The 115343-nt window shown below is 41.7% G+C and carries 83 protein-coding genes, 1 tRNA gene and 2 pseudogenes (1 of these 86 running past the window's edge); 29 read left to right on the top strand and 57 right to left on the bottom strand.

The window, feature by feature from the left end; all coding sequences use genetic code 11:
• Positions 1-754 precede the first annotated feature (754 nt).
• Together BWI44_RS20545 and BWI44_RS20550 are read left to right on the top strand one after the other, a co-directional pair.
• Entirely contained in the window at positions 755-1375 is a 621-nt protein-coding gene (locus tag BWI44_RS20545) for a BT4734/BF3469 family protein (protein ID WP_286816248.1), read from the top strand.
• A 61-nt stretch (positions 1376-1436) separates the two neighbouring features.
• On the top strand, positions 1437-3227 hold the full coding sequence (locus BWI44_RS20550; RefSeq protein WP_007663640.1) for a DUF3987 domain-containing protein: 1791 nt from the start codon (positions 1437-1439) through the stop codon (positions 3225-3227).
• Between the two features lie 93 nt (positions 3228-3320).
• On the opposite strand, the gene BWI44_RS20555 is transcribed toward BWI44_RS20550, so the two are convergent.
• Complete coding sequence (locus BWI44_RS20555) at positions 3321-3539, bottom strand: DUF4248 domain-containing protein (RefSeq protein WP_044155233.1); 219 nt, start codon at positions 3537-3539, stop codon at positions 3321-3323.
• Between the two features lie 217 nt (positions 3540-3756).
• Between BWI44_RS20555 and BWI44_RS20560 the strand changes: the two genes are divergently transcribed.
• From BWI44_RS20560 to BWI44_RS20580, 5 genes are all read left to right on the top strand, one after another.
• On the top strand, positions 3757-4239 hold the full coding sequence (locus BWI44_RS20560; protein WP_007663647.1) for an HU family DNA-binding protein: 483 nt from the start codon (positions 3757-3759) through the stop codon (positions 4237-4239).
• 139 nt (positions 4240-4378) lie between these two features.
• Entirely contained in the window at positions 4379-4486 is a 108-nt protein-coding gene (locus tag BWI44_RS20565; RefSeq protein ID WP_158585972.1) for a smalltalk protein, read from the top strand.
• A 2-nt stretch (positions 4487-4488) separates the two neighbouring features.
• Positions 4489-4902, top strand: a complete 414-nt coding sequence (locus tag BWI44_RS20570; RefSeq protein WP_044155023.1) for an N-acetylmuramoyl-L-alanine amidase — start codon at positions 4489-4491, stop codon at positions 4900-4902.
• Positions 4903-5180: 278 nt separating this feature from the next.
• Positions 5181-7313, top strand: coding sequence for a Tex family protein (locus BWI44_RS20575; RefSeq protein ID WP_286816252.1), 2133 nt, complete (start codon positions 5181-5183; stop codon positions 7311-7313).
• Positions 7314-7403: 90 nt separating this feature from the next.
• Positions 7404-8753 carry an ATP-binding protein gene (locus tag BWI44_RS20580; RefSeq protein WP_286816253.1) on the top strand — a complete coding sequence of 450 codons (1350 nt, stop codon included), beginning with the start codon at positions 7404-7406 and terminating at the stop codon, positions 8751-8753.
• Here the strand turns inward: BWI44_RS20580 and BWI44_RS20585 are convergent.
• On the bottom strand, positions 8710-9618 hold the full coding sequence (locus BWI44_RS20585; RefSeq protein ID WP_286816256.1) for a CPBP family intramembrane glutamic endopeptidase: 909 nt from the start codon (positions 9616-9618) through the stop codon (positions 8710-8712). The genes BWI44_RS20580 and BWI44_RS20585 overlap by 44 nt on opposite strands.
• A 110-nt stretch (positions 9619-9728) precedes the next feature.
• Between BWI44_RS20585 and BWI44_RS20590 the strand changes: the two genes are divergently transcribed.
• On the top strand, positions 9729-10790 hold the full coding sequence (locus tag BWI44_RS20590; protein ID WP_007663655.1) for a leucine-rich repeat protein: 1062 nt from the start codon (positions 9729-9731) through the stop codon (positions 10788-10790).
• Positions 10791-10911: 121 nt separating this feature from the next.
• Here the strand turns inward: BWI44_RS20590 and BWI44_RS20595 are convergent, their stop codons facing one another.
• The 3 genes from BWI44_RS20595 to BWI44_RS20605 all read right to left on the bottom strand — a co-directional run bounded on the left by BWI44_RS20595 (position 10912) and on the right by BWI44_RS20605 (position 13297).
• Positions 10912-11214 (bottom strand): helix-turn-helix domain-containing protein, encoded by a 303-nt coding sequence (locus BWI44_RS20595; RefSeq protein ID WP_118220774.1) that lies wholly within the window; start codon positions 11212-11214, stop codon positions 10912-10914.
• Positions 11198-11533 (bottom strand): type II toxin-antitoxin system RelE/ParE family toxin, encoded by a 336-nt coding sequence (locus BWI44_RS20600; RefSeq protein ID WP_138292537.1) that lies wholly within the window; start codon positions 11531-11533, stop codon positions 11198-11200. Before BWI44_RS20600 ends, BWI44_RS20595 begins: the two co-directional genes overlap by 17 nt.
• Before the next feature lie 147 nt (positions 11534-11680).
• Positions 11681-13297, bottom strand: coding sequence for an ABC-F family ATP-binding cassette domain-containing protein (locus BWI44_RS20605; protein ID WP_138292536.1), 1617 nt, complete (start codon positions 13295-13297; stop codon positions 11681-11683).
• A gap of 219 nt (positions 13298-13516) precedes the next feature.
• On the opposite strand from BWI44_RS20605, the gene BWI44_RS20610 reads away from it, so the two are divergent.
• From BWI44_RS20610 to BWI44_RS20630, 5 genes are all read left to right on the top strand, one after another.
• The gene (locus BWI44_RS20610) at positions 13517-14149 is read left to right on the top strand and encodes a nucleotide exchange factor GrpE (protein WP_007663658.1); all 633 of its coding nucleotides are present in this window, start codon (positions 13517-13519) and stop codon (positions 14147-14149) included.
• Positions 14150-14159: 10 nt separating this feature from the next.
• On the top strand, positions 14160-15341 hold the full coding sequence (gene dnaJ, locus BWI44_RS20615; protein ID WP_007663659.1) for a molecular chaperone DnaJ: 1182 nt from the start codon (positions 14160-14162) through the stop codon (positions 15339-15341).
• A 222-nt stretch (positions 15342-15563) separates the two neighbouring features.
• Positions 15564-18191, top strand: coding sequence for a zinc-dependent metalloprotease (locus BWI44_RS20620; protein WP_118216508.1), 2628 nt, complete (start codon positions 15564-15566; stop codon positions 18189-18191).
• Between the two features lie 42 nt (positions 18192-18233).
• Positions 18234-21500, top strand: a complete 3267-nt coding sequence (locus tag BWI44_RS20625; protein ID WP_007663665.1) for a SusC/RagA family TonB-linked outer membrane protein — start codon at positions 18234-18236, stop codon at positions 21498-21500.
• Between the two features lie 20 nt (positions 21501-21520).
• Positions 21521-22849, top strand: coding sequence for a RagB/SusD family nutrient uptake outer membrane protein (locus tag BWI44_RS20630; RefSeq protein ID WP_286816266.1), 1329 nt, complete (start codon positions 21521-21523; stop codon positions 22847-22849).
• An 89-nt stretch (positions 22850-22938) separates the two neighbouring features.
• On the opposite strand, the gene BWI44_RS20635 is transcribed toward BWI44_RS20630, so the two are convergent.
• From BWI44_RS20635 to BWI44_RS20720, 18 genes are all read right to left on the bottom strand, one after another.
• On the bottom strand, positions 22939-24933 hold the full coding sequence (locus BWI44_RS20635) for an NPCBM/NEW2 domain-containing protein (protein ID WP_195209165.1): 1995 nt from the start codon (positions 24931-24933) through the stop codon (positions 22939-22941).
• A 13-nt stretch (positions 24934-24946) separates the two neighbouring features.
• On the bottom strand, positions 24947-26506 hold the full coding sequence (locus BWI44_RS20640) for a DUF4434 domain-containing protein (protein WP_007663671.1): 1560 nt from the start codon (positions 26504-26506) through the stop codon (positions 24947-24949).
• Between the two features lie 30 nt (positions 26507-26536).
• A complete protein-coding gene (locus BWI44_RS20645) occupies positions 26537-27544 on the bottom strand; it encodes a GRP family sugar transporter (RefSeq protein ID WP_007663673.1) in 1008 nt (335 codons plus the stop codon).
• Positions 27545-27567: 23 nt separating this feature from the next.
• Positions 27568-28476 (bottom strand): ribokinase, encoded by a 909-nt coding sequence (rbsK, locus tag BWI44_RS20650; RefSeq protein ID WP_138292531.1) that lies wholly within the window; start codon positions 28474-28476, stop codon positions 27568-27570.
• 226 nt (positions 28477-28702) lie between these two features.
• Positions 28703-30313 carry a DUF4434 domain-containing protein gene (locus BWI44_RS20655; protein ID WP_118423021.1) on the bottom strand — a complete coding sequence of 537 codons (1611 nt, stop codon included), beginning with the start codon at positions 30311-30313 and terminating at the stop codon, positions 28703-28705.
• A gap of 2 nt (positions 30314-30315) precedes the next feature.
• Positions 30316-31839 carry an ADP-ribosylglycohydrolase family protein gene (locus tag BWI44_RS20660; protein WP_286816270.1) on the bottom strand — a complete coding sequence of 508 codons (1524 nt, stop codon included), beginning with the start codon at positions 31837-31839 and terminating at the stop codon, positions 30316-30318.
• A 22-nt stretch (positions 31840-31861) separates the two neighbouring features.
• Entirely contained in the window at positions 31862-32968 is a 1107-nt protein-coding gene (locus BWI44_RS20665; RefSeq protein WP_007663685.1) for an SGNH/GDSL hydrolase family protein, read from the bottom strand.
• A 5-nt stretch (positions 32969-32973) separates the two neighbouring features.
• Complete coding sequence (locus tag BWI44_RS20670) at positions 32974-34359, bottom strand: DUF4434 domain-containing protein (protein ID WP_117692667.1); 1386 nt, start codon at positions 34357-34359, stop codon at positions 32974-32976.
• Positions 34360-34380: 21 nt separating this feature from the next.
• Entirely contained in the window at positions 34381-35370 is a 990-nt protein-coding gene (locus BWI44_RS20675; protein WP_286816274.1) for a metallophosphoesterase family protein, read from the bottom strand.
• A gap of 5 nt (positions 35371-35375) precedes the next feature.
• Positions 35376-36410 (bottom strand): glycerophosphodiester phosphodiesterase family protein, encoded by a 1035-nt coding sequence (locus BWI44_RS20680; RefSeq protein WP_007663689.1) that lies wholly within the window; start codon positions 36408-36410, stop codon positions 35376-35378.
• Between the two features lie 233 nt (positions 36411-36643).
• Positions 36644-38317: a DUF4434 domain-containing protein gene (locus BWI44_RS20685; protein WP_138292529.1), complete on the bottom strand. Its 1674-nt coding sequence runs from the start codon at positions 38315-38317 to the stop codon at positions 36644-36646.
• 69 nt (positions 38318-38386) lie between these two features.
• Positions 38387-39805 (bottom strand): DUF5018 domain-containing protein, encoded by a 1419-nt coding sequence (locus BWI44_RS20690; RefSeq protein ID WP_286816281.1) that lies wholly within the window; start codon positions 39803-39805, stop codon positions 38387-38389.
• A gap of 15 nt (positions 39806-39820) precedes the next feature.
• Positions 39821-41395 (bottom strand): RagB/SusD family nutrient uptake outer membrane protein, encoded by a 1575-nt coding sequence (locus BWI44_RS20695; protein ID WP_138292527.1) that lies wholly within the window; start codon positions 41393-41395, stop codon positions 39821-39823.
• 12 nt (positions 41396-41407) lie between these two features.
• Positions 41408-44518 carry a SusC/RagA family TonB-linked outer membrane protein gene (locus BWI44_RS20700; RefSeq protein WP_117692652.1) on the bottom strand — a complete coding sequence of 1037 codons (3111 nt, stop codon included), beginning with the start codon at positions 44516-44518 and terminating at the stop codon, positions 41408-41410.
• 37 nt (positions 44519-44555) lie between these two features.
• Entirely contained in the window at positions 44556-45731 is a 1176-nt protein-coding gene (locus BWI44_RS20705) for a n-acyl-d-glucosamine 2-epimerase (protein WP_007663698.1), read from the bottom strand.
• A gap of 84 nt (positions 45732-45815) precedes the next feature.
• Positions 45816-47336 (bottom strand): ADP-ribosylglycohydrolase family protein, encoded by a 1521-nt coding sequence (locus BWI44_RS20710; RefSeq protein ID WP_195209158.1) that lies wholly within the window; start codon positions 47334-47336, stop codon positions 45816-45818.
• A gap of 24 nt (positions 47337-47360) precedes the next feature.
• A complete protein-coding gene (locus BWI44_RS20715; RefSeq protein ID WP_007663702.1) occupies positions 47361-48761 on the bottom strand; it encodes a sugar porter family MFS transporter in 1401 nt (466 codons plus the stop codon).
• A gap of 2 nt (positions 48762-48763) precedes the next feature.
• Positions 48764-49858, bottom strand: coding sequence for a DUF4434 domain-containing protein (locus tag BWI44_RS20720; protein ID WP_007663705.1), 1095 nt, complete (start codon positions 49856-49858; stop codon positions 48764-48766).
• 378 nt (positions 49859-50236) lie between these two features.
• On the opposite strand from BWI44_RS20720, the gene BWI44_RS20725 reads away from it, so the two are divergent.
• Positions 50237-51448 carry an ROK family transcriptional regulator gene (locus tag BWI44_RS20725; RefSeq protein WP_044155235.1) on the top strand — a complete coding sequence of 404 codons (1212 nt, stop codon included), beginning with the start codon at positions 50237-50239 and terminating at the stop codon, positions 51446-51448.
• Here the strand turns inward: BWI44_RS20725 and BWI44_RS20730 are convergent.
• From BWI44_RS20730 to BWI44_RS20750, 6 genes and pseudogenes are all read right to left on the bottom strand, one after another.
• Positions 51445-51906, bottom strand: a complete 462-nt coding sequence (locus tag BWI44_RS20730; protein WP_195209157.1) for a WbuC family cupin fold metalloprotein — start codon at positions 51904-51906, stop codon at positions 51445-51447. The genes BWI44_RS20725 and BWI44_RS20730 overlap by 4 nt on opposite strands.
• Positions 51906-52253, bottom strand: a complete 348-nt coding sequence (locus tag BWI44_RS20735; protein WP_007663714.1) for a UpxY family transcription antiterminator — start codon at positions 52251-52253, stop codon at positions 51906-51908. The genes BWI44_RS20730 and BWI44_RS20735 overlap by 1 nt, the downstream gene beginning before the upstream one ends.
• The gene (locus tag BWI44_RS20740) at positions 52229-53341 is read right to left on the bottom strand and encodes a GNVR domain-containing protein (RefSeq protein WP_007663715.1); all 1113 of its coding nucleotides are present in this window, start codon (positions 53339-53341) and stop codon (positions 52229-52231) included. Before BWI44_RS20740 ends, BWI44_RS20735 begins: the two co-directional genes overlap by 25 nt.
• Positions 53342-53349: 8 nt before the next feature.
• Positions 53350-55419, bottom strand: a pseudogene (locus BWI44_RS20745) (SLBB domain-containing protein); the annotation flags it as partial.
• Positions 55420-55598: 179 nt separating this feature from the next.
• Positions 55599-55800 (bottom strand): annotated as a pseudogene (locus BWI44_RS22410) (hypothetical protein); the annotation flags it as partial.
• A 135-nt stretch (positions 55801-55935) separates the two neighbouring features.
• Entirely contained in the window at positions 55936-57612 is a 1677-nt protein-coding gene (locus BWI44_RS20750) for a polysaccharide biosynthesis protein (RefSeq protein ID WP_171032168.1), read from the bottom strand.
• Between the two features lie 201 nt (positions 57613-57813).
• Between BWI44_RS20750 and BWI44_RS20755 the strand changes: the two genes are divergently transcribed.
• The 5 genes from BWI44_RS20755 to BWI44_RS20775 all read left to right on the top strand — a co-directional run bounded on the left by BWI44_RS20755 (position 57814) and on the right by BWI44_RS20775 (position 62617).
• Positions 57814-57886 (top strand) — tRNA-Thr (locus BWI44_RS20755).
• Between the two features lie 86 nt (positions 57887-57972).
• Positions 57973-59010, top strand: a complete 1038-nt coding sequence (gene mltG, locus BWI44_RS20760) for an endolytic transglycosylase MltG (protein WP_195209156.1) — start codon at positions 57973-57975, stop codon at positions 59008-59010.
• Between the two features lie 98 nt (positions 59011-59108).
• The gene (locus tag BWI44_RS20765) at positions 59109-60701 is read left to right on the top strand and encodes a thiamine pyrophosphate-dependent enzyme (protein ID WP_195209155.1); all 1593 of its coding nucleotides are present in this window, start codon (positions 59109-59111) and stop codon (positions 60699-60701) included.
• 4 nt (positions 60702-60705) lie between these two features.
• Positions 60706-61287 (top strand): indolepyruvate oxidoreductase subunit beta, encoded by a 582-nt coding sequence (locus BWI44_RS20770; RefSeq protein WP_022393806.1) that lies wholly within the window; start codon positions 60706-60708, stop codon positions 61285-61287.
• Between the two features lie 22 nt (positions 61288-61309).
• On the top strand, positions 61310-62617 hold the full coding sequence (locus BWI44_RS20775; RefSeq protein ID WP_195209154.1) for a phenylacetate--CoA ligase: 1308 nt from the start codon (positions 61310-61312) through the stop codon (positions 62615-62617).
• Positions 62618-63519: 902 nt separating this feature from the next.
• Here the strand turns inward: BWI44_RS20775 and rplT are convergent.
• From rplT to BWI44_RS20900, 25 genes are all read right to left on the bottom strand, one after another.
• Positions 63520-63870: a 50S ribosomal protein L20 gene (gene rplT / locus BWI44_RS20780; RefSeq protein ID WP_007214085.1), complete on the bottom strand. Its 351-nt coding sequence runs from the start codon at positions 63868-63870 to the stop codon at positions 63520-63522.
• Between the two features lie 96 nt (positions 63871-63966).
• Entirely contained in the window at positions 63967-64164 is a 198-nt protein-coding gene (gene rpmI, locus BWI44_RS20785; RefSeq protein ID WP_007214084.1) for a 50S ribosomal protein L35, read from the bottom strand.
• 67 nt (positions 64165-64231) lie between these two features.
• Entirely contained in the window at positions 64232-64828 is a 597-nt protein-coding gene (infC, locus tag BWI44_RS20790) for a translation initiation factor IF-3 (protein ID WP_195209153.1), read from the bottom strand.
• A 122-nt stretch (positions 64829-64950) separates the two neighbouring features.
• Positions 64951-66891, bottom strand: coding sequence for a threonine--tRNA ligase (gene thrS, locus BWI44_RS20795; RefSeq protein WP_195209152.1), 1941 nt, complete (start codon positions 66889-66891; stop codon positions 64951-64953).
• Positions 66892-66969: 78 nt separating this feature from the next.
• On the bottom strand, positions 66970-69006 hold the full coding sequence (locus BWI44_RS20800) for a tetratricopeptide repeat protein (protein WP_022393810.1): 2037 nt from the start codon (positions 69004-69006) through the stop codon (positions 66970-66972).
• Positions 69007-69122: 116 nt separating this feature from the next.
• The gene (gene def, locus BWI44_RS20805; protein WP_022393811.1) at positions 69123-69677 is read right to left on the bottom strand and encodes a peptide deformylase; all 555 of its coding nucleotides are present in this window, start codon (positions 69675-69677) and stop codon (positions 69123-69125) included.
• Positions 69678-69731: 54 nt separating this feature from the next.
• Positions 69732-70154 (bottom strand): Holliday junction resolvase RuvX, encoded by a 423-nt coding sequence (gene ruvX, locus BWI44_RS20810; RefSeq protein WP_195209151.1) that lies wholly within the window; start codon positions 70152-70154, stop codon positions 69732-69734.
• 268 nt (positions 70155-70422) lie between these two features.
• Entirely contained in the window at positions 70423-71169 is a 747-nt protein-coding gene (locus BWI44_RS20815; protein ID WP_115501732.1) for a YjbH domain-containing protein, read from the bottom strand.
• Positions 71170-71255: 86 nt separating this feature from the next.
• Positions 71256-72413, bottom strand: coding sequence for an OmpA family protein (locus BWI44_RS20820; protein ID WP_007663755.1), 1158 nt, complete (start codon positions 72411-72413; stop codon positions 71256-71258).
• A 49-nt stretch (positions 72414-72462) separates the two neighbouring features.
• Positions 72463-73371: a peptidase associated/transthyretin-like domain-containing protein gene (locus BWI44_RS20825; RefSeq protein ID WP_007663757.1), complete on the bottom strand. Its 909-nt coding sequence runs from the start codon at positions 73369-73371 to the stop codon at positions 72463-72465.
• A 12-nt stretch (positions 73372-73383) separates the two neighbouring features.
• Positions 73384-74628, bottom strand: coding sequence for a YjbH domain-containing protein (locus BWI44_RS20830; protein WP_115501909.1), 1245 nt, complete (start codon positions 74626-74628; stop codon positions 73384-73386).
• A 212-nt stretch (positions 74629-74840) separates the two neighbouring features.
• Positions 74841-75821, bottom strand: a complete 981-nt coding sequence (locus tag BWI44_RS20835; protein ID WP_007663779.1) for a PCMD domain-containing protein — start codon at positions 75819-75821, stop codon at positions 74841-74843.
• A 16-nt stretch (positions 75822-75837) separates the two neighbouring features.
• Positions 75838-76944, bottom strand: coding sequence for a cholesterol-responsive sulfotransferase (locus BWI44_RS20840; protein ID WP_007663795.1), 1107 nt, complete (start codon positions 76942-76944; stop codon positions 75838-75840).
• Between the two features lie 39 nt (positions 76945-76983).
• Positions 76984-78447, bottom strand: coding sequence for a sulfate adenylyltransferase subunit CysN (gene cysN / locus BWI44_RS20845; protein WP_044533224.1), 1464 nt, complete (start codon positions 78445-78447; stop codon positions 76984-76986).
• Positions 78448-78565: 118 nt separating this feature from the next.
• On the bottom strand, positions 78566-79474 hold the full coding sequence (gene cysD, locus BWI44_RS20850) for a sulfate adenylyltransferase subunit CysD (RefSeq protein WP_007663801.1): 909 nt from the start codon (positions 79472-79474) through the stop codon (positions 78566-78568).
• A gap of 10 nt (positions 79475-79484) precedes the next feature.
• Entirely contained in the window at positions 79485-80090 is a 606-nt protein-coding gene (gene cysC / locus BWI44_RS20855; protein ID WP_195209150.1) for an adenylyl-sulfate kinase, read from the bottom strand.
• Between the two features lie 8 nt (positions 80091-80098).
• Positions 80099-81652 carry an SLC13 family permease gene (locus BWI44_RS20860; protein ID WP_117694478.1) on the bottom strand — a complete coding sequence of 518 codons (1554 nt, stop codon included), beginning with the start codon at positions 81650-81652 and terminating at the stop codon, positions 80099-80101.
• Positions 81653-81669: 17 nt separating this feature from the next.
• Complete coding sequence (gene cysQ / locus BWI44_RS20865; RefSeq protein WP_118477398.1) at positions 81670-82491, bottom strand: 3'(2'),5'-bisphosphate nucleotidase CysQ; 822 nt, start codon at positions 82489-82491, stop codon at positions 81670-81672.
• Between the two features lie 443 nt (positions 82492-82934).
• Complete coding sequence (locus BWI44_RS20870) at positions 82935-86303, bottom strand: glycoside hydrolase family 2 TIM barrel-domain containing protein (protein WP_455550321.1); 3369 nt, start codon at positions 86301-86303, stop codon at positions 82935-82937.
• Positions 86304-86379: 76 nt separating this feature from the next.
• Positions 86380-87600 (bottom strand): glycoside hydrolase family 88 protein, encoded by a 1221-nt coding sequence (locus tag BWI44_RS20875; RefSeq protein ID WP_007663815.1) that lies wholly within the window; start codon positions 87598-87600, stop codon positions 86380-86382.
• Positions 87601-87733: 133 nt separating this feature from the next.
• A complete protein-coding gene (locus tag BWI44_RS20880) occupies positions 87734-89407 on the bottom strand; it encodes a RagB/SusD family nutrient uptake outer membrane protein (RefSeq protein ID WP_370808059.1) in 1674 nt (557 codons plus the stop codon).
• A 13-nt stretch (positions 89408-89420) separates the two neighbouring features.
• Entirely contained in the window at positions 89421-92198 is a 2778-nt protein-coding gene (locus BWI44_RS20885; protein ID WP_195209148.1) for a SusC/RagA family TonB-linked outer membrane protein, read from the bottom strand.
• Between the two features lie 30 nt (positions 92199-92228).
• Positions 92229-94091: a RagB/SusD family nutrient uptake outer membrane protein gene (locus tag BWI44_RS20890; RefSeq protein ID WP_007663819.1), complete on the bottom strand. Its 1863-nt coding sequence runs from the start codon at positions 94089-94091 to the stop codon at positions 92229-92231.
• A gap of 12 nt (positions 94092-94103) precedes the next feature.
• Positions 94104-97253, bottom strand: a complete 3150-nt coding sequence (locus BWI44_RS20895; RefSeq protein ID WP_195209147.1) for a SusC/RagA family TonB-linked outer membrane protein — start codon at positions 97251-97253, stop codon at positions 94104-94106.
• A gap of 211 nt (positions 97254-97464) precedes the next feature.
• A complete protein-coding gene (locus BWI44_RS20900; protein WP_195209146.1) occupies positions 97465-101523 on the bottom strand; it encodes a hybrid sensor histidine kinase/response regulator transcription factor in 4059 nt (1352 codons plus the stop codon).
• 227 nt (positions 101524-101750) lie between these two features.
• Between BWI44_RS20900 and BWI44_RS20905 the strand changes: the two genes are divergently transcribed.
• Genes BWI44_RS20905 through BWI44_RS20920 form a run of 4 tightly spaced genes read left to right on the top strand, consistent with a single transcriptional unit; the run spans position 101751 to position 108908 of the window.
• Positions 101751-104129: a glycoside hydrolase family 95 protein gene (locus tag BWI44_RS20905; protein ID WP_007663822.1), complete on the top strand. Its 2379-nt coding sequence runs from the start codon at positions 101751-101753 to the stop codon at positions 104127-104129.
• 29 nt (positions 104130-104158) lie between these two features.
• Positions 104159-105592 (top strand): alpha-L-fucosidase, encoded by a 1434-nt coding sequence (locus tag BWI44_RS20910; RefSeq protein ID WP_007663823.1) that lies wholly within the window; start codon positions 104159-104161, stop codon positions 105590-105592.
• Between the two features lie 10 nt (positions 105593-105602).
• Entirely contained in the window at positions 105603-106712 is a 1110-nt protein-coding gene (locus BWI44_RS20915; protein ID WP_195209145.1) for a glycoside hydrolase family 88/105 protein, read from the top strand.
• 45 nt (positions 106713-106757) lie between these two features.
• The gene (locus BWI44_RS20920; RefSeq protein ID WP_115501721.1) at positions 106758-108908 is read left to right on the top strand and encodes a polysaccharide lyase 8 family protein; all 2151 of its coding nucleotides are present in this window, start codon (positions 106758-106760) and stop codon (positions 108906-108908) included.
• Between the two features lie 191 nt (positions 108909-109099).
• On the opposite strand, the gene BWI44_RS20925 is transcribed toward BWI44_RS20920, so the two are convergent.
• Both BWI44_RS20925 and BWI44_RS20930 read right to left on the bottom strand, forming a co-directional pair.
• Positions 109100-109606 (bottom strand): SPOR domain-containing protein, encoded by a 507-nt coding sequence (locus BWI44_RS20925; protein WP_021967826.1) that lies wholly within the window; start codon positions 109604-109606, stop codon positions 109100-109102.
• 49 nt (positions 109607-109655) lie between these two features.
• Positions 109656-110066 carry a lipocalin-like domain-containing protein gene (locus BWI44_RS20930; protein WP_007663830.1) on the bottom strand — a complete coding sequence of 137 codons (411 nt, stop codon included), beginning with the start codon at positions 110064-110066 and terminating at the stop codon, positions 109656-109658.
• A 350-nt stretch (positions 110067-110416) separates the two neighbouring features.
• Between BWI44_RS20930 and BWI44_RS20935 the strand changes: the two genes are divergently transcribed.
• Genes BWI44_RS20935 through BWI44_RS20945 form a run of 3 tightly spaced genes read left to right on the top strand, consistent with a single transcriptional unit; the run spans position 110417 to position 111292 of the window.
• Positions 110417-110626: a YtxH domain-containing protein gene (locus BWI44_RS20935; RefSeq protein WP_022392514.1), complete on the top strand. Its 210-nt coding sequence runs from the start codon at positions 110417-110419 to the stop codon at positions 110624-110626.
• 32 nt (positions 110627-110658) lie between these two features.
• Complete coding sequence (locus BWI44_RS20940) at positions 110659-111024, top strand: phage holin family protein (protein ID WP_044155033.1); 366 nt, start codon at positions 110659-110661, stop codon at positions 111022-111024.
• The gene (locus tag BWI44_RS20945; protein WP_007663834.1) at positions 111008-111292 is read left to right on the top strand and encodes a hypothetical protein; all 285 of its coding nucleotides are present in this window, start codon (positions 111008-111010) and stop codon (positions 111290-111292) included. The genes BWI44_RS20940 and BWI44_RS20945 overlap by 17 nt, the downstream gene beginning before the upstream one ends.
• A 68-nt stretch (positions 111293-111360) precedes the next feature.
• On the opposite strand, the gene BWI44_RS20950 is transcribed toward BWI44_RS20945, so the two are convergent.
• Positions 111361-112335, bottom strand: a complete 975-nt coding sequence (locus BWI44_RS20950; RefSeq protein WP_007663835.1) for a type I phosphomannose isomerase catalytic subunit — start codon at positions 112333-112335, stop codon at positions 111361-111363.
• A 200-nt stretch (positions 112336-112535) separates the two neighbouring features.
• On the opposite strand from BWI44_RS20950, the gene BWI44_RS20955 reads away from it, so the two are divergent.
• The 3 genes in view from BWI44_RS20955 to galK are tightly spaced (at most 54 nt apart) and all read left to right on the top strand, a layout consistent with a single transcriptional unit that may run on beyond the window.
• Positions 112536-113633, top strand: coding sequence for an aldose epimerase family protein (locus tag BWI44_RS20955; protein WP_118424385.1), 1098 nt, complete (start codon positions 112536-112538; stop codon positions 113631-113633).
• Positions 113634-113677: 44 nt separating this feature from the next.
• Positions 113678-115021 (top strand): MFS transporter, encoded by a 1344-nt coding sequence (locus tag BWI44_RS20960; protein ID WP_007663838.1) that lies wholly within the window; start codon positions 113678-113680, stop codon positions 115019-115021.
• A 54-nt stretch (positions 115022-115075) separates the two neighbouring features.
• Positions 115076-115343: the start of a galactokinase gene (galK, locus tag BWI44_RS20965; RefSeq protein WP_195209144.1), read on the top strand. The gene runs 887 nt beyond the window's last position; only the first 268 of its 1155 coding nucleotides appear in the window; the start codon lies at positions 115076-115078; its stop codon lies beyond the right edge, outside the window.

Here is a 115343-nt window from a genome sequence, read left to right on the forward strand (position 1 = left end):
ATTAAACGAACGATTTTTGAGCACTCAAAAAACAAGAACCTATCCTCCTATATACCAACCTATTAAGCTACATAGAGAAAAGTTTCAAAGTAACATTAATCCCGATATTCTTGTCCACTCTTCTTTTTACACTTACCTTCGCAACTTACAACATATTTTTCCATCACTAATTCTAACATTAAAAAACATCTGAAATATGGAAAAGAATAAAGTAAATACAGCAGCAAAAAAAAACTGCAAAAAAGAACAAGAATAATAGTAAGAAACCAATAAAACAAGGTATTAAGGCAAAAAGAGGGCCCAAACCCGGGGCTACGATTACAAGAATAATCGACCGTCGGGACATTATAGAAAAAGCATTTTTAGAGCTCTACATGATAAATTGTCTGGACGCGTCTCCAGAAAACGGATTGGCAACGCTTGCACGTTTTTTATACAGAAGAGAAAAGTTTCAGCAAAAGAACGGTAAACGAATATCAGCCAACACAATAAGGCAAGATTTGATTGAATTACTTAAAGAGTCCAAGTATACAAATCCGAGAAATAGAAAGAGAAAATAACAACAAAAAACAAGTATGAATTAGTGTTGAACAACATGTTGTAAAAGGACTTAATTTTGCCCCCGCTTTGGCAAAGATTAAGCCCTGCAGATGAGAAGATGCCGCTTTATCCAAAAGTGACATCTTCTTTTTTTGCCCGACACAAACACCTACTAAAGAATTAAAAATGAAATAATTAAAAAAAATGAAATGCAATGGAAAATGTTTTCAAAATGTCACTATTCATGCCCCCTATCTCGCCGATTAAGGACAAAACAACCGGAAGAACTGTAAAGAGCGCCACACTTACTCCGCTACGGACAATAAATCTGGAAGAAATATATAAACTGATAACCTCCAACGAGAAACTCACTGCATTGACTCTTGAAGTGCGAAACGCCGCGCTGCAAGGTGACGAAGACACCAGCCGTCTCCTGAAGCAGCAAACACTGCCCTACGTGACCCCTTGCGGAATCTTCACCCGTCGCCGAAGCGACTGCCTGGAAAAGCTGTCCGGACTGGTAGTAGTAGACATCGATCATCTCGAATCCACCGAAGAAGCCGAAATCCTGCGACAAGAATTATTCGATGACCCTTATCTGTGTCCCGCACTGGCATTCATCAGTCCCAGTGGACTGGGCGTGAAAGCCTTCATTCCTCATGCCTCGGAACAAAACGCCACAGATGGAATCCGCTGGGCCATGAACTATGTACACTGCATGTACGACAGCAACCACCGCCAACCCGGAAAAGGAGTGGATACATCGGGAAAAGACCTCGTACGCTCCTGCTTCCTCTGCCATGACGAAGGGGCGCTTTTGAGAACTAAAAAATAAACATCGAAAATTAAAATCACGAATCAACATCCCAAATTATAATTCAAAATACTTAAAGCCAATGGAACAATTATCTGCATTGCACCGCCTGACCGAAGCCGTCAGAAATGCAGGAGCCGACATCGCTCCCACTTATCAAGAGTATATACAACTGGCATTTGCCATCACCACCGACTGTGGCGAAGCGGGCCGCCAAGATTTCCTGACCTTGTGCAGTTTCTCACCAAAGTACGATCCACGAGCAGCCGACAAACTATTCAGCAATGCACTGAAAAACGGACACAACAACGTACACATAGGTACCGCCTTCCATCTGGCCGAAGTTTGCGGCATAAAAGTCCAATCCGAAATTCCGCACGGATGGGGTACACTTGGTACACAAGGTTCGCACTCCTCTTCTGCCTCACACACACGCACACGTGAAGAAGATGTATCCGCACATGAGGAAGAAAACCTACTGGACAGCAGCCCTCTCTCTCCCCTGCCCACTTTCGACGAGCACACTCATTGGCCTTATCCCTTGGAACGCATCGTTAGCTACGGCACCTCCCGTGCCCAATGCGACGTACTGCTACTGGGAACTGTCACCGTACTGGGTGCCAGCATGGGACGGCACGTGCGATGTGCCTACGGAGGAAAAATGATCTCGCCCTGTCTACAGACTTTCATCACAGCACTGCCCGCATCAGGCAAAGGCGTGCTCTCGCTGGTACGCCTGCTGGTAGAACCCCTCCACGATGAAATCCGCAAACAGGTGGCCGAAAATATGGCATCCTATCGCCGCGAAAAAGCAAAGTACGAGACACTGGGCAAAGAACGTGCAAAGACCGAGCCTCCCGTAATCCCGCCCAACAAGATGTTCCTCATCTCCGGCAACAACACCGGAACGGGTATCCTGCAGAACCTGATGGATTCTGACGGCACCGGCCTGATATGCGAAAATGAGGCCGACACCATCTCCACCGCCATAGGATCGGAGTACGGCCACTGGAGCGACACCATGCGCAAGGCCTTCGACCACGACGGCCTTTCCTACAACCGCCGCACCGACCGGGAATACCGCGAAGTGAAAAAGAGCTATCTCGCCGTACTTCTTTCCGGCACCCCAGCACAAGTGAAGCCCCTGATACCCAGTGCCGAAAACGGACTCTTTTCCCGGCAAGTATTCTACTACATGCCCGCCATACACTACTGGCAGAACCAGTTCGACCGCAACGACAACAATCTCGAAGAGATATTCACTGCACTGGGCATGGAATGGAAAGAAAAGCAGAAGGCCATCGTCATGAACGGACTTTTCACCCTGCGCCTCACCGACGGGCAGAAAGAGGAATTCAACCGTTTATTCTCCAGTCTATTCGTACGTTCCGGACTGACCAACGGTGACGAAATGTCGAGCAGCGTGGCGCGTCTGGCCATCAATATCTGCCGCATCATGGAAGTGGTGGCCATGCTCCGCGCATTGGAGCACGAAGAGATAGCCGATTCACCCAATGTATCGCCCGACCCGAACACCGCTCCGGACAATCTGAAGGATCACATCGTCAGCTTATGGAACCTCATCATCACTCCCGACGATTTCCATGCCGTGCTGTCCCTGGCCGAAAGCCTCTACCGCCACACCACCCATATCCTCTCCTTCCTACCTGCTACCGAAGTCACCAGCCGGGGCAATGCTGACCGGGATGCACTGGTGCAATGCATGGAAAAGAAATTTACACGGGCCGAATTCATAAAAAAAGCCGAAGAGATAGGCATTAAACCCGGAACAGCCTCTACCTGGCTCAAGCGCTTGCAGAAGCACGGTCTAGTGGAGAGTGTGGATGGAAACGGAACTTATCAAAAGCCCTAACCATAAATACGCACGTGTGTGCGAAACAAACGGAAACAGTGAACCTCTGTACCAAGTGTACCAACCTCAACTTTACGCCGCCCAACCTCAACTTTAAGGTTCGCCAAGTGCAGCCGCTATCAGGCTCACCTGGGCGGACGTATAGGTGCGGGAGTGAGAGGACGTCCCCACAGCGGCCAAGTCATCACACAAGCCGGGATAAAGTTCAATCCAATGCTTCAACTTGCGGTAAGCGGATTCGGGACAAAGATTGGGACAATAGAGCTGGGCAAGTTCGGTGCGCCCATAGGTACGGATTTCAAAAGTGTTCATATCTGACATTCATGTGTTATATTTCATCAAATATAGCTATAAATCACGACATTGGCAACTATACGCATATAAATAACAGACAGAAACCGTCCGTAATCGACCGTAACAATCCGAAAGTGACAAACACCCGTATACACGGTATTATCTTTGCATCGTTGAGTTCAACACCGTGAATATTTAATTTTTAATTATTAATTCTTAATTTGTTTATCAAACTATGATTCGTTACAAAAAGTATCAAGTGACGGGCGAAAACAGCCCGCTGAAAGGTCTCTGGTATGCACGCCCCGTAATTGAGGAGACTTTCGACATTGAGAAGCTTGCCAAGCACATGTCCAACCACAACACCCCTTACTCGTCCGGAGTCATCAAGGGAGTGCTGACTGACATGGTATCCTGCACCAAGGAGCTGATTCTGGACGGCAAGAATGTGAAAATGGACGATCTCGCCATTTTCTCCGTGGGGATTGTCAGCAAGAAAGGCGCGCAATCCGCTGCCGACTTCTCGCTGGCCAACAACGTGAAGGGGCTGAAACTCCGTGCCCGTGCCACGGGAGAACTGAGCAATGCACAGATTAACCTGGAAGGGCAGATGAAGGAGTCTTCCATGTATACCGTAGAAGGCAAACCGTCCGGTAATAAGCCCGACGGAAGCGGCGAAGGAAACGACGGGGGAATCGAAGATGACCCGTTGGGATAATCTAAAGTCGAAGGCCGTAGAAATTAAAAATTAAAGGCTGCGCGAGGATTTAATCTTCAAGTTTCAATGCTTAACATTTAATTATTAATTTTCCAAGTAGTCAATTTTCTAAGTTCTAACTATTAATTATCTACTCACCATGAATGAAGAAAAAAAGTCAAAATCTGTATGGGGTATTGTCCTCAAAGTAATCATCACCGTAGCCACCGCCATAGTGGGAGCTTTAGGTTTAGGCGCCTGCAAGTAGCCATGCGTACGATTACCCTCCTCATTATTCATTGCTCGGCCACGCCTCAGGGCGTGTGCCTGAGCCTTGAGGATTGTCGTCGCGAACACATCCGCCACCGTGGCTTCAGCGACATCGGCTACCATTTCTACGTAACCCGCGACGGAGAGATTCATCGTGGCCGTCCCACGGAAAAAATCGGTGCGCATTGCCTCAACCATAACCGCCACTCCATCGGCATCTGTTACGAAGGAGGACTGGATGCCAAAGGCCGACCGTCCGACACCCGCACGTTGGAACAAAAGGCTTCACTGCTGGCCCTACTGCGCGAGTTGAAACGTATTTTTCCACGCGCACTGATTGTAGGGCATCATGATTTGAATCCGATAAAACCTTGTCCATGCTTCAATGCGGAAAGGGAATATAGGGGGCTGTAAAAAGCTCCCTTTTTTCAAATAAAGGCTTTCCGGGAATTTTGTGCCTATTTAAATTTTGCTTAAAAAAGAATGCTGAATAAAAAGAGTGATAAGATGGTAAGGTGATAAAGTGGCTGCGCTATATATCACAGAGCGTTATCCCGCTATCACTTTATCACTCTACCACCTTATCACACTTTATTCATACCCCGTCCGATATGAATTCATTCAACTCCTGATTCGCATTTTTTATAATTCTTTTGTACCTTTGACGCTTATTATTCAAAAAACGATTCAACATGATACAGTTATTTCACCGCATGATCTCTGCCACCCTCAGTATTTCTGAGAAACAAATCGGCCATACGCTCGATTTATTGGCGGACGGAGCTACTATTCCCTTCATCAGCCGTTACCGTAAAGAAGTTACCGGAGGATTGGATGAAGTGCAAATTGAAGCAATCAAAACCCAATATGAGAAGCTGAATGAGCTGGCTAAACGAAAAGAAACCATTGTCAACACTATCAACGAACAGGGAAAAATGACTCCTGAACTACAAAAGCGTATTGATGAAACTTGGGATAGTACCATTCTTGAAGATATTTACCTACCCTACAAACCCAAACGCCGTACGCGTGCAGAAGTAGCCCGCCAGAAAGGTCTGGAACCCTTGGCAACACTACTGATGTTGCAGCGGGAACCGAACCCGGAGAAGCGCGCAGAAACATACGTCAAAGGAGAAGTGAAAGATGCGGAAGATGCATTGAAAGGAGCACGGGATATCATTGCAGAACAGGTCTGTGAAGACGAACAGGCACGTAACACCGTACGCTTCGCCTTCTCCCGGCAAGCTGTCATCACGGCTAAAGTGGTGAAAGGAAAAGAGAGTGAATCTGATAAATACCGGGATTACTTTGAATTCAGTAAACCCCTGAAAAAATGCACCTCACACCAATTGCTGGCTATTCGCCGTGCCGAAGCCGAAGGGCTATTGAAAGTCAGCATAAGCCCTGATGATGAAGAGTGTGTGGAACGTCTGGAACGCCGTTTCGTCCGCAGCAACAATGCTTGCGGAGAACAAGTGGCGGAAGCCGTACAGGATGCCTATAAGCGTTTACTGAAATCTTCTATCGAAACGGAATTTGCCGCACAAAGTAAAGAACAGGCGGACGAAGAAGCCATCCGGGTATTCGTTCAGAACCTGCGCCAATTATTACTGGCTTCTCCATTGGGACAAAAGCGGGTAATGGGCATCGATCCGGGATTCCGTACAGGTTGCAAAGTGGTATGCCTGGATGCGCAAGGCAATTTACTGCACAATGAGAATATCTACCCGCATGCTCCGGTATACAAAACCGCAGAAGCTGTGTCTAAAATACAAAAGATGATAGAAGCTTACCATATAGAAGCCATAGCGGTAGGAAACGGAACGGCAAGTCGTGAAACAGAAGAGTTTCTGAAACACCAGACCTTCAGGCAGGAAATTCAGGTATTTGTTGTAAGCGAGCAAGGGGCTTCCATTTACTCTGCATCCAAGATTGCGCGTGATGAATTTCCGGAATACGACGTCACAGTGCGCGGAGCTGTATCCATCGCCCGCCGACTGATGGACCCATTGGCTGAATTGGTGAAAATAGACCCGAAATCCATCGGTGTAGGTCAATACCAGCATGACGTAGACCAGACGAAATTAAAGAAATCACTGGACTTGACCGTAGAAAGTTGCGTAAACCTGGTGGGAGTAAACCTAAATACGGCAAGCAGCCACCTGCTGACTTATATTTCGGGGTTAGGCCCTCAACTGGCACAGAACATAGTAAATTACCGTGCTGAAAATGGTGCATTCACATCGCGTAAACAACTGATGAAAGTGCCGCGCATGGGAGCCAAAGCTTTTGAGCAATGTGCCGGTTTCCTTCGTATTCCGCAATCCAAAAATCCTTTGGATAACACAGCCGTTCACCCGGAGAGCTATTGTATAGTAGAACAAATGGCCAAAGACTTGGGATGCAGCGTGGCAGAGCTTATTACCAGCAAGGAACTACGCCTGAAAATCCAACCTGAAAAGTACCTCACCTCTACCGTGGGCATGCCTACTTTGAAGGATATTCTACAAGAATTGGACAAACCGGGACGTGACCCGCGAGGTCCGATCAAGATTTTTGAATTTGACAAGAATGTGCGTACAATCAATGACTTGCGTGAGGGTATGGAGCTTCCCGGCATTGTAGGTAATATAACCAACTTCGGCGCTTTCGTGGATATAGGCATTAAAGAAAACGGCCTGGTTCATCTTTCACAACTTGCCGACCGTTTTGTTTCGGATCCGAATGAGATTGTATCTATTCACCAGCATGTCCGGGTTCGGGTATTGAGTGTGGACACGGATCGCAAACGGATCGCTTTGAAGCTGATCAGCGATGCTTCCTAACATGCGGATTAAGAAAAGTGTATCCCATTGATTGCATTATCAATGGAAAAGTGTATATTTACTGCCGTATAAACATTAGAAAAGTGTAATATGCTATATCGTAAGATTGAAAGTTATATTGAAAGCTATCTGCAATCAGACTCCAACAGAGTGCTTATTGTGGATGGAGCAAGGCAGATAGGTAAATCATTTATTATTCGTCATGCCGGACAGAAACTCTATAAAAACTATATAGAGGTAAACATGGAGGAGGATAAATTGGGAGACAGAATCTTTGCGGACGCCAAAACCGTGAATGATTTCTACTTAGCACTGAGCGTGATAGCAGGCGACAGAATGAGAAATCGAGCCGATACACTTGTCTTTATTGATGAGATTCAGGCTTACGAGCACCTGCTCACCTTGCTAAAGTTCTTGAAAGAAGACAACCGGTTTACCTATATAGCAAGCGGTTCTCTACTGGGTGTAACATTGAGGAATACATCTTCCATTCCTTTAGGCAGTATCGAAATAAAGCACATGTATCCCATGGACTTTGAGGAATTTCTCATAGCCAATGGAGTCGGTGAATTTGCCATCTCCACTATGCGGACCCAGTTTCTGGAACGTCAGCCTTTGCCGGATTCTCTACATGCCAAAATGCTTGATTTATTTAAGAAGTATCTGATCGTAGGCGGCTTGCCCGATGCCGTGAAAACATTTGTTGAAGAAAAGAATGTGATGGCTATTCGTAAAATACAGGAAGATATTCTGACTCTTTACGGAGTAGATGCCTCAAAATACGAAAAAGAGCATGCCAAATTAAAGATACAACGTGTATATAACCTGATTCCATCCAATTTGGAGAACAAGAAAAAGCGCATGGTGGCGAAAGACATTGAGGGGAAAAAAGGTAAACGGATGGCAGATTATGAGGAAGAATTCGATTATCTTATCTCGGCGGGGGTTGCTTTAGAAGTGAAAGCCATAAGTGTGCCCAGCTATCCGCTGGTAGAAAATTGCGGCAAGAATCTGCTCAAACTCTATTTAAACGATGTCGGATTGCTCACCGGTTTGTTCTTTAAGAACAATATACAAGCCATTATGCAAGACGTGCAAAGCATTAATTTAGGTTCGGTTTACGAAACTGTTGTGGCACAAGAATTGCGTGCACACGGCTTTAATCTGTATTACTATGATAATAAGAACAATGGCGAAGTGGATTATCTGATAGATGATGCAGATAACCTCAGTGTGATACCATTGGAAATCAAATCAGGCAAAGATTACACCGTTCATAGTGCACTTAATAAGTTGTTAAAAGTAGAAACATACAACATTCACCGGGCTTTCGTCCTGTCCAATGAGCAAAAGGTTTATCAGAAGAGCGAAATCACTTATATTCCCATTTATTACATCATGTTTTTTGAACCCGGCACTGCGGTAGTCGGCGAGTTCTAAACTTATCCTGCAATCTCAGAGTAATCACAATAGCAATAATCATCAACGCGGTGCACAGGATGGAGCCTTCGAAACCGAATGTACCGCCGTTGATGATATTTTCTTCCGGTAATTCTAAAGACAATAAAGTACCGCCCAATCTTCCTCCACTTACTTCGAAACCGAGAATCGGACCTTGCAGCCAATTCCAGAAAAGATGAAGAGCGATGGCAAACCATAAATTACGCGTATATATATAGGTAGAACCTATTAAAATTCCCGCCAACAATATATTCAGAAAAGCAATCAGAGAAAAGTTGGGATTAAAAATATGCATCAGGGAAAACAATGCAGAAGAAAGAAACAATGCCACAAAGCGATTGGCACCTGCAGTCAGTAAATGCCCCAGAACAAAACCACGAAAAGCAATCTCTTCTGTAAGGGCAACCAGCAACATTAATATCCAGGACAACAGCAATTCGTACGCGCTAAAGTGCACGGCAGCAATTTCAACCTCTCCCATCGCATATAATATTCCAAATCCGACAGCATAGATTGCCAGGGCAACGAATGTACCCCAGAAGATGTCTTTAGTACGCCCTTTCAGGGATAATCCCAAATCCGCAATCGGAAGGTGATCCCAATTCTTCAGCAGAGTCCAAGCCGCCAAAAAACTCCCGGCCAGAAAAGTACTCTGCATCACAACTTCTTCCAAAATTCCACTTATCTTAAAAAAAGAGATCGGTTTTATGCAAACAGCTGCCAACATTCCGGTAAGTCCCAGCATCAAAAGTATATAAACGATAATCTTTGCTGCAACAACCAGATAAGTGACGAGTTTTGACGGTTCCTTTACAGTATTTGCATCTTCATTCATTGATTCCATATCCTCCGTTTCTTTATGTTAATACCCCGGCAAAAATACCTATAAAATTAAAAATAGAAAGCTATTTGCTGTAAAAACCGTATATTTGTCTAAACATATATGTAACAGCCATGAAGATAAAACGAATATTCGCCACTATAATGCTGGCTGCATGTACTTATGTAGCAGTTGCACAAAATACAGGCAACCCAGCCAATAACAAAACATTTTTCGTTGCCAAACCCGGTACTTTAGTATCCATGCTCACAGAAGATGAAGCCAACAGCATCACTCATCTTACATTGACCGGAAAACTGAACGCTATTGATTTCAAACATCTGCGGGATGAATTCAAAAATTTGCAGGTACTGGATATCTCCAATGCGTCAATCAGTACTTATGCCGGGAAAAGCGGCACTTTTCCTGACCGTTTCTATATATATCCACCAAATTGTGTACCTGCTTATGCATTCTGCCAGCAAACCAATGACAGTACCTTTACCGGAAAATCAACGCTCCGGAAAATTATTCTTTCAGAGAAAATCAAGAACATAGAAGATGCTGCATTCAAGGGGTGTACGAATCTGCAAGTATGCCAATTACGAAAAAAGACTGCTCCCAATCTGATGTCTGAAGCTTTGGCAGATAGTATTACGGCCATTTTTGTACCTCTGGGTAGCAGTGACTCTTACCGTGGCAAGAAACATTGGGATACCTTTGCCGTGATAGAAGGCGAACCTGTAGAAGTATCTGTACAGATAGGGTTGATGGGAAGCCTTGCCAGTGAATTGGTAGAAGCCGGTTTGCAGCCTAAGGATGTAAACTTCCTGACTGTGGAAGGCAAACTGGATGAAGCTGATTTTATCCTGATCCGGGATTATATGCCTAATCTCGTTGCTGCAGATCTTAGTAAATGTAGCGCCACAGCTATTCCCGAATATACATTCACCCAGAAGAAATACTTACTGCGTATTCAGCTTCCCAAAGGTTTGAAAAGTATCGGTCAACGTGCTTTCAGCGGCTGCGGACGTTTATGTGGTACATTGGAATTACCTGCCGGAGTGACGGCTATTGAATACGGCGCATTTATGGGATGTGATAACCTACGTTATGTAGTAGCTACAGGGAACAAGATTACGACTTTAGGAGACAACCTGTTTGGAGAAGGAAAGAACAAATTGATTTATAAGTAAGTATGGTGAAAGTGAATGGGGAAAAGATATGATAGGACTATTATACAATTCTGCCCCAAGTTGGGGCAGAGTCACGGTGTTCAGCATGAAAGCAGGTCGTAGCTTTAAAGGCTCTGCAAACTTACATGATAGGTTTTACGATTTCTATTTTAAGTCCCAGTGCATCAATAATACGAAAAAACAAACCAACCCCCGGCTCTATAACTCCTTTTTCTATTCTTGATATATAGGTCTTATTAGTTCCTACTTTTTCAGCCAGTTCGGATTGTGTCATTTTTTCTTGCTTTCGTGCATCACTAATTATTTGCCCTACACAGTAAGAATATGCTTCTTTGCGAAACTCTTCTCTTTCAGGTGAACCAACTTTGCCATATAATTTATCTAATACGGCATCCATACTTCCAATCTTAGGGTTTGCTTGCATAATATTCATTTTTAAGTTTTAATGCTTTTTCAATTTCGTTATCAGGCGTTTTCTGTGTCTTTTTCTGAAATCCATTGAACAACATAACTATATTGCCATCATCAAAAATGAAGAAAGCCCGATAAATATTTCCATTATGGCTTGCTCTCAACTCGTAAACACCTTCACGAATTAACTTCACGAAGTTTTTATTAAGCCGTTCTTGTGTTTTAAGCATATCGAGCACATAAGAGACTTTTTTCCTTGCACCGTCATCTAATGACTCAAAGAAATCTATGAAGTAATTCTCATAGTATAATATTTCTCTTTCCTTTCTCATGATGCAAATATAGACAAAGTTTACATATATAACAACTGTTTTAGTCTTTTTTCTCAATCCCTATAAGAAGGACTAATCACTTAAAAAAATATCGCCTTACAATAACTGAATATTGTAAGGCGATATTTTTATTCAAAGAGCAGATATTTACTGTGCGTACATCTTAGCTCTCAGCTCCTTGATATGATCCGAAGTAATATATTCATCATATTCCATCATCTTATCAATAATACCGTTCGGAGTCAGTTCGATGATACGGTTGGCAACCGTTTGGATAAACTCATGGTCATGTGAGGAGAACAGGATATTACCTCTATAAGTTTTCAGGTTATTATTGAATGCCTGGATAGATTCCAAGTCAAGGTGATTGGTAGGAGTATCCAGAATCAGACAGTTGGCATTGCGCAACTGCATACGGGCAATCATACAACGCATCTTTTCACCTCCCGATAACACACTTGCTTTTTTCAATACCTCTTCACCGGAGAACAGCATACGTCCCAGGAAGCTCTTCATATACACTTCATTACCCTCGCCAAACTGGCTCAACCAGTCCACCAAGTTCAGGTCCGTATTGAAATATTTAGTATTATCCAACGGCAGGTATGCAGTAGTAATAGTGACGCCCCAGTTGAAAGTTCCGGCATCCGGTTTCGCTTCTTCATTGATAATTTCGAAGAATGAAGTCATGGCACGGGGATCACGGGAAAGGAATACAATCTTGTCTCCCTTCTCAACGTTGAAATTAACATCACGGAAAAGTATTGTACCATCTTCCAGTGTCTTAGTCAGTCCGGAAACCTCCAGTATCTGATTACCCGGTTCACGCTCGGGAGTAAAGATAATACCCGGATATTTACGTGAAGAAGGTTTGATTTCTTCTACATTCAGTTTTTCCAACATCTTCTTACGGCTGGTAGTCTGCTTGCTCTTTGCCACATTGGCACTAAAGCGGCGGATAAACTCTTCCAGTTCTTTCTTCTTCTCCTCTGCCTTAGCCTTCTGGTTCTGTTGCTGACGCAAAGCCAACTGACTTGATTCATACCAGAAACTATAGTTACCGGCAAAGAGATTGATCTTACCATAATCGATATCGACCGTATGCGTACAAACAGAATCGAGGAAGTGACGGTCGTGACTTACAACCAACACCGTATGTTCAAAGTTAGCCAAATAATCTTCCAGCCACATCACTGTCTCCATATCGAGGTCATTGGTAGGCTCATCCAGCAACAAGTTATCCGGATTACCGAAAAGTGCCTGTGCCAGCATGACACGTACTTTCTCCTTACCACTCAAATCACCCATCAACAAATAATGCTTATCTTCCTTAATGCCCAGGCCACTCAGCAAAGCGGCAGCATCACTTTCCGCATTCCAACCATCCAGTTCCGCAAATTTCTCTTCCAATTCAGAAACTTTCAAGCCATCTTCATCCGTGAAATCTTCTTTGGCATAAAGCACTTCACGTTGCTTCATGATATCCCACAAAACGGTATGCCCCATCATTACGGTATCCATTACCGTAAGCGCATCCCACTTGAAGTGGTCCTGACTTAAAACGGAGAGGCGTTCGCCCGGACCCAACATAATAGAACCGGTTGTAGGATCCAAGTCACCGGATATGGCACGCAGGAAAGTAGATTTTCCGGCACCGTTAGCACCGATAATACCATAACAGTTACCACTTGTAAACTTCAGGTTTACATCATTAAACAACACCCTTTTTCCAAACTGTACGGAAACGTTCGAGACTGTAATCATTGATCTATTTTCTTATTTAGCGATTTACAATTTATTACCTAATACCTATTACTCTGTATTTTGCGGATGCAAAGATAGACATTTTTCTATGAATACTCGTAGAAATGCGCTGTCAATCTGACATAAAAGTATTACCTTTGCGGCGTTTTAGACCAAAGCTGCCTATTTGGCAAAGTTTTTGTTGGTACAGCGATATACTAACTTAAACCCTTGACAGCAATGAAAACAAATCCTTTTTACAAGAATAACAAGAATAGAAATATGGACCCGAAAGAAAAAGAAAACATCAACGAAGAAGAGTTAATGTCCGAAGCTGCCCAGAAGGAAGCTGCGGAAAATGAAGAATCCCAAACGGAAGATGTACAGGACGAAACTGTCCTGACAGAAGAGGAAAAGCTTGCCAAAGAGCTGGAAGAAGCAAACAAAGTAATAGAGGACCAGAAAGATAAGTATCTGCGCCTTTCTGCCGAGTTTGACAACTACCGTAAACGCACGATGAAAGAAAAAGCTGAGCTGATCCTGAACGGTGGCGAAAAGACCATCAGCAGTATACTTCCAATCGTGGATGACTTTGAACGCGCTCTGAAAAACATGGAAACTGCCACCGATGTAGCAGCCGTGAAGGAAGGAGTGGAATTGATTTATAACAAGTTCATGTCTGTATTGGCACAGGACGGCGTAAAAGTAATCGAGACTAAAGAACAACCTCTCGACACTGATTACCACGAAGCAGTCGCCGTCATTCCCGCACCGGATAAAGCTTTGAAGGGCAAGATTCTAGACTGTGTACAGACCGGATACATGCTAAACGACAAAGTAATCCGCCATGCCAAAGTGGTGGTAGGAGAATAACATAATATATATGGAAAAAAGAGATTACTACGAAGTACTGGAAGTCGAAAAGACAGCAACGGTAGAGGAAATAAAGAAAGCCTATCGCAAAAAAGCCATTCAATATCATCCTGACAAGAATCCGGGTGACAAAGTGGCGGAAGAAAAGTTCAAAGAAGCGGCAGAAGCATACGACGTACTAAGCAATGCGGACAAGCGTGCCCGTTATGATCAATTCGGTCATGCAGGAATGAGTGGTGCTGCCGGAAACGGTGGTCCGTTCGGTGGCTTCAGTGGCGGCATGTCTATGGATGATATCTTCTCTATGTTCGGAGATATCTTTGGTGGACATAGCGGTGGCTTCGGAGGAGGTTTCAGCGGTTTCGGAGGAGGATTCGGAGGTGGAAGTTCGCAACGTGCGCGTTTTCGCGGTTCGGACTTGCGCGTAAAGGTCAAACTGAACCTGAAAGAAATTTCTACCGGTGTAGAAAAGAAATTCAAACTGAAAAAATATGTTCCATGCGACCATTGTCATGGTTCGGGTGCTGAAGGTGACGGCGGTTCGGAAACTTGTCCGACCTGTAAAGGTAGCGGATCGGTGATTCGCAACCAGCAGACAATCCTCGGTACGATGCAGACCCGTACTACCTGCCCTACTTGTGGTGGCGAAGGAAAAATCATCAAGAACAAATGTAAGGTATGTGCCGGAGAAGGTATCGTCTACGGTGAAGAAGTAGTAAGCGTGAATATACCTAAAGGTGTAATGGAGGGTATGCAGCTTTCTATGAGCGGTAAAGGAAATGCCGGTAAGCACAATGGTGTTCCGGGTGACCTGTTGATTCTTGTAGAGGAAGAACAGGATAAAGAACTGATCCGCGACGAAAACGACTTGATTTACAACCTGCTTCTCAGCTTCCCGACAGCTGCTTTAGGTGGCGCGGTAGAAATACCCACCATCGACGGCAAGGTGAAAGTGAAGATTGAGTCGGGCACCCAACCGGGTAAAGTACTCCGGCTTCGCGGAAAAGGACTGCCAAGTGTGAACGGATACGGTACGGGAGATTTATTAGTAAATGTTAGCGTATATGTACCGGAAGCTCTTAACAAAGATGAGAAAAAAGCACTTGAAGAAATGGAAGGCTCAGACAATTTTAAACCGAATACTTCTATTAAAGAAAAGATTTTCAAGAAGTTCAAGAGTTTATTTGACTAAGCCGACTTTAAACTGAAAATAGATTTTTAGCAGTATCAGTTAAAGAATGAGCATAAACTCTAACTGATACTGTTTTTTTATAATTGAAAGACTCTTTGAGTTATAAAAGAAAAAACGTCAAAACTAATTGCAGCTATCTGTTCATATAGATAGTTTTACTATCTTTGCCGTCCCCTATTCTATGAGTAGAAAGGGGAGCATGATGATAATTGATAATAACTGATGAAACTTAAAACAATTTTGCTGACTACAGTGGCTACAGGCGCTTTCATGTGTGAGCCTGTCATAGTGCATGCTGTAAATTCTACGCCCGATTCTATGGGATGGTTCCGAAAGAAAAAGAAAAGTGAACCTAACGACAGTGTTAAATCAAAAAACGAGTACGAGAAACTGACCGGAGACGGTAGCATCATTCGCCGTGGTATGTTCAATGTGTACCAGAAAAAGAACGATTACTATTTTGAGGTACCGACGAACCTGCTGGGCAGAGACATGCTGGTAGTGAACAAGCTCCAACGTGTCCCTTCCGAACTGAATGAGGCCGGAGTGAACCGCGGTACCAATTATGAAAACCAGATGGTGCGCTTCGAACTGGATAAGGTAACAAACAAGTTGCTGATTCGTCAAAGCCGCCCTCTTCCCCTCGCTCCTGCCGAAGATGCCATCAGCCAGTCGGTACGTGATAATTATATTTCTCCATTGATAGCCGGCTTCAAGATCGAGGCATTCAACAATGACTCTACCACCATGGTCATCAAAGTGAATGATATTTATGATGGTACAGAGACAAGCATCAATAATGTATTTACCAATATAAATTTGGGAACCTCTTCCATCAAGAATCTGTCACGCATCCTCTCAATCAAGTCATTCGAGAACAATGTGGTGGCTACGTCCGAACTGACCACGAAAGTGACCGAAGGAACGACTTCCATCTATGTAACTGTCGAAGTAAGTTCGTCACTGATGTTACTGCCGGAAACCCCGATGACCGGCCGCCTGGATAATGCCCGCGTAGGCTACTTCACCAATCCTTTGCTTAGCTATAGCGACGGACAACAACGGGTTAGCAAACAACAGTTCATCACTCGCTGGCGCCTGGAACCGAAACCGGAAGATCGCGAGCGCTATCTGCGTGGTGAGTTGGTGGAACCGGCTAAACCGATTGTATTCTACATAGAGAATTCCACACCGTATCGTTGGCGCAAATATATCAAACAAGGTATCGAAGACTGGCAGGTTGCTTTTGAACGTGCTGGTTTCAAGAACGCCATCATCGCCAAAGATATTACGGACAGCATGACGGTAGACATGGACGACGTGAACTATTCCGTACTGACCTATGCAGCCTCAACCAAGGCAAATGCTATGGGGCCTTCTATTCTGGACCCCCGTTCAGGAGAAATTCTGGAAGCGGACATCATGTGGTGGCACAATGTACTGAATATGCTTCAGGAATGGATTACCGTACAGACAGGTACTGTACGCCCGGAAGCACGCGGCATTAAGTTATCCGATGAACTGATGGGTGACGCCATGCGTTTTGTGGCCTGCCATGAAGTAGGCCACTCTTTAGGATTGCGTCATAACATGATGGGGTCATGGGCATTTCCCACGGACTCACTCCGTTCCAAGTCATTTACCGACCGGATGAACTCTACCTCTTCTTCCATCATGGATTATGCCCGTTTCAACTACGTAGCACAACCCGGTGACGGAATAACTGCACTCTCACCGCATATCGGTCCTTACGATCTTTTTGCCATCGAATACGGTTATCGCTGGTATGGTAAGGAAACTCCGGAGGAAGAAAAGGATTTGCTTTATGATTTCCTGAGCCGCCATACAGACCGTCTTTATAAATACAGTGAGGCGCAGGATGTACGTGATGCCGTAGATCCCCGTGCACAGAATGAAGACCTGGGCGATGATGCCGTACGTTCTTCCCAGTATGGCATTGCAAACCTGAAACGGATTGTTCCCGAAATTATCAAATGGACAACTACTGGGGAGAAGGGACAAACGTATGAAGAAGCTTCACGTCTATATTATGCAGTGATCAACCAATGGAACAATTATCTGTACCATGTACTTGCCAACATAGGGGGTATATATATGGAAAATACAGTGGTAGGTGACGGTCAGAAAACTTACACTTTTGTAGAGAAGGAGAAGCAGCAGGCCGCTTTGAAATTCTTACTTGATGAAGTATTGACTTACCCGAAGTGGTTATTCGACGCAGAAGTGGGTGAATATACCTATTTGCTTCGCAACACTCCGCTGGGCATAGTAGAAAATGCACCGACACAAGTATTGAAGAATGCCCAATCTTATATTCTTTGGGACCTCTTATCCAATAACCGCCTGGTACGTATGCTCGAAAACGAAGCAGTGAATGGCAAAAAGGCTTTCACAGCCGTAGAGTTGATGGACGGTTTACACCGCAGTATCTTCGCAACCACGGAGCGAGGCGCACTACCTGATGTCATGACACGTGCCTTACAGAAAAACTTTGTAGATGCCTTGATTACAGCTGCTGCCGAAAGCGAAGGAGTCAAAATCAACAAAAAATTAATGGATAACCACTTCCTGCTGGATAACCAAATCCCCCTTTGCAGTTGTGACGAGCATGCTCATCGTACATTGGATTCAGATCGTATGGGTGCCCGCCGTGAATTGAATTTTTACGGTTCCCAGCTAAATCGCATCTCAGATGCCATCTCCGTGAAACGAGGAGAATTGCTTCGTATCAAGGATTTACTCCAGAGTCGCTTAGGAACATCGGATGTGGCAACCAAATATCATTATAAAGATATGATTCTTCGTATCAACACAGCATTGGGACTTTAAAACCAGTTTTCAATTTAAGTATTAATTTTATTATTTTAACGGATGAAAAGACGCTTATCTGTCGTGTTCCTATTACTGATAGGAACACTCACTTACGCCCTTGCCGCAGAGCGACAAGTAGAGGGTGTAGTAATTTCTTCTGAGGATAAATTGCCTCTCATAGGTGCTTCTGTCTATGTGACGGCTGAGGATCTGAAGAAAAACGGGAACAATCAATCGACTATTGGTGTCATTACGGATATCGACGGTAAATTCTCTATTTCAATTCCGGATGGCATTACCCGGTTTTATTGTAGCTACGTTGGCTATGATGTAGTGGAAATAAAACTCATTCCGGGCAAAAAACAATATGATATCACTCTTCAACCTTCTGCTCATATGCTTGATGCGGTAGTTGTAACGGGATACCAGACTGTGGAACGCCGTAAACTGACGGCTGCCGTGTCAAAAATCGATATCTCGGACCAGATGGTAGGTGCAGCCAAGAGCATAGATCAGGCATTGACCGGACAAATTGCCGGACTTTCCGTAAGCAATATATCCGGTGCCCCGGGCGCTCCTGCTAAAATCCGTATCCGCGGTACCTCTTCGCTGAACGGTACACAAGACCCTTTATGGGTATTGGACGGCATTCCATTGGAAGGAACGAACATTCCCAGTATGGAAGTACTGAAAGATATCGATAACGTAGGACAAACCGCCATTGCCGGCCTGAATCCTGCCGATATCGATAATATCACCGTTTTGAAAGATGCTGCCGCAACTGCCATCTATGGTGCCCGCGCAGCTAACGGTGTGATTGTGATTACCACAAAGAAAGGTAAAGTCGGAAAACCGGTTATTAACTTCTCTTCCAAGCTGACATATTCTCCTAAGTTGAATATAGACCGCTTGAATCTATTGAATTCAGAAGAGAAAGTAGGTCTGGAACTTGACTTGCTGGAATCCGGCTATCCTTACAGAGAAACCAAAGGTGAGGTATATCGCATTATCTCCGGATTGGGAGAACTACAGAACTTCAAAGACGGAGGTTGGAACGCTTTGTCCTCCAATGCTCAAGGTGCAATCAATAGACTCAAGGCAACTAATACGGACTGGAGTGATATCCTCTTCCGTGATGCATTTACACAGGAGTATAACTTGTCTCTTTCCGGTGGTAGCGAAAAGGCAACTTATTACACTTCTTTCGGATATATGAAGGAAAACGGTAATATTCCCAATGTATCTGCCGAACGTTTGAATTTAGTGATGAAGACCAGCTATAAGGTGAACAGCATATTGAAAGTCGGTGCTTCCATGTTTGCCAATCGTCGTAAGAACTCTACTTATTTGCCGGATGACCGGGGACTGACGAACCCGATCTATTATTCACGTCTGGCAAATCCTTATTTCACTCCTTATGATGCCAATGGCAACTATAATTACGATGTGGATGTAGAAGATGATACGGACATGGATTTTGGTCTTAACCTCTTCGAAGAACGGAAAAATACGAGTAACGAAACTACCATTAACGGCCTTTCATCCATCTTCGACGCTGAACTGCGATTTGACGACCGTTTTAAAATTACCACCCAACTCGGTTTGCAACTGGATAAAACTTCTATCGAAAAAATCGCTGAAGAAGAAAGTTATGTGATGCGTACAGAGAAGAAGAATCATCGTAATAATGGCGTAACTTACCTGCCGGAAGGAGGATTCCATAAGGCTAACGAAAACTCACTGTCCCAGCTCACTTGGAAAGCGATGGGAGAATACCGCGATACCTACAATGACATCCATGAATTTGAAATAATGGTGGGAACAGAAATCCGCAAGACATGGGAGGAAAAGCTGTATAGCGCCGGTTATGGATTTGACCGGAAGACGCTGACAACAAAGCCGATCATCTTCCCGGAAGAAAGCCAGGCCTTCAAGTTACACGAGAAAGCTCATGTGGAGAATGCATACGTATCTGCTTTCTCAACCCTGTCTTACTCTTTGCTGAACCGCTATACATTGGGCGGAAGTATCCGTTTTGACGGTTCCGACCTTTTCGGTGTAGACAAGAAATACCGTTATCTGCCACTATATTCAGTCAGTGGTTTGTGGCGTATCTCTCAGGAACCTTTTATGGCGAATGCCAAATGGATAGACAATCTGGTAGTCCGTGCATCCTACGGTTTGCAAGGAAACATTGACAAGAACACCTCTCCTTACCTTCTGGGTAACTACAGAATTGAAAATATCCTGCCGGGAGGGTCGGAAGATATGATTGATGTTTCCGGTGCACCGAACAAAAAACTGCGTTGGGAGAAAACCCATTCAGTAAACGCCGGATTCGACTTTGCAGTATTGAATCAGGCTATCAATCTGAGCGTAGACTATTATTATCGTAAGGGCGTAGACTTGATTGGAACCCAAATGCTCCCACTGGAAACAGGTTTTGAAATGTTGACCGTCAACTGGGCCAGTATGCAGAACCAGGGTGTTGAGGTTGCCCTTAGCACACGCAATATCCACACCAAGAATTTCATGTGGACCACCAACTTCAACTTCGCATACAACAACAATAAAATACTGAAAGAAGCACTGCGCGAAGATGCCTTGGAACCGGGACGCGAAGGGTATCCTGTAGGAGCCTTGTTTGCCCTGAAAACAGCCGGATTGGATGAAGAAGGTTATCCGATGTTTGAGGGTAAAGACGGAAAAGCCGTATCGGCCATGGAATTCTTCAAATTGCAGGAATGGGGATTCGGAGCAACTGACCTGACAGCCCGCGAACGCCGTGAACTTTACACTTATGTAGGTACAGCCGACTGCCCTTATACCGGTGGTTTCAATAATACTTTCACATACAAAGCATTTGAACTGGGTGTCAACTTCAGCTTCGACTTCGGTGGAAAGGTGCGCAGCCAACCCACCTACTCTATCGTTGACTTTGATAAAGGACGTAATACGAACCGCGATATCCTGAACCGATGGACTCCGGAAAACACGGAAACAATCTTCCCTGTTCTGCTGAGCCAAAATGAACGTCTGGACGAATACATGTGGTATTCAAACCAGAATGAAATATACCGTAACCTGGATATCTGGATCAGAGACCTAAACTACGTGCGACTGCAAAACATCCGTTTAGGGTATACATTGCCCACTAATTTTAGCCGCAAATTGGGTATGACTTCCGCTACAATTGCCATCGAAGGACGTAACTTATTAGTATTCGGTTCAAGTTACAAGAATTATCTTGATCCGGAAACGATGTCCAACGCGTATGCAACCCCGGCTCCGAAGTCTGTTACCCTAAGCCTGAACCTGAATTTTTAATTTTATAGAGAGTTAAAACAATGAGAAAGATATATATAATGTTATTGATGAGCAGCGTAGTATTACTGACTGCTTGTGATATGCTTGACATTCAACCTACGGGAAAGGTGATCCCCCAGACTTTAGCTGAGTACAGAGCGCTGATTGCCACAGCTTATAAGACCGTTCCCGATGCCAGAGGACTCGCCTGTTTTCGTTCGGATGAACTGTATGTGAAAGACGATAGTTGGGAACAGGATCGTTACGGAAAAATCGAGTGCTGGGATGACTTCAGCGCACCGGGACAAACCACTGCTTTTGAGTGGAAGAACTTCTATAGCATCATGTTCACTGTCAACTATACCATAGAAGAGCGGGAATCCATCAACGAAGGGAGCGAAGAGGACATCGACCAATTGATTGGTGAATGTTATCTGCTCCGTGCTTACATGCATTTTCTGTTGGTGAATCTTTACGGTCAGCCCTATACCCGTCCGGGAGCATTAGAGACGACAGCCGTGCCGCTTAAGCTGAATAGCGATATCAATGAAATCCTGAAGAAGAATACCGTTGCACAAATTTATGAAGCAGTTATTGCAGATATCAACGAGGCTGAAAAACTGATTAATAAAGAATCTTGGGAACAGAAATTTTCTTATCGTTTCACAACCTTATCTGTAAAAGCCCTCCGTGCCCGTGTATATTTATATATGGGACAATGGGACAATGCATATCAGGCAGCCGAAGCGATACTTGCTGAAAAGAATACATTGGAAGATTTCAATGCAGAAACTTATACCCTGCCCAACAACTATCAGTCTGTAGAAAATATTACTGCATTAGAACGTGGTATGTCTTCTAACTACACACAGGCTGCTGTTCTATCAGAAGCTTTAGCTTCTTTATACAAAGAAGGCGATTTACGTCTGGAGGCTTATTTCAAAGCTGCCGACAAGAATGGTTATCGCTTCAGCCAAAAGAGCGGAAAAGATGATTTCCGTTGTTCTTTCCGAGTGGGAGAAATGTACCTGAATTCGGCAGAAGCAGCCGCACAATCGGATAAATTGCCCCAAGCACGCACCCGATTACTGGAGTTAATGCAGAAGCGCTATACACCGGAAGCATATACAGTAAAAGCAACTGCCGTGAACGCAATGACCAAAGAAGCCCTGATACAGGAGATTCTGGATGAACGTGCGCGTGAATTAGCTTTTGAAGGACATCGCTGGTTCGACTTACGCCGTACCACCCGCCCTCGTATTGAAAAAGTGCTCAAGGGAGGAACCTATGTATTGGAACAGGATGATTCGCGTTATACAATTCAAATTCCAAGAGAAGCGATAGCTGCTAATCCGGAGTTGTCGAACTGATAAATAAGTAGAGTTGATAAATAAGAAAACCTCCTTTCTCATCCCCATGACAAGATTAGAAAGGAGGTTTTTTCTAAGATACACACAATTTACTCCACAGGAGTTATCTTCACAAAAGAAACTCCATGATAGGGAACCTGTGTCCGGAACTCCCCATTATATTCCCCCAAATCTTTTTGCCGCCACAGATCGCGAACAGATACTTTGCCAGTAATTCCCAGTTGCTTGAGAGCTAATTCGAAATCATACGTCTTCATCTGGATAGCTTCAGCCTCATCCTGATCCCACAAGATAAAATAAGGATCTATCTGGAAGAATCCTACTGCATACGATCCATCATATAGTTTCTTATACCATATCTGCCCATTATCAGTCAGCAATTTTGTGGCCGGTGCTGCCAACAGGTCCTGATTCACAGCAATCACTTCATTATTTGTCAGTAAACTCAACGTAAAATCATCTATATCGGACATATCACAACCGATCAATAGCGGAGCGGAAAGAATGCACCATAGAGAGATATGGGAATATTGTTCATCAGGAGTCAGAGCCGATTCATGAACCTTCTCTCTCCAAGCCTTACCCAGTTTTCCTACCACCAGCATATCGGGATCATTATAGTTCCCCGGTGCAGTAGCCTGAGCACAAACATCCTGAAAACAACCGATGGCTGTCACCACATTCCATTCATCAGTAATGTCACGGGTGGTGCGCCACAGCTCACCTCCTGCCTCCCTTGCCCAGTTCCAGACGTTGGGAGCACCATATCCCACACAATAGACAATGTCCCGATCCACTTTATCCAATGCATCACGCATAACAATATAGGGTTCGCGGATTGTTTTCTCTTCTGAATCCTTCTGAACCGCATGATATCCGCAATGATCATATTTGAGATAATCTACTCCCCATCTGCCCCAAGTCCGTGCATCTATTTCCTCATGCTGATAACTGCCCAGATAATCACCACATGTTGTCGGTCCCGGTGAAGAATAAATACCGAATTTCAATCCCAGAGAATGAATATAATCAGCCAAGCCTTTAAAATCAGGGAATTTCTCATTGGAGAGCAATTCTCCCTGCTTGGTACGTTCGGCAGCTTCCCAACCGTCATCAATATTCACATACGTCCATCCGTATGCATGCAACTTTTCATTCATCATGCGGGCAGCCTCGCGCACTTTCTCATCATCTACAGAAAGTCCCCAGCAATTCCAACTGTTCCATCCCATCGGAGGAGTCAGAGCAATCCGGTCTCCTATTTTCAAGGTAATTTCTTTTTCGGCTACACCTTTTTCGTTCATGGCTTTCAGAAGCACTTTGAAATCTCCTCTAAGTTCGGTTTTTCCCGTAATAAAGCCGGTGGAAGTATCTAATTTCAGTCCGGCAGGAAGTCCTGACGCTTCAAAAGTCATTGGCCGGTTACCACTTGCCATAATCGTCATCAGGAACGGATTTCCCGGACGGGCGCCATATACCAGAGGATTATTAATCCGTGGAGTTTCCGGAGCTTCCGGTGTCAGAATGTACTTCTCCTTAGCCACAGGCTTCGGCCAGACAGGTATCGGGGTAATCTCTCCATGAGTCACAAACTTCACATTCAACCAGTCGGCATGGTCGTACATAATGCCATCGCCACATTCTTCAACCAATAGCAACACTTTATCAATGCCGGAGAGGCTGACATTGAACTCTTTTACGGGATCGCCCTTCCGCATCACACCGCTTTTCCAAAGTTCTTTTTTATCTCCGATTATCTTGAACTGCAATTTACCGGCATACAGGTTGTTATCGTCCGCTCCAACCAAGCCACTCACTGAAACGGCCTTACCACCCAAATCATACAGCATACGGCTGATGGAATGAGCTCCGATACCCCGCTTATACACAACTCCATTTACCGTAAGCGGAGTCCATACCACAGACTGATTTATCTGCGGTATTCCCCAATCCTGCACAAAACAGGAGTCCTTATAAACTTCATCCAACCAAACTTCACGCTTCGGCCCGTTATTACAAGAGGAAACAAACCACAAGTTTGCCAAAAGAGCCAATGCGATAATTACGTTTTTCCTAGTTTTCATAATATTTCGCTTTTTATTTCAGGACCGGATTAATAAACAACTCATCTATATATACCTGTTGCGGAGCTTCAAAAGCGACCTTTACATAGCGTACATTTTCATCCAGTTGGTCAAACAATATGCTTTCAATCCAGGCATCATGCTTGTTGTTCGGAAAATAAGGGGCGTCTTTTATGGAAGACAGATTATACTCTTTACCGTCTATTGAAGTATACAGATATGTCTTCATCGGCATACCTATTTTTTCCGGATTATAATTCAGCATACGCAACATAGCTTTCTGAACACGGGTTTTCTTTTGCAGATCCACTACAAATTCATGATAACCGGCCTCGAACTTCACCCAGCGGGCATCCTTACTGTCCTCTTCAGCAACCTTACCATCCAGTAACGGTTGCAAACCGGCCTTTCCAAGCATCATTTGCGGAGCCGCTCCATTGACTAATTTCTCCATAAATGCTGCTTCCATCAGTTTCCAATATTCCTTTCCGTTCTTCCAGTCCATATAGTCAGCATACACTTTGTTCGACCAGACAGGTTGTCCCAACTGATACTTTGACTCAGGATTCTCAATAATACCGTAGAACATAAATGAAATGATCTTATCAACCCCCGCCGCAGATGCTGCAACCTGCTGGGACAGCAGCCTCGGATAGGCTGCCGGAATCAAGGCAGAAGTACGGTCATTGGTACCCTCTTCCCAAGTGAAAGTCTCACAATTTGCCCACATTTCAATATTCAGGCGGTTATGAATATCACGCAATCTCTGCCAGTTCTTCTTCAGACGGGGAAGTGTGAACTGATCGCGTACACACCCCACTTCATCCTGATAGGCAATGATATCCACTTTCAGTTTCTGCATTTGCTTCTCATATTCCGGATTATCAAATTCTGACAATCCGATTCCATAAGGAGAGATCAGGGTTTTCTTGCCCGGAGCCAATTTTTTAGCCTTCTCTGATAAGGTATTTACCGACTGCACCGCATGCTCCGCAAAAATAGGACAAAGGCAATCTTCTACCGGTAAATACCAGCCATAAAAGGCTTTGTGGTTTTTATAAAGAGATGCCAACTCTTCCATGATCCGGAGCTGCCGTTCCTTAATTGCCGGATCAAGCAGATTATCATCCTGATCCTTTGCCCAGCCACTACTCATGAAAATCTTCATATTATGTTTGGCTGCTTCATCCAGAATAGCATCCACAGGACTTTTCTTATCCTTATTATACCACCAAGGCATTATTTGCGAAGGATAATAAGATTTTCCTTCATTGGCAACCTCCATGAGTACCAGATATTCGATACCCATAGCCGACAATTCACGTACTTTAGCTTCCCACAATTTCGGGTCCATATTATCAAAACTCTGAGGATTCGTATATTTATTACGTACATCCTTGTATGCCAGGTTGATCCAGCTACCTGTAACAGGTTTCACACCCAAAGCCGACTCGGTGGTTTTCTCTTTTTTCTGTTTGTCGGAAGCGGCATTATCCGCACCCACCGTAACTACCGGTAACGCAACCAATAAAACTGACAGAGCAAATCCTATCATTTGAAATTTCTTCTTCATAGTACACATTTATAAATCTATATTAAGTTATCAACTTCCTCCGGACACTATAATCAGTACCAGACCGGAGATAAAAAGAATAAGCATCAGCGTAAGTAACAGATTGGTAGACTTTGAAGCCCCCTTAAACTCTTTCCAAATGAAGAGTCCCCACAAGGCGGCTACCATCGTTGCCCCTTGCCCCAGCGCATAGGAAATAGCCGCACCGGCTTTTCCGGCAGCGATATAGCTGCAAGCAGTTCCCAATGCCCAGATTATACCGCCCAACACACCCACCAGATGCGTATTGAAGTTTCCTTTGAAATACTGGCTGTAGTACACAGGTTCTCCCATAAAAGGTTTCTTCATCACCAGTGTATTGAACAGGAAATTACTGATAAAGATACCTATTGCAAACACGAACAAAGCCGAATAAGGAGTCATCATGCCTGCTGTGGGTGCTTCCAGATTTTCCAGGTCCATAGCTGCCGCCACAAAACGATAAAAGAACGCCATCAGGATACCGGCGCATACAGCAACCAGGATACCTTTCTTACGGGTGCTCTGACCGGACGCTTTGGAAACTTTTCCGGATGCTATTCCATTAAAGATAATAGCCAGTACAATCAGGAAAACGCCCAGGAAAAGAATGACGGGATCTCCCTTCGGAACACTGAAATAATTGACAAATACCCCCAGAACCAATGCCAGCCCCACCCCTATAGGAAAAGCAACCGACATCCCTGCCAATGACATAGAAGCCGATAGCAGAATATTAGAAGCATTGAATATCACACCACCCAGGAAAGCGCTCCAGAAGTTCTCCGGACTCACTTGCAACAAGTCCTGTATAAATCCTCTCCCGGCCTCTCCCGTACTACCTAAAGTCAATCCCCAGATCAGAGAGAAAAGAACGATGCCAATCACGTAATCCCAATAGAACAACTCGTAGCGCCAGGTCTTGGCTGCCAACTTCTGAGTATTTCCCCACGATCCCCAGCAAAGCATCGTAACCCAACACAACGCCACTGCCAATCCGTAACTTTCAACTATAAACATAATCGGTATTTTTAGAGGTTAATTTATTCATTCAGGTCCAGTTCTTTACGATACGGAATAGAAGACTGCGCTCCCATTCTTGTCACGGCAACAGATGAAGCTTTAGAAGCCATTCCAGCAGATTGCCTCAAGTTCATGCCTTCTGCCAGTCCCACACATAAAGCACCGTTGAAAGTATCGCCGGCAGCCGTCGTATCAACAGGTTCCACTTTAAAAGCATCCACACAATACGAAGTATCGCCTTCTCTCACCAAGCAGCCCTTCGAACCCAAAGTTACAATTATATTCTGTACTCCCATCGCACTGATTTCTTTTGCAACCCGTTCTGCATCAGCATCATTCACAATCTTTATACCGGTAAGCATTTCTGCTTCAATCCGGTTGGGAGTAATCATAAACAGGTATCTGAGTAACTCTTTCGGAAGGCTCCGGGCAGGGGCCGGATTCAAGACTACCTTCACCCCTTTTTCAAAAGCTTTCCTAGCAGCATATTCCACCGTTTGAATCGGAATTTCCAGTTGCATCAACAAGATGTCTCCTTCGCACATTTCCTCCACAACTTTATCCACATCCTGCTCGTTCAGCAGCATATTGGCTCCGGAAGCCACCACTATACTATTCTCTGCGTGATCATCCACACTGATCAAAGCAACTCCAGAAGCAGAGTTTTCATCAAGAGTGATATATTTTGTATCTATTCCCTCTTTCTTGAAATAATCCACTGACTGCTGTCCCAGTATATCATTCCCCAACTTCGCTACAAAGATCAGATTACCACCCAACCTTTTCACTGCAACTGCCTGATTGGCTCCTTTACCACCCTGGTTCATAAAGAATTCACCACCCAGAATGGTTTCACCGGGGACCGGCAGATGAGAGGTCCTCACCACCATATCTATATTGGAACTGCCAATTACTATAATTTTCTTCATGGTACTATATTTTTAATAAATAAATGCATGTATGTATCGCCGTGACAAGACATTTCTTCTAAAAACTTATTCATAATCAAGTATTTCCCGTTTACTGATTGAGCATACCATTGGTTTCTTTCAGTTTCATTAGGCAATACTGAGAGTTTCACCGCTTGGAACAAAGAGTTTCAAGGGATGAAACTCTTTGTTCCATCCGATGAAACTTTGCTTTTAGTATGATTGCTTATTTTCTTTCAAGATATTTCTTATACCCTTCATAGGTATCTGTTCCCGGCTTGAAGGTGGCCCAACTGAAATTCGTGATATGATCGGTAAACATTCCGGCTACTCTCAGCTGTTCCTCCAGCTCGATCCAGGGTTTGGTCCGCATGGTAATTCTCGGACACCAGCACTCTTTGAACGACTCTATATCTACTCCGAAAATCACTCCGTTAGCATCGCAGGCTTTCTTTATTTCGGCAAACCAGTTGGGCAGGTCCACATCAAAATCTACCAGACAACGTCCGCCTATATCCTGAAGATAAAGTACATCTATATCGGGAGTCTGGGCAAATATCTTACCAAACCATTTTCCGCAGAGATCAGCAGGCATTCCCCTCCACAAAGCAGGAGCTATGCAGACTTCTTTCGGAGACTTCGACTTCACATAAGCCGCCACTGTCTGCAAATAATTAGCCAGCATAGACAAGGCGGGTTCCTGCTGCCAACCTACCGGATACGAGCCGTCATGAAATTCTTCGGTTATGTACCATCCCGCCAAGCTGGGATGATTCCCCCAAAGGGCAAACAGTTCATCGAATACTTGTTTATTACGCTCCACCAGAAATTCATATTGTTCCGGTTTTGTAGTATCTTCCTTGCTGTAATCACCGGGATATAGTCCAACAATCAGCTTCATCCCGTTACGCTCGGCAGCATCGAACATTCGGTTCATGATATCATATTGCTTGGTCACCCACGGCAGATTTGTCGGCGAATAGAAAGAAGATTTCTCATTCGTGCGGTCATTGAAACCTTCGGCATACTGGATAATCCAAGTGTCAATGCCCACTTCACGGCTTGCTTTGAATTCTACGTCCCAGTCGGTCTCTTTATAGACGCTATTCAGCTGAATGAAAACACTGGAGAACTTGGGAGTTCCCTTGAATTCAGGAGTATAAGAGGTCAGCTGCTCCAGATTGTCGATGCAAACCTCACCTGTACATGCGCTGTTATCATCGTTCGTGATTTCAAGACGATAACCTTCAAGACGGTTCAGAACCAGTTTGTTTTCGCCCAGATCACGCCCTTTGGCAAAAGTAAAGGCCTCATAAGGCATCACTACACGTGTCCATTCTTCCTTGGTCAGTACATCCTTATCCACATACTCGAAGAACTGCCAGCGATCTTTGTCATGAAGCGCATCCTGCGTAAACTGATCCACATCCTGAATAAGCATGAAACGGAAGGTACCTTTATTATTCTTATTACCTTTCACCCAGATGGAAAGTCCCAACGGATGGAAAGACAAATCACTGCGATAGTCTCCCCCACTCTGCTGGATATATACGGATTCGGTTCCGGACGCATTGCCGGAAAAAGAGTATTTAAGCTCGAAGCTTCCCGTTCCTTCCACACAGTCATCGCTGATAAAACGGTCTATCGAGGTTTGCGGTGACTCGGGAAGTCCTTTCATTTCGTACACCACACAGCTCATCTCGTCGTAAGCATTCAAAGTCTTTACCGCACGTGCTTTCGCTATTATCTCCTCTGCTGTGGGGGCCTGTTTACTACCGCAAGCCGCCAACACAAGCAGCAGAGAAGAAATACTGATTAGGGATAGTATATTTTTCATATTTATTTCGTTGTATAGATTATTACTTCGGTTATCCATATTTTCCCGTTCGATACGGGATTTTTCCATTTAAAAGTTACAGTGTGCTTCCCTACAGGACGGTCATAGCAGAAGAACAATTCACACTTCCGGTGGTTGATATATTGGGGCAAGGCGGTGGTTTCATAGAACTGTCCATCGATATATACATCCATCTCCGCCGTATAGTCCGCCGGAAGCCCACCTGCCACGTATCCTTTTACAACCAGTCCGGTTCCTTCGAAAGAGAAGGGATTTACATCATCTATGGATTTCTCTATTGTAAGTTTATCGCTCACTTTCAGATTCTCAAAAGCTACTTCCAAAGCAACAGGTCTGATGTTCTCCCGTCTGATTATGAAGTCTGTTCCTGCCTTCCCGTTTCCATGTTTCTGCAACATCTCGCTGGCATGTCTGTACGTCATGTCATAGGCTTTATTCAGACTGATATCCGTATGGGAGAAAGGTATGTCTTCCACTTCATACAAAGCTTCTTTCCAGGATTCGGGGATGTTGCTGTATCCTATCATGGTTCCCAGGATGCCTGCGGCTGAAGCCGGATTACAGTCAGAGTCCTGACCGGCACGCGTGGCGATATCTATGGTCTTTGTGAAGTCCCCCTGTCCGTAAAGCAAGCCCAGGAGTATATAGGCACCGTTTATCTTCGTACCGATATTAAAGGAGTTATGAATGCCTTCGGGACAACTGATTTCTTCGCTCCACTTGTTCTGCAACTCGAACCAGGTTCGTTTCCAGTCTTTCGGATATTTCCTGTGCCAGCGAATTACGTCCGACATACATTTGTGGAAATCGCTTTCTTCCGGTATCACCTTCAACGCTTCTTTTACGATATATTCTATATCATTGCTGACATAAGCCAGAGAGTACATGGCTGCCACATAAACTCCGCCATACCATCCTTCACCATAGGACATGATATGCCCCACCCTATCGCAGATTTCAGCAGCCTGATTAGGCATTCCCGGTGACATAATCCCGGCAAAATCCGCTTCAATCTGGAAGTCGATGCAATGTGCATGAGGGTTATTCTTCCAGTAACCACTCTGGGGTGCTTTCATCCCCTGCAACAGATTGTAGCGGGCTACCTGGTTGGCATGCCACAATGGATATTCTGTCCGCCCGAAAGCCGTCGCAAAAGAATCAATCGGAGCATCCAGCCCGCATCTTTCGAAGACTTCCACAAAAGTCAGATCCACATAAACATCATCATACAAACCGGGAAAGGTATCATACCAATTCTTGACCGTATGCTTATCCCAGGGAATGGGAATATAATCCTGAATGATAGTTCCCAAGAATTTAAACTCAGTAGGTCCCCCGTAACTGCATCCCAGGGTCTGCCCCGCCCATGCACCCTTCACTTTATCACGCAGGCTCTGCTCGGACAGAACAACTTCTTTATTTCCTTTATGAACGGCGGCAACCAGATCGGCTATAAAGAAGAAAGCCATCAGGAGCCATATTAGATTTCTTTTCGACATACTCATTTCTTGTTTTTACTTTCGGGCTTTACTCAATCACTTTATCCGTCAGATCCCAGCCCATAATCGTTGAGATATAAGGAATTATCCACATCGCCATCTTCTTATGTCCCGAATATCCGGGATGCCATGCAGCCCCCAGGTCGGTAGTCCGGTTATAGAGGTTCTTATCCAGTTTCAGTAGAAAGACTTTCGGATCATTCACTTCGTTTATTATCGCTTCATAATAACTGAATACAGGAGCTTGCATAGCTACAGGGTAAATGCACAATATGGGAATATCTCCATAATGCTCACGCAGTTGTGCAAGGATCTGTTTGTATGCTTTGGTGAATTCGCTTTTGTAAGGATGGGGCTCCGTTGAGAAATCATTGGAACCTAAATTGATAACTACCAGATCCGGAAGATATCCCTTAAAATTCCATTTATGAGTAAGGTCTTCGTCAAAGGTATTCAGCATCCGGTCTTTCATCGTAACCTTCGACACGCGTACCGAATCACCATAATTGCGAGCGGCTCCTCTACCGGAATGGGCAATCAGTGTATAGTCCGCATCATAATAACGGGCTACCATAGAGGCAAATGTGAGATTACAATTTTCCGTCTCCACCAGGAAAGGCTCATCGCGATGTTTCCCGTCTGTGCCATATCCGCAGGTAAGCGAGTTTCCGATAAACTCGATATGCCGTGTGCGTACTGCCGGCTCTTCCGCCAGGCGTCCCGAACCGGACAAGACAAACTGATGGATAGTTGTCTTGCCGAATTCACCTTCGGAACGTTTCTGTATCTTCAAACTATGAATGCGCTTATCTATGCCCGATACCAGATGGATCAATGTATCCGTTCCGCATACTTTCACGACTTTATGCAGTTTGCCATCAACAAATACATTATAATAACTCGTTCCTGTTTCAGAAACTTTCACTGACAGCCTTCCACCAGTAAAACGGGTTTCCAGATAAGTACCTACCCAGTCGAAAGCTACCGAACCATCGGAGGAAACCAATGTTCTGCCGGTATACCGCACGGCAGGATCATTCCCTTTATAAACAGTTCCGTTTCTTTGAGCTTTCAGTTCCGCAGAACAACTTATCCCTATCAGGATAAACAGATATAGACAATAACGTTTCATCATTTTCCTTATTTACGTTTCTTATTTTTAGCTTTCAATTCTTTCAGGTATTTCATGTATCCGTTGAACAAGTCGATAGTGCGTGCTTCGCCCACACGGATAGACATCTTCGGATCATTGAATACACCCGGGAACTGATAGCAAAGAATCTTCTCAAAGTTATCAAACAGGTTCAGGTCACGGATGATTTCTTCTACCGGACGGGGATAGAGGGAGTTATCCGGATTGAACAGGAATACTTCCAGATCGAACCACAAATGAGCTTTAGCCTCATCACAAACTTTCTGCAACATGTTAGCCGCTTCCTTACCAGTCAGATCACCATCCGGCATACGGGCAAATCCGAATGGACACAAGATATCCAGATGTTCCATAAGTGCCGGATACGTATCCATTCCGTTGGGAACTTCAAAACTGTTGGTAGCCAACATGATCGGTTTGTCCGGTGCAAATCCGTTACAGTAAGCCTTAAACTCTTTGAAGAAATTCACAATATCGTCTTTTCTCTTTTTACGCATTTCGGGGCGTTGTTCCCAGTTATCCAGACCACCGCCACTCTCTTCGGACACATAGAAAGCATAAAAGGATTCATGGTGACCATACATATCCCACAGTTCTTTAGCCACCCGCTTGTGCCATTCCAAAGATTCGGGGGTAAAGTCGAACCAAGCAAACATACCCACTCCCATCAGTACGTTCATGCCCTGTTTATCGGCTTCCGTCAGGATGGCCTCAATCGGATCTTTGGCTGTAAGTTCCATACGGCCGGGATACAGTTTGGAAGGATAGAAGGCTTTACCTACATAGTTATCCACATTGGTAGTATGTTTGCCTACATATTCTTCATTACGGAAAACTTCCTGTATAACCACCATATTCATTTCCAGCTTATTCATGGAACGAATCAACTCTCTCCACTGATCGTCGGTCATCTTCTTGATATCCTGATTCCAATGTTTTCCTTCGATTTCACTCCAGTGATAGATGCCCGTCCAGGCACCGGATATCTGTTGGATAGAGCGAATGTCCGATTCAATCACTTCTATATCCTTTGTCTTCCGACAGGTCTTACCTTCATTGGCTACCTTGAAGATCACTTTATTCTTTCCCACCCGATCCTTGGTAGGTATAACCACCTTCACCGTTTCGGCCTTTCCGGCAGGGATTGTCACAACCGTTTCGTATAACAGTGCATCCTTATTCTCTTTATTCCAATACAAAGCTACCTGATAAGTCTGTTGTGAAGCACTTTCGTTCACAATACCACCGCGGATATCCAGATCGACCTTATTGGTGATTTTTCCCGGAGGTATTAAAGTTAAGCTCACTTTATTCTCTGCCTGCATACTCACCAGACTGAACAAAGAAAAAAGAAGTAAAAAAGTACGTTTCATAATCATCTTTTTAAATTAGAATTAGTTAAAACTACCCGGATAAGAAATCCGTGATTCCGTCTCGCCACCAGTCAGACGAATATAGGAATCGAACTTGCGTTCTCCCTCCTGCAATATGATTACACGGGCACCGTTAGCCAAATTATTGTACACCGTATTTCCACCTGTATAACGCCCGTAAGCCAATAGCACCTCCTTATATATAACTGCATAATCATTGTTATGATCGTGGCCGGCAAATGTTCCCATGACGTCACCACACTCTTTGATAGAAGTAAACAGACCTGAATTAGTGGTAGGGCAAGCAACTCCTTCACCTCTCACTCCGAACAATCTGTTTTTATCTTCCATCACAGCATCTTTGTATTCGGGTATGGGAATATGGAAAAAAGCCAATGCAGGAAGAGGAATATCATTATTCTGCTTCGTAAATTCCTTACTTTGATTTCTGTACCAAGCAATCTGGTCAAACTTAATCCAGTCATATCCGGGTACTGACTTTATCTGCGTGTATGCATGAGAATCGATGCAATATAAAAGAGCCGCATTTTTATTCTTATCCTTTGACGACTTCACCGTCAAAACATAATCAGGGGCAACTTCGCCTCCACGGGCAGGCATCATACTGTTTTTCTTTTGCGAGAGATAATCATACAATTCCACCCGGGTGCGATCATACTCATCATCATGATTGCCAAATACCACTCCAAACGGAATATTGCGTCTGATGCAAGGCTCCAAAACAATGTCCAGCCCTTTGAAAGCTTCATTGGAAACAACCACATCTCCCGTAAACATGACGAAATCAGGACGTTCAGCATCCAATACTTCGTTAATACGATCCAGAGATATTTGTGAATTTGCCTGATCATCATATTTATAATGAACATCCGTAAACTGTACAATCTTAAACTTGCCGTCACGATTGAACTTCAATACTTCTTTCTGGCCCCAAACCGTAAGAGCATAAAATAATACCATTAAGCATAAAGCTATTTTCTTACACATCATATCTTTTATTTTAAACTATCTATAATCTTCAATAATAATTCAGGTTCATCTGTAGTAATATAGTCTACTCCCAACAAATAATATTGTTGCAACTCTTCCGCACTATTCACCGTCCAGACATTGGTAAGTAAACCGGCTTCCCTGGCTTTTTGAGTCAGGTTTTTATCTTGCCTGTATGCATAGTAAGAATAATCAATTCCTGAGATGCGGTCGTTCACCAGGTCCTTCAGTTCCTTCTTACCTTCCCATAAGTAAAGAGTTCTGGCTGTAGGATCCAGTTCACGGATACGTTTCAAGACTTCATAATTGAAACTGATATATTCCACATACCCCTGCATTTTCATGCGATGAACAATACTCACCACAGAGTCTGTCAACTGTAACGTACGCTCCAACCCTTTCTGGGAATCTTTTATTTCAATAATAGGATGGGTACTATTCTGCGCCCTTGCAGCTATCAAGAGCTCCTGAAGTGAAGGCACCGGGTCTTTCTTATTAATCGTTTGTTGAAACAACTGCAATGAGGTGATATTTTCAACTTCCAATCCATATACATGCGGATCATGGGAAAGAATAACTCTATTGTCGGCAGTTAACCAGACATCCATTTCAGATCCCTGACATCCCAATTCCACCGCATTCTGAAAAGAACGAACTGAATTTTGCAACACCCCTTTCTGTCTCCAGGCACCCCGATGAGCCACCACTCTGTTCTTGCTGAAGCCGTCTTTCAATAATTCAAACTCACACTGCTGCCCGTCAATCAAAAGGGTTATGCCGTATCTATAACTCGTCTGCCCTGCTGATAATGCCTTATTCTTTTTCAGACAGATTGATTTCTCTTTAAGATCAATCCGGAAAAGAGAAGAAGTATCACTCAGCAAACAAACATTGGAGGGTGTGGGATATATCCGACCCACTGCACTCCCCGACTGCCCCACGGGAATCAGATAATTATCCAACACATACTTCGAAATATCTCCGGCCCTCATGACGAAGGAGCTAAGAAGCATTCCTGCTATAAAGATTGCATTTTTCATCCTATTCTATCAATAACAAATATACACATCCATAAAATCGTTATTTATATCCGCAATAATAAATTCCGTCTACTTATCCCGTTCACACATAGTCGTAGCGATTATTTAAACGGGCTACACCCTTTCAGTGTTAAGGCTACACCCTTTTGCTCGGATAGCTACACCCTTTCGCCCTTATGGTGTAGCCCTTTTCAGTTTACCACTACACCTTCGGGTATTAGAGTCTTCATTATTTACAAAAGTCCATTGTCTTCCAGATACTTTTTATAACTTGTATAATTGTTTGTACCCTTCTTAAAAGTAACCCAACTGAAATTCGTGATATATTCGGTAAACAACCCTGCTACGAATAATTGCTCCTTTAGTTCACTCCAGTTCTTTTCCCGATAAGGGACATTCGGACACCAGCAACTCTGGAATGATTCTATATCAACACCAAAATGTACGCCGTTGGCATCACATGCTTTTTTAATCTCAGCAAACCAATTAGGCAGGTCTACATCCACATCCACCAGACAGCGTCCGCCAAGATCCTGAATGTATAAATAATCAATATTGGGCGTCTGAGCGAAGATCCGTCCAAACCATTGCCCGCAAAGATCGGCCGGCATACCTCTCCATAAAGCCGGAGCGATAGAAACGGGCTTATCCGATTTGGTCTTAATATAAGAAGCCACTCCTTCAAGATACTTAGCCAACATGGATAAAGAGGGTTCTTGCTGCCAGCCTACAGGATAAGAACCATCATGAAATTCTTCGGTTATATACCAACCTTCAAGGCAAGGGTGATTGCCAAATTGTTCATACACCTCATCGAACACCATCTTATTTCTCTCCAAATTGAGATTATATTTCTCCGGTGATGCCGTATTTGTTTTACTGTAATCACCGGGGTAAAGGCCTACAATCAGTTTTATGCCATTGCGCTCGGCAGCCTCGAACATTTTGTCTACAAAGTCATACTTCTCGGTAATCCAAGGCATATTGGTATTCTTATAGAACGAAATACTAGTATTTTCTCCGTCTGTAAACTGTTCCACATACTGGATAATCCAAGTATCAATGCCGATGGCACGGCTATCCTGAAACTGTTTATCCCAGTCTTCGTTGACATAGGCGGTATTCAATTGTACAAAAATGCTGGAGAACTTGGGCTTACCGTTTTTCAGCTCATAAGAAGTCAATTGCTCCAACGCATCGATACCTACTTCACCGGTGCAGACTTCATGTTTCGTATTTACGATTTCAATCCGGAATCCCTCAAAACGGTTTAGCAATAAGCCGTCAGCCGTAGCCCCCTGGCCCTTTTTATACAATTTGAACGCACTGTAGGGCATAACCAAACGGTTCCAGCCTTCTTTGGATAATATTTCTTCGTCTTCGAAAGCATAATATTGCCATCTCTTACGTGTACTGTCATGCGGTTTGTCGGCATTGAATTGCTTCTCATCTTCCATAATGATGAAGCGGAAAACACCTTTGTTACCTTTTTGGCCTTTTACCCAAATAGAAAGTCCCAAAGGATAAAAAGACAAGTCGGGGCGATAATCTCCCCATGTTTCTTCGAAATAGACATACTCAGGATTTGAAGTCATAGGTTTACCGGAAAAACTGTATTTCAGCTTAAAGCTTCCTACTCCTTCTTTATAGTCATCACCTAAGTCATAGTCAATAGTGGCTTTGGTAGGTTCTTCGGCACTGGTAGGACCAGTACGATAAATTTCGCACCCTAATTCATCGAAAGGGTTAATATTTTTAGTAGCTTTCGTGCTATTCAATACTTTGCGTATCTCTTCTTTCAGGTTATAGTCACCATCCTGACCGTTTCCTCCTCCGTTATGATCATCACTTCCACAGGAAGTCAAAATAAAACAGAACAGACTTACCAATATAGCAGTTGTTTTCATAAGGCATTAGTTTTAAAAGAGAGTGCCGCCGGATTAGCGGCACTCCCGATTTGAATTAATCAATGTGTATTATTGACGGAAATAACTCATCTTATACATTCTTACAATAGACTGTGATAAATCAAAGCCAACAACAGAGGTTGCAATGTACACGTCATACCCGGTTGAGGTTACTTCTTTGTAGACAGCAACGTCTCCCCAGCTAAAGTAATTCTGCCCCCATGCGGACATATCGCTTGTAAATACACAGAAGTCACTATATCCGTCATCGTCCGGTCCCAGTTCCATCTTAGAAGTATTGGTTATGTCGAATACCTTGAGGGTAGCACCACCACCAGCCCATTGGTCAGCACCTTGGTCATTGAGTGCCAAATAGGTATCATTTTCCACCTTAAACACATTGAAGCCAAGCAAACGGTATTCATGGTCGGCAGCATTCAAGGCCGTAACCTCCATGGATGTCGTAAAGATATTGAAGCGACTCTTCAAAGCCTCATCACTATTTCCATTTACCCACTTCGTATAACTGATGTAATGATCTGAATCATCGGCCAATGAAACACGCTGTATGGCAGGTGCGGCAGTCCAAGAACTTCCAACCGGTCCGTAACGTAGTTTATTAGGCTGATTGGCAGGAGTCACTAACTGACCATCCTGTAATTTCCAATAATAAATAGTCATATCATTAGGCCCTGTACCATAAATATAAGCTGTACCGCTGGTTACATCACCCGCTACATTCATGTTATACCCCAAATCTCCCGGGCAACCATCACCGGCAGTATAGTCAAGCAGCAACTTATGTTCCTGATCTGCTTCAGAATAATAGAAGACCATGAAACCTGCACCGTAAATATTTTCACGGGAAGTAATCAAGTGACCGGCATCATCCGTACGAGCCTTCATCATAAACGATCTTGCTGCATCTATAGTCTTAACCGCTGCTCCCGTCTTCATGTCATACAGGTAGATAGGACCATTGTATTCCTGAACTGCCAGATATTGACCGTATATTGCCAAGCCTGTATTGTTGCGGCTTGCTAGTCCCAAATCGGTGCAGTTCTTTTCCCACACTTTGGAGAACTTGGTTTTAGGCGGTGTCGGTACGACACGAATCGTATTGTTATGACGATTGCCCAATGCATCGATTACTGTTATTTTATAAGGTTCAGTGAAATCCATTTCACCTCCAACTCCCGGAACAACATAGCAATTATGTTCCACACTTACAGTACAAATCAGACGGCTTACATCGAGCGGGTCCTCATCCGTGGTAGGAACTTTCACCGTAATTTCTTCTCCCTCTTCATAAGGACCTTTCTTGGTAGCATAAAACTCCGTCGGATTATCAGGTATCTGAATGGTTACATTAAGTAGACCATTTACTTGGCTTTCATGTGCTGTACTCAAGTCAGGAGACTCACAGGAAACTAAGAGCACTGCCCCAAACAAACACGCTGTTGCTGCAATTCTATTAAGTATTTTCATAGTTTCATTTTTTAATTATTTCCATTCATCAAACTGTTCACAAGCAGAGTTCTGCTGAATTTCTGCAATAGGAATAGGGAAACGGTTGTATTTTTCCAGATAAACACGCGTTTTACCAGCATCACAATCCACAACATTGTATTCATATCCGTCGCCTACTTTTGTCGGCTTCACTCCTTCCATGTGAGTACCATTCAGGACTGTAGTTGCCAGCCCCCAACGGCGGAGATCCCAAAAACGATGTCCTTCAAAAGCTAACTCTACCATTCTTTCGTGACGGAGAAGTTTCATGAATTCAGTCTTTGTACTGGCAGATACTGCCGGCAAATCAACTCTGTCTCTCACTTCATTCAATGCTTCCAATGCTTCAGTAAGTTTATCTTGCATTGCCATTGCTTCAGCATAAATCAATAAAACTTCAGCATAGCGCATGTAATAGAAAGTCAAGTCAGTTCTACGCATTTGACTTTTACTAATTTCCGGATCAAACAACTTACGCATATAGTAGCCTGTACAAGTAGTACCACCACCTAAGCCATAACCATCCACACTACCTTCGTATGTATAAAGTGTTTCTCCTTTCCATTGACAACCGTTATAAAGTATGGAAGCATAGAAACGTGGTTCACGACCTTCATAGGGATTGGCAGCCATTTCCGGATTATTCCAGTCAAACTCTTTACCATCAGCCATCTGATAAGCTGATACCAATGTTTCTGTCGGACTGATTTCAGCATAACCTCCATCACTGGGCGGACAATTGAAATAATCAAAAGAATAATCCAACGTTTCATAAACATAGCCGAACTCTATGACACTTTCATTATTTGCAACCGGTTTCGCTCTTCTATTTAAGAACAACTTTCCATAATCCTCATACAATTCATACCCTTGCTTTTTCAATTCGGCAGCAGCATCGGAAGCATCTTTCCAACGTTCAGCATAAAGCATAGCACGAGCTTTCATTCCATAGGCTGCACCACTTGTCAACTTACCGGCCTCTACAGTACCTCTCAGAGGTAAATTTTTAGCAGCAAAGTCCAAGTCTTCTGCTATGAAATCCCAGCATTCATCGGGCGTACAACGTGCATGATCCTTTTGTCCAAGTTCAGGCAACTGCTTGTACAGGATAAAACTGGCTCCATAACGTTTCGCCAAATCGAAATTAGCCACAGCACGGAAAAAACGGAATTCCGCCTCTGCGCGTTTGGCTACCTCCTCGGTAAAGTTTTCACGGTGTTTTTCCAATCCTTCCAAGGCACGGCAACAAGTCAATTGCCAGGAATGCCTATTATTCCAGTTATCAAAAAGATTACTGGCAGAAGTAATAGGAGTAGAACCGAATACAAACAAATTAGTATTGGCAACCGGATTATTGGCTTTCAAAAGGTCAGCACATGCATCATCAGTGATTGAATAATATCCTCCGATCAAAGAATAAAAGCCATTAATATACAATTGCAGATTTGTTTCATTCGACCAAGTGATATCGTCAGGATAACTACTTGTCAGAACAGGATCAATATCACAACTACTCAGCGTGAAGCAAGCAGAAGCAAATATTGTTAATATCTTATTTACTGATTTCATTGTATTAGTTTTTTAGAAAGTTACATTTAATCCAAATTCATACGTACGCTGTTGAGGATAGTATCCCTGATTTACACTTGGCATTTCAGGGTCCATGTGCTCCAGATTGGATAAAGTAAACAGATTACCACCAGCCACATAAGCACGAATTCTTTCAAAGCCAGCCTTTTTACTCCATTTCTTTGGTATGGTATATCCCAACTGAATAGACTTCAGACGCACATAAGAACCATCTACTACCCACCAGGAAGAGAATTTTCCACCATTTGATCTCGAATCGATTCCTAAACGGGGATATTTAGCATCGGTATGATCGGGACGCCAAGCACCTTCCACCAAATAATAAGGAGTGTTTCCATCAGCATAGAAAGGACGCGTATAGAATGTATCATCACGAATTCCACTACTATACAATCCGCATAAATTTACATCAAACAGAGCGGCGCCTTGCAACAGCATATTAAAATCAAAACCTTTCCATTCAGCACCCAGATTCAAACCAAACATCATTTCCGGTGTATTGCTACGACCAATTGGAACCATATCCTGATCCCAAGTAATCTTACCATCGCCATTAATATCTTTCAGCTTGATATCACCGGGTAATGTCGGACCGAAAACAGCGCTATGGGCTATTTCTTCTTCCGACTGGAATAAACCATCTGCAACAAATCCCCAGTATCTTCCCATCGGGCCACCAGTAGCACGTTTATAATCAGGCACATTGGCATCTTCCGTCATTTTCAACACTTTATTACGAGCCCAAGAAAGATTACCTCTTACGCGATAAGTAAAATCTCTTATCTGATTATTATGAGATAATACGAGCTCAAAACCACGATTATCATGAGAACCATAATTGATATATGTCGGATAGTAAGATCCCAATGAAGGTGGGAAGTTGGCTGACTGAGACTCCAATGAACGGGTAGTCTTCATATAGAACACGTCCAATTCAACGCCCAACAAACCATTCCACATGCTGGATTCGATACCAATATTATAAGTATCAGTCAACTGCCACTTCAAAAGAGGATTTACCGGACTACTCAATCCCAAATATTTCTGAGGACTGGTACCGAATAATACAGTCGGGTCAGCTGATAAACTGGCTGTAGAGAAATAAGTCATCGTATTGCTAATGGCACGATCGCTACCCAAACGTCCTACAGATGCGCGAATCTTCAGGTTTTCCATAAAAGGAACGGCTTCTTTAAAGAAGTCCTCCTGAGAAAGTCTCCATCCTACCGAAACACCCGGGAACACACCCCATCTGTATTTCTTGGGAAGTGCTGTAGAAGCATCAATTCTACTGGTGAACTCCAACAAATACTTATCATCATAAGAATAGTTCAGACGAATTACATAGCCGGCGCGTTTAGCCTGACTGTGTCCACCTTTCACCAAATCTTTATTCACCTCAAGTCCATAGTTCAAATCCATGATATCAGTTATAGGAAAATCTGTTCTACCGGCAGACATACTGGACTGGTCTGTTCTGGAAAATTCATACAAGAATAATCCGGATACGGCATGCTTACCAAATTTGTTTGAGTACTCAAGAGCAGGTTGAATTGTATAACCTTCACTTTCCGTGAACCACTGATTCAAAGAAACTTTATTAGCGATTCTACCAGTCTCTACATTACCTTGCCGGGTAGTCTGGTTCCAACCGTACACATCATAAGTTAAGAAGTACTTCTTCTGCATAGTATAATTCTTCAGATAAGAAGCATTCAACTTAACAGATAGTCCTTTCACAAAAGGTAACTGATACTTCATGGCAATATTACCCTGGAAATATGTCTTCTTTACGTTATTATTACCAGACAAATCTCGTGCGGCAATAGGGTTGTTATTTCCATTACCAGCCGTATTTATACTGGCTATAGGCATTCCATCAGCCGTATAAGGTTTCAAGTAGGGATATGACAACAATGCTTGCTGGAAAATAGAAGCATACGAACCTACCCCTGCAGAAGCCCCTGGCTCATCTTGCTCGGAAACATAACCCGATAAGTCAAGAGACAAATCAAAGTTATCAGTAATCTTTGCATCCATATTAGAGCGGAAATTATACTTATCATAAGAAGTACGTTTAATGATACCTTCCTGATTGTATGCACCGACTGAAGCAAAGAACTTAATTTTTTCCGTACCACCGGAAACAGAAACATTGTTTGTATAGGTAGGAGCTGTATTACGGAATAACAAATCAAACCAGTCTGTATTTCCATAGATGTGCTCATTCTCTCCCGGGTTAGTAATGCGGTCTATTTCTTCAGGTGAAAATCTCAGGTTTTCCTCCGCAACTCCATCCAAAAGCTGAGCCTTATTATACCAATAGGCATAATCCGGTCCATTCAGGAATTTCGGAAAATCAGTATTCTGACTCAATGTAAGTGATCCGTTATACGTTACGGTAGGCTTTTGAACAGCACCACGCTTCGTCGTAATAAGAATCACACCAGCAGCAGCACGCACACCATAAACAGCTGCAGCAGTCGCATCTTTCAAAATAGTAATAGATTCTACTTCGTCAGGAGAAAATGATGGAAAGTAATCAGTAATAACGCCATCAATAACAATCAATGGACTGCCATCTCCGGCACCATTACCACGGATGTACAAGTTAGCCCCATCGGCTCCTGGCTGTCCGCTGCTCTGTTTGGAAATCAAACCGGGCAAACGGCCGGCCAACATACCGGAAAGGCTTCCGCTCGGTGCCATCTTCAGTTCCTTATTGTCCACTTGTGCAATAGCACCGGTCACATTTATTTTCTTCTGTGTACCGTAGCCTACTACTACAACTTCATCTAACAAATTAGCATCTTCCTTCATTATCACTTTCAGAAGTTTTTTTCCTTTCAGTGGCAACTTCTGAGTGATATAGCCCACATAAGAGAAAGTCAAATGCGCATTAGCATTAGGTACCATAATCGAGAAATGACCGTTTACATCAGTAATAGCCCCCGTCTTTCCTCCTTCGGTTACAACGGATACGCCAATCAATGGAATGTCATTCTCATCAAACACATTACCCTCTACCTTAATTTGAGCATGTGCACTCATACTCAGCAAAGAGAATAATAAAAATAGCAAACAAAGATACTTGTTTTTCATATTACTAAAATTTAAAATTAGGAATTGTATTCTCGTTTCATACATTCTTAGTTATATCTTCTAATATTTGCCAGCATTGGTAAAGCCCTCTCGGAACATGAAAACAGCCTTTCCACTTTCCACCTTTTAGAGGCAATAACACCTCACCTCTTCTATTCAGATAACCATACCATTCCGGATATTCATTATCTTTGAAATGGCTCCATGTATATTCATGTACCTTTTCAAACCAATCAAGACATTGCTTATCTCCGGTCAGTTGATAACCTTTGAGCAATGAAATCAGAGTTTCAATATGAACCCACCACAATTTCTGATCCCATTCTAATTGTTGAGGTGGACATCCTTTACGATCCATGAAATAGTAGATACCGCCAAATTCTTTGTCCCAACCATAATCAAGCATCGTCAAAGTTATATTCTTCGCCTTTTCAATCAGATCCGGACGGTTCAGACGTTTCCCCAGGTCCATAATAAACCACATTGCCTCAATATCATGGCCCGGAGTAACCTGGCGTCCTTCGAAAGAATCGGAAAGTTCTCCATTTGCCAGAACATTCTCTACAATAATGCCTCCAAGTTCCGGACGATAGAAAACTTCCATAACTTCATGGATGCATACTTCCATCGTCTTTTCCAGACAACCCTTATCCAGCAAATGCTCTATTTCCATAGCCAAATTACATAGGATCATCGGCAAAGCAAAATTCTTCAACTCACGTGTACCCGGATAAAGCTTATTCCATTTTCCCTTAGGATTGCCAGTCTTCGATAGTACAATATCGAAAGTCTTCATCGCTATATCCGCATACTCTTGATTTCCCGTAGCCAAGCTGAGTTGTCCAAATGCCATTACAGCAAAGGTATATGAGAATATGTTATAAGGTTCCACCAAAGGACGTCCTGTACGATCAAGAGAAAAATACCAGTTATAATTTCCATCATGACCATATTTTTTCAGAAACTCACCTCCCTGAATAGCACAGTCCAACCATTCCTGACGTTTCTCTACCTTATTATAAAGCATCGAAAACAACCATACTTCCCGGCCCTGTAACCAAATAAATTTGTCTGTGTCAAAAACATTCCCTTTCCGGTCCAGACAGGTAAAATACCCACCATATTCGTGATCCTGGGAATGTTCTAACCAGAAAGGAAGAACATTATCCAACAGTTCATCCTTGTACTGATCCGTTAATTTCTTCAAATCCATAATTCTATTATTTTTTTAAGATGAGAGACTGGAAACGTTTTTTATCCGGCATGCATATAAACCGGTCTCTCAATATATTTATACCTATTTATCTGTTGTATAAGTAATGACGTCTCTTACCCAAATATCTGCTCCTTTCACTGGATTAGTCCATTTACAAGTCACTTTATATTTTCCGTAAGGCTGCTCATAATTAAAAAAGAGCTCATGTTTGCGATGGTTATACTTCAACGGTAACTTGCATATTTCCACCAGTTTATCATTAAAATAAACCTCTAATTCTGCAACATAATCTTCAGAAACATTATCACCCTTAAGTTCCCCCTTAATAACAGCCCCTATACCGTCGAACTCCACAGTCGAAAAGTTAGCAATCCAATTATCCACAGTCACCTTCTTATCGAGTTTTAAACCTTCAAAACTAATTTCCAATTTTGCAGGAACTGGCTTCTGAAAGTTGATCTTAACTTCATTCTCATCAACTTTTCCACCTTCTCTTTCTATCATCTGTAAAGCCTGCCCGTAACTCAACTCAGAACCTTTATTAAAGCTCACAGTATTATTGAAAGGCATATCTTCAACAATTACTATTTCGGCCTTATATTTCTCCGGAAGGCGATTATAACCAAGCATGGTCCCCAAAATACCTCCAGAAGAAGCCGGATTACAGTCGGAATCTTGTCCTGCACGTGTAGAAATATCAATTGTTTTTTCAAAATCGCCCTGACCGTAGAGCAGTCCCAAAATAATATAGGCTCCGTTTACATAGGTTTCAATATTAAAAGGTACTTCAATACCATCTGGACAGGCAATATCATTAGTCCCCCATTTTTTTTCAATCTCTTCCCAGCACTTTTTCCAATCATCCGGATATTGTTTGTGCCAGTTTATAACATCAGTCATGCATGCATAGAAGCGACTTTGCTGAGGGATTGCTTTCAAACCTTCCGTAACGATGTATTCAATATCATCGCTTACATAAGCCAAAGAATACATGGCAGCCACGTATACTCCACCATACCATCCATCACCGTAAGCCATGATATGTCCGATACGGTCACAAAAATCCACTGCACTATTCACCATACCCGGCGACATAATACCTGCAAAGTCAGCTTCAATCTGAAAATCCAAGCAATTGGCATGAGGGTTATTTTTCCAATATCCACTGGCGTGAGGGGACAAACCTTGCAACAGGTTATAGCGAGCCTGTTGGTTTGCATGACATAACGGATATTCTTTAGCCAAGAATGCTGCCGCAAAAGAATCGACAGGAGCATCCAATCCACATCTTTCAAAGGTCTCTACAAATGTCAGATCTACGTAAACATCATCATAAAGACCACCTCCACCATCAAACCATTTCTTAATTTCCCCATTTCCCCATGGCATAACCACAGAATCAGGAATTATGGTTGACAAATACTGAAACTCTGTTGGACCACCATAGGTACATCCTAAGATTTGTCCGGCCCAAGCTCCCTTTACCTTATCGAATAGCGTGTCTTTCGATAGGGTGAGGTTCAGGTTCTCCTTTTGAGAAGTACCGCACGAACACAATGCTGCTATAAGACAGCTACTCAATAAATAATTTCTAATCTTCATTATATATAATATTAAGGTCAATTTTTATTTTTTCATCCAATGGCGTTCAATCTCTTCCAAAGACTTTCCTGTGGTCTCGGGAACAAGTTTCCAAACAATCAGCATATAGGGTACACACATGATTGCAAACAGAATGAATGTTCCGGCGGGGGTAAGGTTCTGGAGCATCCAGGGGGTTAACTGCCCAATCAAGTATGTACCTATCCATAACGCAAAGCCGGCAATGGACATGGCAAATCCACGCACCCGAGTCGGGTACATTTCAGAAAGAAGCACAAATACCACAGCACATATAGACACGGCACAACAAAATACATAGAAAAGGAAAAATACTAAAAGGAAAATGCTGGAGATACCCCAGGACTCACCATAAATAAAGTAAGTTGCAATCAGTATTAAAGAAATTACCATACCTGATACGCCATAATAAACCAACTTTTTACGTCCTATTTTATCAATAATAACAAGAGCCAATACAGTAGTCAATGTATTCACCAATCCCACTAAAACCTGATAGAATAAAGAATCACCTCCGGATAAACCTGCATTTTCAAAAATAGAAGGTCCATAATATAAAACGGCATTCACACCCATAAACTGTCCCAACATAGCAATACATACACCGATAATAACAGCTTTCCTTATACCAGGTTGCAACAAGAGCTTCCATTCAGATTTAGACTCGGATGATAGTACAGATTTAGTCTCTGCCAATTGAAATAAAGCATCCTTAGAAGAGGTATAAATTCTCTCAAGAATATTAGTAGCCTTTTCTTCTCTCCCTTTCAATATCAACCAGCGCGGACTTTCGGGTATGAAGAATATGATGATAAAGAACAATAAAGCGGGCAATATCTCCATACCTAACATTCCTCTCCAGACTTCTGTTACAAATATCAGGCTCCACCACCCTGTAACAATATCAGGATTGCTCGTGGAATATCCCAAAAGCTGATAATTCACAAGATAAGCACCTAAAAATCCAATCGTAACCGCTAACTGGTACAAGGAAACCAAGCGTCCACGATACTGAGCCACAGCAAGCTCCGAAATATAGAGCGGAGAGATGATAGAAACAACACCTATCCCGACACCACCTATAATCCGATAGACAACCAATTGATTAAAATCCACAGATACAGCACAGCCAATGGCGGATGTGGAAAACAAAATAGCTGAAAGGATCATAGTAAATTTTCGTCCGAACTTATCGCTCAAAATGCCTGCAAAAAGTACTCCGATAATAGAACCAACCAGTGCACAGCCTACATACCATCCTTGTTGTAAGGCATCCAGTCGAAACTGTTCTGTTACTTGAGCAATAGTACCGGAGATAACAGCAGTGTCATATCCAAATAAGAAACCGCCCAAGGCCGCTACTACTGAAAGAAAAACTAAATAGCCTAAATTAATTGTCGACTTCATTTCTATTTTATATTAAAGTATTCTTTATATCTATTGTACAGATGTCCCGCCTGCAAATAAGCAGATTGCGGACTCATAAAGTGAGAAAATTCAAACGTAATGGCTTTATCATAGCCAGCTCTCTTTGCAGCTTCCAATTTCATCCTAAGCTTATCAAACTTGATCGGCAAGAAATTTATAGGCATATCACGATCGAATGTCTCCGCATTCGTCCAGCATTTCATTCCATATTTATCTGCCAGCTTTTTATTTACTGTAAAGAAGGCATCTAATTCATCATAATCAATGTGCCCATCTTGAAAAGCACATGCATCAACCACTTCATGGATTCCATCAAATATTTCATTCCATTCTCTTTCGTGTTCCTGAACTGAAACAGCATCTTCCTTAGTTAACTTATCAGTCCCCATCACAGCCTTCTTTCCATCAATCCAAGGAGAAATAAAAGTAGGTAAACCACCAGACACATCCTTACATTGTTTTCCCATTGCACGAAAAGCATCAATAGCCCCCTTGGTTTTACGACTGATCTCACCACTTATATACCAGCCACCAAAACTCTTATATTTTTCACCATATTGATTCCAGACTTCATCGATCACATACTTGTTATCTTCAATCTCCCATGACAAATCACCCGTATCCCAATATTTTCCGGAATCATACAGACCAAAATAAAACTTCATCTGATATTTTTCCGCTAAGCGAAGGTACATGTCTACTAAATCAACAGAGGGCATATAACATCCTCTACCCAATAAATATTTAGAAGGATAGGTGACAAACTTACGATAGCCGGAACGGATCATGATAACAGTATCAATTCCTATATTTTTCATGTGCCGGAAATCTTGATCCCATTCTTTTTCGCCCCAATTTTGATGAGGAATATCATGTGATATTTCATCTAAAAAAGTCCCGGTAATCTTTAACCCATTCTCTTTAGGAATAATGAGCCGACCAGCATCGCTTTTCTGTATTGAAGCAAATGAAGTGCTCTCCATTGCTTCAGTGGCCAGCAGTCCAGGAGCTACCAAAGCGGAAGCTCCTGTTAAAGCGACTTTCTTTAAAAATTCTCTGCGGTTACTTGTTTTCATAGTATTCCTTTCTGTATATTATATATGTTAACCTATTGAATGCGTGTTTAAGTTTTATTATTATAAAACGTTTCTTGTTTATAATACAATGCAAATATAGATATATTTATTAAATAAACAATAGATAATAAATTATTTTATTATCAAAATCTTATTTTCATTAGTATTTAATTAAATCATGCCTTATTTTTAGCCCTTAATAAAGAAAAAAGGGAAATGAATACGAACTAAATATAAAAAACGAGGTGGGATAAAGCTTAATATACTAAGCATAAATTGAATCATAAAAGAACAAATACTTTCTTTTCCATTATAAAAGATTGAGGTTAATAAAAATATTAATTATCTTTGTGGTAAATAATGAAATTAACAAAATATATGTATCAGCAGTTTTTAAAAGAAATAGAAATGGGGTCTAAAAATGCCCTCATTAAAAAAAGGATTATTACCTATTATATATATAATGGTAGTTCGACAATTCCTGATCTTTCAAAAGAACTGGATTTAAGTGTTCCTACAGTTACTAAGCTAATTGGAGAAATGTATGACGAAGGATACATAAACGATTATGGCAAACTGGAAACAAGCGGAGGAAGACATCCTAACTTATATGGACTAAACCCCAAATCAGGCTATTTCATAGGAGTAGACATTAAGAAATTCTCTATCAATATTGGATTAATAAATTTCAAAGGCGATATGGTAGAACTTAAAATGGATATACCTTATAATTTTGAAAACTCCTTAGAGGGAATGAACGAACTTTGCAATCTGATTCTCAATTTCATAAAAAAGCTCCCGATAGATACGGAAAAGATATTGAATATTAATGTAAACGTATCAGGAAGAGTAAATCCTGAATCGGGATATAGTTTCAGTCAGTTTAATTTTGAAGAACGTCCCCTCGCAGATGTATTAAGTGAAAGACTCGGCTATCCTGTAACGATTGATAATGATACACGCGCCATGACATACGGAGAATATATGCAAGGATGTGTAAAAGGAGAGAAAGATATTATTTTCGTTAATGTCAGTTGGGGATTAGGAATCGGAATCATTATAGACGGAAAAATTTATAAAGGAAAGTCAGGATTTTCCGGAGAGTTTGGACATGTGAATACATTTGACAATGAGATTATTTGCCATTGTGGCAAAAAAGGTTGTTTGGAAACAGAAGCTTCCGGATCTGCATTACATCGTACTCTGCTGGAACGGATACTAAAAGGAGAAAATTCGATTTTATCCAACCGGGTAAATATGGAAACTCCAATAACACTGGATGAAATTATAGCTGCGGTGAATAAAGAAGACCTCTTATGTATTGAAATTGTAGAAGAGATAGGGCAAAAATTAGGTAAACAAATAGCAGGACTTATAAATATCTTCAATCCCGAATTAGTAATAATCGGAGGAACATTATCTCTGACTGAAGATTACATTACCCAACCCATCAGAACAGCAGTACGAAAGTATTCTCTAAACCTCGTCAATAAAGACTCAGTCATTACAACCTCTAAGTTAAAAGACAAGGCGGGTATTGTTGGGGCATGCATGTTGGCACGAAGTCGAATGTTTGAAGGTACAAACTAGACCTCCAACATTCGTTTCATAAATATAGTCGCTCCTTCCACATCGGAAGATGCAGGTGCCCATGGCGCAACATCTTCTGGTGGAAGTGGCTTATAAGGACCACTCTTTATTTCAAAGATAACAGTACCAGACTCTAAAACTACAATGCTATGCCAAGTACCTGAAGGGATTTCCACTCCATACATTCCAGCTGATGGATTCAGATTTACTTTTTCCGTCACATTGCCCATATCATCATAGAAAAACGCTATCAGACTTCCGCGCAGAACAATATAAGTTTCTTCCTTATCCACATGACGATGAGGAGGGAGATAAGTTCCCGGCTCCAAGGCATTAAGAAGACGGTGAATAGGTGCATCTAAAGACTCATGAAAATTATAATTCATTCGTAAACGAGAATTCTCCTGAGCATCATGAGTTACCCCGTCCAATAGTTCTTCCGAAATCAGCTTTATCATTACTTCAACAATTGAGCAAACTTACTTGAAAGGTTTGCTTTATCCGATACAATAGAAAGTTCTTTGCCATCAGTACCCACTAAAAAAGCGGCTTTCTGAGATGCTACAACAGGAGCTATATCCTTCAAATCTCCTTCTACAAAAACACAACCTGAGAAAAAAGGAACAATAATCTCCTTCATTTTCCCATCCCAGTTTACATATATTGTTTGCATAGGACAAAAAGTCTTATACCCTGCAACATTTAAATGCTGCATCAATTTACGTTCCAATCTCGGTGCCGTATATACAATATACCAGCAACGCGCATTTTCATCCATCATCATATTGTTGTTTGCTTTTTCCATCCTTTTAATAAATCCTTTACAAATAAAATCCAACCTACACTACCTACTCCAGCTAAGAAAATAAAACCGATAAGAATCATTACTTTATTGGGTTTCGCCGGACGCAAAGGAACTGATGCCGGCTGTACAACGGTGTACACCGGAGTAATTTCCTGCACCTTGGCCTTGGCCATCTGTAATTGTTGAGCAACCTGAGTATACACATTATATGCTAAATTCATTTCATTTTGCAAGCGTTCTTGTTCAGCACGATAACTTAACAAAATTATATTTTGATTAGCATCAACAAAAGATGCATACTTTGACTGCGCAGCAGTATAATTATCTTTAGCCTCCTTATAGAGCTTCTCTGTAAAAGCTAAATCATGACGCGCCTTATTGGTCCGATAATCCGTGATATAATTCTGCAGGCAACGCATTACCGTATCTGTCAATGAAGCTGAAATTAAAGGATCCTGCATAGTAACCGACAAAGTCGTAACACCTGTTTTCTTATCTACAGAAACAGAAATACGTTTGCTCAAGGCAGTTGCAATTGCAGCTTCATCTTTGGTTAATCTGAATGGATCTGTTTTAGCAGCGACACCTTCTTCTTCTTTATCTTTAAACAAAGATATCACCCAACCCAATGCTTTAAAAGGAGCTGAAGTGATGGCTCCCCACCAAGGTCCACGCTGATACTCGTCCAAATAGGCATAAAGTGTTGTATCAATCTTATCTTTCTGATCCTTCACCTTTACATCAAAAAGTTCAATCAGAAAGGGAGTGGAACTTACAATATCAGGATAGAGTTCCGGTGAAAGAGCATCTTCACCACTGGAAGCACCTAAACTGATACCTGCCATAGCCGCTAATGCCCCCATACTACCTCCACCCGACTTACCACCAGTCTCTGGTGCTAACGTCACACTTGTAGAGTATTCTTTCGGGATGCTGAATGCTACAACCAGTCCCACCAACACAGCATATCCACACGCCTTGAAAACCAGTTTCCTACTTGCCCACACCTTTTGAGCAAGTTCTATTAAATCGATCTCTTGTTCTTCCGGCTGTTGAGGAGTTGTATTCAGTTTGTTTTCTTCACTCATAACTTCTATTACTTAAAGAGGTTAACCATGGTTGCAATCATAGCAGCAATGGAGGCGGTTGTGCTACCCATACCTAAAATCTCAGCAGTACTCATCCGCTTCTTTTCTTCCTTGCTTGGAACAATAATCTCACAACCAGGCTCTATAGCCTTTTTATCACGAGATTTCAGACGGGATACCGTACCGTTCATATATACTACATAGGCTTTTTTCTTCTTGGCCAGATTACCATAACCACCTGCCTGATTGATGTAATAACGTAAACTTTCACCACGCTTATACAATACAGTATTGGGATACATAACCGCTCCACTAATTTTTACCGTATTAATATATTCAGGAATGAATAAAACATCTCCTTCACGCAAAACCAAGTCAAAATCACTACCTGGATTAGAGATAGCCTTCTCCAAATTAATACCAACAGTATAAGTGTCTGATATGTTCAGCTTCTCAACAGAAATAGAGTCTTTTCCTTCTCCCATTCGAGCCATCCGAACAGCATCGGCCTGACGGCGTTGTTCTTCTTCCGTCATTTTACGAATCAAACGCGCCCCCTTTACATAAGCATCCGGAGTAATTCCACCAGCTTTTGAAATCAAATCAGACAAACGCTCATTCTTCTTCACTAAAGCATAATTGCCACCGAAGAGTACTTCCCCTGCAACAACTACATTCTGCTGCTTGCGATATGCAGGACTCTTGCGAACATATACTTCATCAAACGGTTCCAAGTGGAAATCTCCTTCTCCACCTACTACTAAGCCGTCTTTAATATCAAATGAATAAGTCTTTCCTAAAACACTGCTAAAAGAAGTGCTCTTCGGATCTTTAATACGACGGGTAATATCAACCTTTGTTGTTGCAGCAGCTTCCAATAAGCCACCAGACTGAACCAACAAATCTTCGATAGTCATATTCTTAGAAAAGAGGAATGTACCCGGATTTGCAACTTCACCATGAATAGAGATAGTCTCCTCCTCTTTCAGGTCATGAATGCTTGGTATATATAAAATATCATTTTTCTGCAATGGTATGTCAGCTACAGTTCCTTTAAGCAAACCGCCTAAATCCACAGCAATTACTTCATGAGACAAATCTTCATTCTCACGATCTAAAAGTGCACGATTCAAAAATGCATCACCTCTTAATCCCTCAGCTTTCTTTATTAATTGCTTTACAGTATTTACTGTCCCACTCAATTCATATAAACCGGAGCGATAAACAGCACCACGAATTTCTACGCGATTCTCAAAACGCTTCAATACGGCATCTACAGAAATGGAGTCACCGTCATCCAAACGGAAAACAGAGTAATCCATTTCGTCTACATTATATACCTGATGTTCGCGACCACTTTTACGAATAATACGAACTGCCTTTTTGTAAGCATCTCCAGTAAAGCCACCAGCATAATTCAAAATAGTAGCAACAGTCTCTGTTGGCTTCATTTCATAGAACATCGGACGCTTTACCTTACCAGCTATTCGCACCAAAGATTCATAAGGGTTAACTATAATTACATCTCCTTCCTGAAGACGGATATCATCTTTCATCTTACCCTTCATAAGGTAATCATAAACATCCAGATCAGCAATCGTTTTACCATTGCGAACTACCTTAATACTACGCAGACTACCAATTTTATTAACACCGCCAGCACGATACAAAGCATGGAAAACAGAGGAAAAAGAGGATAATGTATATGTTCCAGGAACAGCAACTTCACCCATTATATTAATCTGTATAGTCCGGATATCCCCTAAAGTCAGCTTTATTTGAGAGGTAGGTTCACTTCCTGATATTCCTGAGTATATTTTTGAAAATTCACGTTGCAAATATGCATTGGCATCTTTTACAGTCATGCCACTTAACTGAACAGGTCCCAACCCACTCACCTGAATAGTTCCTTCAGGCGAAATACTTTGGCGAATTGTATTCTCCGAAGCACCCCAAACATCAATAATAACCTCATCGCCAGGTCCTAAACGATAGTCCACCGGAGTAGCTAGGTTAATACTCGGTTCAAACGTTAAATTCCGGTTTGTAAATACATCATGACCAAAAATTTGAGAAGCATTATCTGTAGTAGCAGTATTATCAGCCCTATTATCTACTCTCCCCCCTACAGTCTCATCAAGCATTCCCACTTCCGAATAATCAGTAGTTCTTCTCTGTCCTCCCCCATCATCAACTAAAGTACGTTGACGCAATTGAGAAGGCATTTCATTGGATTTATTACTTACAGTATTACTTTCCGAATATTTCTGTTGTATCCTGCTAACTTGCTCTTTGGTCACCCCTCTACGCAATAATTCAGTGGTTATCTGCTTCTGACTTTTTCCACTTTTATTTGCTTCCTTTACGTATTGAATAACCTGATCATCCGACATCTGCTGGGCCATAACCACTCCAGAAAGGACGAAAATTAAAAAGAATAGTGTTATTAATCTGCGCATAAGATATTTGATTAATCTTTAGAATTCCTACAATTAATATAAATCGGGCACAAAGGTAGCATATTATTTTATAACGCCCATTTATTTTACATCTAAATTTTGGAAAAAGAATTTAAAACCGTCTCTATCAAGAGCTCAGACCTCTACCGGATGTTCAGCAATACATGAAATTATTTTTTTCATTTCGTTAATTATTGTCAGAGGCTCACCCGATTCGTATTTTTCAACTAAAGAATCAATCTGTTTACAGACCTTATCAACTCCTGCAATATCTTCCCTGCTTCTCCTCACTTTGTCATAACATGTAGCTTCAGTTTCCTCCGCCGATTCATCCTCAAAGACATATATACCTCCATTTTCACCAAGATTTCCTGCTTCCAATATCAGTAGGCAAGCTTCCGGTAAGGTCATCAAACTACGGGGAGCCTCCGGATATACATCCGCAAAACGGACTACAAATAATTTAGCAGTAAGTTCCTCTTGCCTGATTTTTTGCGAAAGTCCCTGCATATAGATTTCAGCCAAACGCTTACTGTATCCCATTACATGAACTGGTGACAGAGCATGATTCGTAGAAATCATCATACATTTATACACCTTATATTTAACTGCCAAATCTGCAATATTTTTAGTGCCCAAAACATTAACCTGCAACGCTTCAGCAGCATAATCCTCCAACATAGAAATATTTTTATAAGCCGCTGCATGAAAGACCAACTGTGGTATATACTGTTTAAATATAGCTTCCATCCTACTACGATTAGCAACATCCGCTACCAGGACCTTTACTTCAAGGTTCTTCCAATGATCTGATAATTCCAATTGAACATCATACAAAGGAGATTCAGCCTGATCAACTAATATCAATTGATAAGGATTCAGAGCCGCCAACTGATGAACAATTTCACGTCCCACAGCACCTGCAGCACCAGTCACCAATATCCGATGCCCTTCAATATAAGCAGCAATCTTTCGGATATCAGCCTGGATAGGCTCACGACGAAGCCAGTCCTCTATATGAATATCTTTTATAATCCCGTCATCCAGACAGTTACTTAAGGGTGGTACTGTCATTACATGAATATTTTGGGCCAACATTCGCTCCATTACACCGGATGATTCCAAATCTGCCAGCTTATCCGGTGCCACAACAACCGTTTGTACATTCTTTCTTTTCAAATGCTCAAACAACTTATTATTATTAGCATAAACCCTACACCCCATTGTATGCTTACCTATCATCCAAGGTTCATCTGAAATAAAGCCGCATACACGATAATGATTATTTCGACTGACCCGCATCGATTTAGCTATATTTACTCCTGTCCCACGAAAGCCGTAAATAAATACATTTACGCAGTGCCGGTCATCAAAAGACAAAGCCTCATGCAGCATTTTCACTAAAATGCGCAGACATACCATAAAAGTAAAATTGAGAATATATGCTATAAAGACAATCCCATTCGGTAATGTTTCTCCAAATCCAAAAGCCGACCAACAAAAATTACCAATACCCAATAAACCATAGCTTATTGTAAGAGATATAAACACTCTGTAAATATCCACAAACGAAGAGAAACGAATAACTCCAACATAGGTATGGAAGACAGAAAAGAAACACAGATTACAAGAAAGCGAGAATAAAATCATCCATATATATAATGACACCTTATATATTATAGAAGAAACTCCCAATTGAAGTATGCATGCTAAAAGCATAGAAATCACAACCAAGCAGATATCAATAGCCAAAATCGTCCATTTAGATGCAATGCGGGATGAAAGATTTCTATAATAAACTTTTAGGTTCATAATTATTGTCAGATCTTAGGTTGATATACACTTTTGCAAAGATGTATTTTTTATATTGATAAAACAATTTTTTTAGAAGGAAAATGACAGAACAGACCTCAAAAACAGCTTTAGGAAAGATTTTTTCAAAAAAACCTTCTTTTCTTTTCGTAGTTTCGAAGAAAGCTGTAAATTTGCACCCCGTAAAAACAAAAAAACGTTGCCGCTATAGCTCAGTTGGTAGAGCAACGCATTCGTAACGCGTAGGTCGCCAGTTCAAGTCTGGCTAGCGGCTCAGAAAGAGAGAGATGCTTATGCATCTCTTTTTTTATTTCATAGATTCTTCTTACCTTTGCCAGACTAAAACAACTTCAGAAACAGATGAAAAAGAAGACAAAAAAAATTCTCATAGGAGGATTGGTAATGCTGTTCCTTATAGGCGTAGCTTGTGCCGGAACATTCTATTATTATATATTCTACCCACAATTTCATCCCCCAAAGACTACTTATATTTATATCGACAAAGACGATACAATAGACTCCATATATAATAAAGTAAAAATACAGGGACATCCGAAAAGTTTCACAGGTTTTCTCTGGATGACCCGATGGCGCAATTATGATTCGACTATCCACACCGGACGCTATGCCATCCGCCCGGGAGAAAATGTGTATCATGTCTTCAGCCGTTTATACCGGGGATATCAGGAACCTATCAATCTTACTGTCAGCAACGTACGCACTTTAGACAGACTTGCCCGCAGCATTGGTAAGCAGTTAATGATCGACTCTGCAGAAATTGCTACTGTAATGAATGACACTATATTCCAGAAGCGGATGGGATATAAAAAAGAAACAATGTCCAGTCTGTTCATTCCGGAAACATACCAAGTTTACTGGGATATGAGTGTAGACGAATTTTTCGAGCGTATGCAGAAAGAACATGAAAAATTCTGGAACCAGCAACGATTGGCTAAAGCTGAATCTATCGGAATGACACCAGAAGAAGTTTCTACCCTTGCCTCTATTGTCGAAGAGGAAACCAACAACAACGAGGAAAAACCAATGGTTGCCGGACTCTATATTAACCGTTTACACAAAGGTATGCCATTACAAGCAGATCCAACAATAAAGTTTGCCCTCCAGGACTTTGGTTTAAGAAGAATAACCAATGAACATTTGAATGTCAACTCACCCTACAATACATATTTAAATGCAGGCCTGCCTCCGGGTCCCATACGTATACCTTCACCTATAGGTATCGATGCAGTACTAAACTATGCCAAGCACGACTACATTTACATGTGTGCAAAAGAAGATTTCTCAGGTACTCACAATTTTGCTTCCAATTATGCTGATCACATGAAAAATGCCAGAAAATATTGGAATGCTTTAAACGAAAGAAAGATTTTCAAGTAAAATCATGATAAAATAAAAGCAAAAGCCTATATTTGCGAGTGAAAAACGCAGATTATTTCCTTTTTTAATAATCATGACTAACATTAAAATAATCAGATATGAGCAAGCAACTCTTACTTGGCGATGAAGCCATTGCACAAGCTGCATTAGATGCCGGACTCTCAGGTGTTTACGCCTACCCCGGTACTCCTTCCACAGAAATTACAGAATACATTCAAATGGCGCCTATTACGGTTGAACAGAATATCCATAGCCGTTGGGCCTCCAATGAGAAGACAGCCATGGAAGCTGCATTAGGTATGTCATTTGTCGGTAAACGAGCATTAGTCTGCATGAAACATGTAGGCATGAACGTAGCTGCCGACTGTTTTATCAATTCAGCTGTTACAGGTGTAAAAGGTGGATTAATTGTAGTAGCTGCGGATGACCCCAGCATGCACTCCTCACAGAACGAACAAGATAGCCGTTTTTATGGTGATTTCTCATTGATCCCCATGTACGAACCAAGCAATCAGCAGGAAGCATATGATATGGTTTACAACGGATTCGCATTTTCTGAAAAGATTGGCGAACCGGTATTGATGCGTATGGTCACCCGCCTGGCACACTCCCGTTCCGGTGTAGAACAAAAACCACAACAACCCCAAAACCAAATGTCATTCAGTGAAGACCCTCGCCAGTTCATCTTGTTGCCAGGTAACGCCCGCAAGCGCTATAAGGTTTTATTAGAACGTCAAGCCGAATTTATTGAAGCATCTGAAAACTCTTCTTATAATAAGTATACCGATGGTCCTAATAAGAAGTTAGGTATCATAGCGTGTGGAATCGGCTACAATTATCTGATGGAAAACTATCCTGATGGTTGCGAATACCCCGTATTGAAAATTGGCCAATACCCATTACCTAAGAAACAGCTCCTACAATTGGTAGAAACCTGTGATGAGATTCTGGTATTGGAAGACGGACAACCTTTCGTAGAAAAACAACTTAAAGGTTATCTTGGTATCGGCGTAAAAGTAAAAGGACGCTTAGATGGCACATTATCACAAGACGGTGAATTAAATCCGGATAAGGTGGCACGTGCTGTGGGAAAAGAAAACAAGTCAGAGTTTGGTATTCCTTCGCTCGTAGAAATGCGTCCACCCGCACTATGTGAAGGTTGTGGCCATCGTGATATGTACACTACGCTCACCCAGGTTTTGAAAGAAGAATATCCGACACATAAAGTATTCAGTGACATCGGCTGTTATACTTTAGGAGCCAATGCACCATTTAATGCTATCAACTCATGTGTAGATATGGGTGCATCTATTACCATGGCTAAAGGAGCTTCGGATGGCGAACTTCATCCGGCAGTAGCAGTGATTGGCGACTCCACCTTCACGCATTCCGGCATGACAGGACTTTTGGATTGCGTCAATGAGAATGCAAATGTTACCATTGTTATTTCAGACAATGAAACGACTGCAATGACAGGCGGCCAGGATTCGGCCGGAACAGGACGTATTGAAGCGATCTGTGCCGGTATTGGCGTAGCCCCCGAACATATCCGTGTAGTAGTTCCCTTGAAAAAGAATTATGAAGAGATGAAGCAGATTATCCGTGAAGAAATCGAATATCGCGGTGTATCCGTTATCATTCCACGCAGAGAATGTATTCAAACCTTAGCACGTAAAAAACGAAACAAGTAAAACCATGAAAAAAGATATTATACTTTCCGGCGTAGGCGGACAAGGTATCCTCTCTATCGCCACTGTAATTGGTAAAGCCGCCCTTAAAGACGGACTATATATGAAACAGGCGGAAGTACATGGCATGAGCCAACGTGGCGGCGATGTACAATCCAATTTGCGCATAAGCGATCAGCCTATCGCTTCCGATCTTATCCCTTCCGGTAAATGCGATCTGATCATTTCACTTGAACCGATGGAAGGATTACGTTATCTTCCTTACTTAAGTCCTGAAGGCTGGCTGGTGACCAACGAAACACCGTTTATTAATATCCCAAACTATCCGGCAGAAGCTGACGTAAGAGCGGAATTAGATAAGCTACCTCACAAGATCATTCTTAATGTAGACAAAGTAGCCAAAGAAATTGGTTCCATCCGTGTAGCAAATATTGTTTTACTGGGAGCCACCACCCCATTCCTCGGCATCGATTACGAGAAAATACAGACCAGTATCCGCGAAATCTTCGAACGTAAAGGCGAGGCCATAGTGGAAATGAATCTTAAAGCACTCGCAGCCGGAAAGGAAATTGCTGAGAAATTAATGTAAGATCCCTCAAAAATACACCACCATGAATAACAAATACTGGGAAGAAGAAATAGAAACCATGAGTCGTGAGAAGTTGCAGGAATTGCAACTTCAACGACTCAAAAAAACGATAAAGATTGCGGCTAATTCACCGTACTATAAAAAAGTATTTCAAGAATATAATATCACAGCTGACAACATCCAAAGTCTGGATGATATACGGAAAATACCTTTTACCACGAAATCCGATATGCGTGCCTGCTACCCATTCGGCATGGTATCAGGTAATATGCAGGAAGATGGTGTGCGTATTCATTCATCAAGCGGAACCACCGGTACTCCTACCGTCATCGTCCATTCACAACACGACTTGGACTCTTGGGCCAATCTGGTAGCACGCTGCTTGTACACTGTAGGAATACGTAAAACAGATGTTTTCCAGAACAGTTCGGGCTATGGTATGTTCACCGGAGGATTAGGCTTCCAATATGGCGCTGAACGCTTGGGTGCACTGACTGTTCCTGCAGCAGCCGGAAACAGTAAACGCCAGATCAAGTTTATCACAGATTTCAAGACTACCGCACTCCATGCCATCCCCAGTTATGCCATTCGCCTGGCAGAAGTTATTCAGGAAGAAGGAATTGATCCGACAAGTACCAGTTTAAAAACACTTGTTATCGGAGCAGAACCCCATACAGACGAACAGCGCAAGAAAATCGAACGCATGTTAGGTGTTAAAGCCTATAACAGCTTCGGTATGACAGAAATGAATGGCCCCGGCGTTGCTTTTGAATGTCAGGAACAAAACGGCATGCATTTCTGGGAAGATTGTTACCTCGTCGAAATAATCGATCCTGAAACAGGAGAACCCGTTCCGGATGGAGAAATCGGCGAGTTGGTATTGACCACTCTTGATCGCGAAATGATGCCGCTTATACGCTATCGTACCCGTGACCTTACCCGTATTCTTCCCGGAGAATGTCGATGCGGACGTACGCACCTCCGCATCGACCGTATCAAGGGACGCAGCGATGATATGTTTATCATTAAGGGAGTAAATATCTTCCCAATGCAAGTTGAAAAAGTATTGGTACAATTCCCACAATTAGGTAGCAACTATCTTATTACCTTAGAGACCGTAAACAACCAGGACGAAATGATTGTAGAGGTAGAACTCAGCGATCTTTCTACTGATAATTACATTGAACTGGAGAAGGTACGTAAAGATATTACCCGTCAACTGAAAGACGAAATACTTGTTACTCCCAGATTGAAACTCGTGAAGAAAGGTTCATTACCTCAAAGCGAAGGAAAAGCCGTCAGAGTGAAAGATCTGCGGCAAAACCAATAAAATAGCCTTTTTTCAAAATAATCAGTGGAATACTTGACATCGCCTTTTTGATACAGTATCTTTGTACTATCCATTTATAGATACTATTTCACTGAATTATATTTCGCACCATATAGAAACGGGGAAGCTTTTGCTTCTCCGTTTTTTTAGCCCCTCATGCAGCAGACTCCAAAAGCTTACGCTTATATAACCGTCAGCTTACACTTGCACAACCGTAAGCCCACACTTATACAAGCGTAATGCCACAGTCCGCCATCTCTAACTCCACACTTCGCAGCCTGCAACCTGTGGCATTTGTCCTGTTAAGCTGTAGCATTGGGAGCACTGAGATGTAGCATTTGACTCAACAAACACTGGCAAAAGAAACGAAAGTTCTTTTATTGCATATCATTACCCCAAAGCAGTCTCCTAACCGACTTTCATTAATAATATATAAATTTGCTATTGACAATATTTGAGTTACGACACCACTTTATAGAGGCTAAGTGGAAATCTTTGGATTGTAGAAAGTACAAAGAAAAAGGAACGGTAACCAACCAAGATTACCGTTCCCCTTTATAAAAAAGCCGCACCGATGATGTGATGAAACTCCGAATGACATGATTTGAGCGCTCGTCCTCTTTGTAATCCACCGACTCAAAGTTACCCCGAAGGGCGTGGCCCGCCATCGAGAAGCGAAGCTTGTCTCGGTATTTCATAATAGTTTGATGAGTTTCCCGATCCAATCAATGCGGCTATATTTTCTACAACAAATGTAGTAAGTTTCTGTCAAAGAAACAAGGAAAAACATGATTTTGTTTCCTCCATACAGGACATTTTATATTATATTCTCCCTATTATAAGCAAAAAGTGCCGATTACTCCTTCGTAATCAGCACTTTGTAAACTATTTGCTAAATAAACTTAAGCAGCCTTTGCTTTAGCTACGATAGCCTTGAAAGCTTCCGGATGGTTCATCGCTAAATCAGCCAAAACTTTACGGTTGATTTCGATACCTGCTTTGTGCAAAGCACCCATCAGCTTAGAATAAGACATACCTTCCAAACGAGCTGCAGCGTTGATACGCTGAATCCACAAAGCGCGGAAGTTCCTTTTCTTGTTCTTACGGTCGCGGAACGCATAAGTCAAACCTTTCTCCCAAGTATTCTTGGCAACGGTCCATACGTTCTTTCTTGCACCAAAGTAACCTCTGGTTAATTTCAAAATTTTCTTTCTTCTTGCTCTTGAAGCAACGTGATTTACTGATCTTGGCATAGTTTTACTAATTTTTGAATGTTAGCGCCATTACTTCACGCAACGGACTTAAAGCTAATGCATTCGGTTAATACTTTAAAATACTTTGTACGCTTTTTACTTCATTGCTAAGAGTTCCTTAACTTGGCTTACATTCGTCACGTCAACTGTAGTTGAATGGCACAAGTTTCTTTTTTGCTTCTTAGTTTTCTTAGTCAAAATGTGACTGTGAAAAGCGTGCTTTCTTTTGATTTTACCTGTTCCGGTAAGAGTAAATCTCTTTTTAGAACCGGAGTTAGTCTTCATCTTTGGCATCTTACTTATTTTTAAATTATTTAAATTATATGGCAACGCACTATACCTGTGGCGTTACTCATTTCTTTTATTCTTCTGATTCAGCCGGAGCTGCTTTCGGAACATCTGCAGATTTCGGTGCAGCAGGCTTCTTAGGCACTTCTTTTTTCTTCGGAGAAAGCTGAATAGTCATTCTCTTTCCTTCCAGCACTGGCATCTGGTCTACTTTTGCATAGTCTTCCAAGTCATTGGCAAAACGAAGCAACAACACTTCTCCTTGCTCCTTAAACAAGATGGAACGACCTTTAAAGAACACATAAGCCTTTACTTTATCACCTTCTTCCAAAAAACCTTTAGCATGCTTCAACTTGAAGTTATAATCGTGATCATCAGTCTGAGGACCGAAACGAATCTCCTTCACGTTTACCTTCACCTGTTTCGCCTTCTGTTCTTTCTGACGCTTCTTTAACTGATAAAGAAATTTAGAGTAATCGATGACACGACAAACAGGGGGTTGCGCGTTTGGAGAGATTTCCACGAGATCCACCTCACGCTCTTCGGCAAGCTTCAATGCCTGGGCTATCGGATATACGTTGGGTTCTACTTCATCGCCCACTATGCGGACTTCTTTGGCACGGATTTGTTCGTTAATCCGGTATTGCCCTTTTAAGCTGTCATTTTTCATTAAATAACCTCTATTTCCAGTTTGTTTCTTATTTACTACTCCCAAATTATTATTTTTTTATGTTAGGTAAAAGCTATCTTTAGAACATCATTTATGCTATGCTTTCACAAGTGGGCGCAAAGTTACCATTTATTTATCATATTCTGAACTTCTTCGTTCAAAATTTTAGCAAATTCTTCAAATTTCATAGTGCCTTTATCGCCTTCCCCTTGCTTGCGGACAGAAACTTCTCTGTTTTCTGCTTCTTTTTCACCCACAATCAGCATGTAAGGAATACGCTTCAATTCATTATCACGAATCTTACGTCCTATCTTCTCATTACGTTCATCCACAATTGCACGGATATCATATTGCTTCAGGAACTTTTTCACTTCCTGTGCATAATCATTAAATTTCTCACTGATAGGCAAAATAGCTACCTGCTCAGGTGTCAACCACAACGGGAACTTACCTGCCGTATGCTCGATAAGCACAGCAACGAAACGCTCCATTGAACCGAATGGTGCACGGTGTATCATCACCGGACGATGCTTTTGGTTATCAGCACCGGTATATTCCAGCTCAAATCGTTCCGGCAAGTTATAATCCACCTGAATGGTGCCCAACTGCCAACGGCGACCGATAGCATCTTTTACCATGAAGTCCAACTTCGGGCCATAGAAAGCCGCCTCACCATATTCAATTCTGGCAGTCAATCCTTTTTCCTCACAAGCCTCGATGATAGCCTGCTCAGCTCTTTCCCAGTTTTCATCGCTACCGATGTATTTCTCACGGTTCACTTTGTCACGCAAGGAAATCTGCGCTTCCACATTGGCAAATTCCATAGAACGGAACACAACAGAAATAATATCCATTACGCGCAGGAATTCATCTTTCACCTGGTCAGGACGGCAGAAAATATGTGCATCATCCTGTGTAAAGCTACGTACACGTGTCAATCCGTGCAATTCACCACTTTGCTCATAACGGCAAACCGTACCGAATTCAGCCAAGCGCAAAGGCAGATCCTTATATGAACGCGGGGAATTCTTATAAATCATACAGTGGTGAGGACAGTTCATCGGTTTCAGGAAGTACTCCTCTCCTTCTTCGGGTGTATGAATAGGTTGGAATGAATCCTTACCATACTTAGCATAGTGACCGGAAGTTATATACAGCAGCTTGTTACCAATCGGCGGAGTAATAACCTCCTGATAATCGTAACGTGCCTGAATACGGCGCAGGAATTCCTGCAGACGCAGACGCAATGCAGTACCTTTCGGCAACCACATAGGCAAGCCTTTACCTACCGTATCAGAGAACATGAACAAATCCATTTCCTTACCGATTTTGCGATGGTCACGTTTCTTGGCTTCTTCCAAAACAACCAAATATTCATCCAGCATCTTTTTCTTCGGGAAAGTAATACCGTAAATACGCGTCATCATCTTGCGGTCTTCATGTCCACGCCAGTAAGCACCGGCTACCGACATCAATTTGATAGCCTTAATCGGTGCAGTAGTCATCAAGTGCGGGCCACGGCACAAATCCGTAAAAGCACCTTGCGTATAAGTAGTAATGTGACCATCCTCCAATTCAGAGATCAATTCACATTTATAAGTTTCTCCACGATCACCGAATTTTGTCAATGCATCCGCTTTTGAAATACTTTCTCTCACAACAGCTTCTTTCTTTGCTACCAGTTCTGCCATTTTAGCCTCAATCACCGGAAGGTCAGATTCTTTAATAGTAGCCTCACCCGGATCCACATCATAGTAGAAACCGTTTTCAATGGCAGGACCAATACCGAACTGAATACCCGGATATAATTCCTGTAAGGCTTCAGCCAACAAGTGAGCACTGGTATGCCAGAATGCATGCTTACCTTGCTCGTCTTCCCATTTATAGAGAACAAACTCAGCATCCTCGTTGATAGGACGCCCCAAATCATAAATCTCACCGTTCACGCCACATGCCAGCACTTCCTGTGCCAGGCGAGAGCTGATACTTTCTGCAATTTGCAGTCCCGTTACTCCGTCATTATACTCGCGTACGGAGCCGTCTGGAAATGTAATCTTTATCATAATGTTGTGTATATTTCAATTTTCAGAACGCAAAAATAGCTAATTCTTTTTGATATTTTATTTTTTAGCAAAAAAATGTTATTCACGAGTATTGGTAAACCGCTTAATAATATTGTAAGCAGAAACAATACCCAATTCTCCTGCTTTACTCAGGTCTGTAATACCCTGCTTGTTATTACCCAGGAAGATATGAGTCAGACCACGATTGAAATAAGCTTCGGCAAAGTCTTTATTCAGTTCGATTGCCTTGTCATAATCTACCAATGCTCCACGGTAATCCTTCAACAGGGACAGCACATTGGCACGATTATAATATCCGTAAACAAAATCAGGTGCCAATTGGATGACATGATCCAAATCTTTTCTCACAATATCATAATCCAAGGCGGTTACTTCCGCTTGATTCTTGCTATCAACAGAAGCTCCGGGAACACCTTCGGTCAAACCGGCTTCCGCCTTCTTATATTCCAATTGCTTATAACGCACCAACGAGCGCATAAAGTAAGCCGGGAAGAATTTATCATCCAGCAAAATGGACTGCGTAAAGTCATCTATAGAACTGGCAAAGTCCTGAACCAGATAGAAATCAAGTCCGCGCAGAAAGCGTTTCTTGGCATCCTTATCATTGGATACGATATCCGAAGTATGGGTATCGATCAGAGCAAAATGGAATTTCACCTGTTCTTCCGTCAACGGAGCTTCCATATTAGTAATACGCAACGGTTTCGGGAATATTTTCTCATGATTCAACTCCTCAATATATTTATGGAAATGAACAATGCGCTTCACCTCACTCGATTTCTCATAATATGTCAATGCATACATCGGTTCCATCTTAACGGCTACGTTCCGGTCTTGAACACGACCGCGGTAGTCGCTCTTATATTTCTGGTCTTCTTCCGAGTCATCAGCAATCACGATTTTCCGGTAATTCTCCATATTCTTATCGGATTTCTTACGCGTTTTGCTCGTATCCTCATTATCCTGATTATTGTCTGCAACGTCCTTATCGCTTGTCGTAACCCCGTTACGCTTATCTATCTGCATCTTCATGATTTTGAATTCATCCTCTTCGGCGCCTTTACGATCACCGATCTTCTTACGGGCTTCGGCACGCTGATAGTACCCAGCCATAAAATTAGGATATTCGTCAATCACCTTCGAATAGTCACTGATAGCACCACGATAATCACCCGTCTGTGCACGGAGCAAACCACGGTTGAAAGTTGCCATCATATTATCCGGTTCTACCTTCAGAACAAAATCAAAGTCTTCAAGTGCCCGGTTATCGTCACCTACCTGTGCACGAAGTAAACCACGGTTATAATGCCCCAGGAAGTTATTCGGATCGATGTCCAATGCCAGGTCATAATCACTCATAGCACCTCTCAGATTATTCTGATGGAAACGCGCCAATGCACGATTGATATAATTACCGGCATTCTTCGCACTCAGATGAATGGCCTGATCCAAGTCACTTTCGGCATCTGTATACTTTCCCTGTTGCAAACGGACAATAGCACGTGCGCTCCATCCATCAGGATCATAACGGTCCATATCAATTGCCGTTTCAAAGTCATTCAGAGCCTGTATAGTATCCTTTTGCTTCAACGACACTTCGCCACGCATCAGATAAGCACGCGTGTACCTAGGAGCTATCTTCAGCAGTTTCCCCAAATCCTCTTTGGCCGCATCATAGTCCTCTTTCTGCATATGGCAAAGAGAAAGATTATGCCACAGAACAAGATTCTCCGGATCATATTTCAGAGCCGTCTGATAGTCTTCAATAGCACCGTTATAATTATTCTGCCGGATACGGGCCAACCCACGTATCTGATAGGCACCTACAACAAAAGGATTACGATCGATAGCCGCATCGCAATCCGCTTCCGCACCTTGGAAATCATCCAAATTGATTTTTGCCAAACCGCGAAAGAAGTAAGGCTCATATAAATAAGGCTTAGCGTTAATTACCTGGTTGAAATACTGGATAGAAAGCACATAGTCTTCAAAATACAACGCGTTGCGTGCGATTGTCATCACTCGCTCCGTATTGATCTGCGCACACAGCAACGTAGGAAGCAACAGGAAAGCCGTCAGTATCTTTTTTATCATCTTGTCTTATAAATGCTTGTAAACGAAACAAATTTAATGCTTTTCATTTACTTGGCGGGATTAACGGAAGACTTTTTATATTTTTTGAGCCTTTTATACCTTATTATAAGATTAGCTTATTTCACAGTCTTGACTTTATACGTGCAATGAGCTTTTCCCTTTAGCATCGCATTCAGTCTTCCCTTAATCATTTGCTTACGCAAGGGAGACAAATGATCAATAAACATCTTTCCTTCTAAATGGTCAAATTCATGTTGCATCACACGTGCCAGATAGCCCTCAACAATTTCGTCATGCTCTACCATATCCTCATCCATATACGTTACATGGATTTTATTACCACGCTTCACAGCTTCATGAATACCCGGAAGACTCAGGCATCCTTCTTCCATAGACACTTCTTCACCTGATACTTCCAGGATATGGGGGTTGATATATGCTTTCCGGAAACCTTTATATTCAGGATAATCTTCTGATAATACATCCAGATCAACGACTACAACACGAACAGGCAATCCTACTTGCGGTGCTGCAAGCCCTACACCTTCGGCATTATCCATCGTTTCGAACATATTCGCAATTAACTCTTTCAAATTTGGATAGTCGGGAGCAATATCTTCCGCCACTTTTCTCAATACGGGCTGACCGTATACATAAATGGGTAAAATCATTCTTTCTCTAAGTTACAAATTACTAAATCAATATATATAAGTATATATACCTTATTATAATATAAAACGTTTATTTTCCAAATAGCTTTGCAGAATAATAGTTGCACTGATTTCGTCCACCAAAGCCTTATTCTGGCGATCTTTCTTCTTCAGCCCGGCCTCCCGCATAGTGCGATGTGCCAAAACGGATGTAAAGCGCTCGTCAACATACTCAACAGGCATTTCCGGTAACTTTTTCTTCAACAAACGGACAAAAGGTTCTATACGTTTCATGTTTTCCGAAGCCTCATTATTCATCTGTTTAGGCAAGCCTACAAGAATACGTTCCACCGATTCTTTTCCTACATAATCAAGGATGAATGCCAGCAGTTCATGCGTAGGCACAGTGGTCAGTCCGTTAGCAATCATTTGTAATGTATCGCTGACAGCTATTCCCGTACGCTTTTTACCGTAATCAATAGCTAATATTCTACTCATAATGGGCTACAAAATTACGATTAAAATTTGAAATCTACCGTTAATCTTATATATAGTAATGCTTAAAAAAACAACTTGGCACATAAATGATTATTTTTCTCCCATTTTATTATCAGCAATTACTATTTTTTTCTCCTATTGGGAAAAAAATTCTCCTACTGGAAAAACAAAACACCTATTTATACTATTATTTTTAAATGATTACACAATACAGAAAAAGGGATGTTTGACAACATCAAACATCCCTTTCACGTTTTTTATACACTGATCATTTCAAATGAATATTAACTGTCAATCCACCACTGAAATATTGCATTTTCTGCATTTCCACTTGAAAGTGCAGGTACTTAAACAAACAATAAGTGGCGCCAAAAGCAAAATCTTTTGAGTCGTATTCCACAATCAGTCGTAATTGAGGATGAAAAGAGGGATTGTAGGTAATGCCCGCTGCCATTCCGTTTAACTTATACTCCTTACGCTTGTTGTAAAGATAAGAAAGATGCACTCCTATTTCTTCCCTTCCCAAGGGAATATGTTTTGTCGCTGCAACATAAAAACGACTGTAATAACCGTTTCCTTCCGTGGAAGCCATTTGACTGTTTGTGGAAGTAAAGGGGTCGGAAGTACCAAACACCACTGCAGGCATATATTTCCAGAACTGCCCTTCCTTCAACGCTCTCAATCGAAGCGAGAAATACCTGTCCTGATTGGTAAACCCAGAATATCCGTAAGGAGCCAAGCCCAATGCTTCCGCCTTGAAAAGCGTACAGGTGTAGGCCACCTCCATCCAGGGGAATATCGTAACATTCAGAAAATAATTGTACGTATGATAATACCAAGTGGGAGGAGTTAATTCTTTGTTCAAAAAATTACCGCCAATCATAAGCGTCTTGTCACGCTGCATTTCAGCAGAAGGTGCATGCAACAATCCTGTCGTGCCATACGTAAGTTGAGCAGAAACAGGAAAAGACAAACAACAAAGCAGAGCAACAAAGCACAACTTAAATTTCACCATTGCAGATAAATTCAATCAGAGATTAAAAAGAAGGCGTCTGGAAAATCAGGCGCCTTCTTTAGTATTTCTGTTTTTAACAGAGTATATTATTCAAGAATCACTACGCGGTTCAGATAGTTCTTGCTGAACATATTTTCAGTACCACCAAATCCTACGAATTCAAGTTGATCTTTGTCTACACCTTCAGCAATCAAGGCATCGTAAACAACCTGAGCACGTTTTTCTGAAAGTTTCTGGTTGTATGCTGCGCTACCTGTAGCCTTATCACAGTAACCTGCAACCTTGTATTTCTTATCCGGATTAGCCTTCAGAATCTTAGCAGCCAACTGAATATTGACCTTACCATAATCATCCAAACGAGCACTACCGATTTTAAAGAAGATAGCACGAGGACCAGCTGTCTGGATTTCCTTGATAACTTCCTTAACTTCCGGTTTCATGTTAGCCAATGAGTTCTTGCAGTTTGCCAAATCAGCCTGAGCTTGAGCCAATTCACTTCTGTAGCGGTTGATTTCAGCATTGATGGCATCTTCGTCAATATCAGAAACTTTCGCAAATTTCTTACCACCAAATGTATAAGTCAAACCTACATTTACGCGGGCAGTGGCCTCAGCCTTACGACAGTCGCTTGCATCGCCAAAGATAGAGGGAGTCACCCCAAAACGACCTTCTACATTCAAAGCCAGCTTCTGATTCAAGTTGAAGCCCAAGCCCAAACCTGCAGTAGCACCGAAACGAGCCTTGACATCATCGTTTGCAGCCAGTTGATAAGCATCGCCTACCATACCGCCTGTAAATTCTGTGCCTTTAGAAGAAAGGTTCATTGTAGGACCCGCAAACAGATAGAAATCGACTACACGATTGGGGTTGTAACCACCAAACAGAGTTGTCAGGTTCAGCATAGCATCCAAGTTGATTTCACCAAACTTTTTACAATATTTGTGATACTCACTATTTGTGCCTTTATCGAAGTAGGAATTGTCTTGATTGTCAAGACTCTGCCACAAACCGCTCACTTCACCACGTACCCCCCAAGTCGGAGTAATGTATTTACCAATCTGGAGATTGAAGTTCATGGTCGGAGTATTCAAGCCGCCATTCAGAACAGACATGCCTCCAATACCAACACCCACAAAGATGTTGTCTGAAGCCTTCTTCGTATAATAATTTTTCTTTTCTTGCGCATTAGCCAATACACAAGAACCAGCCAATAAGATGGACAAGGTTAAGAATTTAGCTTTCATTTTTATATATTTTTTATTGTTCTTATTTAAACGTACCTACAACACTCTATTAATCGGGCAAAACAATACCACCACCGGCATTTTCACTTGCACCATGTCCATGACCATGCTGGTAAGCGTGTGAATGGCTAGGATGAGCCATTTCTTCATACTGTGCAGCAGTACCATTCAAAGCATCAGCTTTGATTATGCCTAAGATCTCTCCGCTGTTCTTATAAGAAATTGTATAAGTAGTGGTAACCGGGTAAACCTCAAACCAAGCACGATAAATGCTCCATGCAGAAATCTTCATTTCAAGCACAGAATCTTTTGTATAGTTGTACTTCAAACTTTCAATGAAATCTGTAACATCAACATCTTTCACTTCGCCTTCTTTTGCAGCTGTCTGCTGGTTATACAGTTTATAGCTTACCTTAGTAATCAAAATATAATCGTTTGCATTTTCCCACCAAGACTTACCTGCATGATTGTGAGTAGGATTAAGCAATTCGCTTACGCGAGCAGGGCCTTCTTCTCTCACACCTTTAATCACAACTTGGTCTGGTTCTTCCGGTGTAGCAGTCTTCACAGCTACCAGCGTAGCATTGTATGTAGCCACACCACCAGCTTTCACAGCATTAACATGAACCGTAACAGACTGGATAGCCTCATAACCGGCAGGAGCAGTAGCACTAATCACCACATCCTGAGCAGCGATACTACCATCAGCACCGGCTTTCAATGTAACTGCCATTCCACTTACCTCTCCTTTATCTGCACTAATAGTTACACCAGACACAGCTGCTCCACTTGGAAATTCTACTACATTCACATTAATGGTAGCTTTTGCTGGTTCTGTTGTAAATGTCGCATTCAAATCTTCCTTTTCACACGACGTAAAAAGAAGAGAGCCTACTAAAGCGACTACGGCAAAAGCAAACATGCTACCAATGCCGTTTAAGAATTTAATCTTTTTCATCTCAATAATAAATTAAAAATTTAACAATTCTGACTTAATAAAATATGGGTTAAAACTATTTTTCTCCATTATGTTGTCACTGGCTTCCGCTTTATATTCCTTATAATAATACCGTTCATTACCAGCATTATAAACAAGTCCCATATTAGCAGAAGTGTTTATCCTTGGCCATTTTTTGTAACGTTTATACTTGTAAGGCGGCAATGCCACTTGAAACCGGAACCCCCCGTTAGCCTTCGCCCATTTCGCTTTCATTGCATAAAAGCCAATGGAGCAATATCGGAAATGACGAATCATTTCAAACTTAACTCCCCGGTCCTCTTTCAAGTATTGCTCAACCTTCAAGTTGAACGATGTGTTATACTGTGGCCAATAAAAACTTCCACCTATCGTCCAGGTCAATCCCATTTTCGGATCATAATGAAACCGAAAGCCGTCCCAATAGCCAATAGCTGTACATCCCATCCGCGCCATGACAGAAAACCTTTCATCTGCAAAGGGACGAAAGAATTCAGCATCCACGCCATACCGGTCGGCATTAAAATAGCCCACTGTCACTTTACCAAACACATTGTATGGCAAGCGAAAACGTTGGGATATCGTCAAATGCCCCGGATGAATCTTATCCTCATAACTTCCATACCCATCATTATAAACAGGTATCTTTAACTGCCCTGTCAGCTTCATCCCTTTCCACAACGACACTTCCACTGCCGGACTAAGATCAAACAACACCTGGTAAATCTGCGTAAGAAGCAAGTTCCTGAGAGCTAACTGAGGATACACCAACACATCCACCTTAAACAAAGAGCTATTTTTCACCTTTATTTTCCGTGCCTCCCGCCACGCTTCACCCAATTCATAGGTAACTTTCCAATCATTGCGTTCGACTTGAGTCACAGTATCCCCCTTTACAGGATGATAATAAAGAGAAATTTGAGGTATATTATTATCTAAAACGATTATCCGACATTTTTTTTGTTCCGGCAATCCTATCTTTTGAATAACATCCACCGCTTTGCTTATACCGACACCCTGCAAACGATATGCAGAATTCTGCAAAACATAAACACGTTCGTTGTCATCTTCCGTCCACCCCACATTTTCAAATCCCATTTCTACTAAAACATTTACAGTACTTTCCCCCGTTTGACAAAATCCCCTTAAAGGAATCAAACAGAATAAAAAGAGCGCCGCACATTGTGCTATTGTTTTAGTAGTTAGACACTTCCTTATGTTAGAGTTTTTACACCTCATCATTTTCAACCTTTTTTGCATCTACGCGATACAAAATATGCTGCAAAAATAGACACATTTTTAATAATATCAAAGTTTTTTTTTAGAAAATATAAAATAATACAGCTTTTCCTCTAAAAGTCCTTAGAGAAGCTCGGGATTGTTTATACAGAATACATAAAAGGCATTGACAAAAGGCCAGATATTGTTCACTTTTATTACATCATACGGTATTAATATACCAGCTTTACATTATCAACCCAAAGTGAATTACCAGGAGAACCAATATAAGCACCTCCATGACTGGAAGTAAATTGCAGTAATAGATGAGTAGGAACATCTTCTTCCGTTCCCCATGCCACTTCTTTAACGGGAACACTCTCTCCCTTACTGTTGATGGCATAACGCTCTTCTACTTGCAAACGCATCATATGAGGTTTATAGGCAGGATCACCTGTTATATCTCCGTACATGATTGAATAAGTAACATTGTTACGCCAGTCATCAGTTGTATTATAATAACGTACCACCATTGTACCTATGCGCTTCGCAAAAATATTTCCATCCTTGTCTTCCCAACGTTTCTGCAGGAATAAATTCACTTCCGGAAAGTCTTTACCGTCTACATCCGTAATACGGCTGAAACCTGTAGCGCGGATACGCTTCTCTCTATCAGACATCTTAACTTTATAGTCAAACTGAACAGCGATCGGTTTCTTCGTGAAAGGAATACCGGAATTCAACATCTTCTGCGGATTCTTCGTTCCCTTAATCGGCTCATGTACTTCACCCAAAAACATAGAACCTGCAGCCAGCACCGTAATATCTACGATTCCTAATACCTTTACACTCTCCATACGGGTATCCATACGTGCGCAGTAACCTTCATCACGTTTTTCGGGAAACACAGAGGTATTTGTTTTAGTAATACCAGCCACACGTGCCATCACATTGGAAGTCGCCCACGGTGATCCACCCATATTCTTATAAGCCTTATTCTCACGAATAGTTGCAGTCGGCCCGATAGCATACACATTCTTCAATGCGCCACCGATAATACCCGACTCTTTAATCTGGCGGTCTACCCACTGGTCCATATTGCCGAATGGAATCATCTCCACAGTATGCTGTTGTTGTTGCTGCTGTGCAGATGCCATCCCGCAATATAAAAAAGCGGATAGCATACCATACATACGAATTTTCTTCTGCATCATCTCATTAGCCTTTCAATTAAAGTTCATAGTTCCACTGATCCAGTGCAAAATTCCAGTTATCCTGTACTAATTGCACAGTACGATCATCATATTTATATTTATTCTTCTTATATCCTTTCTTTCCACCTACATACTTCTCGATGTCACCGCGTGCCTCTGCAAATCCGGGAATAGACAAATCATGATAAATCTTTTCGGTCATTCCCATAGCATCAGCCTCAAAATCTTCGAATTTAACTTCAATCAGATTCCCGGCAGGGATGCACGATTTATCCGCCTCATATTTATGGTATAACTTAGCATAAATAGAAAGGATATTATTTTCCAGTTCCTCGTTACTGATGTCTTGCAACTTTAACGGCTGAATCGTATTCGTGAAGAAACTACGGGTACTCTCAAATACCGTATAAGGATTACGCATCAGATAAACAAACTTCGCATTGGGGAACATCTTAACAAGTTCCTTCACACGCCCCGTATGCGGCGGGTTCTTACTCAAGAACTGCGTTCCATGTGTATTCCACAATGATATCTTAATCAACTTGACAAATACCTCTTCAAACACTTTCAGTTCTTTCTCCGTGATATCATTAAACAACAGATATTTATCTGCATATTCCTGCTGATATTTAGGAAGGAACCAGAAATTATAATAAGTATAAGGCATCATATTTGCCAGTGCAAACTCTTCCTCCTGCGGCAGGTCTACAGCAAGTTCCATATTATCCGTAGGACGCTTATCGGGCATCAACCAACTCATATTCTTCTTAAAGAAAGGCTGCCCCCACATCATCAAATGCGGAAATACGGTCTGATAAGTAGTATTATAACCAAAATGTTTATCACATGAAAAGACATTATGCACAAAGGTTGTTCCACTACGCCAATGGCCAAGGATGAATACCGGATCATGTTCCAAAGGTTGAGATGCCAGTCGCTTCTCATAACGTCCATTCTGTAAAGGAGCCAGAGTAGAAAGCAAGCGGCATACGGCTTTAGTCAAGCGGTACTTGCCTTTGTATGCTGCATCTATCTCACGTCCTTTCGTAATAGCATTAAATGTCTTCCAATCGGCTCCAACCAATGTATTTATAGGAAGTTTATTAAATTCGAGTAAACCCATATCATTTACAATTTTACAATTTACGATACAAATGGTAAATTATTTAATGATTTTCACTTCAATACCCTGACGCTCCAAGTCTTTCACTGCTTTCTCTATGATTTCATAGTGTTCGGGGGCAATGCCAAGCTTCGGTAAATTCAAGACAGGAAGATCTTCCGAAATATGCATGTCTTTATCCTCTACCCTATCGATAATCATACCGACAGCACTGGTATTGTTAGTTATCGGATCAATCAGAATGAAGGCTCCTGTTGCTTTATTCTTTTGATAAGGGTCAAAGAATAATTCTTTTGCCGTAGTCAGCACAACACGCGCTATCTGATTCAACTGCATGGGCAAGCTATCAGTAGTTAATTGTCCATTCTCGACCGACAGTTGTTCCATCGTATTGACATCTACCTTATACTTGATATTACTGATACGTGAACGGCTCAGATTAGTGGTTTGTTTAATAAAAAATGATTTATTAAGATCCATCGGTTCTTCATCCATCCATACCAACATAGCCTCGAAATTACGATCGACAACCGGCAAGTTATCAGGATGTACCAGCATTTCTCCTCTTGATACGTCTATCTCATCTTCCAGCGTCAAAGTCACAGACTGAGGCGGAAAAGCATAATCCAGTTCACCATCATAAGTAACAATGCTCTTAATACGTGATTTCTTACCGGAAGGCAATGCAACTACTTCATCACCTTTACGCACAATTCCTGAAGCTACTTTACCACAGAAGCCACGAAAATCGAGGTTAGGCCGCAACACATATTGTACCGGGAAGCGGAAATCTGCCAGATTATGATCATTATCAATATGGACTGTTTCAAGAAAATCGAGCAAGGATATACCGGCATACCACGGAGTACGCTCAGACTTAACGACTACATTATCACCATCCAAGGCTGATAGCGGAATACAAGTTACATCCGGAATGTTCAACGGAGCAATAAATTCCTTATATTCCTTAACTATTTCATTGAAGCGGTCCTCTGAAAAATCTACCAGGTCCATCTTGTTGACAGCAAGCACCACATGCTTGATACCTAACAAAGAAACCAGGAAAGAGTGACGACGTGTTTGTGTTATCACCCCTGTACGGGCATCTACCAAAATAATAGCCAGATTAGCCGTGGAACCACCCGTAATCATATTACGTGTATATTGTTCATGTCCCGGAGTATCGGCAATGATAAATTTACGGTTGTTGGTAGAGAAATAACGATAAGCCACATCAATCGTAATACCCTGTTCGCGTTCTGCTTTCAGGCCATCCAGCAACAGCGCATAGTCAATATGATCGCCGGCATTTCCCATTCGTTTGCTATCGCGTTCCAATGCATCCAACTGGTCCTCGTACAATTTCTTACTATCAAACAACAAACGTCCGATCAGCGTTGATTTTCCATCATCTACCGAACCGGCAGTCAGAAAACGGAGCAAGTCTTTCTGTTCATCTTTATCCAGAAACTCCTTGATATTTAGTTTAGAGTTATTCTCCATCACTTCTATTTTTTTAATTATCACCTTTATCTTCGTAAACCTAAGCATTAAAGTTTTAAAGGTCAGGTTTAAGATTCCAATCCTCAGGTTTTAATTTTTAATTCTTAATTTTTAATTCCTAAAAGTATCCCTCGCGTTTTTTCTGCTCCATGCTGGCCTCCTGATCGAAGTCGATTACACGGGTAGTACGTTCGCTCTTGGTAGTGGTCATCATCTCTTCTACAATCGTTTCAATTGTATCGGCATTGCTTTCCACTGCACCTGTCAGCGGCCAACAGCCTAACGTACGGAAACGGACCATTTTCATTTCTATCTGATCCCGATACTTTTCAGGCAAACGATCATCATCCGCCATAATCAGATTACCATCAATCGTAACACAAGGACGTTCCTTCGCATAATACAACGGAACAATAGGAATATTTTCCAAACGGATATATTGCCAGATGTCCAGCTCAGTCCAATTGCTCAAAGGGAACACACGAATACTTTCTCCCTTATGTACCCGGGCGTTATAAATATCCCACAATTCAGGACGTTGATTTTTTGGGTCCCACTGGTGGAACTTATCACGGAAAGAGAAGATACGTTCCTTTGCACGTGACTTCTCTTCATCACGGCGTGCACCGCCAAAAGCTGCATCAAACTTATACTTATCCAAAGCACTCAGCAGAGCTTTTGTCTTCATCAGGTCCGTATGTACCTTACTGCCATGCGTAAATGGTCCCACTCCTGCATGGAAAGCTTCCATATTGCTCTCTACAATCAGATTCCACCCATACTTCTTAGCATATTCATCACGGAACTGAATCATTTCTTTAAATTTCCATTTTGAATCGATATGCATCAACGGAAAAGGGACTTTGCCAGGATAAAAGGCCTTTTCAGCAAGGCGAACCATCACCGAAGAGTCTTTTCCGATACTATAAAGCATCACTGGGTTTTCAAATTCCGCAGCCACTTCACGGATAATATGAATAGACTCTGCTTCGAGCTCTTTCAGATGGCTTAATTTATATTCTTCCATTTTTATATAATCACTTTTTAATCTGTATCTTTGATAAAACAAGGTCAAGCAACTTGTTGACTGACTCTTCCAGACTGAGCACTGAAGTGTCTAAAGTCAAAGCCGGGTGGGCAGGAGCCTCAAACGGAGCAGAAATACCGGTAAAATTCTGAATCTCTCCCCGGCGTGCCTTGGCGTACAAGCCTTTCACGTCCCTGCGCTCACACTCGGCCAGAGGAGTACTAACGTAGACTTCAAGAAAATTTTCCTGACCAATGATATTGGCAGCCATTTCGCGAATGTCATTGTTAGGACTTATAAATGCAGCAATAGTAATAATACCTGTATCAATAAAAAGTTTAGAGACTTCCGCTATACGACGGATATTTTCCACACGGTCGGCTTCGGTAAAGCCCAAATTATTATTAATGCCGCTACGGATATTGTCCCCGTCCAGAATACGGCACAGCAATCCGCGTTTGTGCAATTCACGTTCCAAAGCAATAGCTATTGTACTCTTACCGGAACCGCTCAATCCGGTAAACCATATCATCATACTATGTTGTCCAAGGAGCTCTTCTTTATCTTGTCTCGACAACATCCGATCAAAAATCGGATATATATTATTATCTGCCATAATCTAAATTAAAAGGGCCAAATTAATGGAATCAGGAATATGGATATCAAGAATGCTATAATATTCAACGGCAAACCAATGCGAACGAAATCAGTAAACTTATAGTTTCCTATACCTTGCACGATCAGATTTGTCTGGTATCCGATCGGTGTGGAGAAACTGGCAGATGCAGCCATACAAATTACCACAAAGAAAGGCATAGGACTAACGCCCATCTGCGAAGAAATGGAAAGTGCCAACGGGAAAGCCAATGCTGCAGCAGCATTATTTGTGATTAACTCAGTAAATAAGTTCGTGATAATAAACACGGCAGCCAATAACACCTGCGGTCCGTAATGTTCAGTCAGACCGATGATATAACTTGCCACCACATCTGCCACACCAGAATTCACCATCGCTTTACTAATGGCAAAAGCACAGGCAATGGTTATCAGAATATCCCAAGAAATGTATTTGGTATATTTACGCGCCGGGAAGATTTTTGTCCATGCCATAATAATAGTAGTCACGGAAACAAAGAAAAACATATCCAGCTTAATATCCGGGAATGCTTCTTTCACAACCGGTAACTCCCCTACTGTAGCTCCGGCAATCATTAATATCAGCAAGATAAGAGCAAACCAACGTTTTCCTTTTCCGGGAACCGGCTCGTTGTCTTTACCATTAGCCAACAGAACGAACACTGAGGATTCTCCCCAAGTCTGAACGAAAGAATCATCTGCCATCACCACCAGCGTATCGCCATCGCGCAGGACTTCATTATCCAGATTCTCCGTAATGCTCTGTCCGCTTCGCTTGATTTCCTTAACAGCAGCACCATAGTGACGTTTAAAATTAAACTCACCCAGTTTCTTGTTGATACCCGGAAAACGGGGACCAAGCACTGCTTCAACCCGATGCAAACTACTATCCTCCTCCTGGTCGTCATCCAGTTTTACCGCATCCGTACGAACATCAGGCAAAAGTTTGGAAGAGAACAGAAACAAATAAATAATACCTGCAATAGCAATGAAAATACCGACTTTGCCCAACTCAAACATGGTGAATCCTTCATAGCCAGCCTCTAATATCATGCCATGTACCACTAGATTGGTAGAAGTTCCAATTAAAGTACAGATACCACCCAAAATTGTCACATACGAAAGAGGTATCAGAAACTTAGTAGCCGGTAATTTTACCGATTCAGCCCAACGTTTTATAATCGGGGCAAATATGACAACAACTGGAGTATTATTAAGAAAAGCAGATATAAAAGAGATAGTGGGGAGCATGCGCAACTGGGCCTTAAATACAGTTGTTTTTCCCATAGGAAGTAGCTTCTTGATTACTTGTCCCAATGCTCCCGACTGACGAATACCTTCGCTAACCAAAAACAACATGGCTACGGTAATCATTCCTTTATTACTGAACCCCTCCAACATTTCTTTAGGGCTCAGAATACCTGCACATAAGAACAAGACTACAACGGAAAACAATACCATTCCTGGACGCATTTTATCCAATACTAATGCAACAACCATGCCCAAAAGTGACAAAAGCACGAATATTATCTCAAATGTCATAGATTCATTGTATCTTGTTAATACTTCATTCGCTTAGGCTCAACCACAAACCATGGGTTCAGCAAATCCTCTTTATTGTAACAAAGCGGTTCTTCTTTTCCCGCCTGATAGACTTCCATTCCTGCCGCACGTGCAATGGCATGTCCGGCAGCAGTATCCCACTCCATAGTAGGTGCAAAACGAGGATATACATCTGCTTTTCCTTCTGCTACAAGGCAAATTTTTATAGAACTGCCACTTGAAATTAATTCGACCTCAGCATGCTGACGTTTCATCTCTTCAATGTAGGATTCTGTTTCAGGCGTCAGATGTGAACGGGAAGCAACGATTACAAATTTATCTCTTGCAGCCTCAGCAGGCAAACGGGTAGCAGATGCCATTAATTCCTCCAATGAAACATCTCCGCGTGAAGTAATGCCGGATAACCTATACGCACCGATATGTTCTTCTGCAAAATAGAGTTCTTGCTTCACCGGAAGATAAATCACCCCCATTACCGGCACTGAATGGCTCACCCATGCTATATTTACAGTAAACTCACCATTCCGCTTTATGAACTCTTTTGTTCCGTCCAACGGGTCTACAATCCATAAAGAATCCCATCCACAGCGCTCAGTATAAGGCAGATGCTTTCCTTCTTCACTCAAAACAGGAAAAGGGGTAGCATTCAAATATCCGGTAATGGTTTCATGAGCTTTACGGTCGGCAATGGTCAAAGGAGAGTTATCCGCTTTTTTTTCAATTTCAAAATCTGATGCCGGGTCATTATAGATAGAGAGAATGTCCGCACCGGCGTGCAGAGCTGCATCTATCGCGTTTAATATATATCGTTGTTCCATATATGGTATCTATACTTATATAGTGTGCAAAATTAAAAACTTTTTCATCCTCAAAAGTTTCCACCCTCAGTTTTATAACTTCTTTTAAACTACATGATATATTTATAAGCACTTTTCACAATCGATAAAACAAAAAAGGTACTTCAACTTAATATTGAAGTACCTTATCCCAAAAACAGTTTCTTTTCCGGCTATTTTTCCAGAAAACAACTAAACTTTTACCTATTTTGCATATATTACAAAGTAACGATTGTCTTCATTTATTAACGCCAAATAGGAGCTTTACAAACCATTGATTATCAGACATAGTATAATAACAGTAATTCAGTATACGACTGAATAGGGTTCAGTATACGATTGAAACAGGTTAAATATACGACTAAACTCACAGGCATTGCCTTTTGTTCATATTTACTACTTACAGGTATAAATCACCAATCCACTCAATAATCATAACGAAGTGATTTATCAACGTCTGCTTTTGCCCTTATCGGCACAAACGTGAATCCCCATTCATAATTTTGATTGGCAGGTATTGTATAGCCCGGTTGCACTTTTGCTCCCCAACTATCATAACCAGCCACTCCTTGCTGTTTCATGTCAACAGACACCTCTACAAAATCCCGGGGAATAATGTCATTCACATGAGTCATCTTCCGCATCGCATTTTTAGCCTCATCCAGATCATGGTTTTCGATTTCTTTCGGAGAACGGTTCCGCCATTGATATGGACGGGATGAATCTTCCGCATCAAAATCTTCAATTGTATTTCTCAATGCATTAAAACCAATAGTCTTATCTGCCTGTACCAACAAACCACGTCCGCTCTTATCTGACAAGACAACCCAACGCGCATCTGTACGATGTCCGTTTTCTTGCGGACGAACATAATCCACATACATTGAGTCGGCAATAGTCTTATAGCGCCCTACCATGCTTCCGGCATTACGGTCTATATAGTTTTCTTCCGGACCACGACCAAAATACTCTACTATATTCATATCCTGCGGTATATGAAAACGTATCCCGATACGAGGTACTTCAAGATTGTCTTTCTTTTCTTTCTTTTTACCGGGAGTATAAGTCGCAAGATGAGTATCCTCCGGCACATCAGTCTTCACAGCCTCCTGGTCAGTAGCAGTAAACTTCACGGCCACATTCACCACTCCATCCGGATATATTTTATAATCGACACAATACTGATTTCCGGCAGGTAAATCATATACCACATTCAGTAGTGCATTCTTTCCCTCCATTCTCACAGCAGCATTGCTCACTTTAAAGTTATGGCTTGAAGCTTTCCAGATTTGCAGACGCTTCGGGTTACTGTTCCCGTAATCATTATCATTGGGTGCACGCCAGAAATTAGGTTGCACACCTGTCTCTTTATCAAAATATTCAAACCCATTTACTTTATAGGAAGTAACCATACCGGAAGTACGGTCAAACGCAAAATACACTTTAGGAGAAGAAACGACTAAAGTACTCCCCTCTTCTTTACAACCCAGGTCCGGTCCTGCTGCTTTATATGCAATCTTATTTGCTTCTACCGGCAATCTGAACTGTTCATAAGCAATTTCGTATCCTACCGGTATCAATGGCTCAGGCTGAGTGGTAACCACACTAAAATGTACATAGTATTCAACTCCCGCTTTTCCGTTCACATTCTTCACCGGAATTGAGAATTCTTTTTCCTCCTGAGGTGCTACATCCAAAGTCAAACTTCCTTTTTTAACAGGGATGCCATTGGCACGCAGCTCATAACGAATGGTATATTTTCTCAAATTAGTGAAATAGAAACGGTTTATAGCCCGATACTTACCGGCAGCTACATCAACAGCATCAAATGCTACATTTTGATGTACATACTTCACTTCTGCCATAGCAGGATGCGGCTTACGGTCGGGCCCCACCAGACCATTACAACAGAAATTACCATCGCTTGGCATATTTACTCCATAGTCTCCTCCGTATGTCCAGTATTTACGACCGTTCTCATCAGTTTCCGATATTCCCTGATCCACCCAGTCCCAAATATATCCACCCTGAAGATTTGGGTATTTATAGATTTCTTTCCATTGATCCCACAGATTACCATTTGAATTACCCATAGCATGAGAGTATTCCGATTGAACTACAGGGCGATCAGAACCTGTTTCTCCAATATATCGCAACCATTCTGCACTAGGGTATTGCGGTACGTACATATCCGAATTCCATTCCCACTGTGCACGCTCATAATTTACGGGGCGGTCCATTAGTTCTTTATCCTGATCCTTCAGCCAAAGATAAGTCTGATAGAAGTTGTAGCCATTGCCGGCTTCATTACCCAAAGACCAGAATGTTACAGAAGGATAATTCTTATTGCGTTCATACATGTTCATTGTACGATACATGTGTGGCTTCAACCATTCCCGATTATTACCCAGTGTTCCGCCTTTACGCAAGTCATAATACATTCCATGCGATTCTATATTGGCTTCATCGTAAACGTACAATCCATATTCATCACATAATTCATAGAAGCGGCGGTCTTGCGGATAATGGCAAAGACGAACCGTATTCAAATTATGCTGTTTCATCAACTCAAAGTCCTTACGCATCAGTTCTTCCGTTACATAATGTCCGGTGTGTTCATTATGCTCATGGATATTGACACCTTTCAGTTTCAGGGGCTGTCCGTTAATCATTAACACCACATACGGTTTCCCATTCTTAGCTATCTGGTCAATCTGTTTGATCTCGATACGGCGAAAACTGACATTGAAAGGAACGATTTCCGTCACTTTATCTTCTTCTTTCAATGATATCAGCATTTTATAGAGATTAGGGCCCTCGGACGTCCAGGTCTTTACTCCAGGTAAATTTGCACCAAATGTCACTGTCTGAATATCTTTGCCTTTCACGATACAACTCTCCGTAGCATTAGCAACCACTTTTCCGGAAGCTTTATCTATCAACTCATACAACACTTGCAAGTTTTTATCTGTAGCGGCGTTGTTACGAATATCGACAGCCAATTTAAAAATACCGTTCGTGTAACTATCATCCAATGTAGAAACTACCCGGAAATCTTTCACGGCAATTTTAGGTTGAGAGTAAAGAAATACATCACGTTCTATACCACTCAGACGCCAGAAATCCTGACACTCCAGATATGACCCCGTACTCCAGCGAAATATTTTCAGAACCAATGTATTTTTACCATTCTTTATATATTTGTTTATCAAGAACTCTGCAGGATTCTTGGAATCTTCATTATATCCAACTTCCTGTCCATTCAGATAGACATAAACACCGGACTTAGCACCCGCAATATGCAAATAAATATCACGTGACATCCAATCTTGCGGTACAGTAATTTCCCGTCGGTAAATACCTACCGGTATATCTTCCGGCAATTGCGGAGGCTGTGGATTCAGCGCTTTGAATTCATACCCGTGATTGGTATAAATAGGTACACCATATCCTTGCACTTCCCAGTTGCCAGGAACCTGAATATCATTCCACCCTTTCATATCTGCTACTTCCTGCACAGCATCTACCGGCAAATTACGATGTGAATCCGAATAATAGAACTTCCATGTCCCATTCAGTAACTTATAGAAGTTACTATTCTCATATTTCCCACTCAATGCACTCTGACGGCTATCATAGGTCATAAAAGCCGTACGGGGAGACTCCCTGTTCACAGAAACAGTCTGTATGTCCTGCCAATAAGGAAGAGTATGCATTTTATTATCACCTGCATTTGCCAGCACAGAGCTACCTAACATGCATACTCCCAATAAAATTACTATACCTTTATTCATACCATTAGATTATGTTACACAAATTATTTACAAAATAAATCTTTTACTTAATACAAAGAACTTTTTATCATCTTTTTTACATATTCTTGTATCTCATCAAAGCTTCCAAATAGTAATAATCTGCATAGATAAGGGGAACATCTATTTCTTCACCATGTGGAATACTTCCAACGCTATGCATCAGTATAAAATTGCAGTTCGTTCCAGGTTCGGCCAGATAGGCAGGAGATGAAAGAGACTTCAAGATATGTGCCGCAGCGGCACTATACTTCTTACCGTCCGTTACATAACCTGATAATTCTAAAAAGGCAGAAGCAACAATAGCAGCAGCCGAAGCATCACGTGGTACTACCTTAAAGATTTCCGGGTCATAATTCCAATCAGGCACATAGTCTTCTTGTCCTGCATTAAAATCCCAATAAGGAATGCCATCTTCCGGCAAGTTCGGGTGATTCAGCCAGAAATCGGCTGTATGAACTGCCATATCGAGAAAATCTTGCCGGTGAGTTTCACGATAAGCCATTGTATAGCCATAGATAGCCCATGCCTGTCCACGAGCCCAAGCCGAGTTATCTGAAAAGCCCTGGCAAGTGGCTTGATTTAAAACTTCACCGGTTTCGGCATCATAATTCACAACGTGATAATTGCTGTAATCTTCACGAAACTGGTTCTTAGCTGTCGTCTCAGCATGACGATTAGCCACTTTTGCGTAAACAGAATCTCCTGTCACTTTCGTAGCAAAGTACAGCAATTCCAGATTCATCATATTGTCGATAATGACCGGATAAAACCATTCATCCTTGCCATTCCAGGATTTCCGATAATTCCATGATTTAATACAACCTGTTTTCTCATTGAAACGAGTACACAACGAACGGGCAGATTCGACTAATACATCTTTATAAGCCTCATTTCCGGTTAAACGATATGCATTCCCGAAACTGCAATACATCAAGAAACCAATATCATGATGATTGGTCATTTTCTTCAGGGGTTCAAGTGATTCCGTCCACTTTATTGCAGCCTTTTTCCAATCTTCTTTGTTGGTATATTCATATACATACCACAGACAACCGGGATAAAAACCTTCCGTCCAGTCATTTTTACGAGTTACCTTCAGTTTCCCGTCTTTACCTATCGTACGAGGATATTCGGTAGCTTCAGGCACAGCCTTCAACTGATTGGACAGTTGTTGTTCCGCCCTGGTAAAACCTTGTTCTACAATGCTCGTATCTTCTCCTCCACTACATGCTATCAACACTAATACCGATATGCACAAAACGTAAAATACTTTCATTCTATATATTTTATATATTCAATTAATGATTGCATATTAATCAATCTATAAAATCCAATCAAATAAAAATTTATATAAGAAAGGCCAATACCTGTATTACAGAACCGACATGACCTTTCTTATATGAACTTTATTATTCCCAGCCAGGATTCTGTTTCAGATTACTATTTTTAAAGAGCTCCGTATTTGATATCGGATAGAAATACAATTTATCACTTATCTTTCTGGACTCCAACGTAAACTTCTTATAGCTTACCTCATCATTGCTCTTTGTTATTTTCACTCCATAAACATCTTTGGATTCAGCCAATTCTTTCCAACGACGGAGATCCCAAAAACGATGTCCTTCAAAGGCGAGTTCTACTCTACGCTCATGTTTCACGCGTTTCAGGAACTCATCAGAAGATAGAATATCTGATAGTGCCGGCATATTCACACCCGTTCTGCCACGAACCGCATTCACTGCTGCCAAGGCAGTCATACCACATTTATCCGTAGTATAGTTAATATCACCATAAGCGTTCACCATGGCCTCTGCATAGTTCAACAGAACTTCAGCATAGCGAAATAATACCCAGTTGTGATGAGTTGCAGCAGAGGAAGAACCAGCTTCAAAACTGATGCTGTTATTTACATACTTACGCAAATAATAACCGGTGGAAGTAGCATTCGTTAAAGGCAAACCATTGGCACCGCCTTCATGAATTTCCACTGCATTCTTAGCCGGCCATGTCATACCATTATGCACAATCGTCAAATAGAAACGGGGATCTCTGCCTGTATAAGGATTCTGACTCATAGCTTCATTATTCCAGTCAAACTCCTCACCTGTTGCCATTTCAAATGCACTTGCCAGGTTTTCCGTCGGGCAGGTAGTTGTTTTACCACCTGTTACACCCATAGGAAAGTTGGCTGCTTCAAAACTGGTACTTGTTCCTGTAGGACGTACCAAGATCACTTCATTACTTGCCGTATTAGTAGCACCAAACAGATTTGAAAAACTGGCATCCAGCTTATAACCTAATGCAGAACTCTGACCAATAATTTCATAAGCAGCTTCTGCAGCAGCCACCCACTTACTTTTATTATTACCGGAATTAAATAACGGACTGGCAGCGTACAAAGCGGCACGTGCCTTTAGTGCCAAAGCCGCACCTCGCGTTGCACGTCCATACTCGCTACCAGGCATTTTGGTATAATCTACAGGTAGAAGTGTAGACAGTTCCGTGCATTCCGAAATAATAAAATCGAAGATCTGTTCTGCCGAAGCAGGTTCTGCCGCATTGGCTTCAGCCTGAGTGACAACCTTAGTTATCAGAGGTACATTTTGATAACGTCTGACCAATTCAAAGTAGAAATAGGCACGCAGAAAGCGAACTTCATATTCAAAGTTAGGATAAGTGATCATCCAGTTATCATAATCGTTGGTATTTTCCCATGTTTCAAATTTCAACCCCGTCAGGTTTTCCAAATAGAAGTTGGCATCATGGATACCATTATAATAATTGGCAAATTGATCATCAACCGTATAATTAGGCGACCAGGTACCATTCACAAAACGCTTTATATTAGATGATTCATAAATATGAACCGCATCATCTGTGGCAGCATCCAGCATGGCACCATCGATATTACAAAAATTCGAAGGCAGATAGCCATAAACATCTGTTACAAATTGCTTAACGCGATTATAGCTTCCCTGAATTTCTTTCAAAGAGTAGTAATCCGATTCATTGCAATCCATAAAATCACAGGATGCCAACAAACTGACAGAGATAAATATCGCAAATAATTTCTTTAGTTTCATAACATTCATTTTTTTAGAAAGATAGATTAAATCCGAATGCATATTGAGTCATAGTAGGATGTTCTGTACCGATGGATTCCGGGTCACGAAGATCAATTCCATCCAGACAGAATAAGTCATGTCCACGAGCAAAAACTTTCACGCCAGCCAGGAAACCAGTCTTCTTCAACAACTTCGTTGGGAAGTTATAGTACAACTCCAAAGTTCTCAACTTCAAAAAAGAAGCATCGGACACCCACATAGAGTTAGTATTGTAATTATTATCCGATCCGGAATAAGTCAGGCGAGGCAAGGTTCTGTTAGGATTCGATTCACTCCAACGGTTTTCCCAATAATAAGTAGAGATTGTATTGTTGTTGACAATCGGACGGTAAACACTTGCCGTATTCAATACTTTACTATAATTACCTACACCCTGAAACAGTGCATAAACTCCAAAACCTTTGTACTCCAATCCTAAATCAAATGAATAATAGATTTCAGGACAAGTTGCATTATAACCTAAAGGTACCTGGTCATAGGCATCGATTTTATTGTCACCGTTTTGATCCTTAAACATCAGATCGCCCGGACGTACATCACCTAACAATTGCTCCACACCGCGATTATCTATTTCATCCTGAGATTTATAGATCCCTATCACTTCATAACCGAAAATTTGGTTCATAGAACTTCCTGTGCGTTTGAGATAATCATACGGGCGATATTCTTCATTCTGATTTTTAATTTTATTGCGGGTAAAGGTGAACTGCCCACCCAGATGATATTTAAAGTTACCGATATTATCATCCCACGCCAAAGAAGCTTCAATACCTTTATTGTCGACAACACCATTATTGATCTGAGGCACAGACATACCGAATATCTGGGAAACAGAACCACCACTACTCACCAGAATATCTGTACGGTGATCGTAGAATGCATCTAAGGTCATCGTCAACTTATTCCAAGCCCTGAAGTCAATACCGACATTCAGTTTATGGGATTTCTCATAAGTCAACCCATCAATTCCCAACTGAGTAAACTTCATACCGGATGAAGAAGAAGGCACATTAGTGGCATTCTGGAAATAGTAAGAATTTCCACTGCCATAAATATTCTGGAACAGATTTACACCATAGTCAGCACGACCGGAAATACCATAAGAAGCCCTGACCTTTAAAAGATTCAGCCAATCTCTCTTCATGAAATTCTCCTCAGACAAAATCCAACCTGCACCTATCGCAGGAAAAATTCCCCAACGATCATCCGGATCAAGTATGCTGGAAGCAGAACCCGATAATGAGAAATCAACCAGATAACGGTTATTATAAGTATAGTGTGCACTACCCACTATATCCATAAATGCACGTCCGGAGTTCTGACTTTTTGTTTTTGCCTTATCCATAGAGTACAGCAAAGTTGCATTTAAACTATGTTTATTCCATTGTTTGATATAATTGGTATAAAACTCCAGGTTAAAATGAGTGGCAACCGAACCTACACTCTTCGAGAAACCCAAAGTTCCTTCATTACGTAGGGTTGTATAGATATTCTCACCGGTTGCAAAATCAACAGATGCGGACTCATAGCCAAATTCTTTAGTATTATTGTCCCAATATGAAGCGGTATTATCTATACCTACTTTAAAACCTGCCGACCAACCGGGAAGTATAGCAGACAAATCCTGCTTCATGTTCACATCCGCATACATGGCACGCGTTTGAGAACGCGCATATCCTCTACCGGAAATAAGGGCGACCGGATTATTGGAATAATTAGTTGTACCACCCCATATACCCCTGTCTGTCTTTACAGGAAATGCACCTGAAGGTACCTGGAATAAGGCATTGAAAATCTTATCTGTGCTCTCGCCCGGACGATTATGCTCCGTGAAATTACCCAATAAATTTAACTGTACAGTAGTCGTTGGACTTACCGTGATATCCAGATTTGTGCGGACGTTCAATCTTGAATATTTCAACTGCGTAGAATAACCATCGTTATCTGATGTCGGTTTCAATAGACCTCTATTATCCAGGAAGTTCAGCATCGTATAGTAACGTACAAACTGACTTCCTCCTTGTGCTGTGAAATTCACATTATCACCGTAACTCATGTCTCTCAAAGATTCATCCAACCAATCTACATTCGGATAAACACCCGGATAAGTCTGATTCTTGAATGCATCCAGTTCCGTACCCGAATAGCGGGGAGCCAAGCCATCATTCTCCATCGCCTCATTCAATGCCATGGCATACGTATACCCGTCAGCAAATTTAGGCAAACGCTTAGGAGAAGCCATATTAAATTCATAAGAGAAAGTGATCTTAGGTGCACCTACCGATCCTCGTTTTGTTTTCACAAGAATAACACCATTTGCACCCCTTATGCCATACAAACTGGTAGCCACAGCATCCTTTAAAACGCTGACTGATTCTATTTCTTCAGAACTCAATTCATCAATCGAACGTTCAAAACCATCCACCAGCACCAACGGACTATTGGAATTCAAAGAGCTATTTCCACGTATATACAGCGTTGCGCCATTCTCCCAAACCGTACCGGCTTTTTGCAAAACCTGTAGTCCGGGAAGCGTACCGAATAACTGGTTAGATGGTTTTATGCTGTTCTTATGTGAGAGATTCGTTGTAACAGAAACTGCACCGGTCATCTCTCTTGCATCCATGGTAATAGTACGTCCCATTTCTACCACCTCATCATTCTGACGGACTATCAGTGTGTCTTCCTGAGCCATTACGCCAAGTGAACACAGTACGCCAGTCAAAAATATATTGATCTTTTTATTCATAATATTTTTCATTTCTAAGTTCCAGAAACATTATTCCCAACCCGGATTCTGTATCAATCCGTATCCCTTATTCACCTCGTCCTGCGGGAAGGCACTAAAGTACCAGATAGAAGAGAATCCACCGGCATTCCACCAAGCACGGTTTCTATCTGTTTCAGCCAGAGAGAAAGGTTCGCAAATATACGTGCCATCCCCTTTATTCTTATATACATTCAGCCCATGTAAAGGTGTATTGAACTTATCTTCCATTTTCCAACGGATGAGGTCGAAGAAACGTACTTCTTCGTAACCAAACTCACAAGCACGCTCACGAAGAACTGCTTCACGGAATTGTTCTTGCGTCATTCCTGTTTTCAAGCCACCCAAGCCTACACGTGCACGTACTTCATTTACGCATTGATATGCCTGGCTGTTAGGGCCGCCATTATATTCATTCAAAGCTTCTGCATAACTCAGATAAAGTTCAGCAATACGCAGATGTGGCCACTGGATAACATGTCCGCTAAGTTCATTACCACGATCCAATCCCCATTTACGACAAGCCAATCCGGTTTTCAGACTTAAACTATGCATGGCTCCTTGTCCCCAGTCTTTCCCTTTCGGATAATTAGTTTTATCACTGGGATACTCCTGAGTCAATTCAACAGTTCTTCCCTGATAAATATCGCCATCCAATATAAAGGTTTCGTTTAAACGAGGGTCGCGGTTCACGAATGGGTTTGCAGTATGTTCAGGATTGTTCCAGTCAAAATCTGAGCCATCAGCCATCGGGAACATATCGAAGTATTCTTTAGTGGGACAATAGCCTCCCCAACGGATGGCATTCCACAACACCAGTTGTCCGGCACTTAAACTTGCCGAATAGATATTCCGATGTACAGAAATCAGTGTTTCGGTAGTTCCACGGTCAAAGTAAGCTTTGCGGAAAGCATAACGATATTCACTAGGTGAAACATCATTTTTTTGTACCAAACGATAAAAGCCATTCTGGCCGAGGGCATTAAAGAAAGCCTCACAAGCATCTACAGCTTTTTTCCACCGTTCGCGGTCGTAATTACCAAACCAGGTCATGTGCTGTTCCGAAGCCTCTCCGGCAGCATAAGGCTGATCGCTGTTTAGCAACGGGCTTGCCACAAACAATAAGACTCTCGCTTTCAATCCGTAAGCACCAGCTTTGGTCAAACGACCATCCCACTGTGCCATATCTTCATCCGAAATTCTCCATGGAAAGTCCTGACAAGCTATGACATCATTCAGAAGTCCTATGATAAAATCAACAGTTTCCTGCAGGGTTGCACGTTTAGGCATTTCGTCATCAGCTGCAATCACCCTATCTACTATGGGGAGTCCACCATAATGACGCAACATGTGTGCATAATAGATAGCAACAAGCATTTTGGCTTCTGCTTTCAGACGCTCTTTCTCAGTTTGGGTCATATCAGGCACACGGTCTACATTATTATAAAGTATCCATGCATGGCGAATTGCCGACCACATGTGAGTCTCGCTTTCATTAAAACGAATCTTAGTAGTCATGTAAGTTGCTCTGGGAGTATTCTCGACAGAGGAATTATAACTACCTGAATAATAAACACGTTGAACACCGGAGTATCCTACATTATCGCAATTCAAATCGGTGAGTCCTTCAATAGTTCCCAACCACATGGTAGTATAATAGCCACTGGTTTCCAAACCATAAGGCAAATATTGATAGCTATACGACAATACGCGACGGGCATACTCTGCCGTAGAAAATACGGTGTCAATCGTAACATCCGTACTGGGCGGCTTCTGCAGGAATTTATCCCCGAAAGCCAAATCCTCACACGCCATTGTCACAAATAGACCTAAGGCCAATAATATAACGTGAAAATGCTTTCTTATATTTTTCATAATAACTGTTTATTAAAATCCTATTTTTAAACCAAAATTCACGACTTTAATCAACGGATAGGCGCGTCCATCCGGATTAGATTCAGGGTCACAGAAGTCCAGATCACTAAATGTCAACAGATTATATCCGGAGAGAGACAGACGCAAAGAACTGATACGGAATTTCTGTAACATAGCTTTGGGGACAGAATAACCTACCTCAATGTTCTTCAGACGAATATATGAAGCATCACGCAACCATAAATCCGAGTCTTTATAGTTATTGGTTTTACTACCACTCAAAGAAATGGCAGGAGCTTTTGCACTATTCCCTTTTTCAGCTGTCCAAGCATCATCAATCATATATTGAAGAAGTGAATTTGTACCCGTTTCTCCAAATGGAGTACGATAGATACGACTTACAAGACGGGAAGTCTGGAATGCACCTGCCCACGTCATACTCAGGTCAAAGCCTTTCCAGGAAAAGCCCAACTGCATATTGCCATTTAGAAGTGGATAGGTAGGATAACCAATAGCCGATATATCATTTGCATCAATCTTACCGTCCTTGTTCAGGTCTTTATACTTCACATCTCCAGCTATGGGTGAGAAACCGGAACCATGATCGGGAATGCCATTTTCTTTTCCTTTCAAAGATTCATAATTAGCAGCATCCTCTTCCGTAAAAAAGCCGTCATTTACATAGCCGAATTGTTGACCAACCGGGCGTCCGGTTTCACACATCCATTCATAAGGCTGGGGAATTTCATCTTTGAAAATGACTTTATTCTTGGCATAGGACCAACTGGTACCGATGTAATAACTAAAATCCCTGATTGCATCTTCCCAACGCGCAGTTACCTCAAAACCTTTATTATCCACTTTACCCATATTTACAATAGGTAGAGAAATTGCCAGATAACCAGGGTTTACCTGGCGGGAAATCAAAATGTCTTTACGATGCTCGATGAAGTAATCGAAAGAAGTTTTCAGATGGCTATCGAAGAAATGCAAATCAACACCATAATTCTGTTTTGCAGCAGTCTCCCAAGTTACATCAGGGTTTCCAACCTTTGACTCTTTGGCACCCGGAAGGAAATTATTGGTAGTAGAACCGAAACTATAAATACCTGTAGTATTATTACCTCCCGCTGTACTGATGATATAACTATCGGGCAAATAAAGGAAACGTGATCCATCAGAAACGATATCATTACCTACAATGCCATAAGATGCACGTAGTTTCAAGTAACTGACATAAGGTTTCAGTGGCTCCATAAACTTCTCTTCAGAGATAATCCAACCGACTGAACCGGCAGGGAATGTACCGAAACGCTTCCCTTCTGCAAAGTTCTCCGAACCATTATAACCAATACTAAGGTCTAATAGATAACGAGTTTTGTAATCATAAGTGGCACGTCCCACAAAGCCTACATAACTACGGGGAATACCTGTATTTTTGCTGGGATAATATTTCATTGTTTGATTGTACATAGCCAGAGCAGAGACATGATGTAATCCAAAATCTCTTTGGAAATTCAAAGCTGCTTCAAGATACCAGTCACGGGACTGTCCAGCCTCCTGTGTCCAACCCATAGTCTGTGCTTCCTGTATCTTTCTTATCAAAGTCTCGCCACTTTCTGTAAGGTAGGCCTCATATTGGTCGGCTTTTCCTTCACGGCGTCGTTTATCAGTCACACCACTATTATAAGCTCCTTTAATATGTGCTTTTAAGCCTTTTGTGAGAACATCAAGTTTCTGTTCCAGAGAAAAGTCGAAGTTAATCACATTTCCGCCTGTAGTGGTGTACCCTTTACCGTAATATGTATTCAGTCCATCATTAATAACACCGAAATTGCCAAATACCGATTTATTGACGGAAATCCATTTACCATCCACAATTCCAGCTCCTGAAAAAGGTACAGCACTGTAAATGTTGTCATACAAATAAGAGATATCAGTATAAGTACCGTTGTTATAGTTAGGCTCCGTCTTGTCAGTAAGACGCCCTCCCAGATTGATCTTCATAGAGGTAGTTTTCGTCACATCTATATCCATATTGATACGATAGTTATAGCGGTTATAGCTAAAGCCACGATCATTTTCATGGAAAGTCTCAAAAAGTCCCTTTTGGGTAAATACACCTAAGGAAGCAAAATAACGTACCCGGTCGGAACCACCGGAAATTGTCATATTATGTTGTGTCTGCAGTGCGGAATTTTTAATCAGTAAATCCGTCCAGTCCGTATCGGCATAAAGAATTGGGTTACTATGTGTACGGAAACCTTCCAGCATTGCATCTGTAAACATCAGTTTGTCTTCAGCAACACCATCACGCAGTTGGGCAGCATTATATGTCATAGCATAGTCGTAACTGTTAGCAAACTCCGGAATATTGGTAGGCATCTGAAGACCAGCACTGGTGGAGAAAGTTATTTTAGCTTTACCGGATTGTCCGCGCTTCGTTGTCACCAGGATAACACCATTGGCACCACGCACACCAAATACAGCTGTAGCAGAAGCATCTTTCAATACGGTAATATCTTCCACTTCATTGGGGTCTAATTGGGTGAACGAACGTTCCACTCCATCAACCAGACATAATGGAGCAGACAAACCGGTAGACAAGGAACCTACACCACGCACATACAGCGTTGCATCATCAGCTCCCGGCTGACCGCTACTCTGTACACTGGATAATCCGGGAACCTTACCACTCAATGCATTGGCAATACTTCCTACCGGAGATTTCATAATTTCATCTGATTTCACTGAGGATAAAGCACCGGTAACAGTTACTTTCTTCGTAGTACCATAGGCAATAACCTGTACTTCCTCTAACAGCGTAGCACTTTCAGCCATTGAAATCTTCAACTTGCTCTCACCTTTATAGACAATTTCCTTGTCTTCGTACCCCACAAAGGACACCACAATGGTAGCACCAATCGGAACACTTAAGGTAAACTTACCATCTAAATCCGTAATCTTACCATTCTGGGTACCTTTCACCCTGACAGTAGCACCAATAATCGGGCCTTGGTCATCAAAGACCTCTCCCGTTACTACTCTTTCCTTGTCTTGTTGTGTTACAGCCACAGCTTCGGAACGTTTTTCGTCTCCTAAGCTCTTGCCGGGACATATGACCAAGAAAGCAAAAATAAAAATCCACAATTTGTTTTTCATAAAAAAGTGATTTTACATAACATTATTAAATAAGGAATAACCATGGTCAATATTTTAGTATCGCATATACACTTACTAAAACAGTGCAAATGAATGAAATCTACAAGACAAGTACCTGACCATTGGGTCATATAGAGGGGCACAAATTGTCTTGCAGACAATTTGTGCCCCATTTCGGACAAAACTAACAACACTCTTTGTCGGAGAAGTTTTATTCCCGAATATCCTCTTCTGCCTGAGAATCCTCCCGGGGAGAATCTTTTCTATAAGACAAAGGAGCAACTCCATAAAAAGACTTGAAACAACGGCTGAAATAACGTGGAGAAGTAAAGCCCAGCCGATACGAGATTTCTGAAATATTATATTGTGGTTCTTCCTGCAGCAATCTTAAAGCTTCTTCTAATTTCAGCTTCATTGTAAACTCATTCGGAGTTAACCCCATAACTTCTTTCAGGCGAAGGAACATTTTGCTCCGCCCCATATTCAATTCGGAAGCCAACATATTCATATCAAAGTCCGGATTGTCAAAATTACGTTTTATTACTTCTGATGCCGTATCCAGCAGTTTCTGATCTGCAGCCGTAAAGCCACCTGCCTCCTGGGGGATCATAGCTTCTGTCCTACTCAGTTTCTTCAGCAGCAATCGTCTGTTTCTTAGCAGATTATTGCAACGTGCCAAGAGTAATTTCACATTAAAGGGTTTTGTGATATAATCATCTGCTCCAAACATATATCCTTCTATCGTATAATCTATTGAAGATTGTGCTGTAAGCAATACAACAGGGATATAGGCCAATTCCAGAGAATTCTTAATTTTATAGCACATTTCCTTACCAGACATCACCGGCATCATAACGTCACTCACTACCAGATCCGGCTGCAACTGTTGAGCCAGTTCAAAACCCATTTGTCCGTTTGACGCTTTATTTACAATATAGCTTGATGAAAAAATACCTTCCAACATATCCAATACTCCTTCATCATCTTCTACCAACAATACACGAGGTTTTCCGGATTCTTCTTTCTCCTGCCCTGCATCCATCTCACTCTCTTCAGACTCTTCTTCCGGTAATGGTTCCACCTCATCGTAGACAATAGCTTCCCAATCCAATGCAGGTACCGTTACTTTCTCATGTTCCAACTCTTCCTTAGTAAAATGGTTGTTGCCCAGAAGCAGTTGTATTTTAAAGCTACTTCCTTCTTCCAGTACACTTTCTACGGTAATATCACCTCTGTGAGCCTCAATTATTCCTTTAGTAAGAGCCAGCCCGATGCCACTTCCAGCAATCCCCCTCTGTTGCTTTTCATTCCCTTGATAAAAACGTTCAAAAATTCTGGATAAATCATCCTGGGGAATTCCACATCCGGTATCTGATACAGTTATTTCCATTATCTGCTGCTGCTTCCTGACTGATACCTTAACACTTTTCCCATCAGATGTATATTTAAAAGCATTCGATAACAGATTAAACACTGCTTTCTGCATCTGCACAGGATCAAACCAAACTTCCATCTTCTCATTGGGATGTTCAAACGTATATACTATATTTCTTTTCCGGGCAAGTTCCCAAAATGAACGGTAAACATCTTCCAGAAATGGCACTATATCAACACACTCTACCTTCAATTTCATGAATCCCTGCTCCTGTTTTCTGAAATCCAATAGTTCTGTAATCAAAAAACGTAAATTCATTGCATTCTTATGAATACTATGTAATCTGCGATAAACAGAAAGTGAAAGCTTTTCTGATTGCAACAACATCTCTATCTGCCCAACGATCAAAGTTAACGGAGTACGGAATTCATGGGATATATTAGTAAAGAAACGAAGTTTCATTTTATTCACTTCTTCTATTCGTTCCTTTTCATCCTTTTCTTTGGCTAATGAAAGAGCCAGTGCCTTACGGGCATTTCGTACCCTTAGGAAAACATATATAATTCCTGCTACTATCAGAAAATACACCAGATAGGCCCAAAAACTACGATACCAGGGATAATGTATCACAATGTTAAGTGCTATTTCCTCTCCCATATCCTCACCCAATCTGTTTTTTGCCTCACGTACTTTTAATACGTAATTCCCCGGAGCAAGATTCGTATAAATCAGTCGTAATTGGTTTGTTGATATCCAATCTTTATCAAAACCTTCTAATTTATACTGATACCAGATACTTTTTTCTAATTCGATATAGTTGGAGCTGGAAAAGTCCACCATCAGATTATTCTGCCAAGACGATAAATCGATATGCTGTATAAATGGCAATGATTCCTCCAATACATGTTGGGTATCTCCCGGACACACCTTGACATTATTGACAAAAAGACTCACAAAATAAAGTTCAGAAGTGTCACTCTCATCATTTATATATAAATCTTTCTCACGAAACGAGATCACACCATCTACCCCACCGATATAAACCATGTCGTCATCCGCTACACAAATTCCACCTCCATCTGCAACTGCAGAAATCATACCTTTTATAGCTCCCAACTCAACCGAATACATCGAATGGCTAAAAGGTGAATAAATAGAGATTCCTTTATCATTAGTTATCAGTATATTATTTAGAGGAGATTCGGCCAGATTATAACAGAAATTACTTAGCAAACTATTTTGTTCAGCTGTGTAATGTTCCCACTTCCCTGTATCATAGTTATATGAAAACACTCCATTACCTATGGTCGAAACGTAAACAGTTCCATCCTTAGCTTCCATTATCTTAGTAATCCGTACCTTACGGTTTTCTAATGTGTCAAAGTGCACAGATTCGATCTTACCCCAATCACTTAATGATAATTTATACAGGTCCAAATCGGCAGCCAGCCAAACATATCCCCGGGAATCAATTTCAAATGTCTGAAAAATATCTTTATTGCTGATTAAGTGGAATTCCCCTTTATCCGGATGCATACGCCAGAAGCCATTTCGGGCTGTCACATACAACCAGCCATCTTTAAATAGAGAATAATAAATAATATGGTCAGGACCTTTTCCGGTACGTTTATAGTCATCCAAATAATTATGAAAAAGATTAGTTGCTCTATCATAGAGGCTAAGTCCTCCCGTATATGTACCTATATATATTTGGTCACGGCTTTCATCATAAGTAATAGTCTTCACATTATCATGCAAAATTGAATTCTTACCACTCTCAGTAGTATAATAGGTAAAAGTATTCGTTTTCCGGTTGAACCGATTTACACCTCCTCCATCCGTACATATCCAAAGGTCACGCCTCTTATCTTCTATTATTTGCCCTATAATCGGATAATTCAAACAATTATTGTTTGCCTCGGCATAGACGTAATACTTAAATAAATCCTTTTTCAGATTGAAATAATTCACACCTCCATAATAGGTGCCAACCCAGATAGTACCTTGCCTGTCCTTATAAAGAGAAAATACAGATTCATGTGATAACGAACCCGGATGAAAATTCGGACGATATACACAATAAGTATCCGTACTGGGTCTATACATTTGCAATCCATCAAAAGTACCGAACCAAACATTATTTTGGTCATCCTCCACAAAACTACGTATCTGTTCACTTACTACACGATCGGAAGCAGATATTTCTTTTTTCAGAATTCCATCACGCCCTATCTTATATAAGCCTCTCATGCGGGAAGCAATCCACAATTCATTTCTGCTACTTACAAATAATTTAAAAATCTCGATTCCCGGTAACAGGCACTTTACGGTTTCTCCTTCCAATACATATAAACCTTTGGCTGTTCCAATCCATGTTTTATCCCCACTTTTAGCCATACACCAAATTGTTGGAGTATTCAACTTCTGATAAAAAGACAGGGAGTCAGCCTCAGCATTATATCTAAACAAGGAATCACCGGCAGCACACCAGACTTCATTATCAAAAACAGCAATGGAACTTATGCCTGTAGGATATATTTCTTTAAAACGTTCTTTTCTAATATCATATTTAATTAGCGCTCCATCCGTCTTCAGAAAAACATCCCCGTAAAAGTCACCTACGATTTGATCGACTACTCCATTAATGAACTTCTTCTTCCGAAGTTGATTATCTATGATTTCATAAGATTTATATGTAGAGAGCCGTTCGCCATCATAGATATTAACCCCCTCATTTGTCCCAAACCACATACGCCCCAAAGTATCCTGGTAGATGGCCAGAACCGAAAGATTTGAAAGTCCATCTTTCATATCCAGTTTCTTGAAATACTGTCCATACAAGTTAATGCAAAATAATAATAAGACAGGTGTTACATAGTATTTGGTTCTTTTCATATAAATTATTAATTTCTTAAAAGCAAAACTATAGAAATTATTCAAATAAGGCAAATAAACTTTTAAAATTATAGTTTTCTCGATTTTAATAGTTTCAAGCTATGCCAATAACGTCCATTTTTGTAGCACAAATTGTGTAATCATCTAAAAATGAAATGTATCAAAGAGAGCTACTCTGAAATTTTCTATACCTTTGCACTAATCCTAAAATCAAAATACAGAAAGCCATGAAAGGAATTTTCTTATCAATACTATTGTTTTTATCAACGTTAAGCATACAAGGTGCTGAGTCAAATAAAGAATACACATTATGGTACAATCGCCCGGCATACAATCGTGGGGGAAACTTTAGCCAAATCGCAGCAAGAGGATTTCCTTATGATGAAGATTGGGAGAAATGGTCACTTCCCATTGGGAATGGTGCTATGGGAGTCTGCATCTTCGGACGAACTGATGTAGAACGTATCCAATTAGCAGAGAAAACAATGGGTAACAAGGGTGCCTATGGTATGGGAGGATTCACTAACTTCGCAGAAATCTACCTGGATATTCATCATAACTATGCACAAGATTACAAGCGCGCACTACGCTTAAATGATGCAATTTCCACTGTAAACTACAAACATGAGGAAATAGAATATGACAGAGAATACTTTGCCAGCTATCCTGCCAATATAATTGCTGTAAAATTAAAAGCCAGTCAACCGGGTAAGGTGTCATTTACACTTCGCCCGGTCTTACCGTACCTGCATTCGTTTAATGATGAACAAACCGGACGTAGCGGACAAGCACATGCCGAAAAAGATCTCATAACATTGAAAGGAGAAATCCAATACTTCCATTTACCTTACGAAGGGCAAATAAAAGTAGTGAATTATGGGGGAACACTCTCCTGTTCAAACAAGGGTGAGAACAACAGCACTATAGATATAAGCAAAGCCGACAGCGTAATACTATACATATCCGCTGCTACTTCTTACCAACTAAAAGACAGTGTCTTTCTTTTACCAAATGCAGAAAAATTCAAAGGCAATACCCATCCGCATAAACAAGTTTCTGAATGTATAGGGAGAGCTGTAGAGAAGGGGTATGAAGTCCTGCGCAAAGAACACATTGCTGACTATCAACAACTTTTCAATAGAGTTAATTTCCAATTGACAGAAGATATCCCCTCTATCCCTACTGACAAGTTACTATACCAGTACCGCAACGGAAAACGCGATGCATACTTGGAAGAACTCTTTTTCCAATATGGACGCTATTTGTTGATAGCTTCTTCACGCCAAGGCTCTCTTCCCCCCAACTTGCAAGGTGCCTGGAACCAATATGAGTTCGCTCCCTGGTCCGGAGGATACTGGCACAATGTAAATGTACAAATGAACTATTGGCCGGTATTCAATACAAATCTGACTGAACTCTTTATCCCATATGCGGACTATAATGAAGCATTCCGCAAAGCTGCAACTCAAAAAGCTGTTGATTATATCACTCAGAACAATCCGGAGGCACTAAACCCGATAGCCGAAGAAAATGGCTGGACAATCGGTACCGGAGCTACGGCATTTGCCATAGAAGGTCCTGGGGGACATTCTGGCCCGGGAACAGGAGGTTTCACAACCAAACTGTTCTGGGATTACTATGATTTCACCCGTGATAAACAACTACTGAAAGATCATGTCTATCCGGCACTTATGGGCATGGCCAAATTCCTGTCCAAAACATTGAAACCCCAACCTGACGGAACATTACTGGTAGATCCGTCTTTTTCACCGGAACAGGTTCACCAGCAGGTTTATTATCGATCTAAAGGATGCATATTCGACCAAAGTATGATTCTGGAGACATATCGTGACTTATTGCATGCTGCCGAGATTCTGAAAGATAAAGATCCGTTCCTGAAAACGGTAAAAGAACAAATCGGGAAATTAGATGCTATATTGATTGGTGAATCCGGCCAAATAAAAGAATTCCGTGAGGAAAATAAATATGGAGAAATCGGACAATACCAGCACCGGCATATATCCCAGCTATGTGCTATGTACCCCGGAACTATTATTAATGCCGACACCCCGGAATGGTTAGAAGCCGCCAAAGTAACTCTGAAAGAGCGAGGCGACAAATCAACAGGATGGGCTATGGCTCACAGGCAAAACCTATGGGCACGAGCAAAGAATGGCAATCGTGCCTATAAATTATACCAAGACATCCTGACTTACGGAACTTTAGAAAACTTATGGGGTTCTCATCCTCCTTTTCAAATAGATGCCAATTTCGGAGCAACTGCCGGAATAGCAGAAATGCTATTACAAAGCCATGAGGGATATATTGAACCCTTACCTGCCATCCCGGATAATTGGGATAAAGGAAGCTTCAGCGGACTAATGGCACGTGGAAACTTTCAAGTCTCAGCCACATGGGAGAACGGTGCAATCCAGAGTATCCGGATTTTATCTAATAAAGGAGAGCTTTGCCGGATAAAATACTGCAAAGCAGCAAGTGCACAAGTGACCGACAAGTATAACAAACCAATTAAAATCAAACTTTCCGGTAATGATATCTTTGAATTCAATACCCGAAAAGGAGAAATATATGAAATCATTTTCTAACACTTCAATCATTTATCATTAACAGTATTATGAAAAAACTACATTTAATCGCTTTTACTATCCTGTCTCTGTTTTCATTCCCGATGCAGGCACAAAAACTTTTGCCTGCCGAACAAGAGATAGGGCTACAGTACGGTGCAGACCGTTTAGGAAAGCGATATGACGCAGCTATGCAAAAGTTCCGTGAAAACCGACTGGGAGCATTTATTCATTGGGGATTGTACGCCATTCCCGGAGGAGAATGGAACGGTCAGGTATATAACGGGGCTGCCGAATGGCTCAAGTCGTGGGCTAAAGTCCCCGCTGAAGAATGGCTACAACTTATGAAACAATGGAATCCACAGAACTTCGATGCAAAGAAGTGGGCTAAAATGGCGAAAGACATGGGAGTGAAATACGTCAAAATTACGACTAAACACCACGAAGGTTTCTGCCTATGGCCAAGTAAGTTTACAGAATACACCGTAACTAATACCCCATACAAAAAGGATATTCTGGGAGAATTAGTAAAAGCCTACAACGAAGTGGGTATCGATGTACATTTCTACTTTTCCGTTATGGACTGGAGTCACCCGGACTGGCGCTACAGTATCAAAAACCAAGAAGACGAGATCGCCTTTCAGCGCTTCCTGGCATTCACCGACAACCAGCTAAAAGAACTCGCCACCCGCTATCCCACTGTCAAAGATTTCTGGTTCGACGGAACCTGGGATGAAAGTATCAAGAAGAACGGTTGGTGGACCGCACATGCAGAACGTATGTTGAAAGAACTCATCCCTGGCGTTACAGTCAACAGCCGACTACGTGCCGATGATTACGGCAAAAGGCACTTTGACAGCAACGGACATCTTATGGGAGATTACGAATCAGCTTATGAACGTCGCCTCCCCGATCCTATAAAGGACCTGCAAGTGACCAAATGGGATTGGGAAGCGTGTATGACTCTTCCTGAAAACCAATGGGGCTATCACAAGGACTGGTCTTTGAGCTATGTAAAGAATCCGGTCGAAGTGCTGGAAAGAATCGTCCATGCTGTATCCATGGGTGGAAATATGGTAGTAAATTTCGGTCCACAAGCTGACGGAGATTTTCGTACCGAAGAAAAAGAGATTGCAAAAGCCATAGGTAAATGGATGCAGAAAAATGGGGAATGCATATACGCCTGTGATTATGCAGGTTGGGAAAAACAGGACTGGGGATATTATACACATAAAAAGAATAGCGTTTATATGATAGTATTCAATCGTCCTTATTCCAAGCAACTCACAGTAAAAGTTCCGAAAGAAACCCAAATTATCAATGCCGTATTGCTGAACGGAGAAAAAATGAAAGTTACAGAGACTGCCCGCAATGAATATAACGTGGGAGTACCTAAACAGGATTTCCAGGAGCCTTTCGTCATAAAACTGGAAATAAAATCCTCTAAAACATCTACTAATAAATATCAAGAAGCACTTACTTAAAAAAAGAAATATGAAGCGTTTAATTATTTATTCCATTTTGTCTATAGTAGCGATTTACTCATATGGACAAAACAGTTTCAACAAAACTGATATCAAATCTATCATGAAAAGTGTTGCTGATTGGCAAATAGCCAATCCGGCAAAGGGGAATGAACATGAGGATTTGAACTGGACATATGTCGCATTGTACATGGGCATGATAGATTGGGCCGAGTTAACCGAAAAAGAAGACAAAGACAGTTCCTACTATGAATGGTTGATGAAAATAGGCCGCCGTAACGCCTGGCAGGTAGGAAAATACATGTATCATGCAGATCATATAGCTGTGGGACAGGTATTCCTGGATATGTACCAGAAATATCACGACCGGAATATGTGGCTTCCTACACTGGCACGTACAGAATTTGTGATCAATCATCCGTCAGCCAGTACACTGGAACTGGATTACAGGAATATGGCAAGCCTGGAACGTTGGTCATGGTGCGATGCTTTATTCATGGCACCTCCTGTCTATGCTAAAATGTATATGCTGACCGATGATTGGAAGTACATCGAATTCATGAACCGGGAATATAAAGCTACCTACGACTATTTGTTTGATAAAGAAGAAAAATTATTCTACAGAGACCACCGTTATTTCAATCAAAAAGAAGCTAACGGCACAAAAGTATTCTGGGGTCGTGGAAACGGTTGGGTACTGGGAGGTCTTTGCGAAATCTTACAGACTTTACCTCGAAATAATATGCACCGCCAGTTCTATCAGGATTTATTTATTACCTTGTCCGACCGTATCATCCAGTTACAAGGAAAAGATGGATATTGGCATGCCAGTTTACTGGACCCGGACTCATATCCTTCACCCGAAACAAGTGCCACCGGCTTTATCGTATATGCCTTAGCTTATGGTGTAAATGAAGGATTATTAGATAAAGCAACCTTTATGCCTGCCATAGAAAAAGGATGGAAAGCCTTGGTAAAAGCTGTAGAAAAGAATGGAAAGCTGGGCTATGTACAGCCCATCGGCGCCGATCCAAAGAAAGTGACCCGCGAAATGACCGAGGTTTATGGTGTAGGCGCATTCCTGTTAGCAGGCAACCAAATCTACAAAATGGCCAAGTAAAATAGAGAATGATCATAACATAAAAATAGTAACTTGAAAAACAATATGAAAAATAAAATCCACCTTATAATTTTGCTTTTTATAAGCAGTATTATATCGGTAAAAGCAAGCGTAGCCACAAATAGCAATCTTCCGGACAACGAGGATGAATTTGAAGTACTGATGCAGAAAATCAGGCTCGACTTTGCTAAAAATCCCTCTATTGATGAAGCCTTAAAGAAATACAACGAAACTGACGGTTCATTCACAGATGTAGATTATAGTAGTATTCAGCGTACAAAATGGCCTCCTCTGGAACACGTCGACCGTCTGTACGATTTTGCCTTTGCTTATACAAATTCTAAAAATAAATATTATAAGGATGAAAGCCTCTTCACTAAAATAGAGAAAGGCTTGGAATACTGGCATGAACGTAATCCCTGGTGTCATAACTGGTGGTATAACCAAATAGCAGAACCTCAACGTTTGGGAGTACTACTCATACAACTGCGTATAGGTGAAAAGCACCTGAATACGGAATTGGAAAACAAAATATTGGAAAGAATCAAAACTGACGGAGGCGATCCTGCCAAGTGGACTGGCGCCAATCGTACGGACATTGCCCTGCACTGGATATATCGTGCATGCCTTTCCAAAAATGAAACTGACCTGAAAGTGGCACTCGAGAATGTCTACAATCCTATTGTATATACTACAAAAGAAGGATTTCAACACGACAACAGCTATTTTCAACATGGCAGACAACTTTATATTGGCGGATATGGGGATGAAATCCTGAAAGGGGTTACCCAAATAGCGATGTATACCAAAGGTACCCAGTATGCAATTCCACAAGACAAGTTAGCATTGCTCAGCAAATTCATGCGCGAAACCTATTATGCTACCATACGGGGGCAATATATGCTATTCGATGTACTCGGGAGAGGTGTAAGCCGCCCCGGCGTCACAAAGAAGATACATACAGCTTTATTCGCCAAACGTATGATTGAATTAGATCCGGATCATGCCAATGAATTTAAGGATATTATCGCCCGTCTGGATGGAAAGCAACCGGCCAACCATGCACTCACGTCTAAGCATACTCACTACTTCAGGGGAGATTATACTCTCCATATACGTCCCACATACGCTTTCGACGTTCGCATGGCATCTACCCGCACTGCACGTTGCGAATATGGAAACGGAGAAAACCTGAAGACTTACTTTATGTCCGACGGATGTACCAACATTGTAGTCGACGGAGATGAATATGCCGAAATCTTTCCTGTCTGGAACTGGGCACGCATTCCCGGTACAACGGCTCCACAACTTGATGAAATTCCCATGGCAGCCAGTGACTGGCAAACTCCCGGAACTTCGACTTTTGCCGGAGGTGTATCAGACAGTTTATACGGAGCATCTGTTTATTCATATACAGATTCCTATGCTGAAATCAATACAAGCGCACACAAAGCATGGTTCTTTTTCGACAATGAAGTCGTATGCCTGGGTGCGGGGATACATTCCACATCACAACATCCCGTATTTACAACAATCAATCAATGCCTGTCTTCTACAGAGAATCCCATAATCTGCCAGAAAGGAAAGCTCTCTGATATCCAAGATGGTACTACCGAGTACACCTCTCCCGAATGGATTCTACACAACAAGATAGGATACATATTGCCAAAGGGGCAACAAGTCTTTGTAGCCAATCAACAACAAGAAGGGAACTGGTACGATATTAACCATACCACTTCCAAAGATATCATCCGAAAAAAGATATTCACACTTGGAGTTAATCATGGTATTACACCTGAACAGGCCACTTATGCTTATATCGTTGTACCTGGTATCCGGACAGCTGAAAACATGAAGAGTTACCTGCAAAAAAATAATATTGAGATTCTGGCTAATACAGAAAATGTGCAGGTAGTCAGAAATAAGAAAACAGACATCTGGCAGATGATTTTTTATAATGCAGGAGAGTTTACCCACAAAGACATGACAGTAAAGGTAGACAAAGGCTGTGCTCTAATCATCAAAAAGATTGATAAAGATAAAATAAAACTTCATATTGCTGATCCTGCACAGACACAGTCCAACATAACTGTAAAGATTGATGCTCCCAAACGATCAGGAACTATTAATTGCGACTTCAGCAATAGCGATATATATGCCGGAAGAACCCAAACTTTCGATATCCGGCTTAAATAATCAGACCTTATAAAAGTTAACTGACACAATCCCTCAAAAAGAAGTCTCGACCCTGATTGAATCTTTCATCAGGTCGATACTTCTCTATTTCACTTCGTAAACCGGATACAAAAAGGCAGTAACTTCACAGCTACTGCCCTGTTTTTGAAAGAGGAGTTTCCCTTTCTATTAATTACCAAAAAGAATTCAAATTATTTAAGGCGATACAATAACCAAGAACTTTGGAAATCCTTACGGTTTGAGTATTTAGCCTTGAAAGCATCACGTGCATCGGCAGCAGAAGCTCTATCATTAAAAGTACTAACAATTACACGATACATAGCTGCATCTGAATTAAAAGCAACAACAGCATTGTAACCTTCCTTATCCAAGAAGTTTTTCAGGTTTTCAGCATTAGCTTTCACACCAAAACTACCACAAACCACACTGTAATCTTTCAAACCACCTACGCCAGATACTACTTCTACTTTTTCCTGACGTACACCTGCAGTTGCAACCGGAGTGCTTTCCACTACTCTTGCTTCTACCGGAGCAGTAACTGTCGGAGCTACTTCCACTGGTTCAGCAGTCTGAGGTTCTGCCAGTTCCTGTTGTTTTGCCTTTTCATATGCTTTTTTATAAGCGCTTTCACTTGATTTGCAAGAAGAGAATGCCAATGCAATACACAATCCCATTCCTAAAATTGCTAATTTTTTCATAATCATATCATTTTTGTTAATAAATTCTATATCAATATCTTAACTATATTCAATATTTACGGAATATAGATCGTACTCCTTCATGCTCCAAACGGAGGGATGAGGAACTGAGTTCCTCTATCGTGAAGGTCCGTTCTCCATTTTCCCACCCCATATAGAATGCATAACTTTCGTACTCTACACTTTCAGGCAGCAAAATAATAGAAATTTTATCTCCTTTCAAAGAATAATTCCCAAAAAACGTTTGATAACTACCATTTTTCAATAAACAAATGGCAGAAAAACTGCCTTTCTGAAAATTATAGAAGATACTATCTTGCCGTTTTATGGAACCATCAGCATATTGATACTGCCTTAACTGCCATTTATTATCTAAATCGCCGTCAACATTACTACAAGCTGCCAGTACAAGCATTACCAACCCGATAATCAGAAATATCTTTCTTTTTCGTATCTTCATGTAGCTAATATTCCGAATAATAGGACAAATGTACGCGGAACAATCAATCTGAACGTTACTCTTATAGTTAAATTAAACTAATCGCACTTTTTTTCCTACGATAGAAACCAGTCCGAACCGTGTCAGCCCCGCACCAAGTACATACCAAGTCCGTACCATCTCCGTGTCTATAGAACCGAATTTGCTACAGAGTTGGTACGGACTTGACACGGAGTTGGTCCCTTTCGAAACTGGATAAGAAAAAATAAATGAAAAAAATATATTCAAAAAAAGAAGCTACGTGAACAACTATTCAAAGAAAAATGTTAGTTTTGTAGTATTAACCTCTTTAAAATAGAAAGGAGAACATTATGAAAGGATTAAATGTACTTGTAGCTTTTCTGGGCGGTGCAGCAGTAGGCGCAGCCGTCGGTATTTTATTTGCTCCCGAAAAAGGAGAAGACACTCGTCACAAAATTGCAGAAATCCTCCGTAAAAAGGGAATTCGCCTGAACCGTAGCGAAATGGAAAATCTGGTAGACGAGATTGCAGCAGAAATTAAAGGCGAAGCAGCCGAATAAAACAAAATCTACAAAAAAACAGAGCCACTATGATGTTTGCAGACGATAGAAGTATTGACAACCTCCAGCAGCTATTCATTGAGTTCAAGAAATATCTGAACCTACAAAAAGAATATACTAAACTGGAAATAACTGAGAAACTCTCAATCCTGCTTTCTGCCCTGATATTATTATCAGTGGTTATTATTTTAGGCATGGTGGCACTGTTTTATTTGTCGTTTGCGCTGGCTTATATTTTAGATCCACTCGTAGGCGGACTCATGGTAAGCTTCAGCATCATCGCCTGTTTCCATCTTCTACTGGTTTTATTAGTAATTACCTTCCGCAAAAAACTCATCATCAACCCGATGGTGAATTTTATTGCCGGATTGTTTTTTGATAATGATAATGAAAAATGATACCATCATGAATAATATGCCTGATACTTCTTCCATGACTCTGGAAAGTATTGCATTACAGAAAAAAGAATTACGGAAGAAAATACATGCACAGAAAGAAATCATGACGGATACGGCAAGAGAATTATTTGCTCCGCTTGCACCCGCCGCTGATAAAGGTAATGCTATCATGCGTGCCTTTAATACAGGCATGGCTGTTTTCGACGGATTGATGCTAGGAGTAAAACTAATGAGAAAAGCCAGGAGGATGTTCTCTGCCAAAAGATAAACAGATATTAAAACAAAAAAGCTGCACTTTGTAAAGTGCAGCTTTTTTGTTTTAATTCAATTCTAAGATTACAGATACGTTTCAAGCAACTTCACGCCACCTTCTTCCGGAACAATTGTCACTTCCTGTACAACAGCAGGCAGTAACACCGTTTCACCTGCACGAACAGCAATTTCATTCTGGCTGTCGTCTGTGATGTGGCATGCACCTTCTACACAAATGAAAATCACAAATGAATCCAATTCAGAATAGTCACACGTAATTTCCTCCGTCATATCATAGATGGAAGTAGTGAAGTAAGGACTGGCAACCAATTCTACCGGTTCGTTCTTCAAGTGATCGTATTCAGTACGGAAATCATCTTGTACATCGGAAAAATTAATGGCTTCGATAGCCTGAGTAGTGTGTAACTCACGAGATTTACCTTCTGCGTCTTTCCGGTTATAATCGAAAATACGATAAGTGATATCCGAAGTCTGCTGAATTTCAGCCACGAAAGCACCGGCACCAATACCATGTACACGACCGGCAGGCACATAGAATACATCCCCTGGTTTTACATCACACGTTTGCAGCACTTCAGCAAAAGTTCCATTATAAACTCTTTCCTTGTATTCTTTCGGAGTTATCTGCTCAGAAAAACCGGAAATTAACTTTGCCCCCTTATCTGCAGACACCACATACCACATTTCATTCTTACCAAAAGAATTATGGCGTTTTCTAGCCAGTTCATCTCCCGGATGTACCTGAATAGACAAGTCCAATCTGGCATCTATGAACTTTATTAACAAGGGAAACTTTGTGCCAAAACGAGAATAATTCACTTCACCGACAAGTTCATGACGGTATTTTCCCACCATCTCCGGGAGTGTAAGGCCTTTGTCAGGGCCATTGGCAACAACAGACTCATTGTCTTCTACAGCTGAGATTTCCCAGCTTTCGCCTACTCCGGATAGCGTTTCATTCAATTGCTTAAAAGCAATAATCTTGTCGCCTCCCCAAAGCGTCTGCTTCAGAATAGGCTCAAATTTCAAAGGATACATTCGTAGTTTTTGTTAGAGCTTTAAATAAAAATGTTACATTTTTTTAGATTAACGCGACAAACTTACAAAAAATATCAATTCGCCTCGTAAATGTTAAACGCTAAACTTTCCTAAAATGTTCTTCACATTTCAAGATAAACCCTTGGGAGTACGGAAGAATTTCTTTTTATTTGCAAGAAATTTAATTTTATACCATGGATATGATAAACACCGTGTCAACGGAAAGTAACTTGTCTGGTTTGAACAAGGAAGACTTTCAAAAAGATATAAATAACAAGAAGACTGATTTATTTATTCTTAAAAATGCTCAGGGAATGGAAGTTGCAGTAACTAACTACGGATGCGCTATCCTTTCCATTATGGTCCCCGACAAAAACGGGAAGTATGCTAACGTAATTCTGGGACATGACAGTATAGACCATGTAGTCAACAGCCCCGAACCTTTCCTCAACACTACTATTGGACGCTACGGTAACCGTATAGCCAAAGGAAAGTTCACTCTGTATGGCGAAGAGCACAATCTGACGATCAATAACGGACCTAATTCTCTGCACGGCGGACCCACAGGTTTCCACGCCAGAGTATGGGATGCAGTCCAACCGAATCCGACAACTGTTGTATTCAACTATACATCCGCAGATGGCGAAGAGGGTTTTCCCGGTAATCTGGAAGTAGAAATGACCTATCGTCTGGAAGATGAAACCAATGCACTGGTTATTGAATACCGAGCTACCACAGACAAGGCAACTGTTGTCAACCTCACCAACCACGGCTTCTTCAATCTGGCAGGTATTGCCAATCCCACCCCTACGGTTCTGAACCACACCATAACTATCAACGCTGATCATTATATTCCCATTGACGAAGTGTCCATTCCGACAGGAGAAATCCTGAAGGTAGAAGGTACTCCTATGGATTTCCGCACACCGCACACAATAGGTGAGCGTATTGATGACAAATTCCAGCAATTAGTGAATGGTGCAGGTTATGACCATTGCTATGTACTGAATAAAACTGAGAGTGGCGAATTGAGCCTTGCCGCTACTTATACAGAACCGGAGAGCGGACGTACCATGGAGGTATACACCACAGAAAACGGTGTGCAACTCTACACAGGAAATTGGCTGGGCGGCTTTACCGGCGCACATGGAGCTACTTTCCCTGCACGAAGTGCCGTTTGCTTTGAAGCACAATGTTTCCCCGATACTCCTAACAAACCACATTTCCCGTCGGCAGTATTGCTTCCGGGCGACGAATACCAACAAGTAACTATTTACAAGTTCGGTGTACAAGAATGAATATAACTAACCTAATTTTATAAACTAATAATTTATTAAAAACCATGACACAACAAAAACAGAACGGTAATCTTGTCGCTATCATTACCATGTTCTTTATTTTTGCGATGATTTCCTTTGTTACGAACCTTGCTGCGCCATTCGGTACAATATGGAGAAATGAGTATGCAGGTTCTAACACTTTAGGTATGATGGGAAATATGATGAACTTCCTGGCATATCTGTTTATGGGAATTCCTGCCGGTAACATGCTCGTTAAGATCGGTTACAAAAAGACTGCATTGATTGCAATGGCAGTGGGATTCCTCGGTTTGTTCACACAATACCTTTCCAGTTTATTCGGAGCAAATGTCGAAGTATTCGCCTTCGGTGAATATGTCATCAAGTTAAACTTCGTCATCTATCTGCTGGGTGCATTCATCTGCGGTTTCTGCGTTTGTATGCTTAACACAGTGGTGAACCCGATGCTGAACCTTCTTGGTGGTGGCGGTAACAAAGGTAACCAGTTGATTCAAACAGGTGGAGCTCTTAATTCTTTGTCTGGTACATTGACTCCGCTTTTCGTAGGTGCTTTGATCGGTACAGTAACTTCCAAGACTGCTATGTCGGATGTTGCCCCTCTTCTTTTTGTTGCTATGGGTGTATTCGTAGCCGCATTTATTATCATTTCATTTGTAGCTATCCCTGAGCCACATCTTCAGAAAGGTGGAGCTAAGAAAGAGAAATTCTCTCACAGCCCATGGAGTTTCCGCCACACTGTACTGGGCGTAGTCGGTATCTTCATTTATGTAGGTATCGAAATCGGTATCCCAGGTACACTGAACTTCTATCTTGCCGATGCAAGTGATAAGGGTGCCGGAATTCTGACGAACGGTGCCGCTATCGGTGGTGCTATTGCTGCCATCTACTGGCTGTTAATGCTTGTAGGACGTACTGCAAGTAGCGCCATCAGTGGTAAAGTTTCCAGCCGTACACAGTTAATCGTTGTATCTGCTACCGCTATTGTTTTTGTATTGATTGCTATCTTCACTCCGAAAGATGTAACAGTTTCAATGCCCGGTTACACTGTAGGTGAAGGATTTATGATGGCACAAGTACCTGTCAGCGCATTGTTCCTTGTACTTTGTGGTCTTTGTACTTCTGTAATGTGGGGTGGTATCTTCAACCTTGCAGTAGAAGGATTAGGAAAATATACAGCACAAGCATCCGGTATCTTTATGATGATGGTTGTTGGCGGTGGTGTATTGCCTTTGATCCAACAAAGCATCTCTGACTCTGTAGGTTATATGGCCAGCTACTGGTTGATTATCGCAGCTCTTGCTTATCTGCTGTTCTACGGCTTGGTAGGTTGCAAAAATGTAAATAAAGATATCCCAGTAGAGGATTAACGCAATTAAAAGGTATAGGTAATTAATTTATTCACTCATAAATTTGAAAAGATTATGGATATAGAACACGTAAGAAGCCGTTTCATCAAGCATTTTGACGGAACAACAGGAGCAGTTTATGCTTCTCCGGGACGCATCAACCTCATTGGTGAGCATACAGACTATAACGGTGGTTTTGTATTCCCCGGAGCAATCGATAAAGGCATGATTGCTGAAATTAAACCGAATGGCACAGACATTGTAAAAGCTTATTCCATCGATCTGAAGGATTATGTGGAATTCGGTTTGAAAGAAGAAGACGCTCCCCGTGCAAGCTGGGCAA

The sequence above is a fragment of the Bacteroides sp. Phil13 genome (assembly GCF_001940965.1).
Classification (GTDB): domain Bacteria; phylum Bacteroidota; class Bacteroidia; order Bacteroidales; family Bacteroidaceae; genus Bacteroides; species Bacteroides intestinalis.

What these genes read in the sequence shown, in the direction of transcription:
- BWI44_RS20545 (WP_286816248.1), top strand. Translation starts at nt 755, where the DNA reads ATGGAAAATGTTTTCAAAATGTCACTATTCATGCCCCCTATCTCGCCG.
- BWI44_RS20550 (WP_007663640.1), top strand. Translation starts at nt 1,437, where the DNA reads ATGGAACAATTATCTGCATTGCACCGCCTGACCGAAGCCGTCAGAAAT.
- BWI44_RS20555 (WP_044155233.1), bottom strand. Translation starts at nt 3,539, where the DNA reads ATGAACACTTTTGAAATCCGTACCTATGGGCGCACCGAACTTGCCCAG.
- BWI44_RS20560 (WP_007663647.1), top strand. Translation starts at nt 3,757, where the DNA reads ATGATTCGTTACAAAAAGTATCAAGTGACGGGCGAAAACAGCCCGCTG.
- BWI44_RS20565 (WP_158585972.1), top strand. Translation starts at nt 4,379, where the DNA reads ATGAATGAAGAAAAAAAGTCAAAATCTGTATGGGGTATTGTCCTCAAA.
- BWI44_RS20570 (WP_044155023.1), top strand. Translation starts at nt 4,489, where the DNA reads ATGCGTACGATTACCCTCCTCATTATTCATTGCTCGGCCACGCCTCAG.
- BWI44_RS20575 (WP_286816252.1), top strand. Translation starts at nt 5,181, where the DNA reads ATGATACAGTTATTTCACCGCATGATCTCTGCCACCCTCAGTATTTCT.
- BWI44_RS20580 (WP_286816253.1), top strand. Translation starts at nt 7,404, where the DNA reads ATGCTATATCGTAAGATTGAAAGTTATATTGAAAGCTATCTGCAATCA.
- BWI44_RS20585 (WP_286816256.1), bottom strand. Translation starts at nt 9,618, where the DNA reads ATGGAATCAATGAATGAAGATGCAAATACTGTAAAGGAACCGTCAAAA.
- BWI44_RS20590 (WP_007663655.1), top strand. Translation starts at nt 9,729, where the DNA reads ATGAAGATAAAACGAATATTCGCCACTATAATGCTGGCTGCATGTACT.
- BWI44_RS20595 (WP_118220774.1), bottom strand. Translation starts at nt 11,214, where the DNA reads ATGCAAGCAAACCCTAAGATTGGAAGTATGGATGCCGTATTAGATAAA.
- BWI44_RS20600 (WP_138292537.1), bottom strand. Translation starts at nt 11,533, where the DNA reads ATGAGAAAGGAAAGAGAAATATTATACTATGAGAATTACTTCATAGAT.
- BWI44_RS20605 (WP_138292536.1), bottom strand. Translation starts at nt 13,297, where the DNA reads ATGATTACAGTCTCGAACGTTTCCGTACAGTTTGGAAAAAGGGTGTTG.
- BWI44_RS20610 (WP_007663658.1), top strand. Translation starts at nt 13,517, where the DNA reads ATGAAAACAAATCCTTTTTACAAGAATAACAAGAATAGAAATATGGAC.
- dnaJ (WP_007663659.1), top strand. Translation starts at nt 14,160, where the DNA reads ATGGAAAAAAGAGATTACTACGAAGTACTGGAAGTCGAAAAGACAGCA.
- BWI44_RS20620 (WP_118216508.1), top strand. Translation starts at nt 15,564, where the DNA reads ATGAAACTTAAAACAATTTTGCTGACTACAGTGGCTACAGGCGCTTTC.
- BWI44_RS20625 (WP_007663665.1), top strand. Translation starts at nt 18,234, where the DNA reads ATGAAAAGACGCTTATCTGTCGTGTTCCTATTACTGATAGGAACACTC.
- BWI44_RS20630 (WP_286816266.1), top strand. Translation starts at nt 21,521, where the DNA reads ATGAGAAAGATATATATAATGTTATTGATGAGCAGCGTAGTATTACTG.
- BWI44_RS20635 (WP_195209165.1), bottom strand. Translation starts at nt 24,933, where the DNA reads ATGAAAACTAGGAAAAACGTAATTATCGCATTGGCTCTTTTGGCAAAC.
- BWI44_RS20640 (WP_007663671.1), bottom strand. Translation starts at nt 26,506, where the DNA reads ATGAAGAAGAAATTTCAAATGATAGGATTTGCTCTGTCAGTTTTATTG.
- BWI44_RS20645 (WP_007663673.1), bottom strand. Translation starts at nt 27,544, where the DNA reads ATGTTTATAGTTGAAAGTTACGGATTGGCAGTGGCGTTGTGTTGGGTT.
- rbsK (WP_138292531.1), bottom strand. Translation starts at nt 28,476, where the DNA reads ATGAAGAAAATTATAGTAATTGGCAGTTCCAATATAGATATGGTGGTG.
- BWI44_RS20655 (WP_118423021.1), bottom strand. Translation starts at nt 30,313, where the DNA reads ATGAAAAATATACTATCCCTAATCAGTATTTCTTCTCTGCTGCTTGTG.
- BWI44_RS20660 (WP_286816270.1), bottom strand. Translation starts at nt 31,839, where the DNA reads ATGAGTATGTCGAAAAGAAATCTAATATGGCTCCTGATGGCTTTCTTC.
- BWI44_RS20665 (WP_007663685.1), bottom strand. Translation starts at nt 32,968, where the DNA reads ATGATGAAACGTTATTGTCTATATCTGTTTATCCTGATAGGGATAAGT.
- BWI44_RS20670 (WP_117692667.1), bottom strand. Translation starts at nt 34,359, where the DNA reads ATGAAACGTACTTTTTTACTTCTTTTTTCTTTGTTCAGTCTGGTGAGT.
- BWI44_RS20675 (WP_286816274.1), bottom strand. Translation starts at nt 35,370, where the DNA reads ATGATGTGTAAGAAAATAGCTTTATGCTTAATGGTATTATTTTATGCT.
- BWI44_RS20680 (WP_007663689.1), bottom strand. Translation starts at nt 36,410, where the DNA reads ATGAAAAATGCAATCTTTATAGCAGGAATGCTTCTTAGCTCCTTCGTC.
- BWI44_RS20685 (WP_138292529.1), bottom strand. Translation starts at nt 38,317, where the DNA reads ATGAAAACAACTGCTATATTGGTAAGTCTGTTCTGTTTTATTTTGACT.
- BWI44_RS20690 (WP_286816281.1), bottom strand. Translation starts at nt 39,805, where the DNA reads ATGAAAATACTTAATAGAATTGCAGCAACAGCGTGTTTGTTTGGGGCA.
- BWI44_RS20695 (WP_138292527.1), bottom strand. Translation starts at nt 41,395, where the DNA reads ATGAAATCAGTAAATAAGATATTAACAATATTTGCTTCTGCTTGCTTC.
- BWI44_RS20700 (WP_117692652.1), bottom strand. Translation starts at nt 44,518, where the DNA reads ATGAAAAACAAGTATCTTTGTTTGCTATTTTTATTATTCTCTTTGCTG.
- BWI44_RS20705 (WP_007663698.1), bottom strand. Translation starts at nt 45,731, where the DNA reads ATGGATTTGAAGAAATTAACGGATCAGTACAAGGATGAACTGTTGGAT.
- BWI44_RS20710 (WP_195209158.1), bottom strand. Translation starts at nt 47,336, where the DNA reads ATGAAGATTAGAAATTATTTATTGAGTAGCTGTCTTATAGCAGCATTG.
- BWI44_RS20715 (WP_007663702.1), bottom strand. Translation starts at nt 48,761, where the DNA reads ATGAAGTCGACAATTAATTTAGGCTATTTAGTTTTTCTTTCAGTAGTA.
- BWI44_RS20720 (WP_007663705.1), bottom strand. Translation starts at nt 49,858, where the DNA reads ATGAAAACAAGTAACCGCAGAGAATTTTTAAAGAAAGTCGCTTTAACA.
- BWI44_RS20725 (WP_044155235.1), top strand. Translation starts at nt 50,237, where the DNA reads ATGTATCAGCAGTTTTTAAAAGAAATAGAAATGGGGTCTAAAAATGCC.
- BWI44_RS20730 (WP_195209157.1), bottom strand. Translation starts at nt 51,906, where the DNA reads ATGATAAAGCTGATTTCGGAAGAACTATTGGACGGGGTAACTCATGAT.
- BWI44_RS20735 (WP_007663714.1), bottom strand. Translation starts at nt 52,253, where the DNA reads ATGGAAAAAGCAAACAACAATATGATGATGGATGAAAATGCGCGTTGC.
- BWI44_RS20740 (WP_007663715.1), bottom strand. Translation starts at nt 53,341, where the DNA reads ATGAGTGAAGAAAACAAACTGAATACAACTCCTCAACAGCCGGAAGAA.
- BWI44_RS20750 (WP_171032168.1), bottom strand. Translation starts at nt 57,612, where the DNA reads ATGAACCTAAAAGTTTATTATAGAAATCTTTCATCCCGCATTGCATCT.
- mltG (WP_195209156.1), top strand. Translation starts at nt 57,973, where the DNA reads ATGAAAAAGAAGACAAAAAAAATTCTCATAGGAGGATTGGTAATGCTG.
- BWI44_RS20765 (WP_195209155.1), top strand. Translation starts at nt 59,109, where the DNA reads ATGAGCAAGCAACTCTTACTTGGCGATGAAGCCATTGCACAAGCTGCA.
- BWI44_RS20770 (WP_022393806.1), top strand. Translation starts at nt 60,706, where the DNA reads ATGAAAAAAGATATTATACTTTCCGGCGTAGGCGGACAAGGTATCCTC.
- BWI44_RS20775 (WP_195209154.1), top strand. Translation starts at nt 61,310, where the DNA reads ATGAATAACAAATACTGGGAAGAAGAAATAGAAACCATGAGTCGTGAG.
- rplT (WP_007214085.1), bottom strand. Translation starts at nt 63,870, where the DNA reads ATGCCAAGATCAGTAAATCACGTTGCTTCAAGAGCAAGAAGAAAGAAA.
- rpmI (WP_007214084.1), bottom strand. Translation starts at nt 64,164, where the DNA reads ATGCCAAAGATGAAGACTAACTCCGGTTCTAAAAAGAGATTTACTCTT.
- infC (WP_195209153.1), bottom strand. Translation starts at nt 64,828, where the DNA reads ATGAAAAATGACAGCTTAAAAGGGCAATACCGGATTAACGAACAAATC.
- thrS (WP_195209152.1), bottom strand. Translation starts at nt 66,891, where the DNA reads ATGATAAAGATTACATTTCCAGACGGCTCCGTACGCGAGTATAATGAC.
- BWI44_RS20800 (WP_022393810.1), bottom strand. Translation starts at nt 69,006, where the DNA reads ATGATAAAAAAGATACTGACGGCTTTCCTGTTGCTTCCTACGTTGCTG.
- def (WP_022393811.1), bottom strand. Translation starts at nt 69,677, where the DNA reads ATGATTTTACCCATTTATGTATACGGTCAGCCCGTATTGAGAAAAGTG.
- ruvX (WP_195209151.1), bottom strand. Translation starts at nt 70,154, where the DNA reads ATGAGTAGAATATTAGCTATTGATTACGGTAAAAAGCGTACGGGAATA.
- BWI44_RS20815 (WP_115501732.1), bottom strand. Translation starts at nt 71,169, where the DNA reads ATGGTGAAATTTAAGTTGTGCTTTGTTGCTCTGCTTTGTTGTTTGTCT.
- BWI44_RS20820 (WP_007663755.1), bottom strand. Translation starts at nt 72,413, where the DNA reads ATGAAAGCTAAATTCTTAACCTTGTCCATCTTATTGGCTGGTTCTTGT.
- BWI44_RS20825 (WP_007663757.1), bottom strand. Translation starts at nt 73,371, where the DNA reads ATGAAAAAGATTAAATTCTTAAACGGCATTGGTAGCATGTTTGCTTTT.
- BWI44_RS20830 (WP_115501909.1), bottom strand. Translation starts at nt 74,628, where the DNA reads ATGAGGTGTAAAAACTCTAACATAAGGAAGTGTCTAACTACTAAAACA.
- BWI44_RS20835 (WP_007663779.1), bottom strand. Translation starts at nt 75,821, where the DNA reads ATGATGCAGAAGAAAATTCGTATGTATGGTATGCTATCCGCTTTTTTA.
- BWI44_RS20840 (WP_007663795.1), bottom strand. Translation starts at nt 76,944, where the DNA reads ATGGGTTTACTCGAATTTAATAAACTTCCTATAAATACATTGGTTGGA.
- cysN (WP_044533224.1), bottom strand. Translation starts at nt 78,447, where the DNA reads ATGGAGAATAACTCTAAACTAAATATCAAGGAGTTTCTGGATAAAGAT.
- cysD (WP_007663801.1), bottom strand. Translation starts at nt 79,474, where the DNA reads ATGGAAGAATATAAATTAAGCCATCTGAAAGAGCTCGAAGCAGAGTCT.
- cysC (WP_195209150.1), bottom strand. Translation starts at nt 80,090, where the DNA reads ATGGCAGATAATAATATATATCCGATTTTTGATCGGATGTTGTCGAGA.
- BWI44_RS20860 (WP_117694478.1), bottom strand. Translation starts at nt 81,652, where the DNA reads ATGACATTTGAGATAATATTCGTGCTTTTGTCACTTTTGGGCATGGTT.
- cysQ (WP_118477398.1), bottom strand. Translation starts at nt 82,491, where the DNA reads ATGGAACAACGATATATATTAAACGCGATAGATGCAGCTCTGCACGCC.
- BWI44_RS20870 (WP_455550321.1), bottom strand. Translation starts at nt 86,303, where the DNA reads ATGAATAAAGGTATAGTAATTTTATTGGGAGTATGCATGTTAGGTAGC.
- BWI44_RS20875 (WP_007663815.1), bottom strand. Translation starts at nt 87,600, where the DNA reads ATGAAAGTATTTTACGTTTTGTGCATATCGGTATTAGTGTTGATAGCA.
- BWI44_RS20880 (WP_370808059.1), bottom strand. Translation starts at nt 89,407, where the DNA reads ATGAAACTAAAGAAATTATTTGCGATATTTATCTCTGTCAGTTTGTTG.
- BWI44_RS20885 (WP_195209148.1), bottom strand. Translation starts at nt 92,198, where the DNA reads ATGAATAAAAAGATCAATATATTTTTGACTGGCGTACTGTGTTCACTT.
- BWI44_RS20890 (WP_007663819.1), bottom strand. Translation starts at nt 94,091, where the DNA reads ATGAAAAATATAAGAAAGCATTTTCACGTTATATTATTGGCCTTAGGT.
- BWI44_RS20895 (WP_195209147.1), bottom strand. Translation starts at nt 97,253, where the DNA reads ATGAAAAACAAATTGTGGATTTTTATTTTTGCTTTCTTGGTCATATGT.
- BWI44_RS20900 (WP_195209146.1), bottom strand. Translation starts at nt 101,523, where the DNA reads ATGAAAAGAACCAAATACTATGTAACACCTGTCTTATTATTATTTTGC.
- BWI44_RS20905 (WP_007663822.1), top strand. Translation starts at nt 101,751, where the DNA reads ATGAAAGGAATTTTCTTATCAATACTATTGTTTTTATCAACGTTAAGC.
- BWI44_RS20910 (WP_007663823.1), top strand. Translation starts at nt 104,159, where the DNA reads ATGAAAAAACTACATTTAATCGCTTTTACTATCCTGTCTCTGTTTTCA.
- BWI44_RS20915 (WP_195209145.1), top strand. Translation starts at nt 105,603, where the DNA reads ATGAAGCGTTTAATTATTTATTCCATTTTGTCTATAGTAGCGATTTAC.
- BWI44_RS20920 (WP_115501721.1), top strand. Translation starts at nt 106,758, where the DNA reads ATGAAAAATAAAATCCACCTTATAATTTTGCTTTTTATAAGCAGTATT.
- BWI44_RS20925 (WP_021967826.1), bottom strand. Translation starts at nt 109,606, where the DNA reads ATGAAAAAATTAGCAATTTTAGGAATGGGATTGTGTATTGCATTGGCA.
- BWI44_RS20930 (WP_007663830.1), bottom strand. Translation starts at nt 110,066, where the DNA reads ATGAAGATACGAAAAAGAAAGATATTTCTGATTATCGGGTTGGTAATG.
- BWI44_RS20935 (WP_022392514.1), top strand. Translation starts at nt 110,417, where the DNA reads ATGAAAGGATTAAATGTACTTGTAGCTTTTCTGGGCGGTGCAGCAGTA.
- BWI44_RS20940 (WP_044155033.1), top strand. Translation starts at nt 110,659, where the DNA reads ATGTTTGCAGACGATAGAAGTATTGACAACCTCCAGCAGCTATTCATT.
- BWI44_RS20945 (WP_007663834.1), top strand. Translation starts at nt 111,008, where the DNA reads ATGATAATGAAAAATGATACCATCATGAATAATATGCCTGATACTTCT.
- BWI44_RS20950 (WP_007663835.1), bottom strand. Translation starts at nt 112,335, where the DNA reads ATGTATCCTTTGAAATTTGAGCCTATTCTGAAGCAGACGCTTTGGGGA.
- BWI44_RS20955 (WP_118424385.1), top strand. Translation starts at nt 112,536, where the DNA reads ATGATAAACACCGTGTCAACGGAAAGTAACTTGTCTGGTTTGAACAAG.
- BWI44_RS20960 (WP_007663838.1), top strand. Translation starts at nt 113,678, where the DNA reads ATGACACAACAAAAACAGAACGGTAATCTTGTCGCTATCATTACCATG.